This is a genomic window from Listeria cornellensis FSL F6-0969 (assembly GCF_000525855.1).
GTDB classification, from domain to species: domain Bacteria; phylum Bacillota; class Bacilli; order Lactobacillales; family Listeriaceae; genus Listeria_A; species Listeria_A cornellensis.
Genome location: NZ_AODE01000004.1, coordinates 1 through 115,343, shown reverse-complemented (window position 1 = coordinate 115,343; position 115,343 = coordinate 1). Strand labels below are relative to the sequence as shown.

At 41.7% G+C, this 115,343-nt stretch carries 86 protein-coding genes and 23 pseudogenes (1 of these 109 running past the window's edge); 11 read left to right on the top strand and 98 right to left on the bottom strand.

The window, feature by feature from the left end; all coding sequences use genetic code 11:
• The 6 genes from PCORN_RS01025 to PCORN_RS01005 form a co-directional block, all read right to left on the bottom strand.
• Positions 1–40, bottom strand: partial view of a sensor histidine kinase gene (locus tag PCORN_RS01025; RefSeq protein WP_036076750.1) — the 5' portion only. The gene continues 866 nt to the left of window position 1, outside the view; 40 of the gene's 906 nt are visible here — the first part of the coding sequence; its start codon is at positions 38–40; its stop codon lies off the left edge, out of view.
• 141 nt (positions 41–181) lie between these two features.
• Positions 182–1,039 carry a sensor histidine kinase gene (locus tag PCORN_RS01020; RefSeq protein ID WP_036076748.1) on the bottom strand — a complete coding sequence of 286 codons (858 nt, stop codon included), beginning with the start codon at positions 1,037–1,039 and terminating at the stop codon, positions 182–184.
• Between the two features lie 19 nt (positions 1,040–1,058).
• Positions 1,059–1,925, bottom strand: a complete 867-nt coding sequence (locus PCORN_RS01015) for a hypothetical protein (protein ID WP_036076747.1) — start codon at positions 1,923–1,925, stop codon at positions 1,059–1,061.
• Positions 1,926–1,941: 16 nt separating this feature from the next.
• Positions 1,942–2,358 carry a sensor histidine kinase gene (locus PCORN_RS16915; protein WP_159102501.1) on the bottom strand — a complete coding sequence of 139 codons (417 nt, stop codon included), beginning with the start codon at positions 2,356–2,358 and terminating at the stop codon, positions 1,942–1,944.
• Positions 2,336–2,929 carry a hypothetical protein gene (locus PCORN_RS18925; protein WP_051999148.1) on the bottom strand — a complete coding sequence of 198 codons (594 nt, stop codon included), beginning with the start codon at positions 2,927–2,929 and terminating at the stop codon, positions 2,336–2,338. The genes PCORN_RS16915 and PCORN_RS18925 overlap by 23 nt, the downstream gene beginning before the upstream one ends.
• Positions 2,926–3,825 carry a hypothetical protein gene (locus PCORN_RS01005; RefSeq protein ID WP_036076746.1) on the bottom strand — a complete coding sequence of 300 codons (900 nt, stop codon included), beginning with the start codon at positions 3,823–3,825 and terminating at the stop codon, positions 2,926–2,928. Before PCORN_RS01005 ends, PCORN_RS18925 begins: the two co-directional genes overlap by 4 nt.
• Before the next feature lie 323 nt (positions 3,826–4,148).
• On the opposite strand from PCORN_RS01005, the gene PCORN_RS19175 reads away from it, so the two are divergent.
• On the top strand, positions 4,149–4,292 hold the full coding sequence (locus PCORN_RS19175) for a hypothetical protein (protein ID WP_159102500.1): 144 nt from the start codon (positions 4,149–4,151) through the stop codon (positions 4,290–4,292).
• A gap of 571 nt (positions 4,293–4,863) precedes the next feature.
• On the opposite strand, the gene PCORN_RS01000 is transcribed toward PCORN_RS19175, so the two are convergent.
• The 6 genes from PCORN_RS01000 to rapZ form a co-directional block, all read right to left on the bottom strand.
• On the bottom strand, positions 4,864–5,352 hold the full coding sequence (locus tag PCORN_RS01000; RefSeq protein ID WP_036076745.1) for a hypothetical protein: 489 nt from the start codon (positions 5,350–5,352) through the stop codon (positions 4,864–4,866).
• A 320-nt stretch (positions 5,353–5,672) separates the two neighbouring features.
• Positions 5,673–6,287, bottom strand: coding sequence for a hypothetical protein (locus PCORN_RS00995; protein ID WP_149024202.1), 615 nt, complete (start codon positions 6,285–6,287; stop codon positions 5,673–5,675).
• Between the two features lie 165 nt (positions 6,288–6,452).
• Entirely contained in the window at positions 6,453–7,469 is a 1,017-nt protein-coding gene (namA, locus tag PCORN_RS00990) for an NADPH dehydrogenase NamA (RefSeq protein ID WP_036076743.1), read from the bottom strand.
• Between the two features lie 30 nt (positions 7,470–7,499).
• A complete protein-coding gene (gene whiA, locus PCORN_RS00985) occupies positions 7,500–8,468 on the bottom strand; it encodes a DNA-binding protein WhiA (protein ID WP_036076742.1) in 969 nt (322 codons plus the stop codon).
• 6 nt (positions 8,469–8,474) lie between these two features.
• Complete coding sequence (locus PCORN_RS00980) at positions 8,475–9,440, bottom strand: gluconeogenesis factor YvcK family protein (RefSeq protein WP_036076740.1); 966 nt, start codon at positions 9,438–9,440, stop codon at positions 8,475–8,477.
• Between the two features lies 1 nt (position 9,441).
• Positions 9,442–10,317, bottom strand: a complete 876-nt coding sequence (gene rapZ / locus PCORN_RS00975) for an RNase adapter RapZ (protein ID WP_036076738.1) — start codon at positions 10,315–10,317, stop codon at positions 9,442–9,444.
• Between the two features lie 277 nt (positions 10,318–10,594).
• Here rapZ and PCORN_RS00970 point away from each other — a divergent pair, with 277 nt between their 5' ends.
• Entirely contained in the window at positions 10,595–12,397 is a 1,803-nt protein-coding gene (locus PCORN_RS00970) for an immunoglobulin-like domain-containing protein (RefSeq protein WP_036076737.1), read from the top strand.
• Between the two features lie 62 nt (positions 12,398–12,459).
• Here PCORN_RS00970 and lipA read toward each other — a convergent pair whose 3' ends face one another.
• Together lipA and PCORN_RS00960 are read right to left on the bottom strand one after the other, a co-directional pair.
• Positions 12,460–13,362 carry a lipoyl synthase gene (gene lipA / locus PCORN_RS00965; RefSeq protein ID WP_036076734.1) on the bottom strand — a complete coding sequence of 301 codons (903 nt, stop codon included), beginning with the start codon at positions 13,360–13,362 and terminating at the stop codon, positions 12,460–12,462.
• A gap of 15 nt (positions 13,363–13,377) precedes the next feature.
• Entirely contained in the window at positions 13,378–14,199 is an 822-nt protein-coding gene (locus tag PCORN_RS00960) for a lipoate--protein ligase family protein (protein WP_036076732.1), read from the bottom strand.
• A gap of 116 nt (positions 14,200–14,315) precedes the next feature.
• Between PCORN_RS00960 and PCORN_RS00955 the strand changes: the two genes are divergently transcribed.
• Positions 14,316–15,170: a helix-turn-helix transcriptional regulator gene (locus tag PCORN_RS00955; RefSeq protein WP_036076727.1), complete on the top strand. Its 855-nt coding sequence runs from the start codon at positions 14,316–14,318 to the stop codon at positions 15,168–15,170.
• A 17-nt stretch (positions 15,171–15,187) separates the two neighbouring features.
• Here the strand turns inward: PCORN_RS00955 and PCORN_RS00950 are convergent, their stop codons facing one another.
• The 7 genes and pseudogenes from PCORN_RS00950 to PCORN_RS00920 all read right to left on the bottom strand — a co-directional run bounded on the left by PCORN_RS00950 (position 15,188) and on the right by PCORN_RS00920 (position 23,506).
• Positions 15,188–15,829: an endonuclease III domain-containing protein gene (locus PCORN_RS00950; RefSeq protein WP_036076726.1), complete on the bottom strand. Its 642-nt coding sequence runs from the start codon at positions 15,827–15,829 to the stop codon at positions 15,188–15,190.
• 74 nt (positions 15,830–15,903) lie between these two features.
• Positions 15,904–17,631, bottom strand: a complete 1,728-nt coding sequence (locus tag PCORN_RS00945) for a phospho-sugar mutase (RefSeq protein ID WP_036076975.1) — start codon at positions 17,629–17,631, stop codon at positions 15,904–15,906.
• 16 nt (positions 17,632–17,647) lie between these two features.
• A pseudogene (locus tag PCORN_RS21185) lies at positions 17,648–18,643 on the bottom strand (LacI family DNA-binding transcriptional regulator).
• 123 nt (positions 18,644–18,766) lie between these two features.
• Complete coding sequence (locus PCORN_RS00935; protein WP_036076725.1) at positions 18,767–19,816, bottom strand: aldose epimerase family protein; 1,050 nt, start codon at positions 19,814–19,816, stop codon at positions 18,767–18,769.
• Positions 19,803–21,320 (bottom strand): UDP-glucose--hexose-1-phosphate uridylyltransferase, encoded by a 1,518-nt coding sequence (gene galT / locus PCORN_RS00930; protein WP_149024198.1) that lies wholly within the window; start codon positions 21,318–21,320, stop codon positions 19,803–19,805. Before galT ends, PCORN_RS00935 begins: the two co-directional genes overlap by 14 nt.
• Before the next feature lie 20 nt (positions 21,321–21,340).
• The gene (galE, locus tag PCORN_RS00925) at positions 21,341–22,330 is read right to left on the bottom strand and encodes a UDP-glucose 4-epimerase GalE (RefSeq protein WP_036076724.1); all 990 of its coding nucleotides are present in this window, start codon (positions 22,328–22,330) and stop codon (positions 21,341–21,343) included.
• Positions 22,331–22,333: 3 nt separating this feature from the next.
• Complete coding sequence (locus PCORN_RS00920) at positions 22,334–23,506, bottom strand: galactokinase (RefSeq protein WP_036076719.1); 1,173 nt, start codon at positions 23,504–23,506, stop codon at positions 22,334–22,336.
• A 274-nt stretch (positions 23,507–23,780) separates the two neighbouring features.
• Between PCORN_RS00920 and PCORN_RS00915 the strand changes: the two are divergent.
• Positions 23,781–24,817, top strand: a pseudogene (locus tag PCORN_RS00915) (bifunctional transcriptional activator/DNA repair enzyme AdaA); the annotation flags it as partial.
• Between the two features lie 184 nt (positions 24,818–25,001).
• On the opposite strand, the gene trxB reads toward PCORN_RS00915, so the two are convergent.
• From trxB to PCORN_RS00830, 17 genes and pseudogenes are all read right to left on the bottom strand, one after another.
• On the bottom strand, positions 25,002–25,958 hold the full coding sequence (trxB, locus tag PCORN_RS00910) for a thioredoxin-disulfide reductase (protein WP_036076717.1): 957 nt from the start codon (positions 25,956–25,958) through the stop codon (positions 25,002–25,004).
• Positions 25,959–26,025: 67 nt separating this feature from the next.
• A complete protein-coding gene (locus PCORN_RS00905; RefSeq protein WP_051999146.1) occupies positions 26,026–27,501 on the bottom strand; it encodes a tetratricopeptide repeat protein in 1,476 nt (491 codons plus the stop codon).
• A gap of 107 nt (positions 27,502–27,608) precedes the next feature.
• Entirely contained in the window at positions 27,609–28,097 is a 489-nt protein-coding gene (locus PCORN_RS00900) for an acyltransferase (RefSeq protein WP_036076715.1), read from the bottom strand.
• Positions 28,097–28,747 (bottom strand): pyrophosphatase PpaX, encoded by a 651-nt coding sequence (ppaX, locus tag PCORN_RS00895; RefSeq protein ID WP_036076711.1) that lies wholly within the window; start codon positions 28,745–28,747, stop codon positions 28,097–28,099. The genes PCORN_RS00900 and ppaX overlap by 1 nt, the downstream gene beginning before the upstream one ends.
• A gap of 21 nt (positions 28,748–28,768) precedes the next feature.
• Positions 28,769–29,603 (bottom strand): annotated as a pseudogene (gene lgt, locus PCORN_RS00890) (prolipoprotein diacylglyceryl transferase).
• A gap of 30 nt (positions 29,604–29,633) precedes the next feature.
• Complete coding sequence (gene hprK, locus PCORN_RS00885) at positions 29,634–30,572, bottom strand: HPr(Ser) kinase/phosphatase (RefSeq protein WP_036076708.1); 939 nt, start codon at positions 30,570–30,572, stop codon at positions 29,634–29,636.
• Positions 30,573–30,767: 195 nt separating this feature from the next.
• Entirely contained in the window at positions 30,768–31,121 is a 354-nt protein-coding gene (locus PCORN_RS00880) for a phage holin family protein (RefSeq protein WP_036076707.1), read from the bottom strand.
• Between the two features lie 9 nt (positions 31,122–31,130).
• Positions 31,131–31,325 (bottom strand): PspC domain-containing protein, encoded by a 195-nt coding sequence (locus tag PCORN_RS00875; protein ID WP_036067403.1) that lies wholly within the window; start codon positions 31,323–31,325, stop codon positions 31,131–31,133.
• A 21-nt stretch (positions 31,326–31,346) separates the two neighbouring features.
• Positions 31,347–32,621: a PspC domain-containing protein gene (locus tag PCORN_RS00870; protein ID WP_036076705.1), complete on the bottom strand. Its 1,275-nt coding sequence runs from the start codon at positions 32,619–32,621 to the stop codon at positions 31,347–31,349.
• A gap of 96 nt (positions 32,622–32,717) precedes the next feature.
• A pseudogene (locus tag PCORN_RS00865) lies at positions 32,718–33,946 on the bottom strand (DUF4097 family beta strand repeat-containing protein).
• Between the two features lie 381 nt (positions 33,947–34,327).
• Positions 34,328–37,196 (bottom strand): annotated as a pseudogene (gene uvrA, locus PCORN_RS00860) (excinuclease ABC subunit UvrA).
• 6 nt (positions 37,197–37,202) lie between these two features.
• On the bottom strand, positions 37,203–39,179 hold the full coding sequence (gene uvrB / locus PCORN_RS00855) for an excinuclease ABC subunit UvrB (RefSeq protein ID WP_036076703.1): 1,977 nt from the start codon (positions 39,177–39,179) through the stop codon (positions 37,203–37,205).
• A gap of 165 nt (positions 39,180–39,344) precedes the next feature.
• On the bottom strand, positions 39,345–39,587 hold the full coding sequence (locus tag PCORN_RS00850) for a CsbA family protein (protein ID WP_036076701.1): 243 nt from the start codon (positions 39,585–39,587) through the stop codon (positions 39,345–39,347).
• A 21-nt stretch (positions 39,588–39,608) separates the two neighbouring features.
• The gene (locus tag PCORN_RS00845; protein WP_036076699.1) at positions 39,609–40,259 is read right to left on the bottom strand and encodes an HD domain-containing protein; all 651 of its coding nucleotides are present in this window, start codon (positions 40,257–40,259) and stop codon (positions 39,609–39,611) included.
• Between the two features lie 13 nt (positions 40,260–40,272).
• The gene (locus PCORN_RS00840; RefSeq protein WP_036076697.1) at positions 40,273–40,656 is read right to left on the bottom strand and encodes a hypothetical protein; all 384 of its coding nucleotides are present in this window, start codon (positions 40,654–40,656) and stop codon (positions 40,273–40,275) included.
• 144 nt (positions 40,657–40,800) lie between these two features.
• Complete coding sequence (locus tag PCORN_RS00835; RefSeq protein ID WP_036076695.1) at positions 40,801–42,882, bottom strand: heavy metal translocating P-type ATPase; 2,082 nt, start codon at positions 42,880–42,882, stop codon at positions 40,801–40,803.
• An 18-nt stretch (positions 42,883–42,900) separates the two neighbouring features.
• A pseudogene (locus PCORN_RS00830) lies at positions 42,901–43,210 on the bottom strand (ArsR/SmtB family transcription factor).
• Positions 43,211–43,445: 235 nt separating this feature from the next.
• On the opposite strand from PCORN_RS00830, the gene PCORN_RS00825 reads away from it, so the two are divergent.
• Positions 43,446–43,841, top strand: a complete 396-nt coding sequence (locus PCORN_RS00825; RefSeq protein ID WP_036076692.1) for a helix-turn-helix domain-containing protein — start codon at positions 43,446–43,448, stop codon at positions 43,839–43,841.
• Between the two features lie 45 nt (positions 43,842–43,886).
• Here PCORN_RS00825 and phoU read toward each other — a convergent pair whose 3' ends face one another.
• The 23 genes and pseudogenes from phoU to PCORN_RS00715 form a co-directional block, all read right to left on the bottom strand.
• Positions 43,887–44,546 carry a phosphate signaling complex protein PhoU gene (gene phoU, locus PCORN_RS00820; protein ID WP_036076690.1) on the bottom strand — a complete coding sequence of 220 codons (660 nt, stop codon included), beginning with the start codon at positions 44,544–44,546 and terminating at the stop codon, positions 43,887–43,889.
• A 12-nt stretch (positions 44,547–44,558) separates the two neighbouring features.
• Positions 44,559–45,335 (bottom strand): annotated as a pseudogene (pstB, locus tag PCORN_RS00815) (phosphate ABC transporter ATP-binding protein PstB).
• Between the two features lie 25 nt (positions 45,336–45,360).
• Entirely contained in the window at positions 45,361–46,158 is a 798-nt protein-coding gene (pstB, locus tag PCORN_RS00810; protein WP_036076967.1) for a phosphate ABC transporter ATP-binding protein PstB, read from the bottom strand.
• A 45-nt stretch (positions 46,159–46,203) separates the two neighbouring features.
• The gene (pstA, locus tag PCORN_RS00805) at positions 46,204–47,088 is read right to left on the bottom strand and encodes a phosphate ABC transporter permease PstA (protein ID WP_036076688.1); all 885 of its coding nucleotides are present in this window, start codon (positions 47,086–47,088) and stop codon (positions 46,204–46,206) included.
• Positions 47,085–48,006: pseudogene (gene pstC / locus PCORN_RS00800) on the bottom strand (phosphate ABC transporter permease subunit PstC). Before pstC ends, pstA begins: the two are co-directional and overlap by 4 nt.
• A 103-nt stretch (positions 48,007–48,109) precedes the next feature.
• Positions 48,110–49,015, bottom strand: a complete 906-nt coding sequence (locus PCORN_RS00795) for a phosphate ABC transporter substrate-binding protein (RefSeq protein ID WP_036076677.1) — start codon at positions 49,013–49,015, stop codon at positions 48,110–48,112.
• Positions 49,016–49,233: 218 nt separating this feature from the next.
• Positions 49,234–51,006, bottom strand: coding sequence for a two-component system histidine kinase PnpS (pnpS, locus tag PCORN_RS00790; protein ID WP_036076675.1), 1,773 nt, complete (start codon positions 51,004–51,006; stop codon positions 49,234–49,236).
• Entirely contained in the window at positions 51,003–51,716 is a 714-nt protein-coding gene (locus PCORN_RS00785; protein WP_149024197.1) for a response regulator transcription factor, read from the bottom strand. Before PCORN_RS00785 ends, pnpS begins: the two co-directional genes overlap by 4 nt.
• A 370-nt stretch (positions 51,717–52,086) precedes the next feature.
• A complete protein-coding gene (locus PCORN_RS00780; RefSeq protein ID WP_036076667.1) occupies positions 52,087–53,265 on the bottom strand; it encodes a PDZ domain-containing protein in 1,179 nt (392 codons plus the stop codon).
• A gap of 12 nt (positions 53,266–53,277) precedes the next feature.
• A pseudogene (gene cls / locus PCORN_RS00775) lies at positions 53,278–54,730 on the bottom strand (cardiolipin synthase).
• Positions 54,731–54,845: 115 nt separating this feature from the next.
• Positions 54,846–56,229: pseudogene (locus PCORN_RS21180) on the bottom strand (murein hydrolase activator EnvC family protein).
• A 133-nt stretch (positions 56,230–56,362) separates the two neighbouring features.
• On the bottom strand, positions 56,363–57,598 hold the full coding sequence (locus PCORN_RS00765; RefSeq protein ID WP_036076664.1) for a C40 family peptidase: 1,236 nt from the start codon (positions 57,596–57,598) through the stop codon (positions 56,363–56,365).
• Between the two features lie 127 nt (positions 57,599–57,725).
• Positions 57,726–58,613 (bottom strand): permease-like cell division protein FtsX, encoded by an 888-nt coding sequence (ftsX, locus tag PCORN_RS00760; RefSeq protein WP_036076661.1) that lies wholly within the window; start codon positions 58,611–58,613, stop codon positions 57,726–57,728.
• On the bottom strand, positions 58,603–59,289 hold the full coding sequence (gene ftsE, locus PCORN_RS00755) for a cell division ATP-binding protein FtsE (RefSeq protein ID WP_036076659.1): 687 nt from the start codon (positions 59,287–59,289) through the stop codon (positions 58,603–58,605). The genes ftsX and ftsE overlap by 11 nt, the downstream gene beginning before the upstream one ends.
• Before the next feature lie 518 nt (positions 59,290–59,807).
• Entirely contained in the window at positions 59,808–60,668 is an 861-nt protein-coding gene (locus PCORN_RS00750; protein WP_036076964.1) for a YitT family protein, read from the bottom strand.
• A gap of 18 nt (positions 60,669–60,686) precedes the next feature.
• A protein-coding gene (gene prfB / locus PCORN_RS00745) for a peptide chain release factor 2 (protein WP_149024195.1) occupies positions 60,687–61,788 on the bottom strand; the annotation gives its coding sequence in 2 pieces (ribosomal slippage) (positions 60,687–61,715 and positions 61,717–61,788; 1,101 coding nt in all).
• Positions 61,789–61,926: 138 nt separating this feature from the next.
• Positions 61,927–64,441 (bottom strand): annotated as a pseudogene (gene secA / locus PCORN_RS00740) (preprotein translocase subunit SecA).
• Positions 64,442–64,768: 327 nt separating this feature from the next.
• Positions 64,769–65,332 carry a ribosome hibernation-promoting factor, HPF/YfiA family gene (gene hpf, locus PCORN_RS00735; RefSeq protein WP_036076657.1) on the bottom strand — a complete coding sequence of 188 codons (564 nt, stop codon included), beginning with the start codon at positions 65,330–65,332 and terminating at the stop codon, positions 64,769–64,771.
• Positions 65,333–65,547: 215 nt separating this feature from the next.
• Entirely contained in the window at positions 65,548–65,691 is a 144-nt protein-coding gene (locus PCORN_RS18045; protein ID WP_159102497.1) for a ComF family protein, read from the bottom strand.
• A complete protein-coding gene (locus tag PCORN_RS18040) occupies positions 65,649–66,203 on the bottom strand; it encodes a ComF family protein (protein WP_149024194.1) in 555 nt (184 codons plus the stop codon). Before PCORN_RS18040 ends, PCORN_RS18045 begins: the two co-directional genes overlap by 43 nt.
• Positions 66,204–66,228: 25 nt before the next feature.
• Positions 66,229–67,509 (bottom strand): annotated as a pseudogene (locus PCORN_RS00725) (ATP-dependent helicase ComFA).
• Positions 67,510–67,808: 299 nt separating this feature from the next.
• Positions 67,809–68,663: pseudogene (locus tag PCORN_RS00720) on the bottom strand (DegV family protein).
• Positions 68,664–68,687: 24 nt separating this feature from the next.
• Entirely contained in the window at positions 68,688–69,374 is a 687-nt protein-coding gene (locus tag PCORN_RS00715; RefSeq protein WP_036076655.1) for a response regulator transcription factor, read from the bottom strand.
• Between the two features lie 410 nt (positions 69,375–69,784).
• Here PCORN_RS00715 and PCORN_RS00710 point away from each other — a divergent pair, with 410 nt between their 5' ends.
• From PCORN_RS00710 to PCORN_RS00700, 3 genes are all read left to right on the top strand, one after another.
• Positions 69,785–70,420, top strand: coding sequence for a YigZ family protein (locus PCORN_RS00710; protein ID WP_036076652.1), 636 nt, complete (start codon positions 69,785–69,787; stop codon positions 70,418–70,420).
• Positions 70,421–70,963, top strand: coding sequence for a GNAT family N-acetyltransferase (locus tag PCORN_RS00705; protein WP_051999144.1), 543 nt, complete (start codon positions 70,421–70,423; stop codon positions 70,961–70,963).
• A 249-nt stretch (positions 70,964–71,212) separates the two neighbouring features.
• Positions 71,213–72,253: an LCP family protein gene (locus PCORN_RS00700; protein WP_036076650.1), complete on the top strand. Its 1,041-nt coding sequence runs from the start codon at positions 71,213–71,215 to the stop codon at positions 72,251–72,253.
• 55 nt (positions 72,254–72,308) lie between these two features.
• Here the strand turns inward: PCORN_RS00700 and PCORN_RS00695 are convergent.
• The 31 genes and pseudogenes from PCORN_RS00695 to gorA all read right to left on the bottom strand — a co-directional run bounded on the left by PCORN_RS00695 (position 72,309) and on the right by gorA (position 101,964).
• Positions 72,309–73,347, bottom strand: a pseudogene (locus PCORN_RS00695) (glycosyltransferase family 4 protein).
• Between the two features lie 22 nt (positions 73,348–73,369).
• Positions 73,370–74,495 (bottom strand): annotated as a pseudogene (gene menC / locus PCORN_RS00690) (o-succinylbenzoate synthase).
• 6 nt (positions 74,496–74,501) lie between these two features.
• Positions 74,502–75,234 (bottom strand): annotated as a pseudogene (locus PCORN_RS00685) (WecB/TagA/CpsF family glycosyltransferase).
• Between the two features lie 164 nt (positions 75,235–75,398).
• Positions 75,399–76,223, bottom strand: coding sequence for a LysM peptidoglycan-binding and 3D domain-containing protein (locus PCORN_RS00680; RefSeq protein WP_036076647.1), 825 nt, complete (start codon positions 76,221–76,223; stop codon positions 75,399–75,401).
• Between the two features lie 411 nt (positions 76,224–76,634).
• Positions 76,635–77,003: a single-stranded DNA-binding protein gene (locus tag PCORN_RS00675; protein ID WP_036076960.1), complete on the bottom strand. Its 369-nt coding sequence runs from the start codon at positions 77,001–77,003 to the stop codon at positions 76,635–76,637.
• Between the two features lie 299 nt (positions 77,004–77,302).
• On the bottom strand, positions 77,303–77,707 hold the full coding sequence (gene fabZ, locus PCORN_RS00670; protein ID WP_149024193.1) for a 3-hydroxyacyl-ACP dehydratase FabZ: 405 nt from the start codon (positions 77,705–77,707) through the stop codon (positions 77,303–77,305).
• Between the two features lie 29 nt (positions 77,708–77,736).
• Positions 77,737–78,183 (bottom strand): GNAT family N-acetyltransferase, encoded by a 447-nt coding sequence (locus tag PCORN_RS00665; protein WP_036076644.1) that lies wholly within the window; start codon positions 78,181–78,183, stop codon positions 77,737–77,739.
• A gap of 20 nt (positions 78,184–78,203) precedes the next feature.
• Positions 78,204–79,200, bottom strand: a pseudogene (mreB, locus tag PCORN_RS00660) (rod shape-determining protein MreB).
• Positions 79,201–79,365: 165 nt separating this feature from the next.
• Positions 79,366–80,656 (bottom strand): annotated as a pseudogene (gene murA, locus PCORN_RS00655) (UDP-N-acetylglucosamine 1-carboxyvinyltransferase).
• Between the two features lie 181 nt (positions 80,657–80,837).
• The gene (locus tag PCORN_RS00650; RefSeq protein WP_036076642.1) at positions 80,838–81,077 is read right to left on the bottom strand and encodes a DUF1146 family protein; all 240 of its coding nucleotides are present in this window, start codon (positions 81,075–81,077) and stop codon (positions 80,838–80,840) included.
• A gap of 157 nt (positions 81,078–81,234) precedes the next feature.
• Positions 81,235–81,639: a F0F1 ATP synthase subunit epsilon gene (locus tag PCORN_RS00645; protein ID WP_036076640.1), complete on the bottom strand. Its 405-nt coding sequence runs from the start codon at positions 81,637–81,639 to the stop codon at positions 81,235–81,237.
• 21 nt (positions 81,640–81,660) lie between these two features.
• The gene (gene atpD, locus PCORN_RS00640) at positions 81,661–83,079 is read right to left on the bottom strand and encodes a F0F1 ATP synthase subunit beta (RefSeq protein ID WP_036076639.1); all 1,419 of its coding nucleotides are present in this window, start codon (positions 83,077–83,079) and stop codon (positions 81,661–81,663) included.
• A 70-nt stretch (positions 83,080–83,149) separates the two neighbouring features.
• A pseudogene (locus PCORN_RS00635) lies at positions 83,150–84,015 on the bottom strand (F0F1 ATP synthase subunit gamma).
• A 42-nt stretch (positions 84,016–84,057) separates the two neighbouring features.
• Complete coding sequence (atpA, locus tag PCORN_RS00630) at positions 84,058–85,569, bottom strand: F0F1 ATP synthase subunit alpha (RefSeq protein WP_036076638.1); 1,512 nt, start codon at positions 85,567–85,569, stop codon at positions 84,058–84,060.
• Between the two features lie 28 nt (positions 85,570–85,597).
• Positions 85,598–86,137: a F0F1 ATP synthase subunit delta gene (locus PCORN_RS00625; protein ID WP_036076637.1), complete on the bottom strand. Its 540-nt coding sequence runs from the start codon at positions 86,135–86,137 to the stop codon at positions 85,598–85,600.
• Positions 86,134–86,670, bottom strand: a complete 537-nt coding sequence (atpF, locus tag PCORN_RS00620; RefSeq protein ID WP_036076636.1) for a F0F1 ATP synthase subunit B — start codon at positions 86,668–86,670, stop codon at positions 86,134–86,136. Before atpF ends, PCORN_RS00625 begins: the two co-directional genes overlap by 4 nt.
• A gap of 75 nt (positions 86,671–86,745) precedes the next feature.
• Positions 86,746–86,964 (bottom strand): F0F1 ATP synthase subunit C, encoded by a 219-nt coding sequence (gene atpE / locus PCORN_RS00615; RefSeq protein WP_036065649.1) that lies wholly within the window; start codon positions 86,962–86,964, stop codon positions 86,746–86,748.
• Between the two features lie 104 nt (positions 86,965–87,068).
• A complete protein-coding gene (gene atpB, locus PCORN_RS00610; protein WP_036059641.1) occupies positions 87,069–87,785 on the bottom strand; it encodes a F0F1 ATP synthase subunit A in 717 nt (238 codons plus the stop codon).
• Positions 87,786–87,791: 6 nt separating this feature from the next.
• Positions 87,792–88,191 (bottom strand): annotated as a pseudogene (locus PCORN_RS00605) (ATP synthase subunit I).
• 879 nt (positions 88,192–89,070) lie between these two features.
• Positions 89,071–90,213, bottom strand: coding sequence for a non-hydrolyzing UDP-N-acetylglucosamine 2-epimerase (gene wecB / locus PCORN_RS00600; RefSeq protein WP_036076958.1), 1,143 nt, complete (start codon positions 90,211–90,213; stop codon positions 89,071–89,073).
• Positions 90,214–90,276: 63 nt separating this feature from the next.
• Positions 90,277–90,906 carry a uracil phosphoribosyltransferase gene (gene upp, locus PCORN_RS00595; protein ID WP_036059637.1) on the bottom strand — a complete coding sequence of 210 codons (630 nt, stop codon included), beginning with the start codon at positions 90,904–90,906 and terminating at the stop codon, positions 90,277–90,279.
• A 128-nt stretch (positions 90,907–91,034) separates the two neighbouring features.
• A complete protein-coding gene (gene glyA / locus PCORN_RS00590) occupies positions 91,035–92,276 on the bottom strand; it encodes a serine hydroxymethyltransferase (protein ID WP_036076630.1) in 1,242 nt (413 codons plus the stop codon).
• Between the two features lie 407 nt (positions 92,277–92,683).
• On the bottom strand, positions 92,684–93,094 hold the full coding sequence (locus tag PCORN_RS00585) for a low molecular weight protein arginine phosphatase (protein ID WP_036076628.1): 411 nt from the start codon (positions 93,092–93,094) through the stop codon (positions 92,684–92,686).
• Between the two features lies 1 nt (position 93,095).
• On the bottom strand, positions 93,096–94,142 hold the full coding sequence (locus tag PCORN_RS00580; RefSeq protein ID WP_036076621.1) for an L-threonylcarbamoyladenylate synthase: 1,047 nt from the start codon (positions 94,140–94,142) through the stop codon (positions 93,096–93,098).
• Positions 94,143–94,444: 302 nt separating this feature from the next.
• Positions 94,445–95,301, bottom strand: a pseudogene (gene prmC, locus PCORN_RS00575) (peptide chain release factor N(5)-glutamine methyltransferase).
• Position 95,302: 1 nt separating this feature from the next.
• Positions 95,303–96,379, bottom strand: a complete 1,077-nt coding sequence (gene prfA, locus PCORN_RS00570; protein ID WP_036076619.1) for a peptide chain release factor 1 — start codon at positions 96,377–96,379, stop codon at positions 95,303–95,305.
• Between the two features lie 33 nt (positions 96,380–96,412).
• Entirely contained in the window at positions 96,413–96,985 is a 573-nt protein-coding gene (locus PCORN_RS00565; protein ID WP_036076956.1) for a thymidine kinase, read from the bottom strand.
• A gap of 206 nt (positions 96,986–97,191) precedes the next feature.
• A complete protein-coding gene (thrB, locus tag PCORN_RS00560; protein ID WP_077913744.1) occupies positions 97,192–98,058 on the bottom strand; it encodes a homoserine kinase in 867 nt (288 codons plus the stop codon).
• Entirely contained in the window at positions 98,058–99,116 is a 1,059-nt protein-coding gene (thrC, locus tag PCORN_RS00555) for a threonine synthase (protein ID WP_036076614.1), read from the bottom strand. Before thrC ends, thrB begins: the two co-directional genes overlap by 1 nt.
• Before the next feature lie 2 nt (positions 99,117–99,118).
• Positions 99,119–100,405: a homoserine dehydrogenase gene (locus PCORN_RS00550; protein WP_036076612.1), complete on the bottom strand. Its 1,287-nt coding sequence runs from the start codon at positions 100,403–100,405 to the stop codon at positions 99,119–99,121.
• 206 nt (positions 100,406–100,611) lie between these two features.
• On the bottom strand, positions 100,612–101,964 hold the full coding sequence (gene gorA, locus PCORN_RS00545) for a glutathione-disulfide reductase (protein WP_036076610.1): 1,353 nt from the start codon (positions 101,962–101,964) through the stop codon (positions 100,612–100,614).
• A gap of 288 nt (positions 101,965–102,252) precedes the next feature.
• Between gorA and PCORN_RS00540 the strand changes: the two genes are divergently transcribed.
• A complete protein-coding gene (locus PCORN_RS00540; protein WP_036076608.1) occupies positions 102,253–106,263 on the top strand; it encodes a toxin Cry1Ac domain D-VI-related protein in 4,011 nt (1,336 codons plus the stop codon).
• 115 nt (positions 106,264–106,378) lie between these two features.
• Here PCORN_RS00540 and PCORN_RS00535 read toward each other — a convergent pair whose 3' ends face one another.
• From PCORN_RS00535 to PCORN_RS00510, 6 genes and pseudogenes are all read right to left on the bottom strand, one after another.
• Positions 106,379–106,624 (bottom strand): type B 50S ribosomal protein L31, encoded by a 246-nt coding sequence (locus PCORN_RS00535; RefSeq protein WP_036065627.1) that lies wholly within the window; start codon positions 106,622–106,624, stop codon positions 106,379–106,381.
• A gap of 102 nt (positions 106,625–106,726) precedes the next feature.
• A complete protein-coding gene (gene rho / locus PCORN_RS00530) occupies positions 106,727–107,998 on the bottom strand; it encodes a transcription termination factor Rho (RefSeq protein WP_036076606.1) in 1,272 nt (423 codons plus the stop codon).
• A 567-nt stretch (positions 107,999–108,565) separates the two neighbouring features.
• Positions 108,566–109,840, bottom strand: a pseudogene (locus tag PCORN_RS00525) (UDP-N-acetylglucosamine 1-carboxyvinyltransferase).
• Between the two features lie 494 nt (positions 109,841–110,334).
• A complete protein-coding gene (locus PCORN_RS00520) occupies positions 110,335–111,276 on the bottom strand; it encodes an FAD-dependent monooxygenase (protein WP_051999143.1) in 942 nt (313 codons plus the stop codon).
• 165 nt (positions 111,277–111,441) lie between these two features.
• On the bottom strand, positions 111,442–112,296 hold the full coding sequence (fba, locus tag PCORN_RS00515; RefSeq protein ID WP_036076603.1) for a class II fructose-1,6-bisphosphate aldolase: 855 nt from the start codon (positions 112,294–112,296) through the stop codon (positions 111,442–111,444).
• 371 nt (positions 112,297–112,667) lie between these two features.
• Positions 112,668–113,574, bottom strand: a pseudogene (locus PCORN_RS00510) (diacylglycerol kinase).
• A 463-nt stretch (positions 113,575–114,037) separates the two neighbouring features.
• On the opposite strand from PCORN_RS00510, the gene PCORN_RS19935 reads away from it, so the two are divergent.
• On the top strand, positions 114,038–114,334 hold the full coding sequence (locus PCORN_RS19935; RefSeq protein WP_051999142.1) for a hypothetical protein: 297 nt from the start codon (positions 114,038–114,040) through the stop codon (positions 114,332–114,334).
• Positions 114,335–114,350: 16 nt separating this feature from the next.
• On the top strand, positions 114,351–115,343 hold a 993-nt coding region (locus PCORN_RS00505), incomplete at its 3' end, for a GW domain-containing glycosaminoglycan-binding protein (RefSeq protein WP_241433029.1).

Here is a 115,343-nt window from a genome sequence, read left to right as displayed (position 1 = left end):
CAATTAGCATTATTGTTAATAAAAAACTCTCTAACCCCATATACCTTCCTCCAATATTAGCAACCATTATCCTATTTTTTTGATTCAAATTTCCATATTAATTTAATGTTTTTATTGAAATGATATATTAGTGATGTCTAGCTGTTGCCACCTTTATTACGCTGGTTGTTCTGCTGATAAATCATGATTTCTTTATTAGCGGATGAATCGTCGTTTTGAAATATGCTTCCAATATTTCTTTATCTCCCGCTACAATATAGCCATGGATACTCGCTAAAATATTAATATAATCATGCTTAAACAGACTCATACCAGCATTTAACATCTCTAATTTCTCTGTGTAATCACGCAACTGTGCCAATTCTTGTTCTCGCTTCATTTGTTCAGCTCGCGTTTTTTCAACTTTAGCAGCAATTGCAAATACAATCCCGATTGCTAAGATTAAGGTTGCAAATATAACAATATACAGTTCGGCCACCTCAATAGGTAGACCTAGAGTATCTTCCAAATATATAAGAAAATACATAATAGCGATAGTTAACATCAATAAAGATATGATCATAAATTCATTATATTTAACGGCGTTCTTAAATCTTCCTCTACGCAATATCCAACTAACACAAAGGGAAAATATATACGCTACTATTAAGCATGGAGTGACAAAAATCACCATTATAAACCATGCGTCCAGGAGAGTAGTATGATAGTCTCCACTATATACTCCTAAAGCCGTACCAACAAAAACTCCTATTAGATAATCACTTAGAATAAATAATATTTGACCTACTATAACAAAAATAAAAGACTTTACCCATTGAACTCCCTTCCAGATTAAAAATAAAATTAGAACACCTATAGTATATACTTCTGCAAAGTATTGCACCAAGTTTAGAAGTAAAGAGCCCCCAATTGTCATAATAACCGTCACTAAAATCATATCTTTTCTTGATAACACTTTGCTAGCAAGCACATTAGTAACCAGTACAATTCCAAATAACTGGTATGTACCGGCTATCCATAAAAACAATGATGAGTACATTGGTTTCTCCTATCTATTTTTATGTTTGTATTTTATTTGACTCCATTTCTTGTGTTAATGGAGCTATCGTTTCCTTAAAATATATCTCTAATTCTTGTTGATTTGCGTTGTTTATATAGCCTTGTAAGCTCGCTAAAATATTTATATAATCATGCTTAAACAAATTCATTTCACCATAAATCTTCTCCAATTTATCCGTGTAAGATTCGAGTTGCATAAGCTTCTCTTTCTGATTATCTACAGCTATCTTATTTTCACTAATTTTTAGCATGATAGTAAATACAATAAATAACAAACCCGAATAAACCGTGAACAATATCGCATTTACCACCATGATTTCATTCGAAAAATCATATAATGAACCTATATAAATAAACATATACAACAAGATCACCGTCGTTAACAAGGTAGCCACAATCAATATTTTATCTGCAGCGCGACTCTTCTGAATAACATCTTTATTTAATAATTTCGCCACTGGAATGCACATCAAGTAATTGACTACGAGCAAAAACACATCATAGACCGTGTTTAGATACTCCTCTATATAACTATTTCCAATACCAAATAATACGATGGAGACCCCATCAAATATATAATTCACCATCACTATAAAGATAATCGCAATTAGTGGAGCCGCAGTTGATAGGAACCAATCTTTCTTTTTCCACCTCAATGCACCCGTCAATACTAGAACAATATATATAATTGAAAAGTATTGATAATATCCGAGAAGTGGCACTCCACCTAAGAATAAAATAAACACTATCATTAACATTTCGAGTTTTGTAAAAACCTTTTTCCCGAATAGGTGTATCGTGATTACGACACATATCGTTTGTGCTGCTGTAGCTTGAATTAAAGTAAATACATTTTCTAAGTCCATTTAACATCACCTAGCCCTACTGCCTAATAACCAACCCTTGCATAAACGCCTCGCCTTCCAGCACTTGTGTATCTAAAACAACGGATGGATTTTTATTCAGAATTCCTCGCACGATCGAAAGCCCCAAGCCCCGATTCTCCCCTTTTGTCGAGAATCCTTTCTCAAACATTTGATGAATCTCTGGCATGTTTTCTGGCAAACTGTTCTGCACCAAGAGCGTCACCGTATTCTCATTCTTCACGAAAGCCACTTTCATAAACGCGCCTGGTTGCCCTTCACTCGCCTCGATTGCATTATCGAGCAAGATTCCAACAATCTGACACAACTCCACTTTATACATTGAAATCGTCTCAATCGGTTCCACGATTTCTAACTGGGCGTCGATTTTCAGCTCCTGTGCACGCATCATTTTAGCCGCTAGTAAGCCTTTCAACTCCAAAACATGCATATTTTTTAATTTGCGATAACTTGTATTTATTATCCACCATGCTCTTATTCACCGGCATGATATTCGCGTCAAAATACGCCGCCAATTCCTCCATTTGACCGTTCGAAATCAGCGTTTCCAAGTTCGCCAACACTTCCACATAGTCCTGCTGGAAATGCACAACATCCGACTGCAATTGCTCGACATTCGCCACGTACTGCTGTAGCTGCACCATTTGCTCCTCCTGATTCCGCTTTTGCGCCTCTTTCAAATTCGCGCGATACACCTTCACCAACACCAAACAAATAATTCCCAAATACACCGCGAAAAGTATCTCCGTCAGATAAAGTATCGTTTTCGGGAACTGATATGTACTAGACATGTAGAGCGTCAACTGCAAAATCACTGCGGTCACGATAATAATTCCAATCGCTAAAAAAATATAATATCGTTGCGTTTTGGAAATCCTCACCCGTTTCTTCATCAAGAACATCATCCCGATAAATAGCACCACACACGCCACCGCAATAAGCGTGACCCAAATCAAAACACTGTTACTACTAAAAATACTCATCATTCTTCGCTGCCTCCAGTTTCTCTATTTATATATAACGGCAAAATCGTATCTTCAAAATACACCTGCAGTAAGGTTTGGTCGCCCTGTTCGATATAACCATTCAAACTCGCCAAAATGTTAATATAATCATGCCGAAACGTATTCATTTCACTGTATAGCTTTTCCATCGATGCTACATATTCCTCTAATTGCTGTTTTTTTAACGCCTGACTCACCGCCTCCGCCTGCCGTTCGCTGGTTTTAAGGATGAGCATAAAAATCATGGTGATGGATAGGAAGTAGACGAGGAATAGGATGGCATTTGAGAACACAATTTCATTTGCAAATTGATAGGTTGATTCTAAATAGATGTGCAAATATACAATAAGAATCGTGATAATTAGTGTAATGAGTAGCATTACTTTATTTTTGGTTGCTATTTCTCTGATTTTCTCGTTAAATATTATTTTGGCGCTTCCTTTATAGAATAAGTAAGTCACGATTAGCCCAGATATGTAGATAGTAAGGTAAATTTCAGGGTTAGAAATGTTTTCTTCTACATTTGAACGAAATAGCATGAGTGCCAAAGAATTTATGACATAATCCACTGCAACGAGATAGACTAAGCATATAAATGGCAAACTCAGCGACAATAGCCATGTGCCTTTTTTATATCGTATTGCGAATATCAACACGCACATCGTGAATACCAACGAATAATATTGCACGTAATAAAGCAACAATAGTCCACTTATCAATAAAATTAAGAATAGGATAATCAAATATAATTTTGAGAAAATTCCCTTGCTGAAAATCTGAATTCCCATAAGTAAAGAAATGATTTGTACGCTACAACCTAATACTGCTGATAGAAAATAGGTTTGAATCTCTTGCATGTTAGTCTCCTTTTCAACCATCGAATCTCCTAATTATATAGGTATATTGGCAGGTTAGCAATACTTTTTTATGCAAAGAATTGGCGTTCAGGATGGAAATAAGGTCATTCAGGACAGAACCGGTCACAGCGCATATTTTCATGCTATGATTATTTTAACTGAGCAATGACACTCGAATTCTATTCAATAAATGAAAGTAGCTAACCGTATAATATACATTTTTTATAGTAACACAAAAAAGAGACGAAAAACCAAATTTGTCGTGAACGCTTGGTTTTTCATCCTGAACGCGATTCTTTTTCAATTTTTTGCTAGAATTTTAACACAAAAGGACGGGATAGTAGATGCGAAATGAAGCGGTTGATTATTTATTGGGAGTTTTTACAGGAGCGATTATGTTATTTTTAGTTGGGTATTTTTTGCTATGGGAGAGTTTTTCGGTTGCGGTTATTATTTCTGTTGAATCTTTTTTTTATTTTGAGTGCTAGTTTTATTTTTAAATACAGAAAATGAACCAGCACCTGATTTTTTAAGTGCTGGTTCTATGAGCTTCTTCTCCTTCTTGTTGCAACATAGATTAAAATGGATAAAACGGCTGTAAGTATGATGCCAATAGCATTTGGTACCACTCTAATCACAAATACCACATAAGACCATAAAGACACAATGAGTACGATAACAAAAAAATTCTATTACATCATATTTCTTCATTTTTTCTCCCCTATTCATCAGCAATATGAGCGTAGAAAAGCCTTCGAGTTAAGTTTTCGAAGGCTTTTCCAGACTAATTTTTCTTTATAGACTTTCTGATGACAACTGTGAGAATAGCTATGACAATTACAACCACCGCGACCATTGTAATCGGTATATATTGACTCATTACTTCATAACCCCCTCTTTAAATTCTATTTATACAGTTTAAAGCTTTTAGTAACACTTGCAGAAGCTGAATACAACTTGTTTAATTTCACTGTACTAACTAGGGTGCGATACATTACATATATGCCAATTCCATGTGTACCTACATAATTTAATGTATAGTCCCCTTGTCCATTAATATCATATCCATTTTTTTTCAGCTCTTTTATCGGTTATCTTACTCGAAGCATTAATTGATAACGGGAATAAGCCTCTAGTGCCTCCAACTGATGTTCCTGTCGCAGTCAACCCAGATCCATTGACATTATAGAAAGTTAGCAAACAAATCCAACCATCTGGATATAATACATGATATACACGCGACTCTACTTTATAACTTCTTGCTCCAAATTTTTCTGTAGTTGCTGCACGTAGTAAATTTGTAACAGCGGTGTCAGATACGTTTACTTCTAATACCGTACCATCATCTAATGTTGTAGTCGCACTAGCATACTGATTTTCTGGATTTTCAGCATCAGTTGTTAGTTCTAAGCTATCCGCTAATTCGTTCGTCGCTTCAGTAACTTCATTTTGTAAATCCTCTTTATATTCTTCTAAAATTTCTGGTTCCGTATTTTCAATAATGTTTTCCCGCTCAGCGTTTAATTTAGATTCATCATTTAAATCCACGCTATTAATTTTTTTTCTCTAGCTCACTTACAGTTGTAATTGTCGCCTCATTTTCATTTTGTACAGTTGATGCCGCTGCAACAGATGCACTTGCTGTCCATGATACCATAACTCCTACCAATAAACTAGATATAATTGTTTTTTTTCAACATTTTTTCTCCACCTTTTTTCTTTTTTATTTTTTTATTAGATTTAAGGATAGCACAAAAAGAATCAATAAAACCAAATCTGTCCTAGAAGGTCTTTTATTGATCCTGAACGCTATCATTAATTACTTTTATTCTCAATATTGAACAAAAAAAGGCGTTTATAATAAATTTTTATTTTCTCTTTAAATCTTTATCTAGCCGTTCACGAAAATCTATCGTGTCTAACACCTGAACTTTATTATTGAAATTCTCCAACTTCTCAATGACAGCTGAATTTAAATTATTTTTACTGTCAAGCAAACCAAGCTCGCTATTTCCGAATTTCAGTGTTGTATTTCCATCGACTAAATAAGTTCCATTTACTTGACCTTTAATCCAAAATGTCTGACCATCACCTGAATCCATCAGCATTAAAATATACGTTTCACCTGATTGGAATAATGGGTAATTTTCAATCTCCAGTCCTTCTTGGCCATCTTGGAGAATATCAATTATATCCTGATTCTTCTTATCTCCTGCGTAGACTTTTTTAATTTTACTTTCAAATTTGGTTTTTGGGACAATATTATTCCCACCTGAAATTGTATCGCTTTTCTTTGCAATCTGGACTTCTGCTATTAAATCAGATTCTTTGATTGCTTGATTATATGTAACAGCTTCGATTGATGTATGGATGCTCGCTTTTAGCTCATTGCTTCCACTGGGTTTGCTGTTAGTATCTTCATCACCACACGAAACTAAAACAAAACAACACAGTGATAGGATGATAATTCTCATTTTTTTCATATAAGCGCTCCCTTTTTTATAAGATAGCTTTACAATAACACGTTTTGAGTCGAAATGCCAAATTAGCGTCTGAACCCAAATAATGGTATTAACGAATAGGTTTATAACCAAAAACAAGCACCCCAATCAATCTGGAGTGCTTGTTGCTTATCCTTTTCTATCTACTTACCAACCACCACGCGAATACTGCTCAGGCGGTGTTACTTCCCCGCGAACATCTTTCGCAGCGGTTCTCGCCCAATACGGGTCACGCAACAATTCGCGTCCTAGGAAAATCAAATCGGCGCGGTCATTTTGCAGGATTTCTTCTGCTTGAACGCCCGTCGTAATGAGGCCTACTGCGCCGGTCGCGATTCCTGCTCCTGTGCGAATTTTCTCAGCGAATGGTACTTGATAGCCTGGATATACTTTTGGAACGGTATTTACTAGCGCTCCACTGCTGACATCTAGTAAATCGGCGCCGTCTGCTTTCATCCACTTGGCAAACGGAATGTAATCGTCTACTGTCAAACCGCCGTGTGCGTAATCGGTCGCGGAAATACGAACGAAAAGTGGGCCATCCCAAACTTCACGAACGGCTTTAATCACATCGCCTAAAACGCGGTAACGGTTCCCTGCTGGGCCGCCATATTGGTCTTCGCGTAAATTCGAAATCGGTGATAGGAATTCGTGTAGTAAATAGCCGTGCGCTGCGTGAATTTCAATCACATCAAATCCAGCTTCTTTCGCGCGGAAGGCTGCTTTTTTGAAATCTGCAACAACTTCTTCTATTTCTACCGCTGTTAGTTCGTGCGGTTTTTTGCTTTCATCATCAAATGCGACTGGGCTTGGTGCGACTGGATCTACGTCTAAAACGGCTTTCCGACCAGCGTGTGCCAACTGGATTCCGACTGCGCCTTTATGGTAATGCACGCCGTCAACGATTCGCTTCAAGGCTGGAATTTGGGCGTCTTCCCACAATCCTAAATCGCCATGAGAAATCCGGCCAACTGCCTGTACCGCTGTTGCTTCCAAGATGATAAGGCCAACTTGACCTGCCGCGCGGGAAACGTAATGGGCAAAATGGAAATCGTTCGCCACTCCATCATCCGTCTCTACAGAATACATACACATTGGTGACATCGCTACACGGTTTTTCAAAGTAAGACCTTTCGTTTTATACGTAGAAAACAATTTTGACATGGTTTGATCGCATCCTTTTCTTAGTTATATTTATTTAGAAGGTATTCTAAGTCCAAGCTGTGACGGGGATTCGCCGCTTCGCAGTTGATCCGCGATTTGGTCGAGTTTCCGCAAACGGTGGTTGATTCCTGATTTGCTGATTGGCCCGCTGGAGAGCATGTCGCCAAGTTCTTGCAGTGTCACGTCTTCATATTGAACACGCAATACCGCGATTTCCCGTAACTTTTCAGGTAATGCTTCTAAGCCCACCGCCGCCGCGATAAATTTAATATTATCGATTTGCCGCACCGCCGCGTTTATCGTTTTATTCAAGTTTGCCGTCTCACAATTCACGAGGCGATTCACCGAATTCCGCATATCGCGCATAATCCGCACGTCTTCAAAATGAAGCAGCGCCCCAGTTGCTCCGATAATATTCAGGAATTCCGTAATCTTTTCCGCCTCTTTCAAGTACGTAATATAGCCATTTCGGCGTTCCAGCGTCCGGGCATTGAGCTTGAAACTGTTCATCAAACTACAAATCGCGTCATTGTGCTCCTCATACACCGAGTTAATCTCCAAATGATACGACGACGTCTCCGGATTATTCACCGACCCACTCGCCAAAAATGCTCCGCGAAGATAGGCCCGGCGCGCACTCTTCGTCTTAATTAACGCCGGATTAATCGCATTCTGAAACACACCATCATTTAAAATCGCCAAATCAGCCAAAATCTCTTTCGTCTTAGCCTTCAGACGCACAATATAGACGTTATTTTTCTTCAATTTCATTTTTTTGCGCACCAATAATTCGATTGGCACTTGGTACAATTCCTTCAAAAGTCGGTACATTCGGCGCGCAATCGCTGCGTTCTCCGTCTGGACATCCACCACCATCATTTGGTTAGAAAACGACACAGCACCGTTCATGCGGATAAACGCCGACAGTTCCACTTTTGCATCCGTCTTTGTAATATCTAAATTGGTTAATTCTTTCTTTGTTTCCGAGGCAAAGGACATAGACCCTCATTCCTTTTCTTTCAAATTCATTAGAATCTGTAGTAATGTGTTCGTCACTTTATCCGCTGCGTGCCTTACTAATCCGCCTTCTGTGGTAAGCAGATCACCTGCAATGACGTTGATATTCAGCTCATGATCCTTCTCAAAATTCTGCTCGACTTGCATCACATCATCAGGAAACATCAAATGTCGCGGCACTTCGGCGGTATTAATCATCATCGCGTCAATAATCGGCCGACCCACATGGTTCAAAATCACCTGGGCATGATCCGCGTCCGTGAAGAAATCCGTTTCCCCAACTTGCGTCAAAATATTGCAGATATACACCTTATACGCCTTACTTTCAAAAATCGCATCCTGCAAATCCTGCACCAACAAACTCGGCAAGATACTCGTATAAAGACTTCCCGGCCCAAGCACAATCAAATCCGCGTCATGAATCGCCTCAATCGCGGCTGGCAAAGCCTTCACATCCGCAGGCGTAATAAACACGCGATCAATCGGCTGGCCTTGCATCGGAATCGCCGACTCCCCTTGCACAAGCGAGCCATCCTCCATAATCGCATTCAAAATCAGCGGTCGATCCGTCGCCGGAATCACTTTTCCACGAATCCGCATCGCCTTACTAAGTACTTCAATCGCTTCCACGTAACTATCATTCAACTGCGATAACGCCGTCAAAATCAGGTTTCCAATCACGTGTCCCGACAAATCACCTTCCACTTTAAAACGATATTGCATCAGAGCTTCCATCCGCGGATCCGTATTCGACAGCGCCACCATCACGTTTCTAATATCACCAGGTGGCAATACATCCATTTGTTCGCGAATCTTGCCCGAACTTCCGCCATCATCAGCAACCGTGACAATCGCAGTCAAATCAATAGGTTGTTTTTTCAAGCCTCGCAGTATGACCGGCAGACCTGTCCCGCCGCCAATCACGACCACTTTCGGCTTTTCCGTCGCTGTCATCTTACTTTCCCTTTCTGCGTTTCATATCACGATGCGAGATTTGCGTTTCATATTTCGTTTTCAAGTTATTCCCAACATACTCCGAAAGCGCCACAGATCGATGTTGCCCGCCAGTACAACCAATCGCAATCACCAACTGCGTCTTCCCTTCACGCTTATAAAACGGCAACGTGAACAGCAACATATCCATCACTTTATTGAGGAAAGTCTCCGTCTCCGGCCATTTCATCACATAATTATAAACATCCTTATCAAGCCCAGTCAGCGGACGCATCTTATCAATATAATGCGGATTCGGCAAGAACCGTACATCAAAAACCAAGTCGGCATCAATCGGCAAACCATATTTAAAACCAAACGACATCACCTGCACGTTGAAAATTTCCCGTTCACTCGTCTGAAACTCATTATTCATCCGTTCCCGAAGCTCACGTGGCGCCAATGTCGACGTATTAATCACAAGCTGCGAACGTCCTTTCAAGTCCTCCAACAACTCGCGCTCCTGACGAATCCCCTCCAACACAGAACCATTCGGCTCCAATGGATGATGGCGACGAGTCTCCTTATAACGAGACACCAAAACCTGATCATCCGCATCCAAAAACAACATTTTCGTCGTAATAAACGATGTATTATCTAGCTCATCAAGCGCCGGTTGAATCGAATCAAAAAACTCGCGTCCCCGCAAATCCATCACAAGCGCAATTTTATTCATTTTGCCCGATTCCTTCATCAATTCCCAGAACTTCGGCAATAAACTAGGCGGTAAATTATCCACACAAAAGTAACCTAGATCCTCCAAAGATTGCATTGCAACAGTCTTACCTGCCCCACTCATACCCGTAATAATCACTAGTTTCAAATGATTCGTCGCCATCTATAGCCCAACCTTTCCTATCTCAAAAAGTAGTCCCATTATGCTATTCCAAGCTACTTCCTTCTATACTGTTACACAACCCCATTTTACCATACCTCCAATCAAAAACCTAACAAAGTAAATCAGCCGGGCGTTTCATTTTATACTAAAAAAGTCACAAAATATACATAACTATCTTCCATTTATCGGAAATCCTGTATTTTTTCGTCTATCCATCCATGCTATTATTAATCGGTATGATAGAGTATACCAAACAATATGGAGGGTTTAATAAAAAATGAATAAGAATATCAAAAAAGTAGCCACAGTCATTCTAGCAACAAACGTACTAGCAAGCACGGTATTAACAACCTTGCCGCTTGGGACGCATGCAGCAGAAAGTCAGGTATCCACAAAAACACCTGCCGAACAGGTAAACGATGCTAAATCTGCATTGGATGCTTTATTCGTTGATGGTAACACCGCAAAAGGTATCCACATCAACATATCTCAGGCAGACCTCGACAACACTGCAACATTGATAGACGCTATTGAAAATGAAACAGACAAAGTTGCATTGCAAGTAAACCTCAAAAAAGCGACAGATGCTTACACCGCTATCCATGCTTTCCAGAGGTTAAACATCACAGATAACTACGTTGTGCAATTCGACGTATCAATACCAGCAGGATACAAATTTTCTTACACACTTGAAAAAAACGGAAAATATGCAGGACATTTAATAAGTAACGGTGCTGCCTACTACTTGTCAAAAACAGCAACTGGCGCACAACAAGGTGGATGGAAGGATGACCAAATAGCATCCATTTATGTAGTGGTGGATAATGTAAAATATACCCTAGCCTCTGCTACTGTTTCTATCGCCTTCCAAAAAGCTGAAAAAGCTGTACAATCCTTATTTATCGATAATGATACATCGAAAGCAATCCAGCCAACACTAACACTAGCAGCTATCAATGCAGCACAGGAATTAGTTAGCGCTCTTTCGAATGTAACCCAAAAAGAAGCACTGCAAGCTAATATCGACAAAGCAATCGAAGCATTCAACACTATCGCCCCAACAACTATCGAAGCCTTAACAAGCAACTCTACAAAAGCAATCGGTAAGGGGGAACCAAATGCATCAGTATCCATCAAAAACGGTGATACAGTCATCGGTACTGGTACCGTAAACGCCGATGGAACATTTGAAATTGATATCGAAAAACAAGCACCCAACGCAACAATCACTGCAACCGTTACAAAAGTAAGCAATGGCAAAACAGCTAGCGCCTCTACAAATGTAACCGAAGCTATCGACTACTCCCTAACTAGCAATTCATTCAAGATTGGGGATACAATTTTAACTGGAACAGCCGGCAAAAACGTCTTTAAAGTTCGTCTTTGGGTTAATGGCGTCGTTGCAGTCCAAGGTAACCTCCATCCAGATGGCACTTACGAGTTCCCATCAGCCGCAAACTTCATAAAAAAAGTTGGTGATAAAATAGAAGTCGTTGCCGTAGACAGCAAATATGTAGAAGTCAATCGTCAAGCAGTCATCGTTTCTGGCGCACCTATTCTTGATAATGCATTAACAGTAAACGCCTATACCTATGGCGAGAAACAAATGGCTGGCCAAGTAGGAAAAGATGTTTTTAAAGTCCGCCTTTGGGTGAATGATAAGGTAGTGACACAGGCAGATATGAATGGTGATGGCACATATACATTCGGTAACGCCCGCCAGTTCATTAACAGTCCACTTGACAAAATTGAACTTGTCGCAGTCGATTCTAAATACAAAGAAATCAACCGCATCGCCGTGAGTGCACCAAAACCTGACTTAGATGAAACTAGCTTCACCGCTGAAACATACGAAATCGGTCAAAATACACTTAGCGGATCATTTGGAAAAAACACTTCTAAAGTTCGACTTTGGATTAATGGCACCGTTGCGAAACAAGCAGACCTAGATATCGCTAATAATTCCTATACACTAAAAGGAATCAAGGGACTTATCAAAAATGATACAGACAAAGTAGAAGTCGTATTTGTCGATGAAGAATATAAAGAAATCAAACGTATCAATGTGACAGTAAAATAAACATGAACACACTAAAACCATCGCCCTGTTTTGATTTCATGGGCGATGGTTTTTTCTACATACTATAATCCGGCCTGTTCTCGCCGTCTTTTTGCAGCCGCATTCACCTGCTCATCTGCATGGTAACTTGAGCGCACCATCGGACCAGACTCACAATGAATAAAGCCTTTCTTCCTAGCGACCCGTTTCAATTCCCGGAATTCTCGTGGATCATAATAACGCACCACTGGAAAATGCTTTTTAGACGGTTGCAAATACTGCCCAATCGTCAAAATTTCAACGCCATGCGCTAACAAATCATCCATCGTTTCCAGTATTTCCTCGCGCGTTTCACCAAGTCCGACCATGATGCTGGATTTCGTTGGCAATTCAGGTTCCATATCCCGAACACGCTGCAACAACTCAAGCGACCGATCATATGTCGCGCGATGCCGTATACTTGGCGTCAGACGCCGAACCGTTTCGATATTATGATTGAAAATATCAGGCTTCGCATCCAATAACGTTTTCAGACTTTCATAATCACCTTTCATATCCGATGGCAAAACTTCAACCGTCGTTTGCGGCATCCGATACCGAATCGCATTCACCGTATTCGCGAACACCTGCGAACCACCATCCGCCAAATCATCACGCGCCACCGCCGTTATCACCACATGACGCAATCCCATCGCCGCGACCGAATCCGCCACACGTTTCGGCTCACCCAAATCCAGATGCGTCGGCGCCCCCGTTGTCACCGCACAAAATCGGCAAGCCCGCGTACAAATATCGCCTAAAATCATGAATGTCGCCGTTTTCCGATCACCGAAACACTCTTGAATATTAGGGCATTTCGCCTCCTCGCAAACCGTATGCAACCGATTTTCCCGTAAATTATTCTTAATCGCCTTAAAACCTTCACTATTACTAATCTTCGTTTTCAACCAATCCGGTTTCCGTACATGCTCTTGTTTTTTCTCCACTATTCATTGCCCCTTTCAACGCGAAAATAAATAACTCTCCTGCCTGAACTTATTCGCGGCCAGCGCATGAATCTCATCCCACTGCGCATCCGACAACGTAAATTCCTCAAACGCCACATCAAAAACCTGTGCAAACCCATCTTGGAAAGCCTTCTTCATCTCATCAAGCGGTATCTCTCTACCAATCAAATCCAGAATTCCCGACGCCTTCCCACCAAAAGCGCGCAACATCCGCTCTTTCACCCGCGCATTTTCAAATACAAAAAGGTCAAATAACTCTGTCGCGTTCATATGTAACGGAATCGATCCATGCTGCAACAAAATCCCCTGATGCCGACCTTGCGCGCTACCAATAATTTTGCGATCCTGCATCGTAATCTCATACCAAGACGGCTCCTCAAAACAAATCGCAGTCCCACTTCCCGTCTGCTTTTCCTCTGGTATCGCAAAACTCGCTTCAATATCGAGCTTAGCCAATCCTACCAATAACGCCTCAGAAATCAATTTGTGCGCCGCTTTAATCGTTTTTGGAATAGCTTCATGCTCCTCCGAAATAACAAAACTATACGTCAACTCATCATCATGCAACACCGCCTGGCCTCCCGTAGGCCTACGAACCATCTCAAAACCATGCTTTTGCACAGCCTCAACATCAATCTTGCCCTTCGTCCGTTGAAAATAACCAACCGAGAGTCCCGCTGGCGCCCAACCATAGAATCGCAAAATCGGCGGAATTTGCCCAGCTCGGTGCCAATCCGTCAATTTCTCATCAATCGCCATATTCACTGCCGGTTCCAATTTTTCCTGATTCAGAAGCAACCACCGTTCCACCGTCATTTCCCCTCTCAAAAACGCATACTGCTTGAATTTTAATCGTTATCCCTTATACTAAGGAAGAATGCGCTATCTTTCAAATGACTATTCGCATAAATTGATCAATGAGGTGACGAACGATGACAAAAGAACTCGGAAAAAGCATTAAACAATTACGAACCAACATGGAGCTAACGCAAAAACAACTCGCAGAAGGCGTCTGTTCCCAAAGTCTGCTTAGCCGCGTCGAAAAAGGCTTGGAAATTCCTAGCGTTCTGATTATCCACAATATTTGTCAGAAACTCGGTATTACCGTCGATTCCCTTTTGTCCTCCTCCCAACTTGACTCCCCATTTATCCAATTAAAAAAAGAGCTACAAGAGCTCTTTTTCCGGCATGATTTCGAAACGCTTTATCCCAGTCTACATAAGAAAACACTCGCCTTGTTTGAGACCCACTCCCAAGCAACGCATTACTATTTTTTCCTTGGTGTTTGCGAGCTACTTTATAAAGACAATACGAAAAACGCCATCACAGCATTAGAAGAAGCACTTTCGCTTAGTAATCCTCGTTCCAGCGCATTAACAATCCATGACGTCTTAATCAGCAGTTACTTAACGCTCGCTTATTCAGAAGACAACGATGAAATTCACGCTTTGAAACACCTCAATCAATGTCTCCTTTTTTTACATAAACAAGTCGAACCGTCCAAACTGATGCCCACAATCTATCTCAATATCGCTCGTTTCTATGCGCAACAATCAGAAAAACTAACAGCCATCGAGTACGTGCACCTCGGCATCGCTTGTTGCCAGAAACAAAACAGTACATTCCAGCTAAGCCATTTATTTTTCGAACTCGGCGTCCTCTTCATCCAAACCGACAGAAAACAAAGTGGCGTCCGCAAAATCAAATTCAGTTTAGAATTATCTTCTTATTTAGACGAACAATTCGTCACTGCCGAACTCACCAAACGGAGAAAGTTGCTGTACTAAATATGCTAATAATCATATTATGCCATACCGACTTTTAAACAATCCGATTCTAATGGGCAACCGCTACAAATCGGCTTTTTCAAGCAATGTTCTTTGCAATGCATCAAAACCAAACCGTGGAACGTTTGCACAACCGCCAGCTCACTTGGTAGGCTTTCCTCTAACATCCGCCGAAAGTCGTCATACTTTTTAGGAACCTCATAACCAACTCGCCCAAAAATACGTCTTGTGTAGGCGTCCACCACAACTACTGGCTTATCAAACGTGTACGCCAACATACAATCCGCCGTTTCTGGCCCAATCCCCTTAATCCCAACTAATTCGGCGCGCAACACATCAAGTGGCTGCTTCTTGACCTCCGCCACATCAAAATTATACACGCCAAACCACGCGACAAACGCCTTGATCTTCATCGCCTTCTGATTGTAAAACCCACTTGGCCTAATGCGCTGTGCCAACTCCTCAAGCGGCATATCCCGAATTTTCTCTGGCTCAATAAACGTCACTAGATTCGCGAGCGCCTTCTCCACATTTCGCCAATTCGTGTTTTGCACCAAAATCGCGCCAAGCATCATTTCAAAATCACTCTCCGCCGGCCACCACCGCTGTATCCCCTGTCTATCTAGTAATTTTTGATATATTTCGTGTATTGTTATCATCTCACTATCTCCCATATAACAAACATCGCCAAACCATTTTCGGGCCAGGCGATGTTTTTGTTTATTTAAACACGTTATTTTTCAACGATTTTCAGTAAGCCTTCACGAACGCGTTCCAATTTCTCGGTTGCAGCCGCCTCTGTTTCGCCTTTAATACTGAAATAAAATTTGATTTTCGGCTCCGTTCCAGATGGTCGCAAGCAGAACCATGAACCGTCTTCCAAGAAACATTTAATAACGTTTGATTTCGACATATCGATTGTCTCTTTCTTATCGTTATCTAAATAATGTCGCTCGCTTAGTTGGTAATCCTCCACTTTCGCGATTTTTTCGCCGCCCAATTCTGCTGGCATCGATTCGCGGAAAGATTTCATAATGTTACTAATTTGCTCTGATCCATCTTTACCACTCATCGTCAAGGAAACTAAATCCTCTTTGAAATAACCAAACTGCTCATAAATTTCTTCTAGATCTTCCGCTAACGTTTTTCCAGCTTGCTTGCTATCAAGCGTCACTTCACAAATCGCGAGCAAGGCTTGAATCGCATCTTTATCACGCGTAAACGGCTTCACCATGAAACCATTACTTTCCTCGTAACCAAACTCATACGTATGCGAACCGGTCGTTTCGAAGTTGTGAATTTGCTCCGCGATAAACTTGAATCCCGTCAAAACTTCAATCATTTCCACATCAAAATGCTTCGCAATCAGCGTCCCCAAATCAGATGTAACAATCGATTTTAGCACAGCTGCATTTTTCGGAAGTTCATTTTGTGCTTGTTTTTGCTTCAATAAGTAATGCAAAATTAGCGCGCCAATCTGATTCCCGCTAAGCACATCGTATTTTCCAGATTTCGTCCGAATCACAACGCCCAGGCGATCCGCGTCCGGGTCTGTCCCAACGAGTAAATCCGCATCATATTTCTCACCGTAACCAATCGCGACTTCAAACGCTTCCCGATTTTCAGGATTCGGCGATTTCACCGTCGTAAAATTCGGATCTGGCTCAAACTGTTCAGCAACTTGAATCACATTCGTGAATCCAACGCTCTTAAGTGCCTTCAAGCCCAGCATGCCACCAGTTCCATGAAGCGGCGTGAAAACAATTTTCAAATCCTTGCCATGTTTTTCAACCAAATCATTGTTTACAATCACCGTTTTCACATCTTCTAAGTATGGTGTATCGACCTTCTCGCTAATCACATCCAGCATCCCGTCCGCAATAAGCGCGTCCTTATCCGCAACCTGAACCGCAAAAATATCATCAATCGCATCAATATAACGCGTCACCGCATCCGCACCATGAGGCGGCATTTGCCCACCGTCTTCCCCGTAAACCTTGTAACCATTGTACTCCGCAGGGTTATGGCTCGCCGTAATCACAATACCACTAAACGTGTTCAAAAAACGCACAGCATAAGACAATTCAGGCGTCGGACGCAACGTCTCAAACACATAACTCTTAATTCCGTGATAACCAAGCACACGCGCGGATTCATACGCGAATTCCGTCGACATATGGCGGCAATCATACGCAATCACCACGCCGCGCTTCTTCGCCTCTTCCCCATTTTCCGCAACATAACGCGCCAAACCTTCCGACGCCTTGCGAATCGTATAAATATTCATCCGGTTCGTCCCAGCGCCCAACACGCCACGCATCCCGGCCGTACCAAATTCCATATCCCGATAAAAGCTGTCCTCCAGTACTTTCTCGTCCTTCTCCACATGCAATTTCGCTTTCAGACTAGCCTCCAGCACGTCATTTGCCAACCATTTCTCGTACTCATCTCTCCACTGCATCATTTTTCGCCCCTTTTCACAAACTACTTTCCCGAATCACCAAATCCGTGGATAGCGTTACTTTTTTCGTAATCGACCGACCTGCAAGCAAACGCTCTTGCAAAAGTTCCACGCCAGTCTCGCCCATCAATTCTGTATATACTTTCACCGTGCTAAGCGGCGGGAAAACATATTTTGACACACTTACGTCATTGAGACCAATCACACTCACACGTTCTGGCACTGCGATTCCTTGCTCCTGAAGCGCCCGTAAACACCCAATCGCAATCGAATCATTCGCCGCAAAAAAAAGCTGTTGGTAAATCCTCACCAAGTTCCGCGATTGCCTTCACCATTAACTCATACCCTGTTTTGACGGAAAACTTACCCGAAAAACAATATTTCTTTTCATAAAGTCCCATTCGCTTCATGTAATCCCGAAAAGCAAGCCATCTCGCATCAATAATATTCGCTGAGTCATCACTAAACTGCTCCTCGCCCGCGATAAAGCCAATTTTCCGGTGACCATTCTCGATAAAATGATCCAAAACAGACACCGTTGCCTGCTGAAAATCCACGACAACCGAATCGTACTTCTGCACCGATTGGTCAAAATCCACAAAACAAATGTTGGCATTCCAGTTCGTCAGCTCCACGATTTGTGCCTGACTGAACTTTCCAATCGCAATAATGCCCTCTACATTGCCAAGCGTCTGCTCCGGAATATCTTGAAATACCCGCAACACTTGGTAACCTTCCTCTTCGGCCTTACGCTCCGCACCAACACGAATCGATAAATAATACAAATCATTCAATTCTTCTTTTTCCGAATACCAGTGCACAATTGCTATTTTTGCATTTTTTCTTTTTGCTGTTTACGCTTATGCTTCGTATAAGAAAGCTTTTCTGCCGCCTCAAAAATACGTTTCTTCGTATCATCACCAACGGAAAGCGTCTCGTCATAATTAAGCACCCGCGAAACCGTAGCAATCGAAACCCCAGCCTGTTTCGCAATATCTTTAATCGTTGCCATTTTCTAACACGCTCCTCTTGTCCGCATTCCATGAAGCATCCCCTTTATTTTATCAGGAATATCGCATCACGTCTATTTTTTACATGAAAAAGGCCGGGAACATCACATTCCTAGCCTACACGCCTATAATGTCTTAAAAGTAAATACCGTTTCCGATTCGAAAAGCTCGTCCTTCTGAATCACCGCCGAACCGAAACCTTCGTGATTCATCGAGTCTGGCAGTCCTTGCGTTTCCATCGTTACGCCCGCATATTTCGGAACCGCCACACCATCTATCGCAAATTTTCCAGACAACTGGTTTCCCGAGTAAACAACAACAGAATCGCAGTCCGTGCGCATTTCCACCACACGCCCACTATCCCGATCCACCAAACGCGCATCAGGCACACCCGCTTCATGTTCCAATACAAATGCGTGATCATAGCCATTTTTGATAATCACATTTTGCGGATGTTCACTCGTTGCCCCATCTCGAAGCGCGCGTGGCTCACGAAAATCAAAAACAGTCCCCGTCACGTCCACCAATTCACCCGTCGGAATCGATTCAGAATCCAAAGCCACAAACTGGCTACTCCTCATCTGCAACTCCTGATCTAAAACGAGCTTTTCGACATCTCCCGTCAAGTTGAAGTACACATGATTCGTCGGATTAAACACCGTCGCCGCGTCCGATTTCGCCTCATATTTGATTCGCCACTCATTCGCATTGTTCAGCGTATACGTCACCCTCACATCCAAATTCCCAGGAAAACCATTATCCCCATCCGGACACGTCAGCGAGAAAACAACCCCAATCTCATCCGCCGTCTCCAAACGCTTTGCATCCCACATCCGCTTACTAAAATTATCAGGTCCACCGTGCAGTATATTCTTGCCCTCATTTTTCTCCAGTTGATATGTCTTCCCGTCCAACTCAAAACGCGCGTCACCAATCCGACCAGCAACCCGTCCAACAAGCGCACCAAAATACGGAGAATGCGCCAAATACTCATCCAGCGTCGCAAAACCGAGCGAAACATTCACAAAATCACCTTTTACGTCAGGCACCCACGTCTCCGTCACAATCCCACCATAATCCAGCGCCCGAACCCGCACACCATGATCATTCTCCAAACAAAACTCCGTCACAACTTGCCCTTCCAATTCCCCAAACTTGCGCTCACTTATCTTCATTCTCTATTTCCTCCGTCTCCATCATTGATTTCATGAATCGATCAAACGCGCGTATTCCGTCCTCCGTATCCTTAAAAACACCAGCATCCGTCAACACCTGCTCAAATACCTTTCCAACCTCCTGCTGCACAAAGTCCGTCATCGAGCTCGCATCAAAGCCACCATCCCGCTTCAATCGATCCGCCCATTCCTTGTGATAATCCGCCATCGCGTTTGGCTGATCCAACAAATAACGCGCAACCTCCTCAAGCTCCGGCTTCAAACGCGGCGGCAACACCGCAAGCCCCATCACCTCAATCAAGCCAATATTCTCCTTCTTGATATGATGCAACTCCTGATGCGGATGAAAAAGCCCCTCCGGGTGTTCCGCCGTCCGCCGATTATTCCGTAACACCAGCGCCAACTCAAACAACGACTCACCGTCCACCACACAACGACTTGCAATCGGCGTCACCGTATTATGCCGTTCCTCATTACTATACGCCAAAATCCCGACAGATGCATCCGAATAACTTTTCCATTTCTGCAAAATCGCGTCCGCAGCCGCTACAATATCCGTCCCACTCGCCGCACGCAACCGAATCACCGACATCGGCCATTTCACGATTTCCACCGTCACATCCGGAAAAGCCCCCCACGAATAAGTCGGAAAATCGTTATGTACAGGCGCTTTCGCCATCGCAAAGGTATGTCGACCACCCTGATAATGATCATGCGATAAAATCGAACCACCAACGATCGGTAAATCCGCATTCGACCCCACAAAATAATCCGGAAACTGCGCCGTGATTTCGACTAACCGCGCAAACGTCGCCCGCTCAATCACCATTGGCCGATGCTCCGCCGAAAGAAAAATACAATGCTCATCATAATAGGCATACGGCGAATATTGCAATCCCCATCCCTCATCACCAACACGCAACCGCACAATCCGGTGATTCGTCCGCGCCGGAAAATCAACACGTCCCGCATAGCCTTCATTCTCCAAACACAGTGGGCACAACGGATAAGCAACCGTTTTCACAGCTTTCTCCAATGCAATCTGCTTCGGATCTTTCTCCGGCTTCGACAAATTAATCGTCATTTCCAGCTCCCCATACATTGTTTCCACCCGATATTCAATATTCTTCGCAATACTCCGCGTCTTAATATAATCGCTCGCCTTACTAATTTCATAAAAATAATCCGTCGCTTCCCGAGGAGACCGTTCATATAATTCCCAAAATTCAGCATTCAATTCCGATGGTCGAGGAACAAACAAGTCCATCACCTTACTCTGCCAAATCTCTCGCTCCGCAAGCGCCTCACTAATCACGCCAGATGCCACGGCTAATTCCGTCAACTGATCTAGCATTGCCAAGCGATCCGCGGCGACATCCACTGCCACCGCACGCTTTTCCGACCAGCCTAGCAAATCCAGCAAGCGGTTCGTCACATAAACCCGATCCGCTTCCACTAATTCGCCCCTTTTTACCGCTATATCAACAAACTGATCTACTATCATTATTTTGCACCCCATCGTTTTTAGTTAGCATAACCATCCGGATTCTTAGAGTGCCAGTTCCAAGCATCCTCAATAATTTTAGTAACATCTGTAAACTGCGGATTCCACTTCAAAATTGCCTGCGCCTTATCACTAGAAGCAATCAACGTACTAGGATCACCCGCACGTCTCGGCACAATTTTCGCCGGAATCTCTTTTCCAGTCACTTTTCGAGCGGCCTCCAACATTTCCTTCACCGAAAAACCCTGGCTACTACCCAAATTGAAAATATTACTTTCTCCGCCGTTCTTCAAATATTCCAATGCCAAAATATGCGCATCAATCAAATCAACTACATGGACATAATCGCGAATGCATGTCCCATCCTCGGTCGGATAATCATCACCAAAAATCGAGAGTTCCGAACGTTGACCAAGCGCCGTTTGTAAAATGATCGGAACTAAATGCGATTCTGGATTATGATCCTCACCGATGCTTCCATCAAACTTCGCACCCGCCACATTGAAATAACGCAACGCTACAAAACGCGTATCATACGCCTTATCGCACCACTTCAGAATTTTTTCCATCATCAGTTTCGTTTCGCCATATGGGCTTTCCGGATTCGTTGGTGCATCTTCCGTAATCGGAATCACTTTCGGTTCGCCGTAAGTTGCCGCCGATGAAGAAAAGACGATATGTTTCACGCCAAACTCTTCCATCACTTCAAGCGTAACCTGCGTCCCGTACACGTTATTATTAAAGTATTCCAGTGGCATTTCCACCGATTCCCCCACCAAAGAATTCGCCGCAAAATGAATCACGCCCTCAATCGTTTCCTTTTTGAAAACACCTTGCATGAAAGCTTTATCACGAATATCACCTTCATGAAATACAGCGTCCTTGTGTAAAGACTCCGCGTGACCCGTTTGTAAATTATCGACAACAACTACCTTGTAACCCTTGTCTACCAATTGATCCACCGCGTGCGAACCGACATAACCTGCGCCACCTAATACTAAAATACTCATTTCCTATTCCTCCTTGATGGCCTTTGCTCCATCACTAATATTTGCAATATAAAACGCTGCTGGATAGCCAATTTTTTGCAAGTAGGCCGCTCCAACTTCCTTAATAAATGCATCAACTCTGGCCGTCTCCACGATGGCAATCGCACATCCGCCAAAACCAGCACCCGTCATCCGCGCTCCTAAAACGCCTGGTTGCTTCCAAGCCGTTTCTGCTAGCATATCTAATTCTACACCAGTAACATGATAATCGTCACGTAAAGACATGTGAGATTGATTAATTAATTCACCGAACGTCACCAAATCTTCATCTTTAAGCGCTTTCGTTGCTAAAATTGTTCGCTGATTTTCACTCACAGCATGGCGCGCCCGCTTCACCAACGTCTCGCTCGAAATCAAATGCCGATACTTTTCGAACGTTTCCATATCCAACTCACCGAGCGACTTGATCGAAAGCGCCTTCTGCAACTCCGCCAACGCCTGCTCACATTCACTACGCCGCTCATTATATTTCGAATCCGCCAACTCACGCCGCTTATTTGTGTTCATTATCACAATCGTATAGCCCTCAAGTTTTACCGGAACCATCTCATACTCGAGCGTATTACAATCCAGCAAAATCGCCATATCCTTCTGTCCCATCCCAATCGCAAACTGATCCATAATCCCCGAATTCACACCGATAAACTCATTTTCGACCCGTTTACCCGTCAAAATCAGTTCCAATTCAGCCAATTCCAATCCAAATAAGTCCTCTAAAATCACACCAGTCAACAACTCAATCGAAGCCGAAGAAGAAAGTCCAGCCCCATTTGGAATATTACCCCAATACAGAATATCCATTCCCTGACGAATAGTATGACCCGCTTCTTTCAAATATTTCATCATGCCCTTCGGATAGTTCGTCCAATAATCGCTTTTTCGATAATCCAAATCCGCCAAATCAAACGAAATGATTCCCAAATCCTCAAAGTTAAGCGATATCAAACGAACCAGTGTATCCTCCCGTTTCGCTGCCACCGCATAAGTCCCCAGCGTAATCGAACACGGAAAAACATGTCCACCATTATAATCCGTGTGTTCCCCAATTAAATTAATACGACCCGGCGCAAAATACAACGCACCATCCGTCCGGTCAAAAACGCGCGAAAAATCCGTTTTTAGTTTTGAATAATCCATTATCCCTATACCTCCACATTCAAAATAACCTCTTGGCTTCATTATAATTTATTTAGTAAACTTTATCAACTAATTTTACTAAATATTTTTATTAACAACCGACATTGGTGTTAATTTTCTTGGTATTTCCCTTTCCGTCATTCGTTATACTAGCATTAACAAACTAGTTAGGAGATGGTAAAATGAATCTATACACGAAACATTTCCATGTCTGATAGTCGCGAATATACTATACATTACCAATAATCATCTCAAACGAAATGAGGCGAAATTCATGATCACCGAACAAACAAAGATCGATACGTTTTATGAAATGCTCGTGAAAAAAGACTCCAACTACGAAGGAATATTCTATGTTGGCGTGAAAACAACAGGCATTCTCTGCCGCCCTACCTGCCCAGCGAAAAAGCCCAACAAAGAAAATTGCGAGTTTTTCGATACAGCTCAAGAAGCCCTGTTAGCATCCTATCGTCCATGTAAAAGATGCCAGCCATTGAATAATCCTAGTAAACTATCTGCTGAAGTCAAACTCCTCGTCCAAGCAATCGAAGCAAATCCCGAACGCAAGTGGACCGATAAAGACTTTGATGAACTAGCTATCAGCGCCAATACAGCAAGACGCCAATTCAAAAAACAATTCGACATGACTTTCATTGAGTACGCCAGAGCTAGACGACTTGGTTTCGCTTTCGACCATATTCGTAACGGTACGCCAATTATCGAGGCACAACTAGAGGGTGGTTACGATTCAGGAAATGGTTTCCGCGATGCTTTTACAAGAACGATGGGGAGCATTCCTAAAAAAGCAAAATCATTGAATAAGTTTGTCTCCAAATGGCTAGAAACGCCCCTCGGCTCGATGGTTGCGATTGCAAATGATGATGCTTTAATTTTGCTAGAATTTGTTGATCGGCGTGGGCTTGAAACAGAAATTGAAGCCTTACGAAAAAAGTGGCATGCTGCTATAATTCCGGGAGAGAGTCCCATTTTCGAACAATTAACACACGAATTAGATGCCTACTTTAGTGGTACCCTTCAAGTTTTCCAGACACCTGTCGCCTATATTGGTTCTCCATTTCAGCAAACTGTATGGCAAGCACTACAAAAAATTCCGATTGCGTCTACTATTTCCTACGCTCAATTAGCCAGCCAAATTGGTAATCCGAAAGCATTTCGTGCTGTAGCCAGAGCAAATGGCGCCAACCAAATTTCTATCCTTGTCCCCTGCACCGTGTTATTGGCAGTAATGGCGCGTTAAGTGGCTACGGCGGCGGTGTCGCGCGCAAAGAATGGCTACTTGCACACGAAAAAAAGAGCAACATAAAACAGGAGCATGGAATCCATATTAGCCTGGATTCCGTGCCCCTGTTTTCAATTATCGTTTACATCTTGCAAACGCCACTCCTTCTTTCACTTTTAGTCATTATATCATCCCAAAAAAACAGCCAACATAATCTAAAATCTAGATCTAGCCAGCTGCTTTATATTTCCAACCTTATATTTGTGGTTTCCCCACTAAAATCTCTTTTAATTCTTCCACATATTTTTGCGCATTTTGTCCAGCCAATCCACCATCTCCGGCTGCTGTAACAACTTGGCGCAGCGATTTAACACGAACATCTCCGGCTGCAAAAATACCAGGAATCGATGTTTCCATTTCCTCATTTGTAATAACATAGCCTTCATCGTCTAGGATATCTAGTTCTTTAAAAGCACTGGTAAGCGGTACGAGCCCAACATAGATAAACGTTCCATCCGCATTTAACTCCGATACAGAGCCATCAATCGTAGAAACAAGTCGAGCACCTGTTACCTTCATGTCATCGCCAATAATTTCTTCCACCGTACTATTCCAAACAAACGCCATTTTGTCGTTTTTGAAAGCACGATCTTGCAAAATTTGTTGCGCACGAAGCTTATCACGACGATGTACAACGGTTACTTTACTTGCATAACGTGTTAAATACGCGCCTTCTTCTACAGCAGAGTCTCCGCCACCGATAACGATTAGCTCGCGATTTTTGAAGAATGCACCATCACATACCGCACAATAAGAAACGCCACGGCCACTGTACTTATCTTCGCCTTCCGCGCCTAATTTACGATGTTCCGCTCCTGTCGCGATAATAATAGCACGCGCCTTATACGTTTTGGAACCAGCGACAACCGTCTTATATTCCTCGCCATTTTCAACCGATTTAATATCTCCATACGCATACTCCGCACCAAATTGTTTCGCACCAGAAAACATTTTTTCCGATAAATCTGGCCCTAAAATGCTATCAAAACCAGGATAATTCTCAATATCAGCTGTGTTTACCATTTGACCACCTGGAACACCGCGTTCGATCATTAAAGTATCTAAGTCAGCCCGGGAAGTATAAATCGCCGCAGTCATTCCTGCAGGCCCAGCACCGATAATAATAACGTCATAAATTCTCTCTTCACTCACTGTTATTCCTCCAATCCAACTCTAGAACTATCGTAAACCCTCCCACGTTTTCCGTCCATTTATCTGCTCAAAAACCCTCGATTTCAAGCGTATATTTACGAAGCATTGCCACCGAAATATCAAATAAATCCGCAATCACTTTCTGCGTTCCAAACTTATATCGATACAAAATCGCCGCAGCCACTCCGTCTAAATTTTTCATTCGTAAATCGTACTTCTGATCAATCGAACGCTTCATAAAATCAAGGGCAAACAAATACATCGAAGTCGTCTCCACTTTAGCCGGAAAATCAAGCTCTTCAAAACGCCCCAATATCGCGACAATAGCGTTACAATTACCCGCATCTCGACTATCCGGCAAAAACTCGAATTCCGAGAAAATCAAATGCTCGAAAAAATCCCAACCCGTCATATCGAAGTAATCATTAAACATAATCAACGTCGGTTGCTTATCCGAAACCGTCAATAGATACACACCAAATAAGTGCTCTGCCGGATCATCACTCGCCAATTTCTCCAAAACGGCCCGCTCATCATTCGCCAATAAAGCGGAATGTTCCCATGGAAAATCTAACTCTTCCCCATCAATTTGATTAAAATGTTGCCAAAAGTCCCGTGCCTCATCCAGTCGCCCCAAAAAGAACGCCGTCTCCGCTCGATAATAATAATATGCATACCGATCCATAATTTCCAACTGATCCACTTTAGCAAATAAGTGGTTGGCGTGCCCATAATCCCCAGACATCGCATAAATTCGCGCCAATTTCTCACGTTGCGATGACATAAACGGCTCTACTTTCCCAAGCTCCTTCAATACAGCATCCGCTTGCTTCCATTCCGCCTGATAGTAGGCATACAAATAAAGCTCACACAGCGCCATGAAATTTCCAGGGTCACGTGCCAACACATCTTCCAATATCGCAAGACCTTCTGCAAACCGCTCTTCTTTAAAACGAATGCCTGCAAGTTCCATATACGCCTGCCAGAAAGTTGGATTTTCCTCGATTTCAGCAATCAGAAACTGGCTAACTTCATCCAATTTGTCTTCCGAAATAAGCTCATCTACCTTTGTTTTGAACGAAAAAGAGGCTTTCTCGATTTCTGACATATCACTGACACCAAAGCTTGCAAGAGGCGCTTCTTCCATAATAAGCTGGATTAAATCTTTCGCTTCCTCCACATATTCGCCTTCAGAAACGAGCGCCAAATATTTATTCGCATACTGCAACGCCTGTTTAAAGTCCTTCATGTACGCATAATTGTTCGCCATAAAATAATAACAATAATGAATATCATCCGCCTCATCCAGAATACGACGCAAAATCTGATTAGACTTATCAAACTGACCCAATTCCGTATAACAAATCGCCAACTGACACATAATCACAGGTTCATCTGGCTCAAAAAAAGCTGCCCTCTCCAAATACCGCAACGCTTCTGGCATTTCCTGATTCCGAAAAGCCTCAATACCCCGCTGAAAATAAAACTCCCCATTCGGTCTAAACGGATAAATCTTGTTACTATCTTCTTTACTATTCTTCAAATTTTTAACCTCCGCGCATTTTCCAAGTAAGTAGAGTATACCATATATAACAGCAATAAAACGAAAAAATATCTTTCGAAAAAAAACAGCGTTCGTCTACAATCTTATTACTTCTCTAATTCACTAATAACAACCGGATTCCCCCGAGCAAAACAACTAGCAGGAATATCCTTTGAAACAACTGTACCTGCACCAACTATTGCGCCATCACCAATGCTAACACCTGGTAAAATCGTCACATTAGCACCAATCATAACCTCATTCCCAATAACCACTTCACCAATCCGGTACTCCCGAATCAAATACTCATGCGTCAGAATCGTCGTGTTAAAGCCAATCACAGAGTTCCGACCAATCGTAATTTTCTCTGGATAAAAAAGATCCACCGTCACTTTATAAGCAATCGATGTATTCTCCCCAATCTTCATTCCCAATCCATGTCGATAAAGCCAACGTTTTCCCCGCATAAAAGGAAAAATACGCCCGCATTCAATCACAAGCGTATTCTTCAATGTACGGCCAAACGACACGGTTTTATATACATTCCAAAGTGGATTAACACCATCATTTGTCTCAAACCGTTTCGTTCGGCGCATTAATCTTCCCTCACGATATCCAAAAGATCACCCATCGATTCCAAAATATAGGTCGGATTGTAATCTCTTAGATAATCCGCACCACGAATGGCCCAAGAAACACCAGCACTTTTCACGTTCGCATTATGTGCGGCTTCAATATCATGATAATTATCCCCAACCATAATCGCCTCATCCGCTGTCGAATTTAGCAATTTCAGCGCCATATTAATACCTTCTGGATCTGGTTTTGGCGAAGCAACTTGATCCAAACCAATCACAACTTGGAAATACTTATCCAAACCAGTCGTTTTAAGCCCCTTTAGAATCATATCGTACATCTTCGTAGAAACGATAGCTAATTTATAATCTTCCTCATACAGCGCTCTAATCGTCTCATACACACCATCATATTCTAAAATTAGCTCATCATGGTATTCTTTATTAAACGCCCGATAATGATCCACCATCTCCTGCGCTTTTGCCGGATCAAGCGATGTAAACGTATCAATCAACGAAGGCCCGATAAACGGATAAATATCCTCCCGTTCAAAAGTCCGATCTGGGAAATAAACCCCCAGCGTGTGCTGAAACGTTTTAATAATCAGTTCATTCGTATTAATCAAAGTCCCGTCTAAGTCAAACAACAATGTCGTAATTTTCTTAGTCATGTGTACTCCCTCTCTAAAACTCTATTTCTTCTTCGCGATGCCATATTTATCTTCCAAATAATAAGGACGATCCTTTTTCACGCGGAAATAAGCAATCAATCCTACCGAAAGCGCCACAAGTACAATCGAAATAAATTGTGCCATCCGAAGCGTATCCGTCAACATCAAGCTATCCGTCCGCAAGCCTTCGATAAAATAACGTCCAATCGAATACCAAATGACATAAGACAAGAACAACTCCCCACGCAAAATTCGCATCCGACGCAATACAAGCAATATGATAAATCCAATCACATTCCAAATCGACTCATACAAAAAAAGTCGGCTGATAGTAGATACCATTAATATACATCTGATTAATAATAAAATCGGGCAAATGCAAACTCTCTAAAAAAGCACGCGTCGTTGGCCCACCATGAGCCTCTTGATTCATAAAATTGCCCCAACGCCCAATCGCTTGCGCAAGAATCAAACTTGGCGCCACAATATCCGCTAACTGCCAAAACGAAACTTTCTTAATGCGAGAAAAGATAATCGCGGTCAACACAGAGCCAATCAGCGCCCCATGAATCGCAATCCCACCTTGCCAAATTTTGATAATCTCGTTCAAATGGTCTTTGTAGTAGCTCCATTCAAATAACACATAATAAATGCGTGCACTGATAATCGCGATTGGAATCGCCCAGATGAGCAAATCCACCAATATTTCTTTATCTACATTGCGTTTCGTCGCTTCCTGTAACGCAATAAGTAGCGCCACAATAACAGCCGTCGCAATAATAACGCCATACCAGCGTATCGATATTCCACCTAATTGAATGGCCACTGGATCCAGCGCCGCAAAATTCAAGTTCATCATGCCCCTACTTTCTAAAACAGACTAGCCTCAATCTGTCATACTACTATTTTGACCAATAAGGTTATTTAAATCTTGTGTAAAGCGCTCCGCCGCATTGTAACCCATGTTTTTCAAGCGGAAGTTCATCGCCGCAACTTCAATAATAACCGCCAAGTTACGCCCTGGACGAACCGGCACCGTAATTTTTGGCACATCAATATCAAAAATCCGAATCTTCTCTTCATCAAGTCCAACTCGGTCATAATGCTTGTCCGGATCCCAGCTTTCAAGATGTACAACAATCGTGATTTTCTTACTAGACCTTACAGCCCCAGCACCAAATAGCGTCATCACATTAATAATACCCAAGCCACGAATCTCCAGCAAATGCTCAATAATCGGCGGCGACTGCCCAATAAGTGTCAACTCATCTTCCTGTCTAATCTCTACATTATCATCGGCCACAAGTCGATGTCCACGCTTCACAAGTTCAAGCGCCGTCTCACTTTTACCAACACCACTCGATCCCATAATCATCACACCAAGTCCATAAATATCGACAAGTACACCATGCATCGAAATCACTGGCGCCAATCTACTCTCCAAATAATTCGTCACATATACCGACAAACGCGTTGTCTTAAGCTTCGAACGCAAAACAGGTATTTTGGCTTCTGTCGCCGCTTGCACCAACTCTTTCGGCGCTTCCAAATGGCGCGACACAACAAATGCTGGCGTCCGATTCGTACACATTTGGCGGAATCGTTTCAAACACTCATCACTCGACATCCCCTCCGAAAAAGAGATCTCCGTCATTCCAAAAAGCTGCACCCGATCCTCCGGGTAATAAGAAAAGAAGCCAGTTAATTCTAAGCCGGGGCGTGATAAGTCACTCGTCAAGATTGGTCGTTCCAATCCTTCTTCCCCACAAATCAATTCCAAATTTAGACGATCCATTAAATCTTTCACCGTTACTGATTTTGTCATGAAAGTACCTCCATTAAGTTAACAGGCACAAAGCTCAAAACACAGCCCATCCCGCTAATCCTTTTTGTCTGCAATCTATATCTCATTTTAGCACTTTCTCATTTTTAAGGCTACCTATTTTTGTACAACCAAAAAGAAACCCCGAAAGTAAGCGATTCTTCATTTAGCGAAGTCCTGCTATTTCGAGGTCTCATTTTATCTTGGTTCTTTGCTCCAAAGCACTGAATTAATTACCATGTTAGCAAGCGACATCAGTAGCGCGATTAGTAACGCTGTCCCAAATCCGTCAATTTGAATGTAGGCATCTAGGAAGAACGATGTTAATTCCAGCATCATCGCGTTCACAACGAAAGTAAATAACCCCAGTGTGAAGATATTAATCGGCAATGTCAAAATGAGGAGAATCGGTCTCACCAACATATTTAAAATCGCCAATACAAAACTTGCAATAACCGCACCTGTAAATCCTTCTACATGGAAACTGTCGAAGAATCCAGATAGAGCGACAAATAATATCGCATTAATTAAAACTCCTGCTATCCAACGCATTTACTTGGATCACTCCCAACTTGAATTAGCTGGCATAAGAATGGCTAAAATAATGTAGATCAGGATTCCAGTTCCGAAGCTTATCAATGATAGTAAAACATAGGCGATACGCACCCACGTAGCATCCCATCCGAAGTATTCAGCAATTCCGCCACATACACCTGCTAGCATTTTTTGTGATGATGATTTCGTTAATTTTCTCATGTTAGTTCCTCCTAAAATAGATTATACTTGTTTTTCTTCTAATTCGGTAATTTTAATGATGCCATTGTCCACTGCTGCTTGCAATGTCGCAACGCTCATCTCTTCTGAATTTTGTGTAAACACAAGGGACTTATTAGACTCATCCCAAACTTTTGCATTTTTTAGATCAAAATAAATTTTTTCGCGTTTCGTTCCAAGTGTCCCGTCTACATTCCAAGTTGCTGGAATTTGAATGCGGATATCACCATGTGGTGCCTTCAAGTCTGCGGCTGTCGCTTGATCATTCTGTAGAATATAACCTACATCGCCATTTTCGGCAACGGCAACAGTTGTTTGGAAATCTCCTGTCACAGAGACATCGCCTTTAGTCGTGTGCAATTCAATATTTTCGACTTTGCCACTCTTGAATAAAATTTCACCGTCTTCCGTGCTAGCAACGAGAAATTTCCCTGCGGTACCAGTCGATCTAATATCACCGTGACGCACTTTAAGCGTACTATCATCGACTTCCATATCATCGTACTTCAAGTTCCCGTTCAACAATTGAATTCTCACTTGCTCATAGGTACGTTTTGGAATAGTCAACACGACATCTGTTTTCAGTGCATCATTTTTAGATTCAAAAACAAAACGGTCATTAGTCATTTCAAGTGTTGTTTGGCTGAAGAAATAATCCCATAGCTTCTCTTCGCTGAGTTGTTGGACTGCTCTAGCCTTGTTATGAACGGAAAGAACTGTACGCATCTTCACATCTTCTTTGTCCCAAGCACGAATAATGATGTCACCAGTTGCAATTTTTAGTTCCATCGTGCGGAAAGTCGTGTCATTAAACTCAAATTCACGAATTGGTCTTGGTCGCGCAGTTTTTTGATTTCCATGAATATTATTCTCCGTGTTCATACGGTTTTGGCGGTGCTGTCCGTGGCGTCCGCGCATTTCTCTAGCACGCTCGATATGGCGTTGTTGCATCTCTTTGGCGCGTTCAGAATGCGTCGCTTGTGCTTGTTTGATACGCTCACTCTTAGACTGCATTTTTCTTTCGTGGCGATCATATTTATCTTTCATCTTTTCATTGTGGCGATCAATCACTTCATCGTAACTCGTATTTTCGGAAGGAATGAGAAACAAGGCAATAATATAAGCAATAACCCCGATCATCGTTTTCCAAGAAATAATAATAAGTACGACATAGATTATACGTAAAATGTTAGCGTCAATGCCGAGATACTCGGATAATCCACCGAAAACCCCGCCTATTTTACGATCTGATCTGGATCTCCTTAATTTTTTGTCCATCATTGTTCCTTCCTTTCCTTTATAAATATGTAATAAAAACCGCTATCTCAAGAGAATATTTCGAATGAGATATCCCCAAGCGATAGCGAATCTTTCTTACTTCACATCTTTTACTCTCACATTACCAGTCGTTGCTTCTGCTTCGATTTTCAAAACAGCTTCGTTAGACTTTGGTAATTTTGTAAAAAGAATGGTTTTGTTTACAGAATCCGATGTTTCATCAAGCACGTCAGCATCTGAGATTCCAAGATTAATCTTACCTAGATTCGTGTGCAATTTACCGTCCACACCTAGCTCGCTCGGCACTTGAACGTCGATGTTACCAACACCTGTTTTTGTTTTCAAGAAGCTAGAGTCATGGTTTGTTAATGTGAATGAAATATTTCCTGTTTTCGTTTGTAGGTTAGTCGAATCGAATGCACCTTTAGCAGAAACGTTGCCATGAAATGTTTTTAGCGATAAATCACGAACCGTACCACTATTTACACGAACATTTCCATTGATAGATTCAATCTCTGTTAGCGTCGTATTCAACGTGCCCACGCTGATATTACCATTCGTTGTTTTGGCAAACATGTCGCGGCCTGTCAAACCTTCAATATGAAGATTACCATTCAAAATTTTGATAGATACATAATCATATTCGCGTTCTGGCAAGTACACCGTCAAGTTTGTTACCACTTGTTTCGATGGTGACTGGAAACGTAAAGTCTCTTCGTCCACACGCAATGTCGTTTTGTCAAAGAAGATTTGTAGTGCTTCCTCTTCTGGATACTCTTTGAAAAGCTTGATATTCGCGTGTACCTTCACATCATTGCTGTCCCATGTCTTAAATTCCACGTTACCATTCGCAATTTCAAACTCTAAAATCGATAAAGTCGTATCGTGATAAACAAAATCACGTTCTAATTTCGTAGACGTCAAGAACGGAATCGGCATATCCTTCACTTGCTCAAAAGCGCTGTTCAAGAATTTACCGAACTTCTCTCCTGCTTGGGAAAGCTCATCCATGATTTGGCGACCAGTATCTTGTTGTTTCTCTTGACCAGCTTCTGATTTTTGTTTCGGTTGTGGCTGTGGACGTTTCTTGTAAGAAGCACCACCACGGTAAGGATTTCCTTTCGTATTCCAGCCTTGCGAATAATCATATTCTTCTTCCACGACTTCTTCTTGCACACTTTCTACTGTTTCAGAAGAACGAATATCCTCTGCTGCTGCACTCTTTCCTTCTTTTTTAGAAGTATTCTCAAGTAACGTTAGTGCTTCTTCCGTAGAATGATACCTTGTTTTACTAGTTCTAAAATTCGTTTGCGTTCGTTTTCCATGTTTTTTTTCCTCCTCGTGGAAATATAGCGATATCCATTAAGTATTGTAAAATAAACGATTGTTTTCTAACTGATAACTCTATTATGACGGACAAGAGCATTTCTGTCATACAACCAGAGTATGATTATTTCTTTAGACTTTCGGCACTTGGGAATATGTGTATACGCAAAAAAATCGGCGGCAAGTGTTCGCAATGCGGGCGTTTCATGGACTTCCGGTTCTCACATGCGGGGGTATGTTCCGCTTCCGGCTTCCACGAAACGCCTGCATTACAAACGCTTTCGCTCGATTTGTGTAAAGCTAAGTTTACGTCCTACCCGAAAAAAGGGATTGGCGCTCTTCGGCTTATTTGGAATTAGTTCAAGTTTATCTCTAGTTTATTAGTCTGCTTTGCTTGCTATTTTTTCTTTCATTCTAGCTTTGTCGCGAGTTAAAATTGGCTTTAGGTACTTACCAGTGTAGGATTTGGCTACTTTTGCGACTTGTTCTGGTGTACCTTTTGCAATGATTTGGCCGCCGCCATCTCCGCCTTCTGGTCCTAAGTCAATGACGTGATCTGCTTGTTTTATAACATCTAAGTTGTGCTCGATAACTAGAACGGTATCTCCGTTTTCATCTACCAAACGCTGTAGTACTTTGAGCAAGCGCGCGATGTCATCTGCATGTAAACCTGTTGTTGGCTCATCTAAAATATAGAACGACTTACCATTACTGCGTTTGTGCAACTCTGAGGCTAGTTTCACACGTTGCGCTTCTCCACCTGATAGCGTCGTTGCCGGTTGCCCCAAACGAATATATCCGAGTCCTACGTCTACAATCGTTTGCAGTTTGCGGCTTATGCGTGGAAGATTTTTAAAGAAGTCCAAACCTTCTTCCACCGTCATATTTAACACTTCTGCGATATTTTTTCCTTTAAAACGGATATCTAATGTTTCACTGTTGTAGCGTTTACCGTGGCAAATTTCACATGGTACGTAAACGTCAGGCAAGAAATGCATCTCTATTTTGATGATGCCGTCTCCTTTACATGCTTCACAACGACCGCCTTTTACGTTGAAGCTAAAGCGACCTTTTTTGTAGCCACGAATTTTGGCTTCGTTTGTCGATGCAAATAAATCACGGATATCGTCAAATACACCTGTGTAGGTAGCAGGATTAGAACGAGGTGTTCGTCCAATTGGTGATTGATCAATGTCGATAATCTTCTCTAGATTCTCCATACCTTTGATTTCTTTGTGCTCCCCTGGTTTCGCGTGTGCCCGGTTAAGATGTCGGGATAAAGCTTTACGTAGCACTTCATTGACTAGCGAGCTTTTTCCTGACCCAGAGACTCCTGTCACGCATGTAAAAGTTCCTAACGGGAATGTCGCGCTCACATTTTTGAGATTATTTGCTTTGGCGCCAATGACTTCTAGCTTATTGCCACTGCCTTTGCGACGCTCAGAAGGTATCGGAATGAATTTCTTCCCAGATAAATAGGCTCCCGTGATAGAATTCTTATTATTTCGCACTTCTTCTGGGGTTCCGGCAGCCACAACTTCCCCACCATGCTCGCCAGCTCCTGGTCCGATATCAATTAGATAGTCCGCCGCAAGCATGGTGTCCTCATCGTGTTCTACAACAATCAGTGTATTACCAATATCACGCATGCTTTTAAGTGTATGAATGAGTCGATCATTATCGCGTTGATGCAACCCAATCGAAGGCTCATCCAAAATATACAATACGCCGGTTAAGCGTGAACCAATCTGTGTCGCTAATCGAATCCGCTGTGCTTCTCCACCTGAAAGCGTTCCAGCAGCGCGGCTCAATGTCAAATAATCCAATCCTACATTCTTCAAGAATCCTAAGCGTTGTTTTACTTCTTTCAAAATTGGCTTCGCAATCTGCGTTTCTTTTTCAGATAGTGTTACTTCATCGAAAAAGTTCAACGCTTCAATAATAGAGAAGTTGCTCACATCACCTAGATGCGTCTTATTAATTTTGACGGCTAGTGCTTCTTCTTTAAGTCGATAGCCTTTACAAGATGGGCACGGTAAATCCGTCATGTATTGCGCCATTTGTTCTCTAGTGAAATCCGAACTTGTTTCGCGATAACGACGCTCCACATTGGGAATAATACCTTCAAACGGTATATTCGTTTCGCGTGTCATTCCAAAATCGTTTTTATATTCGAAATAGAATTCTTTACCGTTCGAGCCATTCAGAATAATATCTAGCTGCTCTTTCGGTAAATCTTCTAGCGGCGTATCCATATCAATAGCAAACTCTTTACAAGCCGCTGCCAGCATTTTCGGGTAGTATTGAGAGCTGATTGGCTTCCACGGAATAATAGCCCCATCGTTAAGGGATAGGCTCATATCTGGAATAACTGTATCAATGTCTACTTCTAGTTTAGTTCCAAGACCATCACATGTTGGACAAGCACCAAATGGACTGTTAAATGAGAACATTCTTGGCTCTAACTCACCGACAGAAAAACCACAATATGGACAAGCATAGTGTTCGCTAAACAGTAATTCTTTATCACCAATGACATCAACAACAGCATAACCATCTGCTAATCTCAATGCCGACTCAATAGAATCAAATAAGCGGGAGGTAACGCCTTCTTTTACAACGATGCGGTCAATGACGATATCAATCGAATGCTTTTTTATTTTTTTTCAAGTTCAATTTCGTCTCCGATATCATACATGTCTCCGTCGATACGAACGCGCACATAACCCTCTTTTTTGATGCCTTCTAATGTCTTCTTGTGTGCACCCTTCTTGCCTGAAACAATTGGTGCTAAAATTTGAATCCGCGTTTTATCTGGTAATTCTAAAACACGATCCACCATCTGTTCAATCGTTTGCGATGAAATCTCAATGCCGTGATTGGGGCAAACCGGATGCCCAACACGTGCATACATTAATCGCAAATAATCATGAATTTCCGTTACAGTACCTACTGTCGATCGCGGATTCCGACTCGTTGTCTTTTGGTCAATAGATATAGCTGGTGATAGACCTTCAATTAAGTCTACATCGGGTTTGTCCATTTGACCTAAAAATTGGCGTGCGTAAGAAGATAACGATTCTACGTAACGTCGTTGTCCTTCTGCATAAATCGTATCAAAAGCTAGCGACGATTTCCCCGAACCAGATAAGCCAGTCATGACAACAAGCTTATCTCGTGGAATTTCGACGTCAATATTTTTTAAATTGTTGCTCTAGCGCCTTGTATAACAATCTTATCTTTTTCCAACTCTAATCATCCTTCCGCTTTTAACTCGAGTAAGGTATCGCGAAGTTGCGCTGCACGCTCAAAGTCGAGTGCTTTTGCCGCATCTTTCATTTCATGTTCTAATTCTTCAATAAATGCCATTCGTTCTTTCTTATTCATCTTGCTAAGATCTTTCAAGCGCTCAGCTTCTCTTGTTTCAGCAGCAGTTGTTGCAGCAATGACCCCTCGAACATCTTTAATAATTGTTTGCGGTGTCACACCGTGCTTTAAGTTATATGCCTCTTGTATCTCACGACGACGCGATGTTTCGCTAATCGCAAATTTCATGGAATCCGTCATCTTATCGGCGTACATAATAACTTTACCGTTCTGATTACGCGCGGCACGACCGATTGTTTGGACGAGAGCGCGCTCTGAGCGAAGGAAACCTTCTTTATCAGCATCAAGAATCGTGACTAGCGAAACCTCTGGAATATCGATTCCTTCACGGAGCAAGTTGATTCCCACAAGAACATCATAGATCCCTAAACGCAGGTCTCGGATAATCTCAATCCGTTCTAATGTCTTCACTTCTGAATGCAGATATTGTACTTTGATACCTGTTTCTTTCAAGTAATCCGTCAAATCCTCTGACATTTTCTTCGTCAGTGTTGTAATCAAGACACGTTCATTCTTCTTAATACGTTCATTTATTTCATCTATCAAATCATCAATTTGTCCTTCGATTGGTCGAATTTCGATAATTGGATCGAGCAGACCAGTAGGACGAATGATTTGTTGAATAACATCTGGGTTTAAAGCCAATTCATATGGTCCTGGTGTAGCTGAGATATACATAATCTGATTGACATGCTTCTCAAATTCCTCTAAGCGTAGTGGTCGATTATCCAAAGCAGAAGGGAGTCTGAAACCATGCTCTACTAACATCTGTTTACGCGCTTGGTCCCCATTATACATACCACGAATTTGTGGCATCGTTACATGGGATTCATCAATCACTATTTGGAAATCATCAGGGAAAAAGTCTAGTAGCGTATATGGCGTGGAACCTGCTTCTCTCAATCCTAGATGGCGCGAATAGTTCTCAACGCCTGAACAATAGCCCATCTCTTCCATCATCTCGATATCATAGTTCGTACGTTGCTCCAAACGTTGCGCCTCTAGTAGTTTATTATCAGCACGCAATACTTTCAAACGGTCCTCTAGCTCTGCCTTAATATTCACGATCGCCTTCTTCATAATATCTGGACGTGTGACAAAATGGGATGCTGGAAAAATGGATACATGTTCTCGTTCCCCAATAATTTCGCCCGTTAGCGCATCTACTTCACGAATTCGCTCAATCTCATCACCAAAAAATTCCACACGCATACAGTGTTCATCACGGGACGCTGGAAAAATCTCAACGACATCTCCGCGGACACGAAAACGACCGCGCTGGAAATCAATATCATTGCGATCGTACTGTATCTCTACTAAATCGCGTAACAATTGATCGCGACTAATCTCCATTCCAGGTCGCAAGGAAACAAGCATGGCACCATATTCTTCTGGCGAACCCAATCCATAAATACAGGAAACACTGGCTATAATAATGACATCGCGCCGTTCAAATAAAGATGCTGTCGCAGAATGTCGTAATTTATCAATTTCATCGTTTACACTAGAATCCTTTTCTATAAAAGTATCTGTTTGCGGAACATATGCCTCCGGTTGATAGTAATCATAGTAACTCACAAAATACTCTACTGCATTATTCGGAAAAAACTCTTTAAATTCACTATATAATTGTCCCGCCAACGTCTTATTATGAGCGATGACAAGCGTCGGTTTATTGACTTCTTGAATCACATTAGAAACTGTAAACGTTTTCCCTGTTCCCGTTGCTCCAAGTAAGGTTTGATGTTTTATACCATCGTTAAGGCCTGCAACCAATTTCTCGATAGCTTTCGGTTGATCCCCTTGTGGCGTGTATTTCGAAACTAGTTGAAATGTATCCTTCACCTTTTTTTCCTCCTTTAGCAAAACGAAAGTGAGTCTAGGCAAATCCCAGACTCATCACTTGTATTCATTTTATCATAATTGTGCCAAATCCGCTAGCAAAAAGCGAACATATTTTCGCATTCATGTAACACGAAAGGCTCCCCATTAAGCAAAGCCTTTTCATCATTACGCTTCTTTATCTGCCTGACGCAATCTACCAAGCATTCGTGTTGCTAGGAAAAAACCAATGGTCATCGAAATCGCGTCTAAACATATAAGCCACCATGTATTCGTGAAACCCATTCGAGCGGAAACAGCTATTAAAATCACAGTGAGTCCTAAACCTACAAAGCGTTGGTACGTAATTCGAGATAATGTAATAACCAACAAACCTGGAAAAATTAACGCCGAAATTAGCTGATCCCACATAGGCTTTGCTCTCCCTCTTTTTTAACTATCCGCTTTTAAGACGCGTGCTTTGATTTCATCTGTTAAAGCTGGTAAATCCGTTTTTTCAATACCTTTTTCGGCGAGTAGATCTGGTAGTATTTCACGTAAGAAGTACTGAACACACGCCATTTCACGGAATTGATAGATGGTTTCTAACGCCTCGCTATATATTTTGGTGAATGTTGGTTCTGGGTTGCCTTTCTGGATTTCGCCGAATGATTCATAAAGCAGATCTACTTTATCTGCCACCGCCAAAATTTGTCCTTCTAGCGTATCGTCTTTGCCTTCTTTAAGTAAAACGTGATAAATAGCTTGAAACTCTTTCGGAATCTCCTTGTTAATGAAGTTTCGCGTCATCGTTTCTTCTACTTCTGACAGCATTTCGCGAAGTTCTGCGGTTGCATATTTGACGGGCGTTTTGATATCCCCAATGAACAGTTCTGGATAATCGTGGTTCAGTGCTTTTTCATATAAGGCGCGCCAATTGACGGTTTGTCCAGCTTGTTCTTCTACATTACCTAGAAACTGTGCGACTTGGGTAACTTTGAATGAATGTTCCGCGACAGAATGTTCTTGGTATTTGAACTTGCCTGGACAACGATAAATATTCTCTAAATCAGATAAACTACGAAAATATTGATGGATTCCCATTTTGCTTCACTCCTTATTGTTCTTCTTGTTTTTTATTATCTGGGTGCGTGTTTTCTACTTCCCGCATGATTAACGCTGAACTGAAGCCAAGTAAGGCGATAATAGCCGCCGAATATTGTCTGAAATTGTCTGCTGCAAAAATATAGATAAGTCCCATAAAAATAAGTGTCGTCAAAATTCCCCATGTGAATAACTTGTGCCCACGCGTGACTCCAACTTTCATAACGGAATAAATGCCGACATAGCAAACTGCTTGAATCAAAATGAATTGGACGACGGAAATAATGATGACAGACGTTAAGTCATCGTTGAACATCACTGCTGCAACAGAGACGGCGAGTAGGGCTATGATGCCTAAAATAACGATTATTTTTTTGCTATTGGATAGTTGCTTCATGTTCTTCCCCCAAATGGTTTTCTTTTTTTTACTAGTATAACGAGGATGCGAGTTGATAGCAACCTAAAACACTTGATGGTATGCGGTTTATCGGTTTATTTCAACAAAAACAAGAAGCATTGCTACTCCTTGTTTTTTGTTCGCTTATTTGATTTCTTTTTCAGCTTTACTTCGGAACAAGATGGAGAGTCCGAAGATGGTTACAACGATGGTTGCGCCCATATCTGCCATGATTGCCATCCATAGGGTTAGATAGCCTGTTATAGCTAGTAATAACGCTACGATTTTGAGGCCTAACGCGAAGGCAATATTGAAGCCTACGACGAATCGTACTTTTTTAGCAATTTTTACGGTAATTGGTAATTTTCCTAAATGATCTTGCATGAGTACGATATCTGCCACTTCAATTGCGCTGTCTGTTCCTTTGCCCATCGCGATGCCGAGGTCTGCGGTTGCGAGGGCTGGGGAGTCGTTGATACCATCGCCAACCATCGCAATACTGCCGTTTTTGGCTTGAAGGTCGCCGATTTTTGTCAACTTGTCTTCTGGTAATAAACTTGCGTAATAGTGGTCGATGCCGATTTCTTTCGCTACTTTTTCAGCGGTTTTTTCGTGGTCGCCAGTTAGCATAACGATATTAGTCATGCCGGCTTGATGAAGCTGGGTAACAAGTTGTTTACTTTCTTTGCGCAAGGCATCTTGAATGCCAAACATGCCGAGTATTGCGCTTTCTGATGCGGTAATAACGACTGTACAGCCTGCTTCTTTCAGCGCTTTAACATCCGTTCTAGCCGCGTCTGTCCAACTCGATTCTGGGATTTGTTGCTCGTTACCCAAGAAATACTGTGTTCCTTCGAATGTGCCGACAAGTCCTTTTCCACCAACCGTTGTTAAGTTGTCCATTTCTGTATCAACCGCACCAATGCGAGCGATGATTGCCGCTGCGATTGGATGCCCTGAGCTCTGTTCCATCATACTGGAAATTCGAAAAAAGTCCGTTTCATCATACACGATTTCTTTCTCGACAACTGGTTTTCCTTCTGTCAGTGTGCCCGTTTTATCGAACGCGATTTGTTTCGTCTTGGCGAGTTGTTCTAGGAAAACGCCGCCCTTAATCAATACACCGTTCTTAGCGCTGCGCGTAATTCCAGATACAATCGCAACTGGTGAGGAAAGGATTAACGCACATGGACAGCCGATAATTAATACTGCGAGTCCTTCATAAACCCAATGACTCCAGGCTCCTCCGAAGAAAAGTGGTGGCACAATAGTCACTAGCACGGCAAATATCATAATGATCGGTGTGTAGTATTTTGCAAAACGATCGATGAATAATTCTGTCGGTGTTTTCGTTTCTTGCGCTTCTTCTACTAAATGCAAAATTTTAGCTAAGGATGAATCCTCGTAAACCGCAGTAATTTTAGCTTTTAACGTTCCTTCGTTATTGACCGAGCCACCGAACAAAGCGTCACCAATTTGTTTTTCTACCGGCATCGATTCACCAGTAATCGCGGCTTCATTCACAGAACTTTTCCCATCAACAATCACAGCGTCAGACGGTACTTTTCCGCCGGCTTTTATCAAAATAATATCGCCAATTTGCAAGTCATTAATTGATACTTCCGTTGCAACACCATCTTTTAAAAGGTTCGCCGTTTTGGGCACGACTTTCAATAATTCTGCCATCGATTTGCGTGCTTGCCGCATTCCGAAACCTTCTAAATATTCATTCACTCCGAATAATATCGCGACAACGGTTCCTTCGCGCCAGTCCCCAATAATAAAAGCACCAACTAGCGCAACCGTCATCAATGTATCAATGTTAAACTTCAAACGGAATAAATTCTTGAGTCCTTTGAAAAACGTTTGATATCCGCTGAGTGCCGCCGCAACAAAATAAATACTAAACGATCCCCACGTTGGCATGTACTTATCTGTGAAAAAGGCAACGAAGAATAACAACGTCGAAATGGCAATCTGAACGATGAGCTTCGTGTCGCCATGGCTATGGTCGTGGTCATGATCACCCTCTGGTGGCACGATTGAAACGCCTTCTTTTTTCAATATTTTTTCTACATCCGGCATCGTCATCTTATTTGAAATAACCATTTTCCCCGAGTTATAGAGTACTTTCGCATCCTTACCGTGCTTCAATTGCTTCATTTCGGCTTCCATCTCTTGTGCACAGTGCGCACAGGATAGCCCGCTTAATTTGAATTCTGCCATTGTCCTCCTCGTCCCTTCTCAATTTGTGTGTTCCACGTGCCTAATCGCTTGCGAGAGCAATTCCAGAACGTGGTTGTCGTCTTGCGTATAATAAATCGTTGTACCTTCGCGTCTTGATTTTACTAAGCGTAAATTTTTTTAAAAAGCGTAATTGATGAGAAACTGTCGTCTGATTGAAGCCCAGCGTCCGCGCAATATCGTTCACCGAATACTCTTGATCTTGCACGAGGTTCAAAATTTGAACGCGTGTCGGATCAGCCAGTGCTTTAAAAATTTGCGTCACACCAAAAAGTGTTTCTTCGCCTAATAGTTGTTTGCTTTGTTCCATATCTTATCACTCCGATTCTCATATATGTTCATATACACATATAATAGACCAAAAAAGGAAACTTAGCAAGGTTTAAATGGTACAACTTTCAATATATGTTTATATACACATATATTAATATATATTTGATAAAATTGCAAGTATTTCTTTCGTTATATAGAAAATGAGTTTATTTATGTAAATAAAGAGCTCAATCCGCAAAATCATGATATAATTTACACAAAGGAGTGATAGCATGCCAGATTTAAGCGGACGATTGACAGTTTTAAGGGAAAAGCAAGGCTGGTCGAAAGCCGAAACAGCAAGAAGACTCGGACTGAAGGCCCCTTCTACATACGGTAACTGGGAGTATGGTATTCGAGAACCGGATTTGGATACGGTTCGCCATATTGCAACGTTATTTGATGTTTCGGTAGATTATTTAATTGGTCAAAATAGTGAACCCTCATATAAACCGGTCACAACGAAAGAAAAGAACGATATCGCAAAACGAATTGAGAAAATAATTGAGGATTTGCGTTATGAGGAACATCAACATTTAAACGGGGAGTACTTACAGGAAGAAACGACGGAATTTATTATGGATTCCCTTGAATTCACATTGAAACAAGCTCGGAAATTAAATAATTGATACAAAAAACTCTGTCACATCACGCTGACAGAGTTTTTTTATATATTAGTTATTCAACTCTTCAATTTCGCCGCTCTTCAAATACACAATCCATTCGCAGACGTTCGTTACATAATCACCAATCCGCTCCAAATACTGGGCAACAAGGAGTAAGTACGAAATTTCTTCTAAATGATCAGGATCTTCCTGCATGAAATGGATACATTTTGTATAAATCACGCGTTGGAGTTTATCGACTTCATTATCTCGCGATGCTATTTCACGCGCTGCTTCTTCATCTTCCGCCAGATAAGCTTTTAGAACGTCATGTACCATTATTTTGACGATATCGCCCATCTCTTGAATTTCTGGAATTGGCTTCACGACTTTTGTTCGGCCAACTAAGATCGTTGTTTTAGCGATGCTGACAGCGTGATCACCGATTCGCTCCAAATCGGAACTTGCTTTTAAAACTGTGACAATTTTGCGAAGGTCGATGCCTACTGGTTGTTGGAGCGCAATGAGTTCAAAAGATCTTTGTTCTAGCGCTAATTCCATATTATTGATGGAGCGATCGCTTACGATGACGTTTTCTGCTAGTTCATGGTCTCGATTAACAAGTGATTTAACGGCTTTGTAAATCGCCTCATTGACTAGCATTCCCATCTCGAGTAAGTGTTGGTGTAGCTCGTTTAACTGCTCATTAAAAATTTTTCTAACTGGCATATGCTTCGCTCCTTATCCAAATCGTCCTGAGATATAGTCTTGCGTTTGTTGCTCTGCTGGGTTCGTGAAAATGGTTGTTGTATCAGTGAATTCAATGATTTCTCCGTTGAGGAAAAAGGCTGTCTCATCAGAAATACGCGATGCTTGTTGCATATTATGCGTCACGATAACGATGGTGTAATTTTTTTTTCAACTCTAAAATCAGATTTTCCATTTTTGCTGTAGAAATCGGATCGAGCGCGGAGGTCGGTTCATCCATCAGGATAACTTCTGGTTGGACCGCTAGAACACGAGCGATGCAGAGCCGTTGTTGTTGTCCGCCTGACATGCCAAGTGCTGATTTGTGCAAGCGATCATGGACTTCATCCCAAAGTGCAGCTTGTCGCAAGCTTCGTTCAACGATTTCATCAAGTTTTTTCTTGTTTTTGACGCCGTGTGTTCTTGGGCCGTAAGCGACGTTATCATAGATGGAAAATGGAAACGGGTTCGGTTGTTGGAACACCATCCCGACTTTTTTACGCAAGTTGACTGTGTCTATTTTGGAACTCTGAATGTTTTCATCGGCAACTTTGATTTCGCCTTTGATTGTGACGTTTGGAATCAGATCGTTCATTCGATTCAACGTGCGAAGAAAAGTAGATTTTCCACATCCAGACGGACCTATAAGCGCTGTTACGCGATTTTTTTTTGAAGTTTTAGACTTATCTTATTTAGTGCTTGTTTTTGCCCGTAAAACAGGTCTACGTCTCTTGTTTCGATGACGAATTCCGTGTCGATTGTAGTTGACATTGGGGTGGCTCCTTTCCTCTTTTCATTATCCAAAATTGCCCGAAATATAATCCTGCGTCTGCTTATTAGATGGGTTCGTAAACAGCGTTCCTGTATCGGTCACTTCTACTACTTTTCCTAGGTAGAAAAAAGCGGTATGATCGGATACACGCGCGGCTTGTTGCATATTATGCGTCACAATAATAATCGTGTATTTTTTCTTCAGTTCATGGATTAAATCTTCAATCTTACTCGTCGAAATCGGATCTAGCGCAGAGGCTGGTTCATCGAGTAGCAAAACCTCTGGCTGCATCGCAATCGCGCGGGCAATACACAGGCGCTGTTGTTGTCCGCCAGATAACGATAAGGCGCTTTTGCCTAAATCATCTTTAACTTCATCCCAAAGTGCGGCGCTACGCAAGCTTTTCTCGACACGTTCTGCAAGCTCGGCCTTATTTTTCATGCCGTGGCGCTTCAAACTAAAAGCAATATTTTCAAAAATCGATTTTGTGAATGGATTCGGCTTTTGGAATACCATCCCGATTTCTTTGCGGACGTTGTATAAATCCACTTCTTTTCGGTTGATATTGATTCCGTTATATAAAATTTCGCCTTCCATTCGGCAGCCATCGATTTCGTCATTCATTCGGTTGAGCGCGCGGAGGTAGGTCGATTTCCCACATCCAGATGGGCCGATGAGCGCCGTCACTTGGTTTTCGTGGAATTCTAAATCGACACCTTGAATCGCATGATTGTCGCCGTAATAGACATGCAAATCATTGGTCGCCATCGCGGGTGCGCCTGCTGTTACAATTTCTTTCTCTTGGTTTATCGCGAACGACATATTAGTAGTTGCCATCATTTCACAAAACTCCTTTTGTCCGCCAAATCAGGAAGACGTCATCTTTTTAAATACGTATTTCCCTAGAATGCGGGCTAAAATATTGAAAAGTAGCACGGAAAGAATCAGTACGGCGGACGCTCCTGCGGATACTGCGGCGGCGTCAGGCATGATTCCTTCTCCGTTAATTTTCCAAATGTGTACGGCAAGTGTTTCTGCTGGACGGAAGATGTTAAGCGGCGACGTCGGGTTCATTGGATTCCAGTCCCCGAAGTTCAATGTCGGTGTACTTTGTCCAGCAGTGTAGATTAAGGCGGCTGCTTCACCAAATACGCGTCCTGCGGCTAAAATAACGCCGGTCACGATTGCTGGTAGCGCGGCTGGAACTAGCACCCGTGTTATGGTTTCCCAGCGCGACAAGCCTAGTGCAAGTCCTGCTTCTCGTTGCGTATTCGGGATAGCATTGAGCGCTTCCTCAATAACGCGAATGAGTAGCGGTAGATTAAAGATGGTTAGTGTCAGCGCCCCGGAAATAACCGAGAAGCTCCACCCCATCTGTAACACGAAAATTAAGAAGCCGAACAAACCGACCACGATCGATGGTAAGGAAGATAGGACTTCAATCGTTGTCCGGATGAAGTCTGTAATCCAATTTTTGCGGGCGTATTCTGCCATGTAGATGCCTGCTCCGAGTGCGATTGGAACGGATAATAGCATCGTGATGAATAGCATATAAAAGGAGTTCCAAATTTCCGGCCCAATCCCGCCACCCGCTTTGAACGATTCTGGCGGAGAAGTTAGGAAATGCCAGCTTAGATGAGGAACGCCTCGAACTAAGATATAGCCGAGTAACCCTGCCAAAATAACGACAATGAGTAGCGCAATCAAATAGAAAACGGAGGTCGCGATCTTATCTTTTGTTTTTACATTCATTTGACTTTCCTCCTACGACCGATGAAGCGGATCATAATGATAAAGAACAATGACATGGCTAGTAGCACCATCGCTAGTGACCAAAGCACGTTATTATCAAGTGTCCCCATGACGGTATTTCCCATTCCCATTGTTAATATACTTGTCAACGTGGATGCCGGTTCGAATAACGAAGTCGGGATAACCACGGAGTTTCCAATAACCATTTGTACAGCAAGTGCTTCACCAAACGCACGCGCCATTCCGAAAACAACAGCTGTCAAAATGCCTGGTCGTGCACTGCGCAAAATTACTTTCCAAATCGTCTGCCACCGCGTTGCACCTAGCGCAAGCGAAGCCTCACGATAATGACGTGGTACCGATTGAATCGCGTCCACTGTCAAACTAGTTACAGTCGGCAAAATCATCACGGTCAAAACCGCGGTCGCCGCTGCAATCCCAAAACCACTTCCTGAAATATGTTCCCGAATAAACGGAACGACAACGCTGAGCCCTATAAACCCGTAAACAACGGATGGAATCCCAACGAGCAACTCCATGACAGGTTGCAAAATTTTCTTACCAAACTTCGGCGATATTTCCACCATAAAAATAGCAGCGCCAATCGCGAGCGGTGCAGCAATGCAAGCTGCGAGTAATGTCACACCAAAAGAACCAAGAATCATCGGCAAGGCGCCAACGAGTGGATTTCCAGCCGCATCTGTTTTGGAAGGGTTCCAATCTGTTCCTGTAATAAAGTCAACAAACGAAACATTATTGACAAAAAAAGTAGCCAGTCCTTTCGAGATTACAAAGAAAAGAATGGATGCCGCTGCAATCACCATGATGCTGATGCAGATAAATGTTATGATTTTCCCTCTTTTTTCAAGACGGGCCTTTTTTGGAAGTTTGCGTTAATGCTTTTTCTCGTGCTTCCACTGCGTAGACTCCTTTCCGAGTGCTGAGTGCAATTTTTATACTCAACAAACGGGTTTGCGCCCACTCCTATAGTTAGAAGTAGACGCCTTCCCCAATATATTTTTTATTTAACTTCTGTGATATTTCCTTTAGCATCGCGTTCTACTTTCATCGAGTGAATCGATTGGTAACCTAGTTGTGGTACCAAATCATTTTGAACGTCTTCGCTCGTAATGTAAGCTAGGAATTTTTTAGCAAGTCCTGTCGCTTCACCATTTGTGTACATATGCTCGTAAGCCCAAATTTTCCAATCGTTTGTTGCTACGTTTGCTTCTTTCGGCTCTACATTATCAAGGGAAAGTCCTTGGATTGAATCGTCAATGTAAGAGAAGGCTAGGTAACTGATAGCACCTGGTGTTTCGCTTACGATTTTACGAACAGTACCTGAGGAATCTTGTTCTTGCGCTTTAATTGGAGTTGCGCCATCTAAGCCCCATTTTTCAAAAGTAGCACGTGTTCCGCTTCCTTCTGCACGGTTGATGATGGTAATTTTTTCGTTTTTACCGCCAACCTCTTTCCAGTTTGTGATTTTACCAGTGAAGATATCGATTAATTGTTGTTTCGAAATATTTTTCACGCCAGCGTCTTTATTAACAACTGGTGCCATGCCGACTACTGCGACTCTGTGGTCTACTAATTTTGAAGCGTCAACGCCGTCTTTTTCTTCAGCGAAAACATCCGAGTTGCCGATATCCACTGCGCCTTGTTGCACTTGCGTTAGGCCAGTTCCAGATCCGCCACCTTGCACGTTAATTTGTGCTTTAGGATTTTCAGCTGTAAATTGTTTCGAAGCAGCTTCGACAAGAGGTTGTAGCGCTGTTGAGCCGACCGCCGTAATGGAACCTGAAACTTCTTTGCCATCTCCCGTTCCGTTTGCTTTATCTGATGATGTACTCGAATTTCCACATCCTGCTATAATCATTGTGAACGCTGCAATAACAGCTACTAGTCCTAAAAATCTCTTCTTCATGAATTGTAAACCACCTTTTTTATCGATTTAACTTACAAACCTACTATACCTCTTCTGGATTAAGGGGATGTGTAGCTAATGTTAAGAGAATGTAAAGATGCTATTTGTGTAAATTTATTTAAGGTAAAATGACAAAAAGACCGCGGATTGGGCGGTCTCAGACTGAATTTATGTAAAGAAAAACGCAAGCCGCTCAAATCACGACCTGCGTTACGTATTTATTTGGGAAGTATCACTGTGAATGTCGTACCAGATCCTTCGATGCTTTCAACTTGAATCTGACCGCCGCAACTTTCAACAATATGCTTCACGATAGAAAGTCCAAGTCCTGTACCTCCGGAATGTCGACTGCGAGCGCGATCCACACGATAAAAACGCTCAAAAATACGGTCAATGTCTTTTACCGGTATTCCGATGCCATTATCTGTTACGGTAATAGCTATCGTACCATTTGCCTCATTTTCCGTCACGTCGACCGACACTGTCCCATCTTGTGGCGTATACACAATCGCGTTTGAAAGGAGGTTAATCAGGATTTGTTGCAATCGATCACGCTCTGCTTGAATAATAACTGGCGATGCCAAATTCGGTGGCACAAGCTGAATCCTTTTTTCGAGTGCCATTGAGCTAACCGTATCCATTGTCGTAATCACTACATCCTCCACATCCACCTGCTCCATATTCATCGACACATGTTTCTGCTCAATTCGCGACAATTCCAAAATGTCCATGATTAATCGGTGTAAACGATCGCTTTCCTCTTTTATAATGGTGAGAAACTTCTTGAGCAGTGCTTCATCATACATCGCGCCATCAAGCAGTGTTTCCGCAAAGCCTTTTAACGCGGTAACTGGTGTTTTCAGTTCATGCGACACATTTGCAACAAACTCCGAACGCACATTTTCGAGTCGTCTAATTTCCGTAATATCATGTAGTAGCAAAATGACGCCCGTTATATTCCCCGTTTTTGATAAAATTGGCGAAACATTGGCGTCTAAAATAAGCTCCCTTGGAAAATAAATCGTGATTTCCTCTTGCTGAAAAGTTTTTTTCTCTAAACATTGATCGACAAGCTGCGTTAAGGCGAAACTTTTTAGAACCTCGTAGTATGCTTTTCCAGTGAGTCCTTTTTCGCCGATAATCTGCTCCATCATCGGGTTTGTCATCACGATCAGCTTCCGTTGATCAATCAACATCACACCGCTGACCAAGTTCTGCACGATTCCGTTCAGTCGCTGTTGATTAAGCTCGATTTCCTGCATTTGCTTCTCTAAACTTTGCGCCAGTTGATTCACGCTTAGCGATAAGTCCTGCAATTCGCCGTTCGTTTTCCCTGTAATTCTGCTGTAATAACGGTGATTTGCCAAGTCCATCGACACATCGATAATCTCGTTGACCGGTCGCGTAATCCGTCGCGCAATGACCGCACTGATGAAGCCAATAAATATTAACGCCAACCCAAAAATCAAGGTGAGGCTGAGCCATAACTGATGGACTGCTTTTTCCACGGATTCTAGCGAAATCGAAATCCGCAACACGCCATCCGTTACACCATTATGCGTAATTGGAACCGCTACGTACAGCATACTATAACCAAGCGTGGAGCTTTTTCGCGTGGCAATCCCGACCTCTTCCCCTTGCTCAAGGACTTCCTGCACCTCAGGGCGATTCATATGACTGCCCAAACTGTGCGGATCTTCCTTCGTATCGGCAATGACGTCCCCACTTTGATCAATCACCGTAATTCGCGCATCAATCTTATCCTCAAGCGGTTTTAAGTCCGACTGAATTTTATCCGCATTCTGATCCAAATCAACATCTTCCAGTTTCGTCGTGGTCAGCAATATTTTCGCATCATCCTGCAGCTGGTTTTCCTTCATGTGCAAGTAAACGCTCTTCATCAGTTCCCCCGAAAAGAAACCCACAATCACCATGACAATAAAAAATAAGATAAAAAAAGACAGTCCTATTTTCAGCCATAATTTTTTCATGATTTCACGTTCTCCATCTTATAGCCAAAACCACGAATCGTCTTAATGTACTGCGGTTTCTTCGTATCCGCCTCAATCTTATCCCGCAAATGACTCACATGCACATCCACAATCCGCGTTTCACCAATATAATCATAATTCCAAACCGCATCCAGCAACTGATCTCGCGAAAAAACCTTGCCCCGGTGGTTCGCTAAATATACCAACAACTCGAATTCCTTCGGCGTCAAATCCAGCAACTCATCCTGCAAATATACCTCATAACTCTCCGTCAGAATCTTCAACTCACCAACATGCAGCGACTTCTCTTTCTGCGCGACTTCCAGTTCCACGTCCGCCGCTTTCCCAGAACTTCTCCGCAAAATAGCCTTGATTCGCGCCACAACCTCACGCGGACTAAACGGTTTCGTCAAGTAGTCATCCGCACCAAGCTCCAGACCAATAATTTTATCCAATTCGTCATCCTTTGCCGTTAACATCAAAATCGGCGTCTCCACCTTATCTTGGCGTAACTGCTTACACACTTCAATCCCGTCCATCTCAGGCAACATCAAATCGAGTACAATCAAATCCGGTTTTTCTGACAAAGCAAGCTCGTACCCTGTCCTACCATCCTCCGCCGTCACTACATCAAAGCCAGCCTTTTCAATGTTAAATTGCAGTAAAGTTACAATAGAAGACTCATCATCTACTACTAAAATCTTGGTCAATGCTCTTTCCTCCCCATTCATAACGCGCAGCCTTTACATCCCCGCCACAACTTGTTATGTATTCTTCCACTAAAATATAGCATGAATTTACCTTTTTCGGGTAGAAAACCGACACTCTTAACACAATCTTAAAAGTCAGGGCTGCGAGAACTACCCATTTTCGTCGTTAAAAGTTCCGTTCCGATGCTCATGTACAGTCGTACATTCCGCTTTGTTGTGGCACTTTGAAACAACGTGAATTAGAGCCTCAATATGCAGAGGAGCACAGTGAATCTGTAGTCCTTAACTCGCTTTTGCCTAGAACCTGGGCAGTTCTCGCAGCCCTGAGTCGCGTTTTTGTGACTGGTCGTAACCCCAGTTCATCACGTTTTTATTTGGATTCTACCATGAATAAGCCTAGTTCGAATGAGTCTTCTTCGTGGATAGCGGTTTGGACGATTCTTGGTTCGCCGTTGTTGTCGCGGACTTTTAGCTTGCAGTAGGCTCGGTTTTCGTTTAGCGCCTCGTACAAATCTTCGCGATTCATAACAGCCACACCGTTTACCTCCATGATGACCTCTCCTGCTAAAATTTCCATTCGACTGGCTGGCGTATTTTCCCGCGCGCCCAGAACCATAATGCCGTCCGCTTGTGGTGTAAACTTAAACGCTGCATTCTGTTCCTCATTGCGATGACGATAGGAAATCCAAAACCGACCACCGATTGCTACGATAAACGCGAGTAAGCTCAAAATTGGGACCACGATACTAACAACGCCAAGAAGTGCGATCAAAATCGATAAACTGGTCACTCGAACTGCAATTTTATGCGTTGCTTGTGCTGGCAGCTGGGACTGTACTTGCTGCTGAAAACCAATCACAATCGGTAATACCATCAAGGAAAACGTCTGATTCCCAATTTGAAAAATCGGCCACCAATCAAACAACGCTGCAAAACCATGCCCTGGAATAAAGCATACGAGCGGTAACAACCATAAACGACGTAACTGGAATGCTCCGACCCATTTTCCGCGTCCACTTTTTCGAAGCATGGGTGAGGCTTGGTTGGCGCCCGTAAATTGAATCAAAAACGCCTCCACAGCAAGTAATAATGCCAATACAAACACAATGACAATCATGAAATTATCAATATACAAATCACGAATTGGCAGCATCCGATCCTCAAACGGCGCCAACTGCCAATCGAAATAATAGGCGGCATAGTAAACAAGGCTGGTAATTCCAATCGTATACGCCGTCGAAGCCATCCTAAATAATCCGACTAACAACAACACAATCAGTACGACATTAAATATCGCAATCCAGCCAATCGTCAACGTAAAACCTACAAAAACCATGATAATCGAAATCACCGCGCCAAAAACAATTCCCAAACCAAAGAACCCTTTTAATTCCTGCCAAGGCGAGTGTACCCGCACATGAAATGATTTCCGTTCCCATTTTATTCGGCTAAATCCAGCAATAATCGCAATTAGCATTGAAACATATAGCGCCGGCTGCATCAATATACTACCAATCCCTTTGACAATTTCTACTATTATTGTATCCATTCCATTCACCTCTTATAATATCGGAGAAAGTAACCGCGACACCGCCTCTTTCACTTTAATCCAAAACGACCGCTCCGCATATAATTCTTCCGTTAATTGATACGATTTCAAAATATCTTGTAAAAAAATATCTTCCAATTTTTGCGCAATTTTTTTCTCATACATAAACGCGTTGACTTCAAAATTCAGTCTAAAACTGCGGAAATCCATATTAGCCGTTCCCACCGAAGCAATTTCCCCATCGACAACAAGCGTTTTTGCATGAATAAAACCATTATCGTAAATATAAACCTTTGCACCACTCTCAATCAATTCCCCGCAATAACTCGTTGTTGCACGGTAAACAAAAGCATGGTCCGGTTTGTTTGGAATCATCAAGCGTACATCCACACCAGACAACGACGCAATTTTAAGCGCTTCTAGCAAGCTCGCATCTGGAATAATATACGGCGACTGTAAATAAATCGATTTCTTCGCCGAATTGATCATTTTGATATAGCCATTCTTAATTTGCTGCCATTCCGAATCCGGGCCACTGGATACAATCTGCATACTCGTCTGTCCCTTACCATGAAAACTCGGAAAATAGCGCGTTTGATAATCCAATTTCTGACTAGCCGATGACGCCGAATTCCAGTCCATAATGTACCTCGTCTGCATCGCAAAAACCGCTTTTCCACGAACTCGCAGATGCGTATCACGCCAATAGCCAAAACTATCATCCAGGCCTAGATATTCATCCCCAACATTGAATCCACCAATATAGCCAATTTCTCCATCAATAATCGCCAGTTTACGATGATTTCGATAGTTCAATCGGAAATTTATCAACGGCAATTTTGAAGGAAAAAACGGCCATACTTTGACACCATTTTGCTTCAGTTCATTCCAAAAAGCCTTTTTCGTGGTCCGACATCCCATTGCGTCATAAATCACACGAACATCGAGCCCTTCCTCCGCCTTTTTTTATCAGCGCTTTCTGCAAACGATTCCCTAACATATCCGAATGAATAATGTAATAAATCAAATGAATATGATCCGTCGCCATCTCAATATCTCGCATCAACGCATCAAACTTCTCATGCCCATCCGTGAAAATAGTCACTTCATTATCCTGCGTCAAAATCGCGCCATCGTTCACCAATAGTAAATAAATCAAATCCCGATGTTTCGCGACATTTCGATCACTGAATGGAAATTCCTGTTGCCTAATCATACTAATCTGATTATCCGTCGACTCTCGCAATCCAATTTTCTCCTGTCCCTTCCAGTCAAAAATTTTGCGATGAGAGAGCTTTCGGCCAAATATTAAATATATAATAAATCCAATAACAGGTATGAACGTCAGTACAAGCAACCAAGCCCATGTTGCTGATGTGTCTCGTCTTTCTAAAAACACCATCACAGCAGCAAAAAATAGATTGATTACTAGTAAAACAATCAGTAATCCCGCAATAATCCCCATAATGTACCTCCCAATAATAATGCTACCTTTTTATCATATCATAAATCAGGAGTTAAGTATTGCCTTAGTATCACACAAAAACTCGGCTACCAATAGCGGTTAGCCGAGTTTGATATTAAATATAAGGAGATGGATCTACTGGAACACCATTTTTATGAATCTCGAAGTGAAGATGTTGCCCCGTTGATTGCCCAGTCGAGCCCATGATACCGATGCCTTGGCCTTGAGAAACGCTTTGCCCTGCAACGACTTGCAAACTTCCCGCTTTCATATGACCGTAAAGCGTTTGGTAGCCATTTCCATGATCGATTTCAACAACATATCCGTAGCCACCATAACCGCTACCTGGAGCGCCGAAACCAGAGAAAACAACTGTTCCGCCTGCTGCTGCATAAATTGGAACACTTCCACCCGCAGCAATATCTTGCCCTTTATGTGATTCATGTTGGCCAGTGACAGGATTCGTTCTATCGCTAAATCCAGATGTTAAGATTCCTGCTGCAGGTTTAATGAACATTCCTGTTTGGGAACCAGCACTGATTGACGGGATGGAAGGGATGGAAACAGCTGGTGCTTCTTCTTGTGTTGTCGTTGCAGCTGCGGTTGTTTCTGTACGCGTAACGACCTTGGATTTTGCTTGTGCAGCAGCTTCTCTTGTTGCTTTTGCTGCCCGTTCTTCACTCGCTTTACGCGCCGCCACTAATTGTTGCTGTGCTTGGCGGTTTTTCTCCGCTTGAATATTCCCAGCGATTGCTTGTTCATTCACTGCCAGTTCACCTTGTTGTGCTAATAAATCATTCTTTTGTTGCTGCGTTAAGTCTTTTTCAGCCGCAATAGCCAAGATTAATTCATCTTTTTGACTTTTTTTGGCTTTCTAAGTTATTCTTTGAAAGCGCGATTTCTGTAGATAATTTCTTTAAACTCGCTAATTTCGTTTCCGTCTGTTTTTGCTTAGAATTCAGCGCATCCTCATCTTTTTTCTGGTCGCTCATAATATCTTTATCCGCATTGACCAGCGTAGATACCATCGTTGCACGATCAATGAAATCACTGAAATTATCAGATGCTAAAATAACATTCATATACTCTTGACCGTTTCCATTCACTTGGATGGCGCGCGCACGATCTTTCAATAAATTAAGGCGGTCGTCGATGCTTTTTTGTAACACAACGATTTCATTTTTCAGCTTGCTTACTTCCGCATTCGTTACCGCTACTTCTTGTTGTTGTTTTTGCAACTTTTTATTGGTTTCCGTAATGCTTTTCACTAGACTTTCCAGTTCAGAAGCCGTCGTTTGTTGCTTTCTTTCGAGAACGGATACTTCATGGTCCTTCTCGTCAATGTGATTATCTATAGTAGAACGCTGTTGCTGAATGGCTTGTTGTTGCTTTTGTAATTCATTTAGGTCAGCAGCCTTCACATTAGTTGGCACTACACTAAAGAGCCCAACTGCTACAGTTATTGCAAGGCTATTTACGAGTAATTTCTTATATGTCATTTATTAATTCCTCCTAGATCAGATTCGTATATTACTTTTTTTCCCATTCGCTAGATTAGAAAAAAAAGTACCTTCGTAGATAATCATACAAAGGTACTTTTCTATTTTCAAAAACGCTTGTTATATTTTACGATTAAAAGTTAGCTACGCGGCCAAAACCTACAAGAGATTGAGCCCAGAAGCCGCTTGAAAGGCTATCGATCTTAACGCCGTCATTTTGCGCGTTAATCATTTTTCCTCCGCCAATATAGATACCAACGTGAGCGATTCCGCTACCATAGCTGAAGAATACTAAATCACCTGGTTTTGCTTGGCTTGAACTGATTTTAGTAGATGCTGCATATTGAGCACCAGAAGTTCTTGGAAGAGAGATTCCAGCTGCACGGAATGAGTAAGAAGTAAATCCAGAACAGTCAAATGAACCTGGTCCAGTTGCTCCTAGTGAGTATGGTTTACCTAATTGCGCATAGGCGGTTGAAATCATCGCATCGTAACCAGAACCTGTTGGTGTTGCGATTGTATTATTTGTTGAATTAGAAGTATTTGATGATGCTTTTTTCGTTGTAGTGCTTTCAGATTTAGAACTGCTGTCATTAGAAGATGATGCTGTAGATGATGATTCATTCGAACTTGAATTCGATGATGACTCAGTTTTCGTTTCTGTAGCCGCTAATGGTTGAACAGTAGTCGCTTCTTTCGCTGCCGCCGCACGAGCCGCCGCTGCTGCTGCTTCTCTATCACGTTGCGCGATTAAAGTAGATTTTTCTTGTTGCGTTGTTGCTTGCTGTGCTGCTAATTGTGCTACAACAGCTTCTTTCTCAGCTTTTTGAGCTTCGATTTTATTTTGTTGTTCTTCATAACTAGCGATTGCTTTTTGTTGTTTTTCTTGCTCTTTTTTAACAGATGCAGATTTTGATTTCAAAGCATCTTCGTCTTTTTGTTGTTCGTCAAGAATCGCTTTATCAGAATCAACAATTGTGTTTACTGCAGATACACGGTCTACTAAATCGCCAAAGTTATCTGCACTTAGAACTACGTCAAGATAAACATTTGAATTTGAGTTTACTTGCATTGAACGAGCACGCTCTTTAAGAACACCTTCACGCTCTTTAATGCGAGCATTGATTGCTGCGATATCAGCGTTTAATTTCTTTAATTGTTCTGCTGATTTGTTGAAGCTCGCTTGTAGTTCTTTCGATTTTGCTTGCGCCGATTCTAGTTTCGTTACTAAAGATGATAGATCAGCTTGTAAATCAGCTTTCTTAGATTTAAGATCGTTTAGCTTTGCATCTTTCTGTTGGATGTCTGTGTTAACGTCCGCAAATGCATTTGTTGTAAAAACCGGTGATAAACTGATTACAGCTGCCATTGACGCAGCGATTAAAGTATTTTTTTTTCAAAAGATTTTACCTCCTAAAAAGCTCCCTAGGCTTTTCTTTCATTGAATTTTTTATTATTTTTAGAATGCGTTCGTTTGTCTGACACGCATTTAATTGTTAAACTTTCAAGAATCTACGGATGGATATTGCACTTCCCCATATACCAATCAATACTCCGATAGCAATGATTAACCCCGATATTTCATACATGAATGGGGTTGGCGATAATAAGGAAAGGTTGGTGCCTTCTCCAAGTCTTGGATTGATAAGATTATAAGTGTTAATGTAACCTACAAATGTTAGTATCACTGGCACGATAGATCCTAATAGACCTAGCCAAGCCCCTTCTAACACGAACGGCCACCGGATAAACCAGTTTGTCGCTCCTACCAATTTCATAATCTCAATCTCAGTTCTACGCGAATAAATCGCAATCTTAATCGTATTGGAGATCAGGAACATGGCTGTTAATAAAAGACCAGCACTTAATATTATACCAGCATATCGTCCCCATTTCAAGACATTAAACAATTTATCTACTGTTTTTTCACCATAGTTCACTTTTGCGACATATTTCATTTTCTCGATCTCAGATGCAACCTTCGCCGTTTCACTCGGCTCCTTCGCTTGAACAATGAACACATCGTAAAGTGGATTATCTTGTTCGAACAACTCGAAATCCTTACCATATGTAGAGACTAACTTCTCCATTTGCTCATCCTTGGAAGAAAATGTGACACTATCGACGCCGTTTAGCTCTCCGATATTGGCTTTTAATTCATCCTGTTGATCTTTTGTCGCAGTAAGTTGGATATGCGCGTTAATTTCAACGTCATTCTCCACATCATCTGCTAACTTGTTCATGTTCATCATAATTGCGAAGAACACACTGACTAAAATCAAGGTTACTGTTACTGCACTAGCTGCAGCGAATGTCATCCAACCGTTACGATAGAGACTCTTAAAGCTCTCTTTAAAATGTCTACCTACTGTTCTAAATTTCATAGCCATAATCTCCTTGCTGTTCATCACGAACGATTCTGCCGTTTTCGATAGCGATTACACGGTGTTTCAGAGTATTAACAATCTCTTTATTGTGTGTCGCCATCACGATTGTCGTTCCGCGATTACTAATTTCTTCAAGGATATTCATGATTTCCCATGACGTATCAGGATCGAGGTTTCCAGTCGGTTCATCTGCAATTAAAACCTGTGGCATATTTGCTATCGAGCGAGCAATCGAAATCCGTTGTTGCTCCCCGCCAGACAACTCATCTGGTAGCATTCTGACTTTATGTTTCAAATTAACTAGGTCTAGCACTTCCATGACACGGTCTTTGATGACTTTCGGATCTTCCTCTACTACTTCCATCGCATACGCAATGTTTTCATAAACGGTTTTGCTCGGAAGCAACTTGAAATCCTGAAAAACAACACCGACATGCCTTCTTAAAAACGGTACTTCGCGATTCTTCATATTGAGTAAATCAAATTTACCAACATTAATCGTTCCTTTTGTCGCTCGCTCTTCGCGGTATATCATCTTAATAAAAGTCGATTTACCAGCACCACTCGGCCCTACGACATAAACGAATTCTCCCTGGTCAATCTTAATGTTCAACCCATTCGCAGCTGTAATACCATTGGGATATTTCTTGTAGACATCTTCCATAACAATCATTTTATCACCTAACTATGCCTTTCTTAAATCAAGTTGGAATGATATAACATGTAAGATAACCCGAATTGTGCAGTGAAGTCTCAAACAAGGCTCACCATTTTTGCTGAAGTACTTGAAGTCACAACGCATGATTCCATTATAACACTTCAATCTTTCAGGTTCAGGTTAATTAGGTTACAGTTATATTTCAACCAATGACAAGTTTTATTTTATTTGCAATATACATATTTTCATTTCCATCATTAAAAATCGCATATACTTCTCTTTCTGTAAAAAAGCCATAAAAAAAACGTGCCTGAATTACTGCACTGTTTTACTACTCTCCTATTGTACCGCGTTTTCCAGTGAATTAACATTACAGGGATATTAAAAATAGTTACAGTGAAATCAATTGGAATAGACCACTTCTGCTAAGTAAATACCTTCCTAGGTACTCTGAATGAACTTCTTGTTACACAACTGTTATACAAAAAAGCAACATCAACGTGACTGGTCAATGCTACTCCTTTTGCTGTATTTTAAATATTAAAGCCTTCTCCCATAACCTCACTTGCGCTCATAACAACGACAAATGCGCTCGGGTCAATTTCTTTTATAACACCTTTTAGCCTTGAAAATTCCGATTGAGCAATAACACACAGTAGAATCTGTCTATCATCTTCTGTATAACCGCCTTTTGCCGACAGACGTGTAATACCTCGATCAATTTTATAAAGAATGGCATGGCGTATCTCGTCTTGTTTTTCTGAAATAATCAGTACGGTTTTCGACTGGTTGAGCCCGACTTGAACGAGATCAATCGTTTTACTCGTGGCGAACAGGCCAATGAGCGCGTACAGACCCGACTCGATATCAAAGACAAACATCGCTGCGATAACGACAAAACCGTCAATCAAAGCCACACAAATGCCTAGCGAAAGATTCGTGAATTTGTGCAAAATTTGGGCGATGACATCTGTACCACCTGTCGATGCTTTGCCCCGAAAGACAATACCGAGCCCCATCCCCACAAGTACACCACCAAATAAGGCCGCAACAAGTGGTTCATGTGTCCAAACGGTCCAATCAGATGTCAAATAAACAAATAGTGGCATAATCATCGTGCCTACGAAAGTTTTAATCCCGAATTGGTAGCCTAGGAAGAACACCCCTGCAAAAAATAATGGGATATTGAATGCCCATTGAATGTAAGCCGGTGTCCATCCTGTTAAATAATTGATAATTGTACTGATCCCGCTCACGCCACCAGAAGCAACATGATTCGGTAACAGCAAGACATTGAATGCTAAAGCGATAATAAATGCGCCTAAAATGACATAGACGTATTCCATCGCTTTCGCTAATTTAGGCGGTAGTTTACGCCGTTTGACTGGTTTCATTTCTTTCATCTTGCCACCTTAATCAATCCGCGAACGTAGATAGCCATTGATGAATTCATCAATATCGCCATCCATGACTGCTTGTGTATTTCCTGTTTCAACGCTTGTACGGTGGTCTTTTACCATCGAATACGGATGGAATACGTAAGATCGGATTTGACTTCCCCAACCAATTTCTTTTTGTTCACCGCGAAGTTCCGCAAGCTCTTTCTCTTTTTCTTCTTGTTCTTTTTGATATAATTTTGCTTTTAACATCTTCATTGCTTGATCACGGTTTTTTAGCTGCGAGCGCTCGGATTGGCATGTTACGACAATTCCGGATGGGATATGTGTCATCCGTACAGCTGAATCGGTCGTATTAATATGCTGACCACCTGCTCCGGTCGCGCGATACGTGTCAATTTTTAAATCTTCTGGACGAACTTCGATTTCGATATCGTCATCCATTTCTGGCATGACATCACATGATACAAAAGATGTATGGCGGCGTCCTGAGGAATCGAATGGCGAAATACGGACGAGACGGTGAACGCCTTTTTCCGCTTTTAAGTAGCCGTATGCGTTATGCCCTTTGATGAGCAATGTCACGCTCTTAATCCCCGCTTCGTCTCCCGCTTGGTAATCCAGCATCTCAACTTTGAAATCCTTCTTATCGGCCCAGCGCTGGTACATGCGTAGTAACATCGAGCCCCAATCTTGTGATTCCGTTCCGCCGGCTCCTGGGTGCAGCTCTAAAATGGCGTTATTTTTATCGTAAGGCTCGCTTAACATTAATTTCAATTCGAAATCCGTTAACTTCGCCACAAATTTCTCTAATTCTGTTTCTAGTTCTGTTTGCAACTCTTCATCCGCCTCTTCGCGCAAAAGCTCCAAACTAAGCTCTAGATTTTCTTGCTCTTCTTCTAATTCATGAAACGCGTTATAGGTTTCTTTGTAGCCGTTCGCTTCATTGATGACTTTTTGCGCCCCTTGTTGGTCATTCCAAAATTCTGGATCCAACATTTGATCCTCTAACTCAGCAATCCGAACTTCTATGCTGTCTAAGTCAAAGAGACCCCCTAAAGTCTTTGATTTGTTGGGTTGTCTTTTCTAGTTCATTGCGAATTTCAGCTAATTCCATTCTCAACACCTCTTTTTCAATTTTCATGCATAAAATAAATGCACTTTTAATAATATAGCATACTTGGCTGGAAACTGCGATTAGTTGGCCAAGTGTAAACAAAAAAACCAGGAAAACTCCTGGTTTTTTTGCACCTTGCTATTTCTCTTTTCCGTGACAATTCTTATACTTTTCGCCACTACCACAAGGACATGGATCATTACGACCAATGTGTTGATCTTTGTGAACTGGTTGCTTCTTAGCCAGTGGTTTGCCTTCATTCGGATCAATAGCATCACCTTTAGCCACTTGTTCACGCTCAAGGTTTTGACGAATTTCAGCTTTCATAATGTAACGAGCAACCTCTTCATCAATGGAGCCAATCATCGCTTCAAACATTTCAAAGCCTTCTGATTGATATTCACGTAGCGGATCGATTTGACCGTATGCACGTAAATGAATACCATCACGTAAATGATCCATTGCATCGATATGATCTACCCATTTCGTATCTACTACACGTAGCAATACTACTTTTTGGAACTCGTTAAATTCTTCTTCTGGAAGCATTGTTTCTTTTTCATTATAGGCTTCATTTACTTTTTCTAAAATGAAATCTTGAATATCTTTCGTTTCCATATTTTTAATGTCATCTACACTGATTACGTCTTCTGGTAGCAAGTTAGCCTCCACGAAATCGATAATTCCTTGTAAATTCCATTCTTCGCGATCCTCTTGTCTTGGTGCATTGGACTGCACGACAAAATTCACGACGTTTTGAATCATTGGTTCGATAACAGAGCGTAAGTTATTTTCAGCGGTAATAACTGCGTAACGTTGTTTATAAATAACTTCACGTTGTTGACGCAGCACGTCATCATATTGAAGTACTTGTTTACGTGAATCAAAGTTATTTCCTTCGACACGTTTTTGAGCAGATTCAACAGCACGACTAACCATTTTACTTTGGATAGCTTCGTCGTCCATACCAAATCGTTCCATCATTGATTTCATGTTATCTGAACCGAAACGTTTCATCAATTCATCTTCCATCGAAAGATAGAATTGTGTTACACCTGGATCTCCTTGACGACCTGCACGACCACGCAACTGATTATCAATACGTCTTGATTCATGGCGTTCCGTACCGATAACAGCTAAACCGCCTGCTTCAATTGTACCTTCACCAAGTTTGATATCCGTACCACGACCGGCCATATTCGTTGCAATAGTTACAGAGCCTTTTTTCCCCAGCGAACTGGATAATTTCAGCTTCTTTTTCATGTTGTTTCGCATTCAAAACACTATGTGGTACACCTTTACGTTTTAATTTATGGGAGATAACCTCAGACGTTTCAATCGCTACGGTACCAACCAATACTGGCTGTCCATTCGCGTAACGTTCGGCAATGTCTTCTACCACAGCATTAAATTTCGCATCAATTGACGTGTAGATTAAATCAGCACGGTCATCACGGACGATTGGCTTATTCGTTGGGATTTCGATAACACGCATATTATAAATATCACGGAATTCTTCTTCTTCCGTTTTAGCTGTACCTGTCATACCAGATAATTTCTTATACATCCGGAAATAGTTCTGGAATGTGATAGTTGCCATTGTTTGTGATTCATTTTGGATTGTAACGCCTTCTTTAGCTTCCAGCGCTTGGTGCAAGCCTTCACTGAAACGACGGCCTTTCATAATACGACCAGTAAATTGATCTACAATTAGTACTTCGTCATCTTGCACAACATAATCAACATCAAGATGCATCGTATAGTTTGCTTTTAAAGCTTGCGCAATATGATGGAGCAAAGTGGAACTTTCTATGTCAAACAAATTTTCGACGTCAAAATACTTCTCACCTTTTGTCATACCCTCTTCAGTCATGTACACTGATTTCGTCTTAATATCAACTGTATAATCTTTCTCCACTGTCAATGTCTCAACGAATGAATTAGCACGAACGTATAGAATAGTCGATTTCTCTGCTTGACCAGAAATAATCAACGGTGTTCTTGCTTCATCGACAAGAATTGAATCGACCTCATCGATTACAGCATAAGAAAGTGGACGTTGAACCATCTGCTCTTTATACACAACCATGTTATCACGTAAATAATCAAACCCTAGTTCATTATTTGTGCTATACGTAATATCCGCAGCATATGCTTCCCGTTTTTCTTCGCTGGAAAGAGCATTTAGATTTAGTCCAACTGATAAACCAAGGAAATTATATAGAACTCCCATCTCTTCCGCATCACGTTGCGACAAATACTCATTGACTGTAACAACATGAACGCCATTTCCGGAGAGCGCATTTAAATAAACTGGTAGTGTCGCTGTTAAAGTTTTACCTTCCCCAGTTCTCATCTCTGCGATGTTACCTTCGTGTAGCACAATGCCACCCATTAATTGAACGCGAAACGGGAACATGCCTAATGCACGCTTTGCTCCTTCACGCGCCACTGCAAAAGCCTCAACCAAAAGAGAATCCAATGTTTCCCCATTCTGATATCGTTCTTTAAAAGCCTCTGTTTTCGCACGAATCTCATCATCAGAAAGCTTTGCTGTTTCTTCAGCTAGCGCTTCAATCTGATCTGCTTTCTTCTCTAGATACTTAACATCTTTTTTACCAGACTCAAATATCTTTTTTAATAAACCTGCCATGATCTTATTCTCCTCTACCTGTTTCTATACTTTCCCTGAAGTTGAAATCGTTGCGCTCTTCCCACTTTCTGACGCAACTGCCTTATCATAGGCTCACTAGACAATTCTACCATCTTTCGCCTGTCTTTTACAACCTGTTTCCTGTGAACATTTCGACGTATTTTCTTTGATTCTGTAAAAAAGCCTAAGCTATGCGCTTTATTTAAATAAAAAATATCTTCTCGAGCTCATTTTTTCGTCATTCACTTTTTTATTTCTAATTGGGTATTGACAACAAAAGCCGAGATCCCCTTGTTTTGGATCCCGGCTTTTAGAAGACAATCTAAGTTAATTTGTTTCAATCAAACCGTATTTGCCATCTTTACGACGGTACACAATGTTTGTCCCGTCTGATTCTGCATCCGTGTATACAAAGAAACTATGACCTAATAAATTCATTTGAAGTACAGCTTCTTCACTGTCCATTGGTTTCAAAGAAAATTCCTTTGTACGAACAATGTCTAGCTCACTATCGTTCTCAAATTCACCTGACGTAGCACTGCTATTCACTTCTGAAAAAGCGAAGTAATCATGCTCGGCACCTTTGTCACGGAATTTACGGTTCACTTTTGTTTTATGTTTACGAATCTGTCTTTCTAATTTATCTACAATCAAATCAATACTTGCATATAAATCCCCACTCGTTTCTTCAGCACGTAGCACTAAATTTTTGAGAGGAATGGTCACTTCAACCTTTGCGTTCTTATCGGAATAAACTTTAAGATTCACATGAACATTAGCGTCTGGAGCCTCGCTGAAATAGCGCTCTAATTTGTCGATTTTCTTTTCAACATACTCTCTAATTGGCTCCGTTACTTCAATGTTTTCGCCACGAATGTTATACTTTAGCATAGCAATTCCTCCTTTGAAATAAAACAAATCATACTTTACAAGAAGTGAATGACTTCTTAGATACAGTCTACGTTATAATGTAGCATTTTGCAAACATTTACACGGAGCAAAATTACTATACTCCCAGTGTTTACGTAGTCTGTAAGTATGATGCTGTTACTCTATTCATTCCACAAATCTTCAAAAACAAACCTAAAATGATTGAAAATTTTGCTTTAACGGAAAACAGTGAGTGATACTACGCTTTTCGCACCAGCTTTCACAAGCGCTTCCGCTGCCAAATGTAGCGTTGCCCCTGTTGTATAAATATCATCTACTAACAATATTTCTTTGGATTCAAGAACCTCTTTATTTTCCACAAAAAAGAATTGCTCCTGCTCGATTCTTTCTTTACGTTGTTTTTTTTAGATTGTTTTTCAGTATGTTCTCTCTTGAGTTCTGTTTCGAATGAAATATCAGCTAATTGAAGCAATCCCTCTGTCTGATTAAATCCGCGCTCCCTTCTCCGCTCTGAGCTAATCGGGAGCGGTATCGTGACCTCTTTATTCATTTCTATCCACTTCGCTTTCAATTGTTGTGCGAAGACTCCTGCAATGGCATAATCACCTCTATATTTATACAGAGCCATTAAATCTTTAGCGAACTCATTGTATGTATAGCAAGCAATATTTTTTTGCAAGTAATCATGCGGCTCTTTCATCCCCCATCTTTTGCAGTCCTCGCAGATTATTTCTTTATTAGAATCATCCATCAGCCTACCGCACTTGCTACATGTGATACCCTCGATACGATTCAACTTAGATTCACAGCCAGCGCAGATCACACGTTTCTTTTCTAGCTTGAACAGGCTACTCCAAGAAATTTCAGCCATCAACTCTTTTCTGCATAACAGGCACCTATTTTTCATCTAGCAATCCCTGACGCTTTCCAAGTTGATTCATCATTTTTATTTGCGAAATAGCTAATGCCATATTTTTTGAGACGCCATTATGAAAAAATAATACGTCGCCTTTAGGATAATCAAATTTCCGACCTGCACGCCCAGATATTTGAACAAGTGCTGATTCTGTAAAAATCCTTCCTTCGCTTCCAAAAACACCTACTTGCACGTTTGTAAAAGTGACTCCGCGCTCGAGAATGGTTGTTGTGAGTAATAATCGGATTGTCCCATCCCGCATCTGTTGTACTTTCTCCTTCCTTTCTGGATCGGAAGAATGAACCGTCAAAAGTGGCTCGAAATCTAATTTACCAAGAATAACAGCTACTTCTAACATAACTTTTATTTCCGGAAAAAATAATAAGACAGGACATCCTTCATCTAACTTTTGTCGCATCCACTGGAGTATCAAATCAGGAATTTTTTTGTTTTTGTAATCTTTTTTTCCAATCTCCTATCCATACTTTTCGAGGCACAGGGAGTGATTTCCTATGATACCTCGCTGGAATTTTCACAAAATGACGTTTCCCACTGTTACATTCTTTTTGCCACTTTCTATCTGGTGTAGCTGTGATGAAAATCGAACATCCTGTGCGTAACTGTGCTTTTTGAACGGCATACTCCAAAAAAGGGTCTTTTGCATATGGAAACGCATCCACTTCGTCTATAAAAATAACATCAAATGCTTCATAGAATCTCACGAGCTGATGGGTCGTGGCTACTACAAACCGTTCCCCATTATACACATCTGTCGAATCTCCGTATAAACAAACCATCTCCACATCTGGAAATACTTCTTGTAAACGTGGAAATAGTTCTAAACAAACGTCCACTCTAGCGACGCAACACATAGACGCCCACCATTTATCAATACTTCATTCATTCCTTCAAACATCATCTCCGTCTTTCCAGATCCCGCAACTGCCCAAAGAAGTAAATTTTCTTTCTCCACTACAGCATGATGCACTTTAGCAGATGCTATTTTCTGACCAGGTGATAATTCTCCTTTCCAAGCCAAATAATTACTTTTTCGGCTCGAAATGCTAGTCCTGCCGGGGAAATAGAATAGAGAGCCGCACTCCGTCATTTTCCCCATTATAATGCAATTCCTACAATACCAGCAGTTCTCGCTACCGCAGTGACTACAAGGACTTCTAAAGAATAATTCCTCTTGATTATTCCCACATCTTAAACACATTTTCTTGTTTTCCTTGACTTCGACAGCCTTGACCTGTTGCATATTTTTAGTATCGGGGATTTCTTCTTTTGAAAATAGCCTTCCCTCTATGTTTGTCTGCAATATACTCACCTCATATATCCATTTATACACGAGATAAAAAATAATTACCAATTGCTATATTCTGATTTTCATACCTTATTTCATCTTTATCGATACATACTTCAGGATAATATTCATCTTTTAGAGTATTTTTCAGACTTTTTTTCGGTCTGTTTGAACTTTTTTTGCACTTTTTATTTTTTTCTTATGTCTGGGCTATACTTAAAAAAAACCTCCTAAACTAAGGAGGCTCGAAACATTTATTTTATTGTCCATACAAGAGCTAGTGAGCCTTCCCCCAGATGCGTTGCAATAACTGGACCGAAATAACTAATATTAAAGTCCACACCAGGATGAGCTTTCTGTAATTCAGTCTGCCAGATTCCTGCCTTTTCATAGCAGTTTCCATGAACAATGTAAGCTTGCTTCGCTTGACCATTTTTTACAGCCTCGGCTAAGAGTCCTTCGATTCTTTGAAAAGCTTTTTTCTGTGTTCTAATTTTTTTCAAAAAAGAACAATCTTTGTTTCTTCAAAATGAAGAATCGGCTTGATTTGGAGAACACTTCCAATAATTGCTTGCGCATTAGAAAGCCTACCGCCTCTTGCAAGGTGATTTAAGTCGTCCACAATGAAATAGGCACCCATAGCTTCACGCATAGCATCCAACTCTTTCAAAATGGTTTTCAATTCAGCTCCTGCTGCAACTAATTCAGAGGCTTTTTCTACTAACATCCCCATGGCCATACAAGCTATTTCTGAATCGTAGGCAGCAACATGAATCCCTTCCACCATTTTTCCAGCTGATACAGCATTTTGATAGGTACCACTAACACCACTGCTCAAGTGGATGCTAATGATTGTATCGAAACCTTTATCGCGTAATTTTTCATACAAAAGAACAAAATCGCCTGGCGCCGGTTGAGAAGTTGTTGGAAAAAAATTTAGCTTCCTTCACTATGTTATAAAAGTTGCTTTCATCAATATCCTTATTTTCCACATAAGACTTTCCGTCAATTGTCACAGAAAGCGCCACACTATAAATCTCAAACTTATCGATTACTGCTTGGGGTAAATAAGCAGTACTGTCCGTCACGATAGCAATTTTCTCCCCCATAAAGTCACCTCAAATTTAACGATATTATCTAATGAATACCCAGCCATTTTTGATGGCCGTCACAACAGCTTGCGTACGATCGTTTACTTTCATTTTTTGTAAAATACTACTTACATGGTTCTTAACAGTCTTTTCACTAATGAACAGTGTTTCTCCAATACCGCGATTACTCTTGCCATCTGTCAAAAGTTGCAACACTTCACATTCTCTATGCGTGAGAATATGTAACGGCATCTTGACTTCTGGTTGCTGATAACCATAAGCGCCCTGTGCATTATTAGTACTCGCTAGATGACGATATTCACGAACTAATTTAATTGCAGCTTTTGGATGGATGTATGCTCCACCATCCTCTACTGTCTTAATAGCATCTACCAGGTCCTTGGCGTCCATTTCTTTCAGCAGATAGCCAACTGCCCCGGCACGCAAAGCCTCTGTAACAAATTCGTCTGTATCATGGATAGTTAAAACAACTACTTTTATACTCGGAAATTGCCTGATTAGCATCTCTGTTGCATCTAGACCATTAACGGTAGGCATGTTTATATCCATAAGCACGATATCAGGTCGATACTCGCGCACCTTAGCAACAATATTTTTTCCATTTTCGGCCTCTGCAACTACTTCAAATGAATCTTCTAGCTCTAGGATACGCTTTATACCTTCACGAAATAATTGATGATCGTCTACAATCATGATTTTTACAGTCATAATGAGAAATCCTCCTTTAAAATTGTTATTTTCATATTCGTACCCATTTTTTATCCCTTTGATAGCTCTAAAGGCTACTTAAAATAATCAATCGCCTATATTTCTATAGCTTTTCTCTGTATCATTTCATGTTTTTCTAGAAGCCATTGTTATTTGCTACGTTGGTATTACTAAGCATTTTCTAAAAATGGATAAGAGATTATCAACTTAATACATTCCAAGTTTCCCATAAAAATGCCTAGACGATAGAAGTTTTCTCTATCAAAAGTAACAATGACATTCATTATACCATGAATTTGCTCCCACTTCATCTTTCAAATATGATACAAACTCATTTTCTAACTATACACGCTTCCATTTTTCCGTTAAAATGTGAAGGAAGGTGATTAAATTAACTATTGGAGGCCTGTATGCTAGAAAACTATTTAACAATCAGGGTAGCTGGGCAACACGAAATGATTATTGAAAAGTCTCGATTTATTTGCTCTATTATTCGAGCTACAGATGAAAAAACTGCACAAGAATTCATTCTCAGTGTAAAGAAGAAACATTGGAATGCTAGCCATAATTGTTCCGCCTACCTAATTGGTGAACGCGATCAATATCAAAAAGCAAATGACGACGGAGAGCCTAGCGGTACAGCAGGTGTCCCGATGCTTGAAGTTTTAAAGAAAAAGCAATTGAAAGATACCGCTGTTGTTGTGACAAGATATTTTGGAGGCGTTAAACTCGGGGCTGGTGGACTTGTGCGTGCGTATAGTAATGCTGTCAGTGAAACTTGTAAAACACTGGGCATTGTGGAGCGCTCGCTCGCCATCATCATCTCATGCACACTCGATTACCCATCCCACGCAAAATTTGAGAGTGCATTGGAAAAAGAAGGCTATCAAATTGCAGACACTTTGTTCACTGATAAGGTTGTTCTCAATGTGTATGTTGACAGTTCCTATGTAGATTTATTTCGAGAATGGGCTACAAACTTAACCAATGGGCAAGTTCAAATGCTTGAAAATGGGCTAAAATACCGTGAAAAGGATGTCGTCTAAATGTTAGTAGATATATTGCGAAAACTGCCCACGGAATTTGAAACAGCGCGTACACGAAATCGGATGATGACTTGCGATGATGCTGAACAAATGCTAAAAATATGGTCAGATAATGATGTGACACGCTTTATGAATATTGAGACATTTACTACAATAGATCAAGCGCGCGAAATTATCCTCGCTATACAGCAAGAAAAGACAGCAAACAGATATGTTATTATTGATAAAATCAGTGACAAATTAATTGGCTCTTTCGGCATCAACGAGTTATGTCTAGACACAATGTCCGCTGAAATAGGATATGAATTGAAGAAAAGTCATTGGGAGTTAGGCATCATGTCAGAGGTTCTCCAAGTATTCATACAAGAAATTCTATCGGAGAATAGGATTCTTAAATTTACAGCGAAAGTGGATCCAGAAAATCTAGCTTCTATAAAATTATTAGAAAAATTAGGTTTCAACTGCAATAAAATGGTATCTGAGTTTGATATGCACACAAAAACTCTAAAAAATGTAAAACAATACAGTCGAGGAATAATTTAACTGAATTGGCATTACATACGACTTATTTTGTCTTATTTTTGATGATTTTGATGTTCTTTTGCTACCTTCTTATGTATAATAGGAGAAAGTGCACTTGTTTTGCAATGTTCTTTACTATAACTTTAAAACAAACGTAAATTTACTGTAACAAACCAAGTTTCTTATCATGGTACAATTGCATCTATTGCATATGCAATTACTTTACTTCGGGATTTAGCTAGAAATTTAATTATAAGGAGAAAATAATTCATGCCTATAAACAAAAGCCCAGCTCCAAGAAGCGCGAAGTATAAACGCCGTCGGTTGGTACTTTTTTCAGTCTTGATTCCCTTGATGCTAATCGTACTGGCGTGTGCTGGATATGCTACATATTTGTTCAGTTCGGCAAAGCTCGCTGTAGACAATTCCTATGATAATGTTCGAAGTGGAGAAGCTTCATCACTGCGTAATAAGGATGTTGATCCAATCAAAGATAGTTTTTCTTTTCTGATTATCGGTGTCGACGATAGTACGAAGCGACAAGCTAATAATGGTGGTAGTCCTCGTAGCGATGCACTTATCTTAGCAACGCTAAATGTGAAAGATAACAAACTTGATATGACGAGTATACCTCGGGATTCTTATGTCCACATAGAAAGCAAGGATGGTAAGACAGATAGGTACACAAAAATAAACGCTGCTCATGCCTATGGTGGGCCTGAACTAACAATGAAAACAGTGGAAGATTTATTTCAAGTCCCAGTCGATTACTACGTTCGCTTTAATTTTGATGCCTTCCTTGAAATAGTCAATGCTCTTGATGGAATTGAAGTGGATGTTCCTGTTGATTTTACAGAACAAAATTCAAAAGACCAGGCGGGTACTATTACTCTGAAAAAAGGAACACAAAAACTAAATGGGGAGCAGGCATTGGCCCTTTCTAGAACACGTCACATTGATAATGATATTGAACGTGGCAAACGACAACAACTCGTTATGAAAGCTATTATAGATAAAGCAACCTCTATCGGTTCCATAAATAAATACTCAGATGTTATTAAAGCAGTCGGAGACAATATGAAGACAAACATGACCTTCTCACAGATGCTTTCCATTGCTAAGTACGGTATGACGAACGATATTGATATGAAGTCTCTCGCACTTAAAGGTGCAGATGCGCCACAAGATGGTGTTTACTACTACCAGCTAGATGAGAACTCTGTACAAAGCGTGGCTAACGAGTTTGCGGGACAACTGCAAGGGGTTAATAAGCCATTCCCTAACGCCATGCCATACAGTGAAGAAGATTAAATCACAAAAAAGACACTAAGTACTAGAAGAAATTTTCTAGCTTAGCGTCTTTTTATTATGGCCTTTTCCTTCTTATCTTAGCTAGTATATTCAAAATCGGACGATAATTTTCTCCGATTAAACCAATAAACTCAACGATGATTTCTATACAGAATGCCAACAATATTAATAGAATAACAGCTCCCCATGTGGTCGAAAATGAGAATACAAAACCTGTTATCGAAAATAAAATAGCCATACAATAGATCAGCAACACGGTTTGTCTCTGCGAAAAACCTAACGCCATAAGCCGATGATGGATATGAGATCTGTCTGCCATCGAAATCGGAGTTTTTGCCTTTAGCCTTCGTATAATCGCAAAAAAAAGTATCAGAGAGCGGCACGCCTAGAATAATTAAAGGCACTAGTATAGAGATGAATGTCACATTTTTAAAGCCCATTAATGACAGTACTGCAATCATATATCCCAAAAATAAAGAACCTGTATCTCCCATAAAGATAGTTGCTGGTGGAAAGTTATATACGAGAAAAGCTAATATACAAGCAATCAACATAAAAGCTACTGGCGCTACAAATACATCTTGAAGCAATAAAGCCATGCCAGCGATAGTTAGTAGCGCAATTATTGAAACCCCTCCAGCCAAGCCGTCTAAACCATCAATAAGATTTAACGCGTTAACAATCGCCACAATCCAAATGAGCGTAATAGGAATTGCCCATACTCCAAAATATAGCGGTCCTACAAATGGGATATTGATAAATTCAATCGTTATCTGTCCCCACAATACGACACAAAGAGCCGCACTAATTTGACCAACAAGCTTCCATCGAGGTGATAATTCAAGGATATCGTCAACAAATCCAGTCACTACAATAATCACTGCCCCTATGTACACTGGTAAAAAACCACTTTTATCGACAGCTAGCAATAACATACCTATAGTAAACGCTACAAAAATTGCCAATCCACCTAGCGTTGGCGTAATCTTTGTATGAATATGCCGTTCACGAGGCTCATCAACTGCATTGATATAAAAAGCAAATTTGCGAACTAACGGGATAATCAAAATTCCAATTAGAAAACAAATAATCATAATCCATATTTGCAACGTAATTTCAGCTCCATCCTTCAGTTTAAAACGATATTTTCTCGTCGTTTACAGTAGAAATCTAGACTTTCTCGGTCTATCTCCACACCGATTCCCAACCCCATTGGAGTTGTTATTTTCCCATTGTTAATACGGAACTCGCCTTTTATGATGTCTCTTTCAAAGTAACGATTGGAGGCCGATATATCTCCTGGAAAAGTAAACTCTGCTCGAGACGCTAAAGCAATGTTATGCGCACGCCCAATACCAGCTTCAAACATACCGCCACACCAAGCTATCATACCATTTTCAGAGCAGAATGTAGCTATCTTGAGCGCTTCAGTTAAGCCACCAACACGTGCTATTTTAACATTAATCGCCTTAGCACTATTTAATTCCGATGCCTGCCTTACATCTGCTAACGATCGGATATTTTCGTCTAGACAAATCGGAGTTTGTATTTGTTTTTGCAACCACGCGTGATCTACGAAATCCGTTACACCAAAAGGTTGCTCTATCATAGCTAAACTATATTGATCTAACTGCTTGAATACTGCAATATCTGATTTTCTATATGAAGAATTAGCATCCACCATCAATGATAAATTCGGGAAATTACGCCTAATTTTATCCACTTGTTCCACATCAAACCCTGGCTTAATTTTAAGTTTCACTCGCGAATACCCCTCACTAACATATCGACGGACAACTTTCACTAGCTCATCAGAATTTTCTTTTATACCCACGCTGACACCAACAGAAATGTCGCTTAATTCGCCACCCAAATAAGTCGTCAGTGGTTGTCCAGATATTTTTGCAAAAACATCCCAAACAGCCGTCTCCACAGCAGATTTCGCCATCTCATTTCCCCGGATAACTTGAAAAATTTGATTAATTTGGGTCGGATTTTCAAGATTAACGCTCTTAATCATAGGTAATAAATGATCTTTAATAATCAAAATTGCTGTCTTTGTCGTTTCTTCTGTGTACCAAGGATTTAAAAACGCATCAAGCTCACCATAACCCTCTATACCGTCGTTTGAGACGAGTTTAATGATACATAGGTGTTTATCTTTCATGACGCCATAACCCGTCTTAAACGTCTCTTTAAGAGGCATGACGAGGTGATATAGAGTAGCTTGCTTGATAAACATAAGGAATCACCCTTGCCTTCTTTGTTTTTTCATCGCTAACATAAATCGAGGAATAGCCAAAGCCCTTTTCCAGCGACTAGGTTGCGATAAGACGCGGTATAGCCATTCTAGGTTAAACTTCACCCAAAAATAAGGAGCTCTCTTGGTACAGCCGGAAAGAACATCAAAACTACCACCCACACCCATAAATATCCCTGCCTCAAATTTCTCTAAGTATGCCGATATCCATTTTTCTTGCCGCGGAAATCCAAGTGCTAAAAATACAAAATCAGCTTGACTTTTTTAAAATATTTTCCGCTATCTCCTCTGAATCAGAAGCCGTGAAATAACCATCACGCGCCCCTACGATTTCAATATTACTATACTGTAGTTGAACATGTTCGATTAACTTTTCTATAACATTTGGTTTTGCGCCAATAAAATATACTCTCATCTTCATTCCATTTGCTTTTTCAAGAAGCCCTAACATCGTATCATAGCCTGTTACTCTTCCCTTAAGCGGCTTCCCAATACTCTTTGCAGCTTTAACCACTCCAATACCATCCGCAACAACATAATCCGCTTGACGAATCACTTGATTAAATTCCGAATCTTGTTGTGCATGCATTACTATCTCAGGATTGGCCGTTACAATAAACCTACGCTTTTTGTTCACAGCAGCGTCCATTAATTCATCTACAAAAGCATTCTGAGAAACATTATAAAATGGAATACCTAGAATCTCAACTGTCCGTTTCATATGTTCACTCCTATATTTCTCATATCTCTAAGTTTATCATAAATATCCGATTCTTCCTATGTTAAAATTATATATTCTCTCATGCTTTATCTATGTAACTAGAATGACAACACAAAAAATTCGCGATTGATAAAATACCAATCACGAATCTCTGCAAATTCTTATTAATTTAAGATTTGTACTTTTACAGTTTTAACGCCCCAGTTATAGCAAGCTTGTACGCTGTCTAAATGTACATCAATTTTATTACCTTTGATAGCACCGCCAGTATCAGCCGCGATAGCTTCTCCATATCCTTCCACATAAACTTTAGATCCTAGTGGAATAACAGATGGGTCTACAGCGATAACTCGTGGATTATCATTTAAATCAATCCCAGAAGCTGTCACATGGCCCATACCAGGCTCTGCTTTGCTGTAGGCTGTTGCGGTTACCGTTACTGTTTTAGCTACACTTTTAGATGTGCTCTTGCTTGAATTTGAGCTTTGTGTTTGTTTACTTGGTGCACTAGTTGCTGTTTCTTGTTTTTGTGGTGCTTTTTCTTGTGCTGATGACGTGTCCGATTTAGTTTCTTGCTTTGGTGTCTCAGTTTCAGAAGCTTTAGCCTCTGATTGGGCACCGCCAATATTTAAAGTCTCACCTGCGATAATCAAATCGGATGATAGGGAATTCCAAGATTTTAATTGAGCAACGGTAACATTTTGAGTTTGAGCAATTTTACTTAGCGTATCTCCCGGTACAATTTTATACGTACCTGTAGCAGTGGCTGGCGTTTTGACAGCTGCAACTTCTAATTTTTGGTTTGGAAAGATAAGATTCGAACTTAAATTGTTATTTTTCTTCAATTGATCTATGGAGATGTTATTTTCATTTGAAATTTTCCATAGTGAGTCTCCTGATTGAACCTTGTATTCTGCCGCACTAACTTGAGTCGAACCAATGCCAGCTAGGACGATACCCGCTGCAATAGTAGCTACTGTTTTCTTCATGTAATAATTACCTCCTTGATTACTTCGAGAATAATCGTATCATATGGGGAGTTGCGTTGGGTTACCAAATCATTAAGGCTACGTAACACGCTTCTTGAAATACTCCCATTATGCGTAATATTTGTTAATAAACTTTTTTGATCGAATTTTCTTATTATTTATTTATTGATTTATTTCGCGCCTTCATATCATCCAAACGTTATAAGTAGATGCGTATTTGTGCATACACTTTTATTCCATCATAGTTAACTTGAAGAATTTTTTCACTTCAATATACACTTTTGGTTAATTTATACATTTCTGAAATAATAGGCATTTGATTAATTTAGTCGAAAATAGTAGTATTTTTGGATGGATTTCTAAGAAACAGTTGGTAAATATAACAGGAGATTACAATTGTTATCTCCGTTTTCAGCTATCCTCTTCTTCATTCATTTCAATATTGTCCACTTCCTGCTCTTTATTTTTACTCAAAAATCTTATTTTATCTACCAATACCTCTGTAACATACACTTTCTTATCCTCTCTATTAACATAATTCCTTGTTTGTAATTCTCCATTTATCCCTACTAGCGTTCCTTTCCGACAGTACTCTACTGTATTCTCTGCTTGCTTTCCCCAGATTACACAAGGAATGAAATCCGCTTCATTATCTAATCTACTACCTCTTCCAAATCGATTTAAGGCCACAATAACATTCGTAACCGCCTTTTCTTCTGATGTGAAACGCACCTCAGGATCCTCAGTCAATCTGCCAACTAGTGTTACTTGGTTAATCATATTATCACTCTTTTCTTTTTTAGTCACACTAGCATACCTCCTCCTTTACTTTCTGTAAAATCCACAAAAAAAAAAATTTCAAGATTTTCACCCGCTCAAAATGCACTTTTATCCTAGCAGAAAAATCGAAACTGTCACTCTAAACTATACTCAAAAAACAAATTTCGAAGTTTTGATATATTTTAATGCTCTTTATTTTACATCAATAATCTGCTATTCTGTAACTCAACCTAGTAACAACAGATCTATGCAGACGAATAAAAAAAAGCCGCACTATTATCAATACGGCTAATTTCTTCTTATTTGACTACATCGGTTAAAGCAAACATGATGTCGGCTTCACAAACTAATTCTCCATCGACTGTTGCTCGAACATGCGCTTTGGCAATAGATCCTCGTAAACGAAGAATCTCAGCTTCTAAGCGTAGTTGATCTCCTGGAATGACTTGGCGTTTGAATCTACACCCATCAATACCTGCGAACAAACCAATCTTTCCTTCATTTCCTTCTGCTTGCATCATCGCAATTCCACTTGTCTGAGCCAGCGCTTCTACAATCAGAACACCTGGCATAACAGGATATTCTGGAAAATGTCCATTAAAAAATTCTTCATTGGCTGTAACATTTTTGATAGCTACTACTTTCTTAGCCTCTAATTCAATTACCTTGTCTACCAACAGAAAAGGATAGCGGTGCGGTAATATTTTTTTTTATTTCACTAACATTTAACATTTTATACCTCCGAACAATTGTACATGAAGATTAATTCACTCTTTGAATCTACTTCATTTGTATTAGAAAAACCATGTCTTTCGTAAAAACTTCTAGCATATTCATTCTCTGGCGTAAAGCTTAGCAGTATTTTTCTGATTTTAAATTGTGCCTCTATGTGTTCTAACAAATAGACTAAGAAGCTTCGTCCAAACCCTTGTCCTTGATATTTCTTATCTATCATGAAACGATCCAACCAAATAGAATCTCCTTCATGGCAACCATACATAGCAAAGCCAACTAACACTTCTCCAAAATACAGACCTAGGGGGTGCCAACCAGCTATGTAATGCGATTCCACTACTGAACAAGCATTTGATTCAATAAAATTCACTTGACTTGAATTTACAGTTAGATTAATAATATCTTGCCAATTCGACTCGTCCACAAGCTCTATTCGGAGTGACAAACTATCACCTCAATTACTTTCTAGAACCTATTCTTCTTAGCACGTGATGTATTCTCCAAGAGTATTCCTGTTCCAATCGCAACAGCATCTAATGGGTTCTCTGCAAGTAACACAGGGACTTTTAATTCTTCAGCTAAAAGTTCATCTAGACCATGTAACAATGCTCCTCCGCCTGTCATAATAATTCCACGATCAATGATATCTGCTGAAAGCTCTGGCGGTGTTTGCTCCAATACTTGTTTTGCCGCTTGAACAATAACATGTACAGATTCTCTTAATGCTAATTCGATTTCTTCACTAGTTACTGTCACCGTTTTAGGCAGGCCTGTAACCAAATCTCGCCCTCTAATCTCCATTGATTCGTGTCGTGTTCCTGTATATGCGGTTGCAACATTTTATTTTTAATTCTTCGGATGTTCTTTCACCTATTAGCAGATTATATTGTCGCTTAATATACTGTAAAATGTCACCATCCAGCTGATTGCCTGCAAGCTTCACTGATTTACTAGTAACAATATCACCCATAGATAGAACCGCTATATCCGTCGTACCACCACCAATATCAATAACCATATTCCCGCTTGGTTGAAAAATATCCATACCAGCACCAATTGCCGCTACTTTTGGCTCTTCTTCCATAAATACCTGTTTTCCACCACTTTGTTCTGCAGCTTGTCGTATAGCTTTTTGCTCCACGGAAGTGATATTCGTCGGACAACAGATTAAGACTCTCGGTTTAGAGAAAAATCCTTTTAAATCTAGTTTTTGTAAGAAGAAACGTAACATTTCTTGAACAATATCGAAATCAGCAATCACGCCGTCTTTCATAGGTTTAATTGCAGTTATATTTCCAGGAGTTCTCCCTACCATATTTCGTGCTTCTGTCCCCACCGCTAAAACTTCATTCGTGATATTATTAATTGCTACAACAGATGGTTCATTTAATACAATACCTTGTCCTTTCACATGAATAAGAACATTTGCAGTACCTAAATCTATCCCAACATCTTTCGCCATAATTTACAATGACCCCTTTCTGTGTTGTTTCATATGTATTGCTTCAAGCTACCTCTTTTGCATTATAGCATATTTCTTTTAACATATATATCTTTTCCCTAAGCTAAGCAAGAAAATATTTTTATTAAACAAAAGACTAGATCATTTACGACCTAGTCCTTTCATTTATTTAGTTGTTACATCTAAACTCACTTTTTCAGAATCAGCTACACGTTCGATATTCGCACCTAAAGCTTTAAGTTTAACATGGAAATTGTGATAACCACGATCTAGATATTTAAGCTCTGTCACTTGTGTGTATCCATCAGCAACTAATCCAGCAAGAACTAACGCTGCTGCTGCACGTAAATCGGTCGCAGCTACTTCAGCACCTTGGAGTTTAGCTGGTCCAGAAATGATAACAGAATGCCCTTCAATTTTCATGTCCGCGTTCATTCTACGCATCTCTTCAACATGCATAAATCGATTTTCGAAAACAGTTTCGGTCATGACACTTGTGCCTGTGCTCAACATCTGAATAACCATCATTTGAGATTGCATATCTGTTGGAAAGCCTGGATGAGGTAATGTCTTCACATCCACAGCCTTCAAATGTTTAGGACCAATAACTCGCACACCATTGTTTTCTTCAATGATCTTAACGCCCATTTCTTCCAACTTGGCAATAAGCGAACTGATGTGTTCTGGTACCATATCTTCAATAAATACGTTGCCCTCAGTAATTGCCGCTGCAATCATAAAAGTACCAGCTTCAATTCTATCTGGGATAATAGAATGGTCTGTCGCAGTGAGCTCTTTCACGCCCTCTATACGAATTACTTCTGTACCTGCACCAATAACTCGAGCACCCATTTGGTTTAAGAAATTAGCTAAATCAACAATCTCAGGTTCTCTAGCTACGTTTTCAATAACTGTTGTCCCCTCAGCTAATGTGGCAGCCATCATGATATTCTGAGTTGCTCCAACGCTGGGGAAATCCAAGTATATTTTAGCCCCTACTAATTTTTCAGCAGTTGCTTCAATGTAGCCATTCTCAATTCTCACATTGGCACCCATCGCTTCGAAACCTTTTAAATGCAAGTCAACCGGGCGTGAACCTATGGCACAGCCGCCTGGTAGCGCTACTCTTGCTGAACCTGTACGGGCTAAAAGTGGCCCCATAACAACGATAGAAGCACGCATTTTACGGACATATTCAAATGGTGTATCTGATAAGATATCGCCTGTAGCATTTACAGTAACCACATCATCCTCAAAAGATACATCCGTTTTTTAAATATTTTAGAACTTCATTAATTGTATAGACATCAGATAAACGTGGTACATTTCTTAACGTGCTTGTTCCTTTGCTAGCTAGTAAGGTAGCGGCTATAACAGGTAAAACAGCATTTTTCGCGCCTTCTACTTTCACCGTTCCCTGTAATTTATTTCCACCATGGACAATAATTTTTTCCAAAACGAACCCCTCCGCGTATTAATTACTCTATTCATATTTGATATACATCACTTAAAATTAATCTTGAAATTTATTCTTATGTTTACTCATACTCTGAACATTTTACCATTAATGCTTACTACATTTCAACACTAATTTTAAGAGAGTTATATCAATTTCGAACATGTATAAGTTTTTTTAATCAATTTCCAAATAAATTGCCCAGTTGTCTTGCTGAGATAAAGTAATCTAAAAAGAAATTACTAATCGTAACTCCTAAGGCCACAGCAATAATTAAATATAGCGCTCTTGCTTGTATCACATGATCACGGCGTATTAGTTTTTCAAAGTGCAGTGCTTGGAGTGCCCAAAAAGCAATAACGATGAAAAGTAAGTGCGAAACCATAACAATAATTGCCTGTTGTCCAATAACTGTATACATCCGCTACCTCCAAAAATTTTATCAGCCTCTATCATTCTACCAGTATTATTGCCGAATAACAATTTTATATGCTTTAATTATTTGATTTTAGAAAATGTAGTAAATGAGTTTGGAGTCGTAGCCATTTTAAAATGGCCAACTCCAAACTCATTCTGCCTTACTTTTTGTTGTATGCGTGAATCCGATTGACTGCTTTTTGGAGAGCTATCTCTGCTTTTAGTTCATCTACTTGTTTGCTCTTTGCCTCTCTCAGTTCATCTTCTGCACGCTGTCTAGCAGCTTCTGCACGAACGATGTCAATTTCTTCTTCTCGCTCTGCAGTATCTGCCAATATGTTCACTTCTTCACCATTTACTTCCATAAATCCGCCATTTACTGCAACCCATTCTTCTTTGCCATCGTGCTTTAAACGCACTACATCAATTTTGAGAGGGGCTACTAAAGGAACATGGCCAGGTAAAATGCCTAATTCGCCGGCTTTTGTTCTTGCGATAACCATGCTCGCTTCACCGCTGAAAACAGGACCATCTGGAGTAACAATACTTACATTTAGAATGCCCATGTGTATCTCCTCCTGTTTTTATTAAACTTCAACACCCATGCTTTTGGCTTTTTCGATAACTTCTTCAATGCGTCCCAATGAACGGAAGGCATCCTCAGGAAGGTGATCGTATTTACCTGCAAGAATATCTTGGAATCCTTTTACCGTTTCTTTTACTGGTACATACGAACCTTTTTGACCAGTAAATTGCTCGGCAACATGGAAGTTTTGACTCAAGAAGAATTGTACGCGACGAGCACGTCCAACGGCTTGTTTATCCTCATCAGACAACTCATCCATACCTAAAATCGCAATGATATCTTGTAATTCTTTATAGCGTTGTAATAATTGCTGTACATGTGTTGCGACTTCATAGTGATCTTCTCCAACGATATCTGGAGCAAGGGCACGTGACGTGGACGCAAGTGGATCTACTGCTGGGTAAATACCTTGCTCTGTTAATTTACGCTCCAAGTTAGTTGTTGCATCTAAATGGGCGAATGTTGTTGCTGGTGCTGGATCGGTGTAATCATCAGCTGGAACATAGATAGCTTGGATAGAAGTAACAGAGCCAACGTTTGTGGATGTGATACGCTCTTGCAATTGTCCCATTTCCGTTGCCAATGTTGGTTGGTAACCTACGGCAGATGGCATACGACCAAGCAAGGCAGAAACCTCTGAACCAGCTTGTGTAAATCGGAAAATGTTATCGATGAATAGCAACACATCTTGATGTTCTACATCACGGAAATATTCAGCAATGGTCAAACCTGTTAAAGCAACACGCATACGCGCGCCTGGTGGCTCGTTCATTTGTCCAAATACCATGGCTGTTTTTTCGATAACGCCTGAATCTTTCATTTCAAAGTAAAGGTCATTACCCTCACGAGTACGTTCACCTACGCCGGCAAATACCGAAATACCACCATGTTCTTGGGCAATATTGTGAATGAGCTCTTGAATAAGTACTGTTTTACCTACACCGGCACCACCGAACAATCCAATTTTACCACCTTTAACGTATGGGGCTAAAAGGTCTACTACTTTAATTCCTGTTTCCAAGATTTCTGTAGTTGTTGATAGCTCGTCAAATGTTGGTGCTAAACGGTGAATTTTATTACGTTGAACGTCACTTGCGATCGGCTCATCTAAATCAATTGTTTCTCCAAGTACGTTGAATACTCGTCCTAATGTAATGTTTCCTACTGGAACAGTGATTGGGCTCTCAGTATCAATAACTTTCATGCCTCTTTGAACTCCATCTGTTGAAGCCATCGCAATAGTACGGACAACATTGTCGCCTAAATGGATTGCTACTTCAAGTGTTAGTTCCACACTTTTTTCCTCTTCGGATAGTGCTTTGTATTCAACTTTAAGCGCGTTGTAGATTTCAGGTAAGTGATTATCGAACTTTACGTCTACAACAGGACCCATAACTTGGATTATTCGTCCTTCAGTCATGCGATTTTCCTCCTCACTTGCTTTCTCCACTCGGGAGCTTTAACGGTTGGGCGCGCGGACTCTCAAACTTTTATTCGAGAGCTGCTACGCCACCAATAATTTCGGTTATTTCTTGCGTAATCGCAGCTTGGCGAGCACGGTTATATTGTAATGATAGGTCACCAATAATATCGGTTGCATTGTCAGTCGCGCTTCTCATGGCCGTCATACGAGCAGCATGTTCCGCGGCTTTGGCATCCAGAATGGCACCAAAAATCAAACTCTCAACATATTGCGGTAACAATACCTCTAAAATTTCACCTTCAGAAGGCTCAAATTCATATGTCGTCAAATCATGCTCTGCCTCATTTTCATGAAACTCTGTAAGTGGCAACAACTTCTCATTTCTTATAGACTGAGAAATCGAGTTTACATGGTGGTTATAGACGATGAACACTTCATCGAAAACGCCATCTTCGAACATTTGAACCGTATTGCGCGCAACATCTTTAATTTCAGCAAAAATTGGATGATCCGAAATACTTGGTACCTCTAAAACAACATTCATACTGCGGGCTTTAAAAAAAGTCTGCACCAGCTCGTCCTAAAGCGATAATTGCATATTCATCACTTGAGGTATGCTTTTCTTGAATTTGTTTATACACTTCTTTGATAGCATTACTGTTATAAGCGCCTGCCAAACCTTTATGCGAAGTGACTACGATATAGCCCGTTCTATGGACTGCTCGTGTTACTAGCATCGGATGATCTGCACTGTTACCGGAAGCAACATGGGTTACAACATCTCGAATTTTTTTCTACGTATGGGGCGTAGGCTCTGGCTTTTTCTTCTGCACGACCAAGTTTGGATGCAGAAACCATTTGCATTGCCTTTGTAATTTGACTTGTTTTCTTTGTAGAAGTGATTCGTTGTTTAATATCTATTAAAGATGCCAAAGATTTTCACCACCTTTGTTTCGTTTGCTTCTCAAAAACGGCTTAGGCTTCTGAAGGAACAAATGTATTTTTGAATTCTTTAATCGCAGCATCTAACTCTGCTTCGTCTGGTAATGATTTCGTTGTACGAATCGTTTTCAATAATTCTGGACGGTTATGATCGAACCACGTATTCATTTCGCTTTCGAAGCGCAACACATCTATTACAGGAACATCATCCAAGAAGGAATGAACCAATGTGTATAGAATTAGGATTTGTTTTTCAACTTTTAGTGGCTTGTGTAAATCTTGTTTTAGAACTTCTACTGTACGTTTACCACGTTCTAGTTTAGCGCGTGTTGCTGCGTCAAGATCAGATCCGAATTGTGAGAAAGATTCTAGCTCACGGTAAGATGCTAAGTCTAAACGAAGCGTTCCGGCAACTTTTTTCATGGCTTTGATTTGTGCTGATCCACCAACACGAGATACGGATAACCCGGCGTTGATTGCGGGACGAACACCAGAGAAGAATAGATCGGATTGCAAGAAAATTTGACCATCTGTTATCGAAATAACGTTTGTAGGAATGTAAGCAGAAATATCTCCGGCTTGCGTTTCTACGAATGGTAGGGCTGTGATTGAGCCGCCACCTAATGCGTCATTTAATTTTGCAGCACGTTCTAATAAGCGGGAGTGCAAGTAGAATACATCCCCTGGATATGCTTCACGACCTGGAGGACGACGAAGTAGCAAGGATAATTCACGATATGCAGCAGCTTGCTTTGACAAATCATCATAGATAATCAAAACGTGTTTGCCGTTATACATGAATTCTTCCCCCATCGCAACACCAGCGTATGGAGCTAAGTATAGAAGTGGGGCTGGCTGTGATGCGGACGCTGTTACAACGATTGTGTAATCAAGCGCTCCGTGTTTACGCAATGTTTCCACGGCTGTACGAACTGTGGATTCTTTTTGACCAATAGCAACGTAGATACAAATCATATCTTGATCTGCTTGGTTTAGGATTGTATCAATGGCAACCGTTGTTTTACCGGTTTGACGGTCACCGATGATTAGCTCACGTTGACCACGACCGATTGGCACTAAGGCATCGATAGCTTTAATTCCTGTTTGAAGTGGTTCGTTAACGGATTGACGTTGCATAACGCCTGGTGCAATTGCTTCGATTGGGCGTGTACCCGACGATGCGATTGGCCCCAAACCATCCACTGGTTGACCAAGTGCGTTAACCACACGACCGATTAGTGCTTCGCCAACTGGAACTTCCATGATTTTTCCTGTACGACGAACTTCATCGCCTTCACGAATTTCAGTATAAGGTCCCAAAATAATGATACCAACATCATTGGTCTCTAAGTTTTGAGCCATACCCATAACGCCGTTTGAGAACTCAAGAAGCTCCCCAGCCATTGCGTTATCTAATCCGTGAGCACGTGCGATACCATCACCAATATAGGTAACTGTTCCGACATCACTAACTTTTAGCTCCGATTGATAATTTTCAATTTGTTGCTTTATGAGAGAACTAATCTCTTCAGCTTTTATGCTCATCAAATTCACCCCTTGTTACACTGAAAGCCTACAATTTAATTTGTCGCTCCAGGTCTCTTAGTTTAGATTTTAGACTGCCGTCATAGATACGGTTTCCAATAACAACCCGCACGCCTCCAAGAAGGGACGGATCGATATGATTGTGAATATTTAACTCGTTTTTAGCCATTTTTGCGGCAAATGCTTTAGACAATTCAGCTTCCTCTACTTTGGAAAGTGGGATGACGGAATATACTTCTGCGTCGGCAATGCCACGAGCGTCTTTTACTTTTTGTAGATATCGATCAATGATAGTTACTAGATAATCTTCACGTCCACGGTCGATTAGAAGGAAAATAAAATCCTGTAATACTGGCGTTAAGCCACTAAAGACAGTTGCAATCATATCTTTCTTGGCATCATCTGTGAGCGTTGGATTTTCGATTAGTGTAGCGAAATCGGTATTTTGTTCTATCGATTCCTTCACAACCGCGAGCTCCGTATCGAACTGATCGATCAATTGCTCATCCTTTGCAACTTCAAAAAGTGCTACGGCGTAACGATTCGCAACTTCGAAATCTTTGCTCATTTGTCATCGCCTAACTTTCCGATATACTCTTGTACAAGTGCTGTTTGAGCTTCTTCATCCAAGTTCTTTTCAATAACTTTGGACGCGATTAGCACAGACAAGGAGCCGACTTGTTCACGAAGCGCTTTGATAGCATCTTCTTTTTCGCGAGTAATGTCGCTTTTGGCTTCTTCTTTAATGCGTTCACTTTCAGCGCGCGCAACTTTGATGATTTCTTCGCGTTCTTTTTCACCAAGTTGTTTAGCGTTCTCAATCATTGTTTGAGATTCTAAACGAGCTTGTTGAAGAACTTCTTTTTGTTCGGCTAACAGGGCTTCTGCTTGTACACGACTTTCTTCTGCAGAGTCTATTTCCGATGCGATATGCTCTTCGCGGGCCTTCATGATATTCATCAAAGGTTTCCATGCGTAGATACGGATCAGAACTAACAAAATACAGAATGCTACGACGGTAAAAATAGAATCACCGGCAGTAAAAACGGCTGAACCTAGTGCTAAATTAAATCCTGGCACGTTGGATTCACTCCTTTCCATACATTCGCTTATTATCGTTTCATGTTTTTACGACACACATAAAGGAATGGCGAGTTTGTCCCGCCACGTGTTAAATTACTTATTCATTACCATGAACGCGATAACAACAGCGATGATTGGAAGGGCCTCAACCAAACCAACACCAATGAACATGATTGTTTGTAGCATTGAACGTGCTTCTGGTTGACGAGCAACACCTTCAACTGTTTTTGATACGATAAGACCGTTACCAATACCTGCTCCTAGAGCTCCTAAACCTACGGCGATAGCCGCTGCAATTGCACCTAATGACATAATAAATATCCTCCTCGAATTATCTTCTAATTTATTTTTGTTTATGACAAGATTATGAGTCTTTCCTCATAGCTCTGACTTAACTTAGATGTGGCGAGTGCTGCTTAGTGTTCGTCACTTATTTTGTGCGACATGTAAACCATGGTCAACACGGTGAATAGATAGGCTTGGATTGCACCGATGAATACGGAGAAACCTTGCCAAACTACTGCTGGAATGATTGCAAATACGCCAACTACTGGGTTAATATGTGCTAATTGTAATGCGATAATGCTTAGCAATACTTCCCCTGCAAAAATGTTACCGTATAGACGCAAACCAAGTGTCAATGTGTTGGCGAACTCCTCTACTAGCTTCAATGGGAATAAAAATTTCATTGGGCTGAAGTAAGTTCCAACAACATAATGCTTGACTCCTCTAAGTTTGATTCCATAATAATGAGTCAACCCGATAATGAGTACGGCCAAGGTTAGTGTTACAATCGGATCGGCAGTAGGTGAACGCCACCATACTTCGCCACCGACAGCTATCTGCATTGGCAATCCTAACATATTAGCTACGAAGATAAAGAATATCAACGTAATTCCTAATACATGGAATCTCCCACCAGTTTTCCAGTCCATGTTACTGTTGATAATGCCTTTAACAAAGTCCATTACCCATTCAATAAAGTTCTGTTTGCCTGTGGGACGCATTTGTAGCTTTCTCGTACAAAAGATTGCAATAAAAAGTACGATAACACATGTGACTGTAATCATCAGGACATTAGACAAGTTAAATGCTAATTTCCCTAAGTACCATATTGGAAATTCCTCTTCCAATTTGGTTCACCCCTCTCTCTTTTTAAGCGTTTTTCTTCCGGTAGATGGAATAGATAACAAAATCCAAGAAAACCACGGAATAAACAATGCCCAAACCAATCACCATACTATAAACGTGAAAGAAATCCGGTACTTGTGTCGCAATGATTGTTGCAAGTAGAACGCTTCCCATTCTTGCTGTTGTACCCATGCCATAGAAAGTTCTCTTCTCGGCAATCGCCTTCGTCATGGCCTGTGTACGTCTCATCAACAGCCAGTAGTTAAACCAACCTACAATAATCCCCAGTTTTAGCCCCAAAAAAATATGTACATGCGGGGTTAGTAACCATCCAGCTACACATATACCAACAAAAGCAATGATGTATTTCTGATGACGATGATACATTCCTATTAGTGATTCTAACATTCCGGCAGATGTCCTTTCTTAATGTTATTGGTATTTCTTGCTCCCCGTCTGTAAAATGTGACTCGGATTTTAAGACAGAAGTAAGCTTGGAGTTTGTGATTTTTTACACATTACCCGTTTGCTAACAAAAAACTGAACACAACTGTAAGCCTTATCAGTGCGTCACTTTTTAGCATACAATAGGCAAAAGTAAAAAGTCAATATCTTTTCACAAATTCCGTACCTACTTGCTAACAATTCTACCACAATAACACTACTTCAAGGAAATAATGCGAATTGATTTTTAACATTTTTTTTGAAAAATTATATACTTCGTCGATAAAGAAACTATTTTCAGCGAATTTAAGTATATTTTTCTCTACGCTACACCTCCATATTTACTGGAAAATTCGAATTATGTTGATGTTTTCACATATTAGTGTACAAAAAAAAGCTCTCACCATTGTTTGGTAAAAGACTTTCGACAGCACACGTGACTGCAAAAGCTTCCTTCCAGTGAAAAAGAACGAAAAAGTGGCTAGACATGTATTGTTTTGGCTATAAAGTTATAATCACCCGACACACTTGGGTCAATTCTGTCCACGCCCAGACTTGCGGACGTCGGCGGGATTGAGACAGTGCTGACTTGCAGCAATTATCCCCTACGCATTTCATGAACAGCTCATTCTTTTGGTTCATTCGTAACAACATTGTTCATCTTAACACAATATAACCTAAACCTCTAGCAAAAACTAATCGCGTAATATATCTGTAACAATGAGGCGCTTCCATTGGGATTTCTTGTTTTTTCATAGGTTTTTAGACGGAAAAACACGGATTATTCACAGTAAATAAAAAGACTATAACTCGCCATTTCTAGAACGAATTATAGTCTTTTTTTTAAACAGTATAGTCCGATGGGCGCTCGGATGTCTTTTCAAAGTGGTATTTAATCGCTTCTAGAATTCGCGCAGATGCTGCACCATCACCGTACGGATTACTAGCATTGGCCATTTTCAAGTAAGATTCTTTGTTGTCTAGCAGATCAAATGCTTCTTTTTTCAGGTCTTCTTTGGCTGTACCGATTAGTTTTAGTGTTCCAGCTTCGACGCCTTCTGGACGTTCAGTCGTATCGCGCAGGACTAGAACGGGAACGCCCATGCCGGGTGCTTCTTCTTGAACGCCACCTGAATCTGTGAAAACAAGGTACGATTTTTTCAAGAAATTGTGGAAATCGATGGCATCTAGTGGTTCGATAAGGTGAATACGTGGGTGCCCACCAAGAATCGAAGTTGCTTTTTCGCGAACGGCTGGGTTCATATGCATTGGATAGACAATTTCGACATCTTCGCGAGATTCTGCGATTTCACGGACTGCTTCGAATATCCCTTGCATTGGCGCGCCTAAGTTCTCACGGCGATGCGCGGTCATCAGTACCAAACGATTATCTCCCAAGCCATCCAAAATCGGATGATGGTAGTCGTCTTGAACGGTCGTTTTTAGGGCATCGATCGCAGTGTTACCTGTAACAAAAATGGTATCTGGATTCTTGCCTTCATCCAGTAAATTCTGCTTTGATTGTGAGGTTGGCGAGAAGTGTAAATCAGCCATAACACCAGTCAATTGGCGATTCATTTCTTCTGGGAACGGCGAATATTTATTCCATGTACGTAAACCTGCTTCTACATGCCCAATCGCTGTTTGGTTATAAAAAGCTGCTAGTGCTGCCGCAAAACTTGTTGTTGTATCGCCATGAACAAGGACGATATCCGGTTTTTCCTCAGCGATAACTTCACTCAATCCCTGCATTGCGCGTGTGGTGATGTCTGTTAATGTTTGTTGTTTTTGCATGATATTTAAATCGACATCTGGTTTTATATTAAAAATATCTAGCACTTGGTCGAGCATTTCTCGATGTTGCGCAGTAATCACAACGCGAGACTCGAAAAATTCTGGCTGTTTCTCAAATTCTAAAACTAGCGGAGCCATTTTAATTGCTTCTGGTCTTGTTCCAAAAACACTCATTACTTTAATTTTACGCATAGTTCCAATCATCCCTTTCTGAAAAAGCGAGGAAACTTGTGCTCCCCCGCCTTTGTTACACTATTATTTTGTACCGAACAAACGGTCACCAGCATCGCCCAAGCCCGGAATAATGTAGCCGTGTTCGTCTAATTTCTCATCTAGACCTGCTACATAGATATCCACGTCTGGATGTGCCTCTTGTAGTGCTTTAATTCCCTCTGGGGCAGCAACTAAACACATAAATTTCATATTGTTAGCGCCACGTTTCTTCAAGCAGTCGATAGCCATGATTGCCGAACCACCTGTTGCTAACATCGGGTCAACAACGATGAATAGACGTTCTTCCACATCGGATGGCAATTTTACGAAGTACTCGACTGGTTCTAATGTGTCGTGATCGCGGTAAAGACCAACATGCCCTACTTTTGCAGCGGGGATTAGCGTTAGGATTCCGTCTGCCATGCCTAGTCCTGCACGAAGAATTGGAACAACACCTAGTTTTTTACCAGCAATTGTTTTGGCAGGCGTTCTTTGTAATGGTGTTTCTACAAACGTGTCTTCTAGCTCGACATCGCGTGTAATTTCGTACGCCATTAATGTGGCAACCTCGTTTACTAACTCGCGGAATGCTTTCGTTCCTGTATCCTTGTCGCGGATAATTGTTAATTTATGCTGAACTAATGGGTGGTCAATTACGTGTACTTTTGCCATTATTTTCGCTCCTTTAAGGTAAATTTCCTTCTCTTATTGTATCAAAGAATCGCGCTTGTGCAAGTATAATTTATCCCAGACAAAAAAAAGCCCTACTAACCTAGTTCGCTAGTAAGGCCGTGTTTTACTTATAGAGATGGGTATAGTGGATATTCAGCCGTGATTTTGGCTACTTCTTGTTTCACTTCGGCAAGGACTGCTTCATCTTCTAAATTGTGTAATACTTTCGCGATAAGATGACCGACTTTTGCAATTGCTGCTTCATCAAAACCGCGAGTTGTGACTGCTGCAACCCCGACACGAATCCCACTCGTCACGAATGGACTTTCGGTTTCGAATGGAATTGTATTTTTGTTTACAGTAAGTCCAACATCGTCAAGGACTGCTTCTGCCGCTTTTCCTGTTAAGCCAAGTGGTTTTAAATCGATTAGAAGCAGGTGATTATCGGAGCCGCCAGTTAGGACAGCTACATCATTTTCTTGTAGTGTTTTCGCCAATTGTTTGGAATTTTTCAAAATATTTTCACTGTATGTTGTGAATTCAGGTTGTAACGCTTCGCCAAATGCGACTGCTTTTGCCGCGATAACGTGCATTAATGGACCACCTTGAATTCCTGGAAAAATGGCTTTGTTCAGTTTCGCTTCCCATTCTGCTTTCGCTAAAATCATACCGCCACGTGGACCGCGTAGTGTTTTATGTGTCGTTGTCGTTACGAAATCGGCGTATGGTACTGGGTTTTGGTGATGTCCCGTTGCTACAAGACCAGCAATATGTGCCATGTCTACCATTAAGTAGGCTCCAACTTCATCCGCAATTTCACGGAATTTAGCAAAGTCAATCGCACGCGGATAAGCACTTGCTCCAGCCACGATCATTTTTGGCTTATGTTCCAGAGCGATTTCACGAACTTTATCATAATCAATTTGTTTTGTCTCTTCATCCACACCATAAGCGACGAAGTGATACAGTTCACCACTAAAATTAGCTGGGCTACCGTGTGTTAAATGTCCACCATGAGATAAATTCATTCCAAGAACAACGTCTCCCGGTTTAAGCGTCGCATGGTAAACCGCCATGTTTGCTTGAGCACCAGAGTGAGGTTGAACGTTAGCATATTCTGCGCCAAATAATTGTTTCGCGCGATCACGGGCTAAGTTTTCTACAATATCAACATATTCACAACCGCCGTAATAACGTTTGCCAGGGTAACCTTCTGCGTATTTGTTTGTTAAAACAGATCCCATCGCTTCCATGACCTGTTCCGTCACGAAATTCTCCGATGCGATTAACTCGATATTACTGCGCTGTCTGCCTAACTCTAACTCAATTGCATCAAAAACTGCCTTGTCGTGCTTTTGTAGATAAACCATGTGTGGATCCCCATCCTTTTCTCAAATGATTAGTAAAGCTTCGTACATGTTCTAATAATCTCCCATTTCGGCTTAAATTGCAAGTATTTTCGCGCAAGATTATCTAATTCTAAATAGTGAGGTAATTCACAAAGTTGAAAAGCGGAAAACGCCCGTTAGACCCAAAAAAGTTTGGAGGAGGCGCTGAACTGCTCCCTGTCAAGTAGACAGTCAAAAAAAAACAAAAAACAAGAGCGGTCGCAGAAAAAAAACGCTCTTGCTTTTATGGAGGGCGTGAAATTTTCAGGGAGTTGCCCGTTGAATGCTAGATTTGGAAATTCGGATACGTCATAAAAAACATGTATTCCTGCTTACGTGATTGCGAAACATGAGTAAACGCAATGAGTTTTGCCCCATACGCCAGTCCTCTATGCATCGAACAAAAACCGCCTCGCAATCATCTCTTCCAACTCCGCGAACGTGTACTCATAATCCGCCTTACTCCCACCATAAGGATCAGCCACGTCAAAATCATATGGCGAAATCAGCTCGGTTTTCTTATTCGGAAACTTATCCAAAAGCAAACGCCGATGCTGCTCGGTCATCACAAAAATTTTATCCGCCGCATCCACAAGCTCCTTTGTCAGTGATTTTGCTAGGTGATATGTTGGCAAACCGTGCTCTTGTAACACCAACTGGGACTGCATGGACATCGGAGAACCGTGCTGTGCCGCGAGTCCTGCCGAAGTAATGTCCCATTCTGGCTTGAACCACTGTAACATTTTTTCGGCCATTGGGCTTCGGCATGTATTTCCAGTGCACACAAATAAAATATTCATCCTAGCTTTCCTCGCTTTGCTTGATATAATGGCCGCCTGCTGCTTTATCGAGACGATTCATTACCGCTTCACCGATACCATTTTTTGCAAAAGGTTCCGCGTATATAAGCGTTACTGGTGTATGGTCAAATTCGCGAAGTCGGTCGTAAAAACGATAGGCAATCTCTCCAGGTCGCTCTTTACTGCCGAGCACCATCATGTACTCCGATTTCCGCAACTGCTCTTCCAGCTCATCAGAAACGAGCACACCCACGACTTCTCCACGTTTCTCTGCCGTGTCAATCTGCTGTTGAAAAAATGCCGCATCGCCCTCAACGATCCTCACAGGGGCTTTTGGCGCGTAATGCGTGTATTTCATGCCTGGAGCTTTCGGAGCTTCTTGTTGCGCGACTTCTTTTGCCTCAGAAATCACAGGTCCGATCACAGCTTCAATCTCCTCCTGAGATACACCACCTGGTCGCAAAATCGCCGGAACCTCAAGCGTACAGTCAATCACCGTGGATTCCAGACCAACGCCTGTTTTTCCACCGAAAACGATACCCGCAATTCGTCCTGATAAATCCTCTTCGACATGTTCTCCTGATGTCGGACTTGGTTTTCCAGATTGGTTCGCACTCGGCGCAGCCACCGGAATTCCCGCCACTGCCAAAAGTCCAAGCGCAACTGGGTGCTCTGGCATGCGAACGCCGACACTGTCCAAGCCTGCTGTCACGTTTTTTGCAAGTCTCCCAGCTCGTAACGGCAAAATAATCGTCAAAGGTCCCGGCCAAAAGGTACGCATCAATTTTTTCGCATTATCAGGGATCTCCTTAACGAATTCATGTACTTGCGATTGATCTGCAATATGGACGATCAGCGGGTTATCCGAGGGTCTGCCCTTCGCTTCATATATTTTAGCTACAGCTTGTTCATTCGTCGCGTCTGCGCCAATACCATACACCGTTTCAGTCGGAAAGGCCACGGCTTCTCCTGCCTGTAAAAGTTTTGAGGCTTCTATATACGTTTGGATTTCATTTTCTTTCGTTATATGCCAAATCTTTGTTTTCATCAGGAATTGCTCCTTTACATTGCTTTAATCTTATTTTAACGGTTTTGACGCTTTTTTTACAGCGTAAGATCGATTTATTCGAAAATTAGCGATTCATCCACAAAGTTATCCCCAAACTGTGGATAATAACTTTGTCAATGTGGATAACTAATTGTGAACCTGTGGATAATGTGCATAAGTGTGTTGATAACTACGTTTGCTTTATTAAGATTCGATTAAAAAATTTTTTTGCACAAAGTTTTATCCCCAGAGCTGTGGATAATTATAGCCAATAAAAAAGCATCTCCATGATAGAAATGCTTCTATATCAGTTGGTTAGAGCAGATAACCATCCGATCTTTGCCGTTGATATCTTGCTGCACAATTGTCGTTGCCTGTGGAAAACTTTTTTCGAAAAAGGTTTTTTAACGCTTTTACCCTGTGTATAACCGATTTCCATCCCAATCCAGAAGGAGTTATCCACAATGTTCGGTAAACTCCCAATCAGTTGTTCGTAAATTGCCAAACCATCATGTGGCGCGAACAGAGCTAATTCCGGCTCGTGATCTAGAACGTAATCGGACATTTCTGCGCGTTCTGAGTCGGCTATATAAGGCGGATTAGCTAGAATCATATCGAATTTTTCGCCAGTTTCTTGGAAGTAGTTCACGAGATCACTGTGGATAAATCGGACATCTGTTTTTAATCGCGTGTTGTTTTCGGCGGCGACTTCAAGGGCGGGTTTCGAAATATCGGAACCTGTGACGGCTAGCTCTGGAAACATCGCTTGGATGCTGATTGGGATAATGCCGCTTCCTGTGCACACGTCCAGCACGCGTCGAACACGATCAGGATTTTTTTCGATGAATTTTTCCGCGGCGTAGACGAGCTCTTCGGTTTCAGGGCGAGGGATTAGGACGCTTGGATTGACGTAAAAATCGCGACCATAAAAAGGAGCCACTTCTAAAATATACTGAACTGGCTCCCCGTTTATATAGCGCGCGAAATCGTTGTCAAACTGGGCCTGTTCGCTCGAACTCAACTCGCGGTCAGTCGATATCCACAAGTCGGATCGTGTCAAACCGAGTCGTGTTTCGATGATGATTTCGGCGATATTGTTGTCTAATTCTCGTGCGACTAATTCGGCTTTTGCTTGATTTAAAATCTCGGCAATTGTCATCTTACAAACCGTCACTTAGATGATCGAGTCGGCTTGTTTGGTCTTCCATGATGAGCGCGTCGATTATTTCATCTAATTTGCCTTCCATAATCTGATCGAGTTTTTGAATCGTCAAGCCAATGCGGTGATCGGTAACACGGTTTTGTGGATAATTATACGTCCGAATTCGCTCCGAACGGTCACCAGTACCGACCGCCGATTTCCGATGTGTATCATATTCCTCACGCGCTTCACGTTCAAATTTATCAAAAATACGGGCGCGCAAAATTTTCATCGCTTTTTCTTTATTCTTAATTTGGGAACGCTCATCTTGCATCGAAACAACAATCCCCGTCGGAATATGCGTCAGACGTACCGCGGACATCGTTGTATTTACACTTTGTCCACCGGCGCCACTTGAAGCAAACGTATCCGTGCGAATTTCGTTATCTTTAATGTCGATTTCCACGTCTTCCGCTTCTGGCAAAATTGCAACAGTCGCCGTCGATGTATGCGTCCGGCCACCTGATTCGGTCTCAGGAACACGTTGAACCCGGTGCGCGCCATTCTCATATTTCAGGCGGGAGTATGCACCAGCCCCGTTTATCATCACAATAATTTCTTTATAACCACCGATTCCCGTCGCGTTTGCGTCCATAACTTCTGTTTTCCAACCGCGAGAGTCCGCATAACGAGAGTACATTCGGAATAAATCGCCCGCAAATAGAGCGGCTTCATCGCCACCCGCCGCGCCACGAATTTCCATAATAACGTTTTTATCGTCGTTCGGATCTTTTGGAACGAGCAATATTTTCAAACGCTCTTCCAGTTTTGCTTTTGCATCCGTTAGTTCGCTAAATTCTTCCTTCACCATTTCTTTCATGTCGTCGTCGAGCTTTTCATTCATCATTTCGCGCGTTTCAGCAAGCCCCGCGGTCACTTCTTTGTACTCGCGGTATACCTCAACCGTTTCTGTAATACTTGACTGCTCTTTGGAATAGTCTCGCAGTTTTGTCGCGTCGCTAACCACATTCGGGTCACTCAGCAATTCGTTTAATTCATCATAGCGATCTTCCACTGCTTGTAAACGATCATACATTTTGATTCACCTCATTTTTTAGTTGTGAAAAAGTTAAATTTTCGGGTTGGCGTGACATTTTCGGCAAACTGGATAGTAACGATCATTGCCACCGATCATGATCTGGTCGCCTTTATACATTGGTTTCCCCTCTTCGTCGACACGTAAAACCATCGTTGCCTTTTTCGTGCAAAACCAGCATACCGTCTTCATTTCTTCTATTTTGTCTGCATATAACAATAAATATTTGGAGCCTTCGAAAAGCTCATTTTGAAAATCGTTTTTTAGGCCGTACGCGATAACTGGGATGTTTAGCCCATCTGCAATTTCTGCCAACTGCAAAATATGTTTTTTCTCCAAAAACTGCGATTCATCCAGTAAAACGCAATACGGTTTTGGATCCATTTTTGCGACTTCTTCATAGAGATTTGTCGCGGAAAATACTGGTGTTGCCTCGCGTTTTAGCCCGATTCGGCTCGAAATAATGCCGACCTGCTCGCGATCATCGATGCCTGATGTGAAAATCATAACCGGCTTATTCTGTTCCTCATAATTATGCGCTACTTTTAAAATTTCAATTGTCTTACCACTATTCATTGAACCATACCTAAAGAAAAGCTGTGCCATTCTCTCAAAACCTCGCATTCCCATGTTAAAAACTCTTTTTCATTCTATCATAGCGCGGAATAGGGAACAATAGGTATTATCTCAAATCCTTTCGTAAAGCCTATTCTAATCGCATTTTCGGGATTAATTTTATGTAACCTAATTCACCGACATCACATTAAAAAACCGCAAGTAAAGCGCTATTTCATACTTTACTCGCAGTTTCCTTATGAAAATACCGTTGAACCGTTTCCTTCTATATGAAGAGAAAGAACACTCGCTGTTTGATCGAATTCCTTCATTACATGTATCAAGTTTTCACTTTCCGATTTTGGAGCGAATACTAAAATCGTTGGACCCGCGCCGCTCAAACATGCAGCATAAGCGCCATTCGCTTTCGTCAATGCCCGCAATGGCTTCAAATGAGGCACAAGTTTCGCACGATATTTTTCATGCCATAAATCGCGCTCCATCATGTCACCTGCCAGTTTTAGATCATTTTGCAAAAGCGCTGCAATCATCACATTGGCGATACTGCTAGCTTTGACCGCCTCTTTGTACGGAAGCTGATCTGGTAAAACGCCGCGACTTTCACTCGTTAGCAGTACTTCTTGCGGAATAAAAGCGAGTAGCGCACAATCTGGAAAAAGATGCCGTACGTAAAAATCTTCGCCCTCCAGTTTCGCCCCAACAACAAAATTACCGAGCACAGCTGGCGCAACATTATCAGGATGGCCTTCGATTTCCGCAGCAATCTCCACTTTGCGTTCTGGCGTCAACTCCAAATTCGCGAGTATATTCGCAAGTTCGATGCCCGCCACCACGGCCGCTGAACTACTTCCAAGTCCGCGCGCCGCAGGGATATCGCAGAGCATTTTCAAATGATGTGGTTCGAGGTTTGGCGCAATGCTAAGCGCGGTTTCGACGATGACGTTTGACGCATCCATCGGGATTCCGTCGCCTAAATCATGCGCGATATGCCACTCTTTTGCTGGTTCTAAAACTTCTAACGTCAAATATAGCGATAATGCCAGGCCACACGAATCGAAACCCGGTCCAAGATTCGCTGTTGTAGCCGGAACTTGGATGCGAATCATTTCGTCACGCCTCCGCGCAAGTAGTCACGCATCGCGTCCACGCCTTCCACATGCGAAATCGGAACTTCATGTACGCTCATCGCCGTATCTGGATCTTTCAAACCGTTTCCAGTGAACACACAAACGACCGTCTCGCCTTGCTTGATTGCGCCACTTTTCACGTGTTGAATCACGCCCGCAAGTGATGCCGCAGAACCAGGCTCAATGAAGACACCGTCCTGTGCCGCGACTTTTTTGTAGGCATTCACAATCTCGTCATCTGTCACCGAATGAATATAACCCTTCGACTCGTCACGCGCGGCCTCAGCTAACTCCCAGCTCGCAGGGTTACCAATCCGAATCGCCGTCGCAATCGTCTCAGGATTCTTAATCGGCGCGCCTTGAACGATCGCCGCTGCACCTTCCGCTTCAAAACCATGCATCCTCGGCAAACCAACGCCAAAATGTCCGTCCCATTCCTTAAAACCTTTCCAATACGCCGAAATGTTCCCCGCGTTCCCAACCGGAATCGCAAGCACGTCTGGCGCTTTCCCACCCAATTGTTCACAGACCTCAAACGCCGCTGTCTTCTGGCCTTCCAAACGGTACGGATTCACCGAGTTAACCAGCGCTACCGCCTCCGTTTTCGCAAGTTCACGAACCGCGTCCAAAGCCTCATCAAAGTTCCCCTGAATCGCGATAATATCCGCGCCATACATCACGGCCTGCGCCAACTTACCAAGCGCCACTTTGCCATCTGGAATCACGACATATGCCTTCATTCCCGCACGAGTCGCGTACGCCGCAGCTGCTGCCGACGTATTTCCCGTCGAAGCACAAATGACCGCCGTCGCGCCCTCTTCCTTCGCCTTCGCAACCGCCATCACCATACCGCGATCCTTAAACGACCCCGTCGGATTCAAGCCTTCATATTTCCCATATAACGTCACGCCAAGTTCCTTCGACAAATTCGGCAATGGAATCAAAGGCGTATTCCCTTCCGCCAAGCCAATCATCGGTGTTTTATCCGTAATCGGTAAATAATCCTTATATCGTTTCAATAATCCTTCGTACATCCTTATCCCTCCACCACTTTATATTTCGCTTCCACTTGCATTTGCGGTTCCAGCTCCACTTTTTCAATCGCTTGTTCCAGTTGCGCTTTGCTCGTCACATGCGTCACCACAACAACCGTCGCCGTAAATTCGTCCAGCGGTTCCTGCAAAATTTTATCAAAACCGACGCCCGCCTCCGCAAAAATCTGCGTTAACTTAAGGAACGTTCCCGTCTTATCATCCATCACAATTCGCAAATAATACTTCGAGAAAATCTCATCTGGCAACGTCTGCTTTGTATCATGCTTGTAACTATTAAACGCGTTTCCATTAATGCCTAACTTACTATTCTTCGCCACCATGATAATATCGCTGACAACACTCGTCGCTGTTGGTAATTCCCCAGCACCAGGCCCGTAATACATCGTTTCACCAGCCGCAGCACCCGTTACAAACACCGCATTATTCTCGTTGTTCACGCCCGCCATCGGATGATATTTCGGCAAGAGCACCGGTCCAACACTAACTGCCACCGAACCATTTCGCTCCTCCGCCGTACCGACCAATTTAATCACGTATTTCAATTGTTCCGCGACTTCCATATCACGCGGCGCAATCCCACGAATCCCAACCGTATCCACGTCCGCCAAGTCCACGTTCATCCCAAAAGCCAAACGCGTCAAGATGACCATTTTGCGAGCCGCATCAATCCCGTCCACATCATTCGTCGGGTCAGATTCCGCGAAACCTAAGTCCTGCGCCTCTTTCAAGACACTCTCATAACTCCGCTTCTCCGTTTTCATTTTCGTCAACATGAAGTTCGTCGTTCCATTGACGATTCCCATTACCTTCTGCATCTTATCCGCCGCAAGCCCGTTCACAATCGTCCGTAAAATCGGGATGCCGCCAGCAACACTTGCTTCATAGAATAGATCACATTTATTCGCTTGCGCCACAGCAATCAATTCATCACCATGTAACGCAATTAAGTCCTTGTTCGCCGTCACCACATGTTTCCCAGCCTTAAGCGCCTGTAAAACATATTCCCGCGCCGGTTCGATACTTCCCATTACTTCCACAACAACCGCAATATCCGGATCATTTAGAATAGCAGCTGGCTCCGTGGTCAAGCTAAATCCTTTCGTTTCGTACCGACGATTTTTCTCTAAGTCGCGCACAAGAACCGTTTTGACACTTATTTGATAGCCTGTCATCTGACTAATTTTCTCCGCATGTTCCTCTAAAATGTGAATGACACCACTACCAACCGTTCCAAATCCTAAAATCCCAACTTCTAATTTCGCTTCCACTCGCCAACCTCCTCAGTTCTAAAACAATGTAATTATTGCTTATTATACGCAATTTCCTTCTATAAAGCAAAGGGTTATTTGACATATCTGAATATTCGTTTAGACAGCGGTTCACAAGGCTGCCCAAAGCACTAAAAAAACACCCATCCTATCCCGCGCACAAATAAGTACGCCGTTATAAGACGGAGTGTTTCCTAATTCTAAAATCAACGCATCGTCACAAATTCCTCAGAACCCGTCGGATGAATCGCAACCGTGTTATCAAAATCAGCTTTCGTCGCGCCCATTTTCATAGCAACCGCAAAGCCTTGAATCATTTCATCAACGCCCGTCCCAATCCCGTGTAAGCCCACCACTTTTTCATTGTCACCAGCACAAACGAGCTTCATACGGCACGGCTCGCGATGTTCCGTAATCGCCGTATACATAGAAGTAAACGAAGAAGTGTACACCTTAACTTGCGTCTCACCGTACTTCTCAATCGCCTCCGGTTCCGTCAAACCAACCGTCCCAATCGCAGGATGGCTAAAAACAACCGTCGGAATTAGCGAATAATCCAAATGCTCGTCTAATTTGCCATTAAACAAGCGCTCCGACAAACGTCTGCCCGCCGCAATCGCGACTGGTGTCAATTCAATATGACCTGTAATGTCCCCAACCGCATAGATTCCCGGAACCGCCGTATTTTGGTATTTGTCCACTTTAATGTAGCCTTTTTTATCAAGCTCCACCGCCGTTGCCGCCAAGTTCAGCGTCTCCGTAACCGGCGTCCGACCAATCGCCCAAATCAATTTATCCACCGTCTGCGTCCGACCATCCTCCAAATGAAGCGTCACCGAACCGTCCTCATTTTCCGTCACCGCTTTTGGAATCGCCTCCGTGTGAAGCCTTGGCCCCTGCTCCTTCATAACCTCCACCAGCGTATCCACCAGCAACGGGTCAAAATTCCGCAACGGCGCGTGCTTGCGAACAAACAAATGCGTCTCCACACCAAATCCCTGCAAAACGCCCGCCAGTTCCACCGCAATGTATCCCGCACCGACAACCGCCACGCGCTTCGGCAACTCCGTCCATTCAAAAAAGCCATCCGAATCCGTCCCCAATTCCGCACCAGGAACGTCTGGCCAAGCAGGTTTCCCACCAGTCGCAATCAAAATATGATCCGCCGTATAACGCGTTCCGTCAACCTCAATCGTGTGCTCATCCACAAACGACGCATATCCTTTTAAAATATCGACCTTATTATGATCAAGTCCGCGCTGATACGAACCATGAATCCGCTCAATATACGCCTCCCGATTCTCCACCAATTTCGCAAAATCAAACCGTTCCTGCTTCACATCAAAACCATAATCTGGCGCATACTTATGCATTGCCTCAGATATTTGCGCCCCGTACCACATCACCTTTTTCGGAACACAGCCGACGTTCACGCACGTGCCCCCAAGATGTTTCGGCTCTACAAGCGCACATTTCATCCCATAACTAGCCGCTCGATTCACGGATGAAATCCCACCACTTCCGCCACCAATCGCTATATAATCATAATGTTCCCTCAAAATAAACGCCTCCTTCATTACATTAACTCTACTCATCCATTAATTCTACCTCAGACCTAGCAGAAAGAAAACTATTCAGATTACGAGTTCTACTTCCAAAATATATGAAATATGTAACAAAGTATTCACAACTACATCAAAAAAAAGCGGAAATATAGTGTTTTTATTGTTAAACAAAGACGATATACTAAGTAGGTGAGTTAGCAAACAGCTAATATCAACAACAATTTCAGGAGGATTTTATAAATATGAATAAACATTTAAAAAAAAGCCGCGACAACACTTCTGGTGGCCAATGTACTAGCAACATCCATTATTACAACTCTACCGCCGGTACAAACACACGCCGCGGAAAACAAATTAAAAACAACAGCAGTAGCTGATACAGCAAAATTAAATCCAATTTTCATGGATGACACCACCATTACTGGAACAGGAACACCAAATTTAACGGTTACAATAACACTATTTGACGTAGCAAATAGAGCTAAGTATGCAACAAAAACGGTAACCATTGACGCTGCAGGAAAATTCAGCGCCGATTCTACAGGTTGGGTGTGCTACAATCCGGATAATTCTATTTTGACTGGAGTAACAACAATCCTGATGGCAGATATTTACAACGTAGGTCTATCATCTACAGGTCCTTCTCTCGATTTAAGAGCAGTAGTATCACATTACCAACTAGCACTAGATGCTACTAAGAACCTCTTTATTTCTAACAACCCTGTAAATGATATTAAAACGACAACGGATCAAGCCGCAGTCGATGCAGCACAAGCACTTGTTAACCTTGTAACAGATGCGTCACAAAAAGCAGCCTTACAAAAAGATATCGACAAAGCACAACAACAACTAACAGATAGTATCAAGTGGGCAACGACAGCGAAATTTAATCCGATTTTCACGGATGACACCACAATTACCGGAACAGGAACACCAGATACAGTGGCCATGGTAAGATTATATGACTTAACTGGAGTTCTATATGCCGATAAAATGGTAAATATTGATGCGACAGGAAAATTCAGCACCGACTCTACAGGTTGGGTGCGCTACAATAAGGATGGTTCTGTTTTGACTGGAGTAACAACCATCCAAATAGCAAATCTTAAAGGCGCGCGCGTAGCAGGTGCTCCCGGTACTCCTTCCTACTATGATACAGTAAACGTATTATCACATTATCAACTAGCACTGGATGCTACTAACAACCTCTTTATTTCTAATGACCCTGTAAATAATATCAAAACGACAACGGATCAAGCCGCAGTCGATGCAGCACAATCACTTGTTAACCTTGTAACAGATGCGTCACAAAAAGCAGCCTTACAAAAAGATATCGACAAAGCACAACAACAACTAACAGATAGCATCATCAAGTGGGTAACAACAGCGAAATTTAATCCGATTTTCACGGATGACACCACCATTACTGGAACAGGAACACCAAATACAATGGCTAGAATAGTACTATACTTAGCTGGAGAGAAGTACGCCGATAAAACGGTAAACATTGATGCGACAGGAAAATTCAGCACCGATTCTACAGGTTGGGTGTGCTATAATAAGGCTGGTTCTGTTTTGACTGGAGTAACAACAGTCCAGATAGCAAATCTTAGCGGCGCGCGCGTAGGAGATCAAACTAAAACTTTCGATTCAGTAAACGTATTATCACATTATCAACTAGCACTAGACGCTACTAACAACCTCTTTATTTCTAATGACCCTGCGAACCACATCAAAGGTACCACAGACCAAGCCGCAGTCGATGCAGCGCAAGCACTTGTTAACCTTGTAACAGATGCGTCACAAAAAGCAGCTTTACAAAAAGATATCGACAAAGCACAAGCAGAAATCAACGCAACCAGTCAATTAGCCATCGCTACAGCTACTGTTAACGCATTATTCGCTGATGCACCAACTAACAGCGTACTAAAAGACACAACAACGCAAGCCATGATTGACGCAGCAAAAGCACAAGTAGACGCTTTACCAAGCTCTGTGACTGAAAAAGCAAAACTAATTGCAGACGTTAATAACGCAGATTCTCTATTCAACAAAATTGCTGCTACAACAATCAACACACTTACAGCTGATTCTACAAGCGTTTCTGGTAAAGGTGAACCTAACAGCGCGATCGTTATCAAAAACGGCTCAACAACGATTGCTTCTGGTAAAACAGACAGTGCTGGTAACTACAGCTTCATCATCGCGAAACAAGCTAGTGGCGCAACAATCGTAGCAACTGTAACGAAAGCGTCAAACTACCAAACATCTAGTGCAAGTACTGTCATTCCAGACAACTCTCTAGAACTTGCAACAGACGCTGTCAACGCTCTATTCGCAGATGCACCAACTAACAGCATTCTAAAAGACACGACAACACAAGCCATGATTGACGCAGCAAAAGCACAAGTAGATGCTTTACCACGCACAGCACCAGAAAAAGCAGAACTAACAGCAGATGTTGCAAAAGCAGAAACATTATTCAACCAAATTGCCACAACAACAATCGAGAATTTAACAACTGATAGCACAACAGTATCTGGTAAAGGCGAACCTAACAGTGCCATCGTTATCAAGAACGGCTCAACAACAATCGCTTCTGGTAAAACAGACAGCGCTGGAAACTACAGCTTCATCATCACAAAACAAGCAGGTGGTTCTACAATCACTGCAACCATAACAAAAGCATCAAACAGCAAAACATCAACAGCAAGCACAACGATTGCAGACGATAGCATTACGCAAACAACGATCGGTGCGCTAACAACTGATTCTACAAGCGTTTCTGGTAAAGGCGAACCTAATAGCGCCATCGTTATCAAGAACGGCTCAACAACAATCGCTTCTGGTAACACAGACAGCGCAGGAAACTACAACTTCATCATCACAAAACAAGTGGCTGGTTCTGTTATCACAGCTACTGTAACAAAAGCATCAAACAACAAAACATCAGCAGCGAGTATTTCTGTTGCTAGTGTTGCAGTAGATTACAGCCTTACTGCAAAAGCCTATAAGGTCGGCGATGCCAATCTTACTGGTACCTATGGTAAGAATATCTCGAAAGTTCGTCTATTCGTCAACGGTACAGTAGTCACTCAAGCAACAACAGCAAGTGGCAGTTACACTTTCAAAGACATCAGTAGCTTCATCACAAAACCAACAGACAAAGTCGAAGTAGTTGGTGTTGACGGTTCTTACGTTGAACGTGCACGTATAGCTGTTGCTGTAACTGGTGATCCTATCTATGATTACACACTAAGTGCGAATGACTATACACTTGGCTCAGCTACATTAACCGGGAAATACGGTAAAGATGTATCGAAAGTTCGCCTATGGGTAAACGGTGTTGCTGTATCACAAGCTGTAACCAATTCAGATGGTACCTATACATTTGATAAAGTTCCAAGTTTTATTAAACTAACAACTGATAAAGTGGAAGTTGTCGCGGTAAATGCAGCATACAAAGAAGTAGCTCGTACTGCTGTCGTGACAAAAGGATCATCTATTTTAGACACAAGTTTAACAGCTGCTCCATACGCCAAAGGTAGCGCAAACCTAACTGGTACATTCGGCAAAGATATCAGCAAAGTTCGTCTATGGGTGAATGGTGTTGTAGTACAACAAGCTAGCACATCTAATGGTGCCTATACATTTACCAACATTTCGAAATTCATCGTTAGCAAAGACGATGTAGTCGAAGTAGTAGGTGTGGATGCTCAATACAACGAACGCAACCGTATCACCGTAACAAAAACAGGTTTTGAAGTATTAGACAACGCCTTGACAGGTCCAGCAACCTTTACGTTGGATACTGGTATCACGAGTATCACAGGAAACTACGGCGCCAATGTCTCGAAAGTCCGCCTTTCTGTGAACGGTGTAATTGTCAAACAAGCATCAACAGCTAGCGGTGTGTATACATTAGCCGGTATCAGTACACTTATCACAAAAACAACAGACCTTGTCGAAATTGTTGCGGTAGACGCGCAATACAAAGAAGTCAATCGTATCGCAGTTTCTGTACAAAATAACCCAATCGTGAAAGACTACAGCCTAACAGTAAATCCGTATACGATTGGTAGTCGTTCTGTCACAGGATCATTCGGAGCAGACATCGCGTATGTTCGTCTTGCAATCGATGGTGTCAATGTGAAAACAGCTATACTCAGCAACGGGACCTATACAATCAATGGTGTAGACGGTGTCGTGATTGACAAATCGCATACAGTAGAAATCGTGGCAACAGACGCGAAATACAAAGAAGTGAAACGTATTACTGTTTCAGTAAACTAAGTACCATCAGACTTAAAGATATGATTAAATAAAAATGTTGGTATGGCTCTCATAGCTATACCAACATTTTTTATTATACGGAATCAAATAAAAAAGCCACCCGAGGGTGACTTTTTTATTTGATTCCGTATTTTTTGTTGAAACGATCGACACGTCCGTCGGCTGTCGCATGTTTTTGTTTACCAGTATAGAATGGGTGAGAATCAGAACTGATCTCGACACGTAGTAATGGATACTCGTTGCCATCTTCCCATTGAATCGTTTCGTTCGAGCCCTTAGTAGAACCAGAAAGAAATTTGAAATCTGTACTAGTATCAAGAAATACCACTTGACGGTATTCCGGGTGAATTCCAGCTTTCATTGTTTTCAACTCCTTCGCCCTGAATCATCTGAAACAGAGTAATTTCTGCACAATTGCACACAGTAAACTCATTATACCAATGCTTTTCTATTTTAGCAAGGCTTATTTTTTAAACATTTCGGCTTGAATCACTTCGAAAAAATCGGCGTTCGTTGGTGTCTTTTTCAGATAGCGAATAAAGCGTTCGGAGATGTCTAATGCGTCACCTTGAATCGGCATAATTTTTCGGATTTTCCATAGTTGCTCTAAATTTTCTTTTGGAAGTAGTAGCTCTTCTTTACGCGTTCCTGAACGGCGAATATCAATTGCCGGGAAGACACGGCGCTCTGCCATCGCGCGATCAAGATGAAGCTCCATATTTCCTGTTCCTTTAAATTCTTCATAAATAACGTCATCCATCCGCGAACCGGTATCTACAAGCGCTGTCGCCAGAATCGTCAGGCTTCCACCTTCTTCGATATTTCGAGCGGCTCCGAAAAAGCGCTTCGGTCTGTGGAATGCCGCTGGATCAATACCCCCCGAAAGCGTTCGACCACTTGGCGGAATAACAAGATTATAAGCTCTAGCCAGACGCGTGATACTATCCATTAAAATAATAACGTCGCGCTTCTGCTCTACAAGCCTCATCGCCCGTTCTAAGACAAGTTCCGCTACTTTGATATGATTTTCCGGCACTTCATCAAACGTCGAGCTAACAACCTCTGCTTTGACAGAGCGCTCAATATCCGTTACTTCTTCTGGACGCTCATCAATAAGTAGCACGATCAGCTCTGCGTCAGGACTGTTTTCTGTAATCGCATTTGCAATCTCTTTTAAAAGAATTGTTTTACCCGCTTTAGGAGGAGCAACAATAAGTCCACGCTGCCCAAAACCAATAGGCGCAATCATATCAATCATTCGCGTTGAAATCGGTTCTTGTCCAATCTCCATACGTATTTGACGATCCGGGTAAAGTGGCGTTAAACCAGGAAAATGAACACGGTCTTTCGCAACTTCCGGATTCTCACCGTTTACCGCTTCAACATGCAATAAGCCAAAATAACGCTCATTTTCTTTTGGAGGACGAACCTTTCCTGAAACTTTGTCACCTGTTCTCAGATCAAAACGTCTAATTTGGGAAGCCGATATGTAGATATCTTCGGAACTCGCAGAATAGTTGATGGGGCGCAGGAAGCCAAAACCTTCCGAGGCAATGATATCAAGAACGCCTTCCATAAAGAAGAAGCCTTGTTTTTCAGCACTTGCCTTTAGCAGGGCAAAGCTGAGTTCTCTTTTAGTGAGCTTGCTGTAGTAGGGAATCTTATGTTCCTTTGCAAGCGCATAAATTTCTTTAATTGTCAGTTTTTCCAGATAGGAAATGGATATGTCCGGCATATAATTTGACCACCTTTTGGATTTTTTGTAAAGAGGATTTTAGGAGAGATGAGGATTTAAGCATATTACAAGGATTCACCAACTTATGTTTCACCGCCGTCTCACAAGCACCCGGCAAACCTCAGCGGAGCGACAAGGGCCTAGATTCCAGGCTAAGCCGAGCATCGGAGCGGAGTGTACTAAAGTACATGAGCACCGAAGCACAGGCTTAGTCAGACTGCAAAGGTAAGGCACCACCAACCGATGTTTCAACACCCTCTCATGACCTCCCGCCAAACCTCAGCGGAGCGACAAGGGCTTAGATTCCAGGCTAAGCCGAGCATCGGAGCGGAGTATACTAAAGTACATGAGCACCGAAGCACAGGCTTAGTCAGACTGCAAAGGTAAACACCACCAACCGATGTTTCAACGCCACCTCATGACCTCCCGCCAAACCTCAGCGGAGCGACAAGGGCTTAGATTCTAGGCAAAGCCGAGCATCGGAGCGGAGTGTACTAAAGTACATGAGCACCGAAGCACAGGCTTTAACGACGAAGATAAGTGCTTGTCGCTCCGCTGAAGACTAGACTAGACGATTTCGGAGGCTTGAGACACCTTACAAATATCAGCGCCAATACCTTCTAATTTCTCGATTATTCTTCCGTAGCCTCGTTCAATATGTTCGATGCCATGTATTTCGGTAGTGCCATCAGCAGTGAGGCCTGCTATAACAAGAGAAGCACCGGCGCGCAAATCGGATGCCGTTACAGTGGCTCCTTTTAGCTGGGTTGGTCCAGTCACAATGGCTGCACGACTTTGAAGTTTGAAGCGACCACCCATACGTTTTAGTTCATCGATATGTTTAAAACGGCTTGGATAAATGGTATCCGTTACGACGCTACTTCCGTGGGCGCCGGCTAACAATGCGGTCATTGGTTGTTGCAAATCGGTTGGGAAACCTGGATAAGCGTAGGTTTTGATATCTACTTTTTTCAGTGAGCCACTTTTGCCAATGTAAGCAGAATCTTCATCCATCTCAATGGATACACCCGCTTCGACGAGTTTCGCTTTTACCGCTTCCATATGGGCTGGAATGATATTTTCGACCTTTATTCCAGAGCCCGCTGCAGCCGCAAGAATCATGAAAGTTCCTGCTTCGATACGGTCAGGAATAATCGTGTGACGACATCCGTGAAGTTTTTCAACGCCTTCAATGCGGATGGTATCCGTTCCTGCACCTTTTTATTTTTTGCCCCCATACTTGTAAGCAGGGTTGCGACATCGATAATTTCTGGTTCCTTGGCTGCGTTTTCGATAACTGTTTTACCAGTCGCTTTGACGGCGGCAAGCATGATATTGATGGTTGCACCGACGCTAACGACATCCAAATAAATACGAGCACCTTTAAGCTCATCGGCACGCAAGTAGATAGCGCCTTGCTCATTTGTTACAGTAGCGCCTAGTGCCTCGAATCCTTTAATATGTTGGTCAATCGGACGCGGGCCTAAATAACATCCACCAGGAAGCCCGATAACCGCTTTTTTGAAACGGCCTAGCATTGCCCCCATGAGATAGTAAGAAGCGCGTAATTTTTTTTACATTGCCGTTTGGTAGTGGCATATCAATTAAATTAGACGGATCAATTGTCACGGCATCAGTATCAGCATGAATTGTTCCTCCAAGTTCTTCTAAAATGGCATAGAGTGTGTGTACATCGGATATATCGGGTAAGCCTTCAATGGTAACATCTGAATCGGCCAGAATTGTAGCAGGAATAAGCGCCACAGCACTATTCTTAGCCCCATCCACACGCAATGTCCCAGTTAGCTCTCTTCCACCTTTTATTACTAATTTCTCAGTCATACCGTTCCTTCTTTCTCATTAAAAAGATTTCACTTGTTGCTAATTATCCCTGATATTGAGGAAATTTGCAAATCGAAAAGCTGAAAGAGCCCGTTAGCCTCGATAGAAATTGTTAGGGGGCGCAGTGAAAGTCCTCTTTTGACTTTTACGGATTCCACGAAATTTCCGAGAGGCTGGCGCTTGAAGCTAGATCCGGAGGCGCTGAACATGATTCCACACATGGATTACATACTCACTTTGTTCTCATGCATATTATGGCTCTAATTCAGCACACTTCGCTTCTTAAAACTCAACCATCCAAATCCACATCATACAAATAATCCAACTGTTTTCGCTGCGATGAGGCCGGTGCCATGCGCATTGCCACATTCCGCGCCTTGCAAATAAACGACGCCTCCAACTGTCCAACTTTTCCAATCAGCCGTGAGCGCTCTGTAATTTTCTTCGTTCTTCCAACCCTAACTTGACTGAAAGCCTCAAAAGCCTGCTCTACATTATCGCTTTTTTTTCAACCAGTTACGCAAAATAATCGCGTCTTCCATCGCCTGAGAACCACCTTGTCCTAAATTAGGAGTCATCGCATGTGCCGCATCACCGATTAAAACAACGCGACCTTTTGCAAAGTTTTTCATTGGCTCCAAATCAAAAATATCACCGCTTATTATTTTATCTGGATTTGTAGCCTCCAAGACTTCCTGAATCGGCTTATGATAGGATTCAAAGCGCCTTACTAAATGGGATAATTCGTATGTTTGATGTACAATGCTATTCTCCGATGCTGCAGCTACCGCAAACCAATACGTTTCTTGATTCGCTAGTGGCACAATTCCGATACGGCCTTTTGTGCCCCACGTTTCTGTGAATAGTTTTTGGTCGGCATCTTTCGGCCATGTTTTAGCAATTCCGCGCCAACACGTGTAACCTGCATAACGAAGCGGTTGTTTTCCAAAAATACTATCCCGCGCGACAGAATGAATCCCATCTGCAACGATTGCATAATCCCCACTAATCTCAGAGCCGTCCTCCATTTTCAACACGATACCCGAATCATCCTGCGTCAAATTGCTACATTTTCTGCCCAATTTTAACGTACCTACTTCCAGAGAGCCTAACAAAATTGCCTGCAAATCAGCTCTATGTATCGCATAAATCGGAAAAGCTAGTTTTTCATCAGCTAATTTCGTAATAGGTTTTCCAGCCTCATCCACGATAGCGATTCCTTTCGAACTAACATTCCCCATCGCTTTTACCTGTTCAGCCAAACCTAGTTTTTCAAGCGCTGCCATACCATTCGGTGCAACCGTAATTCCCGCCCCAACTCGCTTCACTTCCACCGCCTGCTCAAAAATTTCTACAGAAAAACCTGCTTGTTGCAACGCTATCCCTGTCATCAATCCAGCAATTCCGCCACCAATAATTAAAAATTTATCTGCCATTTTCCACGCCTCTTCTCTTGTATGCGTTTTCTTTTAAGTTTATCAAGCTTTGTTACAATTGGGTATCGGACTTTTGGTTTATGTATTTAGGCCGACGTTATAGTACAGCATCAACAAAAACAACGAGCCGAATTTTCAGCTCGTTGTCCGTAACTAAGTATAAAATTATGCTTTGCCGTTTGATCCAAATTCTTGAATCTTAGCAACAACTGTTTTAACAATCGCAGCTTGACCAGGTCCGATAACTTTACGTGGATCGTAAACTTTATCATCTGTAGCTAATTTTTCGCGAACAGCGGCTGTCCATACAATTTGGCATTCCGTGTTAACGTTAATTTTGCTGTGACCGTGCTCGATTGCTTGTTTGATTTGGTGTTCAGGAATTCCAGAACCACCGTGAAGTACTAGAGGAGCACCTGTTAATTTCGAGATTTCTTCCATTTCTTTGAATCCAAGAACTGGTTCGCCGTGGTAAGGACCATGTACAGAGCCTAATGCTGCAGCAAGTGCATCAATGTTAGCTTCTTTAACAACACGTAGACATTCAGCAGGATCAGCATAGTTGATTCCACCTGTTACGCCGTCTTCTTCGCCACCAACAGTTCCAACTTCGGCTTCAACAGAAACACCTTTTGGATGAGCGTAGTCAACAACTTTTTTAGTCATTTCAACGTTTTCATCGATTGGGTGATGAGAACCATCAATCATAACAGATGAGAATCCTGCATCGATTGCAGCTTTACAAGAATCAAAAGATGAACCGTGATCCAAGTGAATGGCAACTGGTACAGTGATTTTTAGGTCATGCATAAGTCCTTCAGTCATTTTAACTACTGTCGTAAATCCACCCATGTATTTCGCTGCTCCTTCAGAAACACCAAGGATTACAGGGGCTTTTTCTTGTTCTGCAGCTTCTAAAATAGCGCGAGTCCATTCAAGGTTGTTGATATTGAATTGACCTACAGCATATTTACCAGCTAACGCTTTGTTCAACATTTCAGTCATACTAACGATAGGCATAATACATTTTCCTCCTCAGGAATATAAGAGGTCTTGTGCATACCTCGAGTAAATCGGCGGCAAGCGTTCGCATTCCGCCAGTTTCGCAGACTTCCGGTTCTCACATACACAAGTATGCTCCGCTTCCGGCTTCCACAAAACTGGCGAAATACAAACGCTTTCGCTCGATTTGTGTGAAGCCTAGTTTACGTCCTACCCAAAAAGAATCCAGGCTTGGCGTTCTTTGGCTTTGTTCGAGTTTGCTCCAGACTCTTACAAAATTTGATTTCTGCTGTGAAAAATAACGGTTGCTATTTTTCCTAACACTGTAATAATACCAGATTTGTGAGTAGTTTACCATAGTGAAGGTCGATATTTTTGATGTAATCGTTTTATTTCTGTAAGCGATGCTCGATTCGAGTTGCATCTGCCAAAATTGCCAATCTTTCTGGTAAAACTTCCAATCTATATGGTGTCTCGCCTCCATATACACCGTCATAACTTATATTCAGACTCGTATCGCATTCGATTTCTGCGTATTTTGTTCTGACGTATATCACATCTTCGCTTTGGAGATGAGAACCTTTCTTAATAGAAGCAAGCAACTTAAGTAGTTGTATCGGTGAAATTTTTTTTCAAGATCAGTAAATCCATGTAACCATCGTTCAATATGGCTGGTGGACAAAGTTTTTCCATACCTCCAACACTGTTTGTTAACGCGCCAAATAACAGCAATATTTTCCCTTCAAATACGCCTTTATCGTGTGTTATTTTTACTTGTTTTGGTGTTAATTTCGGTAATAGCTTTATTCCGCTAACTAAATAGGCAAGGCGTCCGATTTTGTTTTTCATAGATTCTTTGACGGCATACGTGATTTCTGTCATTTTTCCGCCAGCAGCATTGTTGATGAAATATTGATCGTTCGCCTGTCCCACATCGACTTTTACCGTTGCGCCTGTGGCAATGATATGCAAGGCTTCCACCGGATCTTTTGCCATCCCTAGTGCGCGCGCGAAATCATTCGTCGTTCCAACTGGTAAAACGCCAAAAATTGGTTGCGTTGGCGCTTGCATTAAACCATTGACAACATCGTTTACCGTACCGTCTCCACCAGCCGCAATAATAAATTCAAATCCGTCCAATACGCCTTGCTTCGCGATTTCCGTCGCACTCTTCGCTTGTTCTGTCGTTGGAATCAAAGTGACGCCAAACCCCGCCTCTTCTAAAACTTGTTCTGCAACCGGCATTAGCTTGTGAAACTTGCGCTGCCCAGCAACAGGATTGTAGATGATTAACATTCGCTTTATCAACTGTTTTCCCCTTCTCTCATGCAGTGATAATATTAGTTTCTTATTTTCCTTCTTTCTTGTCAAACTGGGCGCCTCGAATAGCCATTTTCCATGCAAAAATTTGTACGCAGAATGTTCTATTTTTGAAGTTAAAGCGCATACAGGAACATTATCGTTGTCATATTCTTTACTAAATGACTTTTTTGACGCCATTTAGACATAAAATTGTAGGTAATTTGTCAAACTTTAAATCAAATGTCCTGAAAGTATTGATACGACTCATTTTCCCGTCATATTCTCTAGTTACATTCGCTCAAATTGCGCCCAAGATAGGGAAACTCTATTGACTCTCTTCTTGATTTTCTACATAATAGGAGTATTCTTTGTGTACATCGGGAATAGACTGAAAGCATCCACGTTTATACCAGGTACTTTTTATTCAAAGGGGACTTTTTAGAATGGAGATGGAAAATTGAAGACTTTATTAAAATCAGTTATTGTGACGGTCGGACTTACAACTGTTGTTTTGCCGATATCAGTCCTTGCTGATGAACAACAACCTGCTGATATTAGCGCAGTCACTGCGAAAGATGGTTCACAAACGATTGATGATGATTCAATCTACGTACCAAAAGCAGAACGGGAAGGTACATTTACTGGTGATTTACATGCCGACGAGGATCAGGACGCACCTATTCCTGACCGTAGTAGAGTTTTTAAACGCAAAAGCTGCCTATCCAAATGTGAACAACTATATCAAATCAAATAATTTTACAACCGCAAAGTTGAGTAGCCAAATTAAGTCGCAATTTACGAAATTCAACTATCGCAATGGTTATGGCAAGCCAGAAGGTGTTGTTTTACACGAAACAGCTAATCCTAATTCAACGATTCAGAACGAGATTGACTACATGAGTGGCAACTGGGAGAACGCTTTTGTGCATAGTTTTGTCGATAAAGGCAATATTATTCAAATTCACCCGACCGATTATGGTGTTTGGGGTGCAGGACGTTTTGCCAACGCTCGTTTTGTTCAGTACGAACTGGTGGAGCATAACACTTTTGATGAATTTGCCCGCTCGATTAATAATTATGCCTATTATACAGCCTACATCCTAGATAAATATAAATTACCGATTGATAGCGCTGAAACAGATGGCGTCGGAACGGTTTGGACGCATAACGCGGTCAGTAAATATCTTGGCGGCACAACGCATACTGATCCTATTGGTTATTTTAACAAATGGGGCTACAGCTATAATGAGTTCCTAACACTCGTGACTGAGAAATACAACGCGATGAGTAAAGATACGATCCTTTCTAACACACCATTCGCAGCTACAACTTACGCCAACGTTAAAACAGCGGCTGGCAATACGGTTTGGTCAGCACCTTTTAATACAGCTGGCTCAGTCAAAGTTAATCCTCTTTCCTCTTATACTGGGAAAAATTTAAAACTATTACGTCAAGCAAAAACGCAAAGTGGTACGTGGTATCAATTTAGCATTGACGGAAGGGCTATTGGTTGGGTGGAGAATAAAGCTGTAACTATTCTTTACACACCTAGTATGGAAAAACCAGCGAATTTAACGCGCTATGTCAGTGTCCCTAACGAATCTGTTTACTATTTTCCAGTTGCTGATTCCTCCATGCGTAGAGGAAACTTAACTGCCTATACCAACAAACCTTTGAAAGTCCATAAACAAATCACTATCAACGGGACACTATGGTATTACCTTATCAACAACTCTGAACTCGTTACTTGGGATCGTGCATCC

What these genes read in the sequence shown, in the direction of transcription:
- PCORN_RS18040 (WP_149024194.1), bottom strand. Translation starts at nt 66,203, where the DNA reads ATGGCTGAAATTTCTTGGAGTAGCCTGTTCAAGCTAGAAAAGAAACGT.
- PCORN_RS00935 (WP_036076725.1), bottom strand. Translation starts at nt 19,816, where the DNA reads ATGAAGATAAGTGAGCGCAAGTTTGGGGAATTGGAAGGGCAAGTTGTG.
- PCORN_RS19175 (WP_159102500.1), top strand. Translation starts at nt 4,149, where the DNA reads ATGCGAAATGAAGCGGTTGATTATTTATTGGGAGTTTTTACAGGAGCG.
- PCORN_RS00625 (WP_036076637.1), bottom strand. Translation starts at nt 86,137, where the DNA reads ATGAGCAAAGATTTCGAAGTTGCGAATCGTTACGCCGTAGCACTTTTT.
- phoU (WP_036076690.1), bottom strand. Translation starts at nt 44,546, where the DNA reads ATGCCAGTTAGAAAAATTTTTAATGAGCAGTTAAACGAGCTACACCAA.
- hpf (WP_036076657.1), bottom strand. Translation starts at nt 65,332, where the DNA reads ATGCTAAAGTATAACATTCGTGGCGAAAACATTGAAGTAACGGAGCCA.
- PCORN_RS00845 (WP_036076699.1), bottom strand. Translation starts at nt 40,259, where the DNA reads ATGGGAATCCATCAATATTTTCGTAGTTTATCTGATTTAGAGAATATT.
- atpF (WP_036076636.1), bottom strand. Translation starts at nt 86,670, where the DNA reads ATGGAAAGGAGTGAATCCAACGTGCCAGGATTTAATTTAGCACTAGGT.
- PCORN_RS01005 (WP_036076746.1), bottom strand. Translation starts at nt 3,825, where the DNA reads ATGGTTGAAAAGGAGACTAACATGCAAGAGATTCAAACCTATTTTCTA.
- PCORN_RS00565 (WP_036076956.1), bottom strand. Translation starts at nt 96,985, where the DNA reads ATGGCACAGCTTTTCTTTAGGTATGGTTCAATGAATAGTGGTAAGACA.
- rapZ (WP_036076738.1), bottom strand. Translation starts at nt 10,317, where the DNA reads ATGGCGACGAATCATTTGAAACTAGTGATTATTACGGGTATGAGTGGG.
- PCORN_RS00645 (WP_036076640.1), bottom strand. Translation starts at nt 81,639, where the DNA reads ATGGGCATTCTAAATGTAAGTATTGTTACTCCAGATGGTCCTGTTTTC.
- PCORN_RS00535 (WP_036065627.1), bottom strand. Translation starts at nt 106,624, where the DNA reads ATGAAAGCTGGAATTCACCCGGAATACCGTCAAGTGGTATTTCTTGAT.
- PCORN_RS01020 (WP_036076748.1), bottom strand. Translation starts at nt 1,039, where the DNA reads ATGTACTCATCATTGTTTTTATGGATAGCCGGTACATACCAGTTATTT.
- PCORN_RS00520 (WP_051999143.1), bottom strand. Translation starts at nt 111,276, where the DNA reads ATGGCAGATAAATTTTTAATTATTGGTGGCGGAATTGCTGGATTGATG.
- PCORN_RS00795 (WP_036076677.1), bottom strand. Translation starts at nt 49,015, where the DNA reads ATGAAGAAGAGATTTTTAGGACTAGTAGCTGTTATTGCAGCGTTCACA.
- ftsE (WP_036076659.1), bottom strand. Translation starts at nt 59,289, where the DNA reads ATGATTGTTATGGAAGATGTCTACAAGAAATATCCCAATGGTATTACA.
- PCORN_RS00825 (WP_036076692.1), top strand. Translation starts at nt 43,446, where the DNA reads ATGCCAGATTTAAGCGGACGATTGACAGTTTTAAGGGAAAAGCAAGGC.
- namA (WP_036076743.1), bottom strand. Translation starts at nt 7,469, where the DNA reads ATGTCAAAATTGTTTTCTACGTATAAAACGAAAGGTCTTACTTTGAAA.
- PCORN_RS00920 (WP_036076719.1), bottom strand. Translation starts at nt 23,506, where the DNA reads ATGGATTATTCAAAACTAAAAACGGATTTTTCGCGCGTTTTTGACCGG.
- PCORN_RS00900 (WP_036076715.1), bottom strand. Translation starts at nt 28,097, where the DNA reads ATGCGCCGAACGAAACGGTTTGAGACAAATGATGGTGTTAATCCACTT.
- ftsX (WP_036076661.1), bottom strand. Translation starts at nt 58,613, where the DNA reads ATGAAATTTAGAACAGTAGGTAGACATTTTAAAGAGAGCTTTAAGAGT.
- atpD (WP_036076639.1), bottom strand. Translation starts at nt 83,079, where the DNA reads ATGACTGAAGGACGAATAATCCAAGTTATGGGTCCTGTTGTAGACGTA.
- PCORN_RS00675 (WP_036076960.1), bottom strand. Translation starts at nt 77,003, where the DNA reads ATGATTAACCAAGTAACACTAGTTGGCAGATTGACTGAGGATCCTGAG.
- PCORN_RS00980 (WP_036076740.1), bottom strand. Translation starts at nt 9,440, where the DNA reads ATGACAGCGACGGAAAAGCCGAAAGTGGTCGTGATTGGCGGCGGGACA.
- rho (WP_036076606.1), bottom strand. Translation starts at nt 107,998, where the DNA reads ATGCCGGACATATCCATTTCCTATCTGGAAAAACTGACAATTAAAGAA.
- hprK (WP_036076708.1), bottom strand. Translation starts at nt 30,572, where the DNA reads ATGACAAAATCAGTAACGGTGAAAGATTTAATGGATCGTCTAAATTTG.
- atpE (WP_036065649.1), bottom strand. Translation starts at nt 86,964, where the DNA reads ATGTCATTAGGTGCAATTGCAGCGGCTATCGCCGTAGGTTTAGGAGCT.
- PCORN_RS00970 (WP_036076737.1), top strand. Translation starts at nt 10,595, where the DNA reads ATGAATAAGAATATCAAAAAAGTAGCCACAGTCATTCTAGCAACAAAC.
- PCORN_RS00850 (WP_036076701.1), bottom strand. Translation starts at nt 39,587, where the DNA reads ATGTGGGATCAGCTAATTTCGGCGTTAATTTTTCCAGGTTTGTTGGTT.
- galE (WP_036076724.1), bottom strand. Translation starts at nt 22,330, where the DNA reads ATGAGTATTTTAGTATTAGGTGGCGCAGGTTATGTCGGTTCGCACGCG.
- upp (WP_036059637.1), bottom strand. Translation starts at nt 90,906, where the DNA reads ATGGCAAAAGTACACGTAATTGACCACCCATTAGTTCAGCATAAATTA.
- PCORN_RS00870 (WP_036076705.1), bottom strand. Translation starts at nt 32,621, where the DNA reads ATGGACAAAAAATTAAGGAGATCCAGATCAGATCGTAAAATAGGCGGG.
- PCORN_RS00955 (WP_036076727.1), top strand. Translation starts at nt 14,316, where the DNA reads ATGACAAAAGAACTCGGAAAAAGCATTAAACAATTACGAACCAACATG.
- galT (WP_149024198.1), bottom strand. Translation starts at nt 21,320, where the DNA reads ATGATAGTAGATCAGTTTGTTGATATAGCGGTAAAAAGGGGCGAATTA.
- PCORN_RS00995 (WP_149024202.1), bottom strand. Translation starts at nt 6,287, where the DNA reads ATGAAAAAAATGAGAATTATCATCCTATCACTGTGTTGTTTTGTTTTA.
- atpA (WP_036076638.1), bottom strand. Translation starts at nt 85,569, where the DNA reads ATGAGCATAAAAGCTGAAGAGATTAGTTCTCTCATAAAGCAACAAATT.
- PCORN_RS00875 (WP_036067403.1), bottom strand. Translation starts at nt 31,325, where the DNA reads ATGAGAAAATTAACGAAATCATCATCACAAAAAATGCTAGCAGGTGTA.
- PCORN_RS00710 (WP_036076652.1), top strand. Translation starts at nt 69,785, where the DNA reads ATGCTAGAAAACTATTTAACAATCAGGGTAGCTGGGCAACACGAAATG.
- PCORN_RS00650 (WP_036076642.1), bottom strand. Translation starts at nt 81,077, where the DNA reads ATGTATACAGTTATTGGACAACAGGCAATTATTGTTATGGTTTCGCAC.
- pstA (WP_036076688.1), bottom strand. Translation starts at nt 47,088, where the DNA reads ATGAATGTAAAAACAAAAGATAAGATCGCGACCTCCGTTTTCTATTTG.
- glyA (WP_036076630.1), bottom strand. Translation starts at nt 92,276, where the DNA reads ATGGTTTATCTACAAAAGCACGACAAGGCAGTTTTTGATGCAATTGAG.
- PCORN_RS00680 (WP_036076647.1), bottom strand. Translation starts at nt 76,223, where the DNA reads ATGAAGAAAACAGTAGCTACTATTGCAGCGGGTATCGTCCTAGCTGGC.
- PCORN_RS00585 (WP_036076628.1), bottom strand. Translation starts at nt 93,094, where the DNA reads ATGAATATTTTATTTGTGTGCACTGGAAATACATGCCGAAGCCCAATG.
- fba (WP_036076603.1), bottom strand. Translation starts at nt 112,296, where the DNA reads ATGCCTATCGTTAGTATGACTGAAATGTTGAACAAAGCGTTAGCTGGT.
- pstB (WP_036076967.1), bottom strand. Translation starts at nt 46,158, where the DNA reads ATGTCGTTCGCGATAAACCAAGAGAAAGAAATTGTAACAGCAGGCGCA.
- prfA (WP_036076619.1), bottom strand. Translation starts at nt 96,379, where the DNA reads ATGTATGATCGTTTACAAGCAGTGGAAGATCGCTATGATGAATTAAAC.
- PCORN_RS18925 (WP_051999148.1), bottom strand. Translation starts at nt 2,929, where the DNA reads ATGATGAGTATTTTTAGTAGTAACAGTGTTTTGATTTGGGTCACGCTT.
- PCORN_RS00705 (WP_051999144.1), top strand. Translation starts at nt 70,421, where the DNA reads ATGTTAGTAGATATATTGCGAAAACTGCCCACGGAATTTGAAACAGCG.
- PCORN_RS00580 (WP_036076621.1), bottom strand. Translation starts at nt 94,142, where the DNA reads ATGAAAACAAAGATTTGGCATATAACGAAAGAAAATGAAATCCAAACG.
- PCORN_RS00840 (WP_036076697.1), bottom strand. Translation starts at nt 40,656, where the DNA reads ATGAAGCAACTATCCAATAGCAAAAAAATAATCGTTATTTTAGGCATC.
- PCORN_RS00780 (WP_036076667.1), bottom strand. Translation starts at nt 53,265, where the DNA reads ATGGATACAATAATAGTAGAAATTGTCAAAGGGATTGGTAGTATATTG.
- ppaX (WP_036076711.1), bottom strand. Translation starts at nt 28,747, where the DNA reads ATGACTAAGAAAATTACGACATTGTTGTTTGACTTAGACGGGACTTTG.
- thrC (WP_036076614.1), bottom strand. Translation starts at nt 99,116, where the DNA reads ATGTACGAAGGATTATTGAAACGATATAAGGATTATTTACCGATTACG.
- PCORN_RS00880 (WP_036076707.1), bottom strand. Translation starts at nt 31,121, where the DNA reads ATGCGTTGGATAGCAGGAGTTTTAATTAATGCGATATTATTTGTCGCT.
- pnpS (WP_036076675.1), bottom strand. Translation starts at nt 51,006, where the DNA reads ATGAAAAAATTATGGCTGAAAATAGGACTGTCTTTTTTTATCTTATTT.
- wecB (WP_036076958.1), bottom strand. Translation starts at nt 90,213, where the DNA reads ATGCGTAAAATTAAAGTAATGAGTGTTTTTGGAACAAGACCAGAAGCA.
- whiA (WP_036076742.1), bottom strand. Translation starts at nt 8,468, where the DNA reads ATGTCCTTTGCCTCGGAAACAAAGAAAGAATTAACCAATTTAGATATT.
- PCORN_RS00715 (WP_036076655.1), bottom strand. Translation starts at nt 69,374, where the DNA reads ATGACTGTAAAAATCATGATTGTAGACGATCATCAATTATTTCGTGAA.
- PCORN_RS00945 (WP_036076975.1), bottom strand. Translation starts at nt 17,631, where the DNA reads ATGCAGTGGAGAGATGAGTACGAGAAATGGTTGGCAAATGACGTGCTG.
- PCORN_RS00835 (WP_036076695.1), bottom strand. Translation starts at nt 42,882, where the DNA reads ATGGCAGAATTCAAATTAAGCGGGCTATCCTGTGCGCACTGTGCACAA.
- PCORN_RS00950 (WP_036076726.1), bottom strand. Translation starts at nt 15,829, where the DNA reads ATGATAACAATACACGAAATATATCAAAAATTACTAGATAGACAGGGG.
- PCORN_RS00765 (WP_036076664.1), bottom strand. Translation starts at nt 57,598, where the DNA reads ATGGCAGCTGTAATCAGTTTATCACCGGTTTTTACAACAAATGCATTT.
- PCORN_RS01015 (WP_036076747.1), bottom strand. Translation starts at nt 1,925, where the DNA reads ATGGACTTAGAAAATGTATTTACTTTAATTCAAGCTACAGCAGCACAA.
- PCORN_RS00750 (WP_036076964.1), bottom strand. Translation starts at nt 60,668, where the DNA reads ATGAAACCAGTCAAACGGCGTAAACTACCGCCTAAATTAGCGAAAGCG.
- PCORN_RS00960 (WP_036076732.1), bottom strand. Translation starts at nt 14,199, where the DNA reads ATGACGGTGGAACGGTGGTTGCTTCTGAATCAGGAAAAATTGGAACCG.
- PCORN_RS00700 (WP_036076650.1), top strand. Translation starts at nt 71,213, where the DNA reads ATGCCTATAAACAAAAGCCCAGCTCCAAGAAGCGCGAAGTATAAACGC.